The 115,343-nt window shown below is 69.0% G+C and carries 81 protein-coding genes (2 of these 81 cut by a window edge); 55 read left to right on the top strand and 26 right to left on the bottom strand.

The genetic code is table 11. The annotated features are described in order from the left end of the window. Both lnt and RM1_RS02420 read left to right on the top strand, forming a co-directional pair. A protein-coding gene (gene lnt, locus RM1_RS02425) for an apolipoprotein N-acyltransferase (RefSeq protein ID WP_083576471.1) crosses the window boundary here: on the top strand, positions 1-1,304 show its 3' portion. The gene continues 322 nt to the left of window position 1, outside the view; 1,304 of the gene's 1,626 nt are visible here — the last part of the coding sequence; its start codon lies off the left edge, out of view; the stop codon is at positions 1,302-1,304. 54 nt (positions 1,305-1,358) lie between these two features. After that, positions 1,359-2,135: a polyprenol monophosphomannose synthase gene (locus RM1_RS02420; protein ID WP_027501344.1), complete on the top strand. Its 777-nt coding sequence runs from the start codon at positions 1,359-1,361 to the stop codon at positions 2,133-2,135. An 83-nt stretch (positions 2,136-2,218) separates the two neighbouring features. Here RM1_RS02420 and RM1_RS02415 read toward each other — a convergent pair whose 3' ends face one another. Further along, positions 2,219-2,557 (bottom strand): RNA polymerase-binding protein RbpA, encoded by a 339-nt coding sequence (locus tag RM1_RS02415; protein WP_027501343.1) that lies wholly within the window; start codon positions 2,555-2,557, stop codon positions 2,219-2,221. A 218-nt stretch (positions 2,558-2,775) separates the two neighbouring features. Between RM1_RS02415 and RM1_RS02410 the strand changes: the two genes are divergently transcribed. The 3 genes from RM1_RS02410 (at position 2,776) to RM1_RS02400 (ending at position 30,869) form a co-directional block, all read left to right on the top strand. Further along, a complete protein-coding gene (locus RM1_RS02410) occupies positions 2,776-3,108 on the top strand; it encodes a hypothetical protein (protein WP_072749832.1) in 333 nt (110 codons plus the stop codon). A gap of 184 nt (positions 3,109-3,292) precedes the next feature. Then, complete coding sequence (locus tag RM1_RS02405; RefSeq protein WP_072749831.1) at positions 3,293-30,169, top strand: non-ribosomal peptide synthetase; 26,877 nt, start codon at positions 3,293-3,295, stop codon at positions 30,167-30,169. A 94-nt stretch (positions 30,170-30,263) separates the two neighbouring features. Further along, complete coding sequence (locus RM1_RS02400; RefSeq protein ID WP_245815943.1) at positions 30,264-30,869, top strand: hypothetical protein; 606 nt, start codon at positions 30,264-30,266, stop codon at positions 30,867-30,869. Positions 30,870-30,893: 24 nt separating this feature from the next. On the opposite strand, the gene RM1_RS02395 is transcribed toward RM1_RS02400, so the two are convergent. The 6 genes from RM1_RS02395 to RM1_RS02370 all read right to left on the bottom strand — a co-directional run bounded on the left by RM1_RS02395 (position 30,894) and on the right by RM1_RS02370 (position 37,851). Further along, positions 30,894-31,892, bottom strand: a complete 999-nt coding sequence (locus tag RM1_RS02395; protein WP_245815941.1) for an AurF N-oxygenase family protein — start codon at positions 31,890-31,892, stop codon at positions 30,894-30,896. Next, on the bottom strand, positions 31,889-32,764 hold the full coding sequence (locus RM1_RS02390) for a prephenate dehydrogenase/arogenate dehydrogenase family protein (protein WP_083576488.1): 876 nt from the start codon (positions 32,762-32,764) through the stop codon (positions 31,889-31,891). Before RM1_RS02390 ends, RM1_RS02395 begins: the two co-directional genes overlap by 4 nt. A 77-nt stretch (positions 32,765-32,841) precedes the next feature. Beyond that, the gene (gene pabB, locus RM1_RS02385) at positions 32,842-34,932 is read right to left on the bottom strand and encodes an aminodeoxychorismate synthase component I (protein WP_072749828.1); all 2,091 of its coding nucleotides are present in this window, start codon (positions 34,930-34,932) and stop codon (positions 32,842-32,844) included. Between the two features lie 5 nt (positions 34,933-34,937). Further along, positions 34,938-35,312: a chorismate mutase family protein gene (locus tag RM1_RS02380; protein WP_051637367.1), complete on the bottom strand. Its 375-nt coding sequence runs from the start codon at positions 35,310-35,312 to the stop codon at positions 34,938-34,940. Between the two features lie 229 nt (positions 35,313-35,541). Continuing rightward, a complete protein-coding gene (locus RM1_RS02375) occupies positions 35,542-36,315 on the bottom strand; it encodes an MBL fold metallo-hydrolase (protein WP_072749827.1) in 774 nt (257 codons plus the stop codon). 45 nt (positions 36,316-36,360) lie between these two features. Then, positions 36,361-37,851: a flavin-containing monooxygenase gene (locus tag RM1_RS02370; RefSeq protein ID WP_072749826.1), complete on the bottom strand. Its 1,491-nt coding sequence runs from the start codon at positions 37,849-37,851 to the stop codon at positions 36,361-36,363. A 105-nt stretch (positions 37,852-37,956) separates the two neighbouring features. Between RM1_RS02370 and RM1_RS02365 the strand changes: the two genes are divergently transcribed. From RM1_RS02365 to RM1_RS02355, 3 genes are all read left to right on the top strand, one after another. Then, entirely contained in the window at positions 37,957-40,002 is a 2,046-nt protein-coding gene (locus RM1_RS02365; protein ID WP_072749913.1) for a phage holin family protein, read from the top strand. Positions 40,003-40,180: 178 nt separating this feature from the next. Further along, on the top strand, positions 40,181-40,426 hold the full coding sequence (locus RM1_RS02360) for a hypothetical protein (protein WP_143069408.1): 246 nt from the start codon (positions 40,181-40,183) through the stop codon (positions 40,424-40,426). Between the two features lie 120 nt (positions 40,427-40,546). Then, positions 40,547-40,888 (top strand): WhiB family transcriptional regulator, encoded by a 342-nt coding sequence (locus RM1_RS02355; protein ID WP_072749824.1) that lies wholly within the window; start codon positions 40,547-40,549, stop codon positions 40,886-40,888. Between the two features lie 143 nt (positions 40,889-41,031). On the opposite strand, the gene RM1_RS02350 is transcribed toward RM1_RS02355, so the two are convergent. Beyond that, positions 41,032-41,928 (bottom strand): LysR family transcriptional regulator, encoded by an 897-nt coding sequence (locus tag RM1_RS02350; protein ID WP_027501334.1) that lies wholly within the window; start codon positions 41,926-41,928, stop codon positions 41,032-41,034. 137 nt (positions 41,929-42,065) lie between these two features. On the opposite strand from RM1_RS02350, the gene RM1_RS02345 reads away from it, so the two are divergent. Together RM1_RS02345 and RM1_RS02340 are read left to right on the top strand one after the other, a co-directional pair. After that, on the top strand, positions 42,066-43,385 hold the full coding sequence (locus RM1_RS02345; protein WP_072749912.1) for an NAD(P)/FAD-dependent oxidoreductase: 1,320 nt from the start codon (positions 42,066-42,068) through the stop codon (positions 43,383-43,385). 80 nt (positions 43,386-43,465) lie between these two features. Next, positions 43,466-44,752: an MFS transporter gene (locus tag RM1_RS02340; RefSeq protein ID WP_072749823.1), complete on the top strand. Its 1,287-nt coding sequence runs from the start codon at positions 43,466-43,468 to the stop codon at positions 44,750-44,752. 23 nt (positions 44,753-44,775) lie between these two features. On the opposite strand, the gene RM1_RS02335 is transcribed toward RM1_RS02340, so the two are convergent. Then, positions 44,776-45,162 (bottom strand): DUF309 domain-containing protein, encoded by a 387-nt coding sequence (locus RM1_RS02335; RefSeq protein WP_083576470.1) that lies wholly within the window; start codon positions 45,160-45,162, stop codon positions 44,776-44,778. 439 nt (positions 45,163-45,601) lie between these two features. Here RM1_RS02335 and RM1_RS02330 point away from each other — a divergent pair, with 439 nt between their 5' ends. After that, positions 45,602-45,943 (top strand): transglycosylase family protein, encoded by a 342-nt coding sequence (locus tag RM1_RS02330; RefSeq protein WP_072749822.1) that lies wholly within the window; start codon positions 45,602-45,604, stop codon positions 45,941-45,943. A gap of 186 nt (positions 45,944-46,129) precedes the next feature. Here the strand turns inward: RM1_RS02330 and RM1_RS02325 are convergent, their stop codons facing one another. Both RM1_RS02325 and RM1_RS02320 read right to left on the bottom strand, forming a co-directional pair. Next, entirely contained in the window at positions 46,130-46,516 is a 387-nt protein-coding gene (locus tag RM1_RS02325; RefSeq protein ID WP_072749821.1) for a hypothetical protein, read from the bottom strand. A 126-nt stretch (positions 46,517-46,642) separates the two neighbouring features. Further along, on the bottom strand, positions 46,643-46,969 hold the full coding sequence (locus tag RM1_RS02320) for a hypothetical protein (RefSeq protein WP_143069409.1): 327 nt from the start codon (positions 46,967-46,969) through the stop codon (positions 46,643-46,645). Positions 46,970-47,121: 152 nt separating this feature from the next. On the opposite strand from RM1_RS02320, the gene RM1_RS02315 reads away from it, so the two are divergent. Then, complete coding sequence (locus RM1_RS02315) at positions 47,122-47,496, top strand: DUF6292 family protein (protein WP_072749819.1); 375 nt, start codon at positions 47,122-47,124, stop codon at positions 47,494-47,496. Between the two features lie 10 nt (positions 47,497-47,506). On the opposite strand, the gene RM1_RS02310 is transcribed toward RM1_RS02315, so the two are convergent. The 3 genes from RM1_RS02310 to RM1_RS02300 are packed head-to-tail and all read right to left on the bottom strand — an operon-like array spanning position 47,507 to position 50,258. After that, positions 47,507-47,923 (bottom strand): Rieske (2Fe-2S) protein, encoded by a 417-nt coding sequence (locus RM1_RS02310; protein WP_072749818.1) that lies wholly within the window; start codon positions 47,921-47,923, stop codon positions 47,507-47,509. Next, complete coding sequence (locus RM1_RS02305; RefSeq protein WP_425528680.1) at positions 47,920-49,137, bottom strand: ZIP family metal transporter; 1,218 nt, start codon at positions 49,135-49,137, stop codon at positions 47,920-47,922. The genes RM1_RS02310 and RM1_RS02305 overlap by 4 nt, the downstream gene beginning before the upstream one ends. After that, positions 49,134-50,258 (bottom strand): multicopper oxidase domain-containing protein, encoded by a 1,125-nt coding sequence (locus tag RM1_RS02300; protein ID WP_245815939.1) that lies wholly within the window; start codon positions 50,256-50,258, stop codon positions 49,134-49,136. Before RM1_RS02300 ends, RM1_RS02305 begins: the two co-directional genes overlap by 4 nt. A gap of 112 nt (positions 50,259-50,370) precedes the next feature. On the opposite strand from RM1_RS02300, the gene RM1_RS02295 reads away from it, so the two are divergent. From RM1_RS02295 to RM1_RS02265, 7 genes are all read left to right on the top strand, one after another. Next, positions 50,371-50,568, top strand: coding sequence for a hypothetical protein (locus tag RM1_RS02295; RefSeq protein ID WP_072749816.1), 198 nt, complete (start codon positions 50,371-50,373; stop codon positions 50,566-50,568). A gap of 39 nt (positions 50,569-50,607) precedes the next feature. Beyond that, entirely contained in the window at positions 50,608-51,141 is a 534-nt protein-coding gene (locus RM1_RS02290; protein ID WP_072749815.1) for an OB-fold domain-containing protein, read from the top strand. A 50-nt stretch (positions 51,142-51,191) separates the two neighbouring features. Continuing rightward, positions 51,192-51,410 carry a hypothetical protein gene (locus RM1_RS02285; protein ID WP_143069410.1) on the top strand — a complete coding sequence of 73 codons (219 nt, stop codon included), beginning with the start codon at positions 51,192-51,194 and terminating at the stop codon, positions 51,408-51,410. Positions 51,411-51,496: 86 nt separating this feature from the next. Beyond that, on the top strand, positions 51,497-51,943 hold the full coding sequence (locus RM1_RS02280) for a helix-turn-helix transcriptional regulator (protein WP_072749813.1): 447 nt from the start codon (positions 51,497-51,499) through the stop codon (positions 51,941-51,943). A 5-nt stretch (positions 51,944-51,948) separates the two neighbouring features. Then, positions 51,949-52,359: a VOC family protein gene (locus tag RM1_RS02275; protein ID WP_072749910.1), complete on the top strand. Its 411-nt coding sequence runs from the start codon at positions 51,949-51,951 to the stop codon at positions 52,357-52,359. A gap of 1 nt (position 52,360) precedes the next feature. Then, positions 52,361-52,990 carry a VOC family protein gene (locus tag RM1_RS02270; protein WP_174562895.1) on the top strand — a complete coding sequence of 210 codons (630 nt, stop codon included), beginning with the start codon at positions 52,361-52,363 and terminating at the stop codon, positions 52,988-52,990. Positions 52,991-53,051: 61 nt separating this feature from the next. Beyond that, complete coding sequence (locus RM1_RS02265; protein WP_072749812.1) at positions 53,052-55,472, top strand: ATP-binding cassette domain-containing protein; 2,421 nt, start codon at positions 53,052-53,054, stop codon at positions 55,470-55,472. 68 nt (positions 55,473-55,540) lie between these two features. On the opposite strand, the gene RM1_RS02260 is transcribed toward RM1_RS02265, so the two are convergent. Next, the gene (locus tag RM1_RS02260) at positions 55,541-56,368 is read right to left on the bottom strand and encodes an alpha/beta fold hydrolase (protein ID WP_083576468.1); all 828 of its coding nucleotides are present in this window, start codon (positions 56,366-56,368) and stop codon (positions 55,541-55,543) included. Between the two features lie 129 nt (positions 56,369-56,497). Between RM1_RS02260 and RM1_RS02255 the strand changes: the two genes are divergently transcribed. From RM1_RS02255 to RM1_RS26325, 3 genes are all read left to right on the top strand, one after another. Then, positions 56,498-57,019, top strand: a complete 522-nt coding sequence (locus RM1_RS02255; protein WP_092667769.1) for a hypothetical protein — start codon at positions 56,498-56,500, stop codon at positions 57,017-57,019. A 151-nt stretch (positions 57,020-57,170) separates the two neighbouring features. After that, the gene (locus tag RM1_RS02250; RefSeq protein WP_083576487.1) at positions 57,171-83,975 is read left to right on the top strand and encodes a non-ribosomal peptide synthetase; all 26,805 of its coding nucleotides are present in this window, start codon (positions 57,171-57,173) and stop codon (positions 83,973-83,975) included. A 1,334-nt stretch (positions 83,976-85,309) separates the two neighbouring features. After that, complete coding sequence (locus RM1_RS26325; RefSeq protein ID WP_169922275.1) at positions 85,310-86,476, top strand: S1 family peptidase; 1,167 nt, start codon at positions 85,310-85,312, stop codon at positions 86,474-86,476. Between the two features lie 145 nt (positions 86,477-86,621). On the opposite strand, the gene RM1_RS02240 is transcribed toward RM1_RS26325, so the two are convergent. Further along, positions 86,622-87,287, bottom strand: coding sequence for a DUF8020 domain-containing protein (locus RM1_RS02240; protein ID WP_072749809.1), 666 nt, complete (start codon positions 87,285-87,287; stop codon positions 86,622-86,624). Between RM1_RS02240 and RM1_RS26320 the strand changes: the two genes are divergently transcribed. Continuing rightward, positions 87,229-87,411 (top strand): hypothetical protein, encoded by a 183-nt coding sequence (locus RM1_RS26320; protein WP_169922269.1) that lies wholly within the window; start codon positions 87,229-87,231, stop codon positions 87,409-87,411. The genes RM1_RS02240 and RM1_RS26320 overlap by 59 nt on opposite strands. 238 nt (positions 87,412-87,649) lie before the next feature. Continuing rightward, the gene (locus RM1_RS02235) at positions 87,650-88,144 is read left to right on the top strand and encodes a DUF3237 domain-containing protein (protein WP_072749808.1); all 495 of its coding nucleotides are present in this window, start codon (positions 87,650-87,652) and stop codon (positions 88,142-88,144) included. 14 nt (positions 88,145-88,158) lie between these two features. Here RM1_RS02235 and RM1_RS02230 read toward each other — a convergent pair whose 3' ends face one another. Then, on the bottom strand, positions 88,159-88,992 hold the full coding sequence (locus RM1_RS02230; protein ID WP_072749807.1) for an alpha/beta fold hydrolase: 834 nt from the start codon (positions 88,990-88,992) through the stop codon (positions 88,159-88,161). A 435-nt stretch (positions 88,993-89,427) separates the two neighbouring features. Here RM1_RS02230 and RM1_RS02225 point away from each other — a divergent pair, with 435 nt between their 5' ends. From RM1_RS02225 to RM1_RS02205, 5 genes are all read left to right on the top strand, one after another. Then, a complete protein-coding gene (locus tag RM1_RS02225; protein ID WP_072749806.1) occupies positions 89,428-89,901 on the top strand; it encodes a DUF4383 domain-containing protein in 474 nt (157 codons plus the stop codon). Between the two features lie 249 nt (positions 89,902-90,150). After that, positions 90,151-90,513, top strand: coding sequence for a hypothetical protein (locus tag RM1_RS02220; RefSeq protein WP_072749805.1), 363 nt, complete (start codon positions 90,151-90,153; stop codon positions 90,511-90,513). Between the two features lie 82 nt (positions 90,514-90,595). Next, positions 90,596-91,069, top strand: coding sequence for a DUF4383 domain-containing protein (locus tag RM1_RS02215; protein ID WP_072749804.1), 474 nt, complete (start codon positions 90,596-90,598; stop codon positions 91,067-91,069). Between the two features lie 18 nt (positions 91,070-91,087). Continuing rightward, on the top strand, positions 91,088-91,594 hold the full coding sequence (locus tag RM1_RS02210; RefSeq protein WP_072749803.1) for a DUF2231 domain-containing protein: 507 nt from the start codon (positions 91,088-91,090) through the stop codon (positions 91,592-91,594). Continuing rightward, positions 91,591-91,932 carry an ATP-binding protein gene (locus RM1_RS02205; RefSeq protein WP_083576466.1) on the top strand — a complete coding sequence of 114 codons (342 nt, stop codon included), beginning with the start codon at positions 91,591-91,593 and terminating at the stop codon, positions 91,930-91,932. Before RM1_RS02210 ends, RM1_RS02205 begins: the two co-directional genes overlap by 4 nt. 169 nt (positions 91,933-92,101) lie before the next feature. Here RM1_RS02205 and RM1_RS26315 read toward each other — a convergent pair whose 3' ends face one another. From RM1_RS26315 to RM1_RS02195, 3 genes are all read right to left on the bottom strand, one after another. After that, on the bottom strand, positions 92,102-92,257 hold the full coding sequence (locus RM1_RS26315; RefSeq protein ID WP_092667777.1) for a DUF6131 family protein: 156 nt from the start codon (positions 92,255-92,257) through the stop codon (positions 92,102-92,104). An 81-nt stretch (positions 92,258-92,338) separates the two neighbouring features. Further along, complete coding sequence (locus RM1_RS02200) at positions 92,339-92,704, bottom strand: hypothetical protein (protein WP_092667770.1); 366 nt, start codon at positions 92,702-92,704, stop codon at positions 92,339-92,341. 123 nt (positions 92,705-92,827) lie between these two features. Next, positions 92,828-93,142 carry a hypothetical protein gene (locus RM1_RS02195; RefSeq protein ID WP_143069412.1) on the bottom strand — a complete coding sequence of 105 codons (315 nt, stop codon included), beginning with the start codon at positions 93,140-93,142 and terminating at the stop codon, positions 92,828-92,830. Between the two features lie 179 nt (positions 93,143-93,321). Between RM1_RS02195 and RM1_RS02190 the strand changes: the two genes are divergently transcribed. Beyond that, on the top strand, positions 93,322-93,933 hold the full coding sequence (locus tag RM1_RS02190; RefSeq protein ID WP_072749906.1) for a PAS and ANTAR domain-containing protein: 612 nt from the start codon (positions 93,322-93,324) through the stop codon (positions 93,931-93,933). A gap of 44 nt (positions 93,934-93,977) precedes the next feature. On the opposite strand, the gene RM1_RS02185 is transcribed toward RM1_RS02190, so the two are convergent. Next, positions 93,978-94,283, bottom strand: a complete 306-nt coding sequence (locus tag RM1_RS02185; RefSeq protein WP_169922274.1) for an STAS domain-containing protein — start codon at positions 94,281-94,283, stop codon at positions 93,978-93,980. Positions 94,284-94,609: 326 nt separating this feature from the next. Here RM1_RS02185 and RM1_RS27135 point away from each other — a divergent pair, with 326 nt between their 5' ends. The 13 genes from RM1_RS27135 (at position 94,610) to RM1_RS02120 (ending at position 104,347) form a co-directional block, all read left to right on the top strand. Next, the gene (locus RM1_RS27135) at positions 94,610-94,960 is read left to right on the top strand and encodes a low affinity iron permease family protein (RefSeq protein WP_083576464.1); all 351 of its coding nucleotides are present in this window, start codon (positions 94,610-94,612) and stop codon (positions 94,958-94,960) included. A gap of 149 nt (positions 94,961-95,109) precedes the next feature. Continuing rightward, the gene (locus RM1_RS26535) at positions 95,110-95,817 is read left to right on the top strand and encodes a hypothetical protein (protein ID WP_072749799.1); all 708 of its coding nucleotides are present in this window, start codon (positions 95,110-95,112) and stop codon (positions 95,815-95,817) included. 5 nt (positions 95,818-95,822) lie between these two features. Further along, positions 95,823-96,926, top strand: a complete 1,104-nt coding sequence (locus tag RM1_RS02170; RefSeq protein ID WP_083576462.1) for an SRPBCC family protein — start codon at positions 95,823-95,825, stop codon at positions 96,924-96,926. Next, a complete protein-coding gene (gene gvpJ, locus RM1_RS02165) occupies positions 96,923-97,330 on the top strand; it encodes a gas vesicle protein GvpJ (RefSeq protein ID WP_072749797.1) in 408 nt (135 codons plus the stop codon). Before RM1_RS02170 ends, gvpJ begins: the two co-directional genes overlap by 4 nt. After that, positions 97,330-98,118 carry a GvpL/GvpF family gas vesicle protein gene (locus tag RM1_RS02160; protein ID WP_072749905.1) on the top strand — a complete coding sequence of 263 codons (789 nt, stop codon included), beginning with the start codon at positions 97,330-97,332 and terminating at the stop codon, positions 98,116-98,118. Before gvpJ ends, RM1_RS02160 begins: the two co-directional genes overlap by 1 nt. 2 nt (positions 98,119-98,120) lie before the next feature. Further along, a complete protein-coding gene (locus RM1_RS02155) occupies positions 98,121-98,405 on the top strand; it encodes a gas vesicle protein GvpG (RefSeq protein ID WP_072749796.1) in 285 nt (94 codons plus the stop codon). Beyond that, entirely contained in the window at positions 98,402-98,734 is a 333-nt protein-coding gene (locus RM1_RS02150) for a gas vesicle protein GvpO (protein WP_245815937.1), read from the top strand. Before RM1_RS02155 ends, RM1_RS02150 begins: the two co-directional genes overlap by 4 nt. Further along, the gene (locus RM1_RS02145) at positions 98,731-99,129 is read left to right on the top strand and encodes a gas vesicle protein (RefSeq protein WP_072749795.1); all 399 of its coding nucleotides are present in this window, start codon (positions 98,731-98,733) and stop codon (positions 99,127-99,129) included. Before RM1_RS02150 ends, RM1_RS02145 begins: the two co-directional genes overlap by 4 nt. 16 nt (positions 99,130-99,145) lie before the next feature. After that, positions 99,146-99,901 carry a GvpL/GvpF family gas vesicle protein gene (locus tag RM1_RS02140; protein ID WP_072749794.1) on the top strand — a complete coding sequence of 252 codons (756 nt, stop codon included), beginning with the start codon at positions 99,146-99,148 and terminating at the stop codon, positions 99,899-99,901. Continuing rightward, positions 99,898-100,116 carry a gas vesicle protein gene (locus RM1_RS02135; protein WP_072749793.1) on the top strand — a complete coding sequence of 73 codons (219 nt, stop codon included), beginning with the start codon at positions 99,898-99,900 and terminating at the stop codon, positions 100,114-100,116. Before RM1_RS02140 ends, RM1_RS02135 begins: the two co-directional genes overlap by 4 nt. Continuing rightward, positions 100,113-100,424: a gas vesicle protein K gene (locus tag RM1_RS02130; RefSeq protein WP_072749792.1), complete on the top strand. Its 312-nt coding sequence runs from the start codon at positions 100,113-100,115 to the stop codon at positions 100,422-100,424. Before RM1_RS02135 ends, RM1_RS02130 begins: the two co-directional genes overlap by 4 nt. A gap of 303 nt (positions 100,425-100,727) precedes the next feature. Next, positions 100,728-101,825, top strand: a complete 1,098-nt coding sequence (locus tag RM1_RS02125; protein WP_072749791.1) for a tyrosine-type recombinase/integrase — start codon at positions 100,728-100,730, stop codon at positions 101,823-101,825. Positions 101,826-101,983: 158 nt separating this feature from the next. Then, a complete protein-coding gene (locus RM1_RS02120; RefSeq protein WP_072749790.1) occupies positions 101,984-104,347 on the top strand; it encodes an ATP-binding protein in 2,364 nt (787 codons plus the stop codon). 20 nt (positions 104,348-104,367) lie between these two features. On the opposite strand, the gene RM1_RS02115 is transcribed toward RM1_RS02120, so the two are convergent. Continuing rightward, complete coding sequence (locus tag RM1_RS02115; protein WP_072749789.1) at positions 104,368-104,808, bottom strand: cupredoxin domain-containing protein; 441 nt, start codon at positions 104,806-104,808, stop codon at positions 104,368-104,370. 165 nt (positions 104,809-104,973) lie between these two features. Here RM1_RS02115 and RM1_RS02110 point away from each other — a divergent pair, with 165 nt between their 5' ends. Both RM1_RS02110 and RM1_RS02105 read left to right on the top strand, forming a co-directional pair. Further along, positions 104,974-105,543, top strand: coding sequence for a type 1 glutamine amidotransferase domain-containing protein (locus RM1_RS02110; RefSeq protein WP_072749788.1), 570 nt, complete (start codon positions 104,974-104,976; stop codon positions 105,541-105,543). An 85-nt stretch (positions 105,544-105,628) separates the two neighbouring features. After that, positions 105,629-106,252 (top strand): PAS and ANTAR domain-containing protein, encoded by a 624-nt coding sequence (locus RM1_RS02105; RefSeq protein ID WP_072749903.1) that lies wholly within the window; start codon positions 105,629-105,631, stop codon positions 106,250-106,252. Between the two features lie 226 nt (positions 106,253-106,478). Here the strand turns inward: RM1_RS02105 and RM1_RS02100 are convergent, their stop codons facing one another. Then, positions 106,479-106,916, bottom strand: a complete 438-nt coding sequence (locus RM1_RS02100) for an STAS domain-containing protein (RefSeq protein WP_143069413.1) — start codon at positions 106,914-106,916, stop codon at positions 106,479-106,481. 222 nt (positions 106,917-107,138) lie between these two features. Between RM1_RS02100 and RM1_RS27130 the strand changes: the two genes are divergently transcribed. The 9 genes from RM1_RS27130 (at position 107,139) to RM1_RS26310 (ending at position 111,881) form a co-directional block, all read left to right on the top strand. Beyond that, positions 107,139-107,684, top strand: a complete 546-nt coding sequence (locus RM1_RS27130) for an ATP-binding protein (protein WP_092667771.1) — start codon at positions 107,139-107,141, stop codon at positions 107,682-107,684. Continuing rightward, complete coding sequence (locus RM1_RS02090; protein WP_072749785.1) at positions 107,681-108,457, top strand: SigB/SigF/SigG family RNA polymerase sigma factor; 777 nt, start codon at positions 107,681-107,683, stop codon at positions 108,455-108,457. The genes RM1_RS27130 and RM1_RS02090 overlap by 4 nt, the downstream gene beginning before the upstream one ends. A 79-nt stretch (positions 108,458-108,536) precedes the next feature. Continuing rightward, a complete protein-coding gene (locus tag RM1_RS02085; protein WP_072749902.1) occupies positions 108,537-108,806 on the top strand; it encodes a DUF7218 family protein in 270 nt (89 codons plus the stop codon). 18 nt (positions 108,807-108,824) lie between these two features. Then, the gene (locus RM1_RS02080; protein ID WP_072749784.1) at positions 108,825-108,998 is read left to right on the top strand and encodes a CsbD family protein; all 174 of its coding nucleotides are present in this window, start codon (positions 108,825-108,827) and stop codon (positions 108,996-108,998) included. Between the two features lie 125 nt (positions 108,999-109,123). After that, on the top strand, positions 109,124-110,296 hold the full coding sequence (locus tag RM1_RS02075; RefSeq protein ID WP_072749783.1) for a carboxylate-amine ligase: 1,173 nt from the start codon (positions 109,124-109,126) through the stop codon (positions 110,294-110,296). Continuing rightward, entirely contained in the window at positions 110,284-110,487 is a 204-nt protein-coding gene (locus RM1_RS02070) for a hypothetical protein (RefSeq protein WP_072749782.1), read from the top strand. Before RM1_RS02075 ends, RM1_RS02070 begins: the two co-directional genes overlap by 13 nt. A 162-nt stretch (positions 110,488-110,649) precedes the next feature. After that, positions 110,650-111,315 (top strand): HemK2/MTQ2 family protein methyltransferase, encoded by a 666-nt coding sequence (locus RM1_RS02065; protein WP_072749781.1) that lies wholly within the window; start codon positions 110,650-110,652, stop codon positions 111,313-111,315. Between the two features lie 70 nt (positions 111,316-111,385). Then, positions 111,386-111,556, top strand: coding sequence for a CDGSH iron-sulfur domain-containing protein (locus RM1_RS02060; protein WP_072749901.1), 171 nt, complete (start codon positions 111,386-111,388; stop codon positions 111,554-111,556). Positions 111,557-111,716: 160 nt separating this feature from the next. Continuing rightward, entirely contained in the window at positions 111,717-111,881 is a 165-nt protein-coding gene (locus RM1_RS26310; protein ID WP_169922271.1) for a hypothetical protein, read from the top strand. A 119-nt stretch (positions 111,882-112,000) separates the two neighbouring features. On the opposite strand, the gene RM1_RS02055 is transcribed toward RM1_RS26310, so the two are convergent. The 3 genes from RM1_RS02055 to RM1_RS26305 all read right to left on the bottom strand — a co-directional run bounded on the left by RM1_RS02055 (position 112,001) and on the right by RM1_RS26305 (position 114,397). After that, the gene (locus RM1_RS02055) at positions 112,001-113,050 is read right to left on the bottom strand and encodes an alpha/beta hydrolase (RefSeq protein WP_072749900.1); all 1,050 of its coding nucleotides are present in this window, start codon (positions 113,048-113,050) and stop codon (positions 112,001-112,003) included. Between the two features lie 73 nt (positions 113,051-113,123). Next, entirely contained in the window at positions 113,124-114,146 is a 1,023-nt protein-coding gene (locus RM1_RS02050; RefSeq protein WP_072749780.1) for an iron-containing redox enzyme family protein, read from the bottom strand. Positions 114,147-114,241: 95 nt separating this feature from the next. After that, positions 114,242-114,397, bottom strand: coding sequence for a DUF6131 family protein (locus RM1_RS26305; protein WP_092667772.1), 156 nt, complete (start codon positions 114,395-114,397; stop codon positions 114,242-114,244). 542 nt (positions 114,398-114,939) lie between these two features. Here RM1_RS26305 and RM1_RS02045 point away from each other — a divergent pair. After that, positions 114,940-115,343 carry the 5' end (the start) of a DUF1206 domain-containing protein gene (locus RM1_RS02045; protein ID WP_083576485.1) on the top strand. 412 nt of this gene lie beyond the right edge of the window, so the window shows 404 of its 816 coding nt (coding positions 1-404); the start codon lies at positions 114,940-114,942; its stop codon lies beyond the right edge, outside the window.

Raw genomic sequence — 115,343 nt, 5'->3', positions numbered from 1 at the left:
CCTGGCTCGCCCTTGCCGCCGCGGAGGCAGTGTTCTTCGGGCTGTTCGGCATCCTCGCCGTCATCCTCGCCCGGCTGCCGCTGGCACCGCTGTGGATAGCGTGCGCATGGACGCTGACGGAATGGCTCCGGTCGAGCGTCCCGTTCGGCGGCTTCCCGTGGGGACGGCTGGCGTTCGGACAGGCCGACGGCTGGCTGCTCTCGCTCGCCGCGGTCGGAGGCGCTCCGCTGCTCGGATTCGCCGTCGCGCTGACCGGCACCGGGATCGCGGCACTGACGGTGGCGATCGCCCGCCGTCTCCCGGTCCGGGACCTGCTCACCGCAGGCGCATTCGTGCTCATCATGCCGGTGCTCGCCGCCGCGCTGTGGCCCACCGTTCCCGGCATGGAGTCCGTGGACGACGCGGCGGGCGATCGGAGAATCGTCGTGGCCGCGATCCAGGGCAGCGTGCCCCGGCTCGGACTCGAGTTCAACGCCCAACGTCGCGCGGTCCTCGACAATCACGTCCGGGAGACCCTCGCACTCGCGGGGGACGTGCGAGCGGGCACGCAGCCACAGCCCGACCTGGTGATCTGGCCGGAGAACGCCTCGGACATCGATCCGTTGCGCAATGCCGACGCGGCCGCCGCGATCGAGGCCGCCTCGCGTGCCGTCGGCGCTCCGATCCTCGTCGGCGCCGTCCTGGTGAACGGCGACCGAACCACCACGAACTCCGTCATCGTCTGGGACGGCGACAACGGGCCACAAGACCGCCACGACAAGAAGATCATCCAGCCGTTCGGCGAGTACCTGCCCTACCGCAGCTTCTTCCGACACTTCTCGTCGTATGCGGACCAGGCGGGCAACTTCGTACCCGGCAACGGCAACGGAGTGGTGACGGCCGCCGGGATCCCGGTCGGCGTGGCGACCTGTTACGAGGTCGCGTTCGACCGAGCACTCAGCCAGGCGGTCAGGGCAGGCGCCCAGTTGATCGCGGTGCCAACCAACAACGCGACCTTCGGGGACACCGAGATGACGTACCAGCAGCTCGCGATGTCGCGGGTGCGGGCCGTCGAACACGGTCGGGTCGTTGTGGTGGCCGCCACGTCCGGCGTCAGCGCGATCGTCGCCCCCGACGGATCCGTACAGGAATCTTCGTCACTTTTCGTGCCCGCGGCGCTTGTCGCGGAGGTTCCACTTCGGGCCTCCACTACGCTGGCTACTCGACTCGGCCCGATTCCGGAGATCGTTCTCTGTGTCGGCGCCACATTGGCCCTCGTCATCGCACTCGTGCGGCGGCGGCGGCCTGCCGAACCGATCAACTGACGGCGGCAGACGCATCACGAAGGAAACCAGCCTCGGCTGGCAGGGAGGATCAAGATGGCAGCGGGTACGCCAGGCGGGGACACACCGAGCGCGCACACCTTGGTGATCATTCCGACGTACAACGAGCGGGAGAACATCGGCCTGATCATCGGCCGCCTGCACGCCGCGCTCCCGAACACGCATGTGCTCGTGGCGGACGACGGCAGCCCGGACGGCACCGGCGACCTGGCCGACAAGCTGGCCGAGCAGGACGCCGCCGGCCGGATCCACGTCATGCACCGCACCGAGAAGAACGGCCTCGGAGCTGCCTACATCGCAGGTTTCAAATGGGGCCTCGAGCGTGACTACCGCGTCATCGTGGAGATGGACGCGGACGGCAGCCACGCCCCTGAGCAGCTGCACCGGCTGCTCGACCAGATCGACGCGGGGGCCGACGTCGTCGCGGGCTCGCGCTACGTCCCCGGTGGCTCCGTGGTGAACTGGCCCAAGCGACGCGAGTTCCTCTCGCGCGGCGGCAACATCTACTCCCGGCTCGCGCTCGGCGTGAAGATCAAGGACATCACCGGCGGCTTCCGCGCCTACCGGCGCGAGGTGCTCGTGGCGCTCGACCTCGACGCCGTCGAGTCGCACGGCTACTGCTTCCAGGTCGACCTCGCGTGGCGCGCGATCCAGCACGGGTTCACCATGGTGGAGGTGCCGATCACGTTCACCGAGCGCGAGTTCGGCGAGTCCAAGATGGACGGCAACATCGTGCAGGAGGCGTTGCTCAAGGTCACCGTCTGGGGCATGCGCAACCGCTGGAACAAGGCGAAGGCACTGTTCGGGAAGTAATCAGGGCATCGGATACGACAACGCCGCCCCCGGGGATCTCCCCGGGGGCGGCGTTGATGTGTTCGGGCGAAGCCCGGCGCCGACTAGGCTCCGCGTCGCTTGGTCTTCAGCAGGTCAAGGCGCTCCTTGAGCAGCTCCTCGAGCTCCTCGACGGAACGGCGCTCGAGCAGCATGTCCCAGTGGGTACGCGGCGGCTTGACCTTCTTGGCCTCCGGCGCGGTGCCCTCGAGGAGGCTGCCCTCCAGGCCGTTCTTGCACAGCCAGGTGCCGGGGATCTCGGCATCGTCGGAGAAGGGGACGTCGAACTCTTCGCCGTTGTCGCAGCGGTACCGGGCCATGCGGCGGGGTGCCAGGTCGTGGTCGCGATCGGTCTCATAGCTCACCGCTCCGAGTCGGCTTCCTCGAAGTACGCGATCTGCCATGGTGGTGTCCTCTCCCTAGGTCGGCACGCGAGCGCGCTGGATCGGCAGTAGTACACCGATCAGCAGGCATTCACTCATCTTCAACGCCACGGACGCTGGAATGGTTCCCGGGCGTCGCACAGACGCAACCGCCCCATCTTACCGGTTAGCGAACCTCCAACCGCACAGCGTCGTCGGTCGGCACGGCGCCGCCGGCAGGCGCAGTAAGGTGACTGACCGTGGCAGGCCCCTCTCGCAGACTCGACTCGTGCGTGTGGTGTGGACGCGAGGTCGCCGACGTCGGCATCGGCCGGCGCCGCCGCTACTGCCGCCAGTCCTGTCGCCAGCGCGCCTACGAACAGCGCAGCGCGGTCAAGGGCACCTCCATTCCGGCCGACGCCGTTGTCCTGACCGCAGACGAGGCGGCCTCGCTCGTGGATCGGATGTTCGCGGTCCGCTGCGCCGCGGAGGACGTCGAGACCGCCGTCTCGGAGGGCGCTGAGCAGTCCGAGCTGGCGTCGTTGTGCTCCCGGCTGGTCCAGCTCGCGCGAGAGGCCGAACGCTTCCGCTGAGCCGGACCAGGGGCCATTACGCGCGAACGCGCAGGACATGGAACCAAAGGCCGAAACGGACGACAATAGCAGTCCGCGGCCGATACCCTGTGTAACGCGGCCGACACAAATCCGGACATACAAAATAGTGCGCAAACTGCGCCGAATACACCTTCGAGTTCTGTCTACTCGCTTGGGGAGTGCGATGACGACTACACATTCGCAGGGGCCAGCCCAAGACCCTTACGGGCAGTACACGGCATTTCCGCTGTCGGCAGTCCAGCGGAGCATGTGGTTCGCACAGCAACTCAGCCCCACCGTCCCGGAGTTCATCGCGCACTACATCGAACTGCACGGCGACCTGGACCTCGAACTGCTCCGCAGATCGGTCGACGCCGCGGCGCACGAGTTCGAATCCCCGCTGCTGAAGATGGTCGACGTCGAGGGCGAGCCGCATCAGGTGATCGACCCGGACTGCGACACCTCCACCGGTTACCTCGACTTCCGAGGGGAACCCGATCCGACCGCCGCCGCCCACGCATGGATCGAGGGGGAGTACACGACGCCGGTCGACCTGGCCAGTGACCGACTGATCGATACCTCGGTCCTGCAGGTCGGCGACCGAGATTACTTGTGGTACGCGCGAATTCACCATGTGGTCCTCGACGGCTACGGCGGTGCGACGCTGATCAACCGGATGGCGGCGCACTACACCGCTGCCGTCAACGGCACCGAGCCGGAGCCGAATCGCGCTCTGCCCGTGCGCGATCTCTACGACCTGGACCAGAAGTACCGGAACTCCGACCGATTCACCGCGGACCGGCAGTACTGGGCGGAACACATCGTCGGCATCGAGTCGGGTTCCACCCTTGCCCACCGGGAGGCACCCGCCACCGCGCGCAGTTCGCTGGTGAGTGCTCGCCTTTCGGATGCTGGACTCTCCGCGCTGGAGGATTCGGACCACCGGGTCGGAGCGACCTCGGCCGCGGTGATCATCGCGGCCTTCAGTTGCTATCTCGGGCGGATGACGGGCGAGCGCGACCTCCTCATCAACCTCCCGGTGTCCGGCCGGACGACGGCACAGCTGCAGCGATCCGGGGGCATGCTCGCCACCGTCGCACCCCTGCACATCACGGTGAACGAAACCGACACCGTCTCCGAGCTCGTCGCGCGGGTCCAGCTCGAGCTGATGGGGGCACTCCGGCATCAGCGGTGCAGCGTCGAGGACATCCGCCGCGATGCAGGGCTGACCGGCTCCTCCCGTGGGCTCGCAGGCCCGATGGTCAACGTCATGCTGTTCAACCAGGTGGTCACCCTCGGGCCGATCGTCGGCGGCTATCACATCGTGACCTCGGGACCGGTCGACGACCTGCTGGTCAACATCTACAAGAGCGGCTCCGACGAAAGGACCCTCGTCGACTTCCGCGGCAACCCGAACCGCTACGACGAGGACGAGCTGAAGGCTCACCACACCCAGTTCGTCGAGCTGCTCGAGGAGTTCCTGACAGCCACCCCGAGCACCAGGCTCGGCGACATCCACGCGACCAGCGCGGAGGCGGGCGTCCGCCAACGCCGGATCAACGAGGACCGCGATTACTGGACGCACGCGCTCGCCCACCTGCCCGAGGCCGCCTCCGTGCCCCTCGACCGGCCGCGACCCGTGCGACCGTCTGGACCGACGGGTCACGTCGACATCGAGATCGACCGACGCATCCACCGCCGGATGGCCGATCTGGCCTGGCAGTCGGACTCGAGCGTCTTCGCGGTGATGCACACCGCGCTCGCCGTGTTGCTCGGCAGGCTCGCGGACACCGACGACGTCGTCCTCGGCACCGTTGTCAACCGCAGGCAGGCGACCGAACCACCCGACACCGCCGATCCGGGCAACCCGGTGGTTTTGCGGAACACGGTCTCGGGGGCCTCCACGTTCACCGACCAACTCGCCACCATCCGCGATTCGGATCGGACGGCGCTGCGACACTCCGACTTTCCATACGAGAAGGTCGTCGAGGGACTGGGCGCCGCGGCGGGTGCACCGGCGGGCCCACCATGCCGGGTGCTGTTCGAATTCGGTGACAAGGGGGATCCCGAATCCGGCCCGGACGGCCTGAGGATCGGGACGGGAGAGGTCGACGTCCGCCTCGTCTTCACCGAACTGACCACCCACGCCGGGGAACCGGCGGGGATCGCGGGCCGCATCCTGTTCCGGACAGACCTGTACGACCGCACAACCATCGCCGAGTTCGCGGACCGGATCGACCGGGTCCTGCAGAGTGCCACCGTCGACCCAGATCTGCCGGTCGGCGACATCAGACTTCTCGGTCCTGCCGAGTTCGACTCGCTCACACCGGTCCTGGGCGCACCAGGCGCACCGCCACAGCCACTGCCCGACATCCTCTCGGCGGCCGCCGCGATCGCACCCGACCACGAGGCCCTGACGTTCGAGGGCACCAGCCTGACCTATCGCGAACTCGACGCTCGGTCCACCCAACTCGCACGTTTGCTGATCGGCCGCGGGATCGGTCCGGAATCGGTTGTCGCGCTGTCGATCGCCAGATCGATCGACTCGGTGCTCGCGTTGTGGTCGGTCACCAAGACCGGCGCGGCCTTCGTGCCGGTCGACCCCCATTATCCGCCGGACCGCATCGCTCACATGCTCACCGATTCCGGCGCGGTGCTCGGACTCGCCGCAGGTGACGGTGAACGGTCCGACGCCACGCCGTGGCTGGACCTGCACGACCCCGAGCTCGGCCGCCTGTGGTCCGGGCAGTCGACGGCCCCGATCACCGATGCGGACCGCACCGGCCCGCTGCGGGTCGAGCATGCGGCGTACCTGATCTACACCTCCGGGTCCACCGGCCTGCCCAAGGGTGTCGTCGTCACGCACCGAGCCCTGGCGAACCTGGCCGCCGATGCTCGCGAGCGGTTCGCCGTCACGCCGGACTCGCGGACCCTGCACTTCAGCTCGCCCAGCTTCGACGCGTCGATCATGGAGCTGTTCATGACCGTCAGTGCCGGCGCGACGATGGTCATCGCCCCCTCCACCCTGTACGGCGGCGCCGAACTGGCCGAGCTCCTCGGCAGGGAACGCGTCACGCACGCGTTCGTCATCCCGGCCGTGCTCGCCTCGGTCGACCCGACCGGGCTCGACCACATCGAGTGCATCCTCACCGGAGGAGACGTCTGTCCGCCGGCACTCGTCGAGCAGTGGGGCCCCGGCCGGGCGCTGTTGAACGGGTACGGCCCGACCGAGGCCACCGTCATCGCGAGCGCCAGCGGACCGCTGTCGCCAGGGGAGAGGGTCGGCATCGGCCGCCCCTTCGTCGGTTTCGGGCTGATGGTGCTCGACTCCCGCCTGAACCCGGTCCCGGTCGGGGTCCCCGGCGAGCTGTACATCGCCGGCCCCGGGGTCGCCAGGGGATACCACCGGCGACCGACGACCACCGCCGAGCGTTTCGTCGCGAACCCCCACTCGCGCTCCGGCGCGCCGATGTACCGCACGGGTGATCTGGTCCGGTGGGCACGGAGAAATGGCGAGATCTCCCTCGAATACCTGGGCCGCACCGACTTCCAGATCAAGATCCGTGGGTTCCGGATCGAGCTCGGCGAGATCGATGCGGTGCTGCGCTCGCACCCGAGCGTCGGCTTCGCGCTGACCACCGGCCACCCGGGTCCTTCGGGTGACACCGTGCTGGTGAGCTACCTCGTGCCCGAATCGGGCCGCGAGGTCGACGAATCAGAGGTCCTCGCGCAGGCCGCGGCCGCGCTGCCTGCGCACATGGTGCCCGCCAGCTTCACCGTCCTCGACGAGGTGCCCTTGACCCCGGCGGGCAAGGTGGACCGAAAAGCGCTGCCCGCGCCTCGTTTCGATGCGGACGCCACCGGCTACCGGGCGCCGAGGGACGGCGCCGAGGAGGCGATCGCGGCGGTCCTCGCGGGAGTGCTGCAACGCGAGCGAATCGGCATCGACGACAGCTTCTTCGATCTCGGTGGCAATTCGCTGGTCGCCACCAAGGTGGTGGCACGGGTCAATGCCGCCCTCGGCACCGAGATCGGGGTGCTCGACCTGTTCGAGGCACCTACCGTCGCGGGCCTCGCGGCGCGAATCGGAGCCGGCGGCGGGCGCACCGCGCCAGGACCCGTGCTGCGGGCGGTCCCGCGTACCGGTCCCGTGCCGGTTTCGCTGGCCCAGCAACGGATGTGGATCGTCAATCAACTGGACACCTCCTCGGCCGCCTACAACATCCCGATCGCCGTGTACCTGTCGGGCGAACTGGACCTGGCCGCGCTCCGGATGGGACTCGTCGATGTCCTCACCCGCCACGAATCGCTGCGCACCGTCTTCCCGAACAGCGAGAACGGCCCGGTCCAGGTGGTGCTACCCACCGAGAGGGCAATCCCCGATCTCGAGGTGACGGCAACCAGCGACGCCGAGCTCGACGAGCACCTGAAGCTGATCGCGACCGCGGGATTCGACGTCGCCGAGGACCTGCCGGTCCGGATCAGGCTGCTCCGCACCGGCCCCACCGAGCACGTCCTGGTCATCGTGGCCCACCACATCGCGGCGGACGGACTGTCGATGCCGCCGCTCGCGCGCGATGTCATGACCGCATACGTCTGCCGTTCGTCAGGTCGTGAACCGGATTGGTCACCGCTCGAGGTCCAGTACACGGACTTCGCGGTGTGGCAGCGCGACATCCTCGGATCCGAACACGATCCGGAGAGCCGGCTCGCGCGGCAACTCGACTTCTGGACGCGCACCCTCGACGGCGCACCGGAGCTGCTCGAATTGCCGACCGATCGACCTCGTCCCGCACAGCCGACCGTTCGCGGTGCCGTCGTCGACTTCACCATTCCGGCGAGCCTGCATCGCGGACTGCTCGAGATCGCGGGAGCGCGGAACGCCAGCCTGTTCATGGTCCTGCATGCTGCGCTCGCGGTGCTGTTGGCGAGGGCGAGCGACTCGACCGACATCTCGATCGGCACCCCGGTCGGCGGTCGCGGCGAGGCGGCGCTCGACGACGTGGTCGGCATGTTCGTCAACACCCTCGTGTTGCGAACCCAGGTGGACACCGGCGGCGCCTTCTCGGACCTGCTCACCCAGACCCGCACCACCGATCTCGAGGCCTTCGGGCACACCGACCTCCCGTACGAACTGCTGGTGGAGGCGCTGCACCCCAATCGCTCCGCCGCGCATTCGCCGCTGTTCCAGGTGATGTTGGTCCTGCAGGGGCTCGAGGGCACCGAACTGGAATTGCCCGGCCTCGACGTGCGGGTCAGCGATGTGGACACCCAGACCGCCAAGTTCGACCTCCAGGTGATCCTCACCGAGAACTGGGAGGACGCGGACCAACACGACCTCGACGGTCGGCGCGAACCCGGGCCGATCACCGCCCAGTTCTCCTATGCCCGTGACCTGTTCGACCCGGCCTCGATGTCGGGACTCGCCGAACGGTTCGTCAGGATCCTGGAGGCCGTGACCGCCGACGCCGACGCGACGGTCGGCGACATCGCATTGCTCGGAGCCGACGAGCGGGAGCGGGTGCTCGAGGGATGGAACAACACCGCCGTCCCGGTCCCCGAAACCACGCTCGTCGGACTCCTCGACGAGCAGGCGGAGCGCACACCGGACTCGGTCGCCCTCGTGGTCGACGCCGAGAGACTCACCTACGCCGAGTTCGATGCGCACGTCAATCAGCTGGCCAGGGAGCTGATCTCCCGGGGCGTCGGACCCGAATCGCGCGTGGCCGTGGCCATCCGGCGTTCCACCGAACTCGTGATCGGCATCCACGCGATCGTCAAGGCAGGCGGCGCGTACGTTCCGCTCGACCCCGACCACCCCGCAGCAAGAACCGAGTACGTGCTCGACAGTTCCGCGCCCGTGTGCGTGCTCAGCACCGCGGCCGACCACGCCGAGCTGCGCAGCCCCGTCGAAGTGCTGCAGATCGATTCGATGGACCTGTCCCGGCACTCGACGTCACCGATCACCGATGCCGACCGAACCGCCCCGCTGCGGCCCGACAACACCGCCTACGTCATCTACACCTCCGGCTCGACCGGCCGACCGAAGGGAGTCGCGGTCACCCACCGCGCCATCGTCAACCGGCTGATCTGGATGCAGGAGACCTATGGTCTCGATCCGACCGACGCGGTCCTGCAGAAGACCCCGGCGACCTTCGACGTGTCCGTGTGGGAGTTCTTCTGGCCGTTGCAGACCGGAGCAAGGCTGGTCGTCGCGGCACCGGACGGACACCGTGACCCCGGGTATCTCTCTCGAGTCATCGAGGCCGAGCGGGTCACCACCATGCACTTCGTGCCCTCGATGCTGGCCGCGTTCACCTCGGAGGCCGACCCCGAGCGGTGCACCTCGCTGCGCCGGGTGTTCTGCAGCGGCGAGGCGCTTCCGCCGACAACCGCCGACGCCTTCCGCCGCTTCAGCGACGCGGACCTGCACAATCTCTACGGCCCAACGGAGGCCGCGGTCGACGTGACCTCGTGGGAATGCAGCGAATACGACCGCGTCACCGTGCCGATCGGCGCACCGGTGTGGAACACCAGCGTGTACGTCCTCGACTCGCGTCTGCACCCGGTGCCACTCGGGATTCCGGGAGAGCTCTATCTCGTCGGTAGCCAACTTGCCCGTGGCTACGTCGGCCGCAGCGGGCTGACCGCGGATCGATTCGTTGCCAGTCCGTTCGGCGCCCCCGGCGAGCGGATGTACCGGACCGGCGACGTCGTCCGCTGGCGGCGCAACTGGGAGGCACTCGGATCGCTGGAGTACATCGGCCGATCCGATTTCCAGGTCAAACTCCGCGGACTGCGGATCGAACTCGGCGAGGTCGAGTCGGCCATGTTCGTCGACCCAGCGGTGGCGCAGGCCGTTGTCGTCGTGCACGACAGCCCCATCACCGGGGAGAGCCTGGTCGGCTACGTGATCGCGGAGACCGGCGCCGAGGTGGACACGGCCGAGCTGCGCGAGTCCCTGGGAAAGCTGCTGCCCGGCTACATGGTGCCCGCGCAGATCATGGTGCTCGACGAGTTCCCGCTCGGCGCCACCGGCAAGCTCGATCGAAAGGCACTGCCCGCCCCCGATTTCCTGGTCTCCGGCGCGGAGTACCTGGCGCCGAGCAACCCGATCGAGGAGATCCTCGCGACGATCACCGCGGACCTCCTCGGCAGACCGCGAATCGGCGTGCTCGACAACTTCTTCGATCTGGGTGGGAACTCGCTGATCGCCACCAGGCTCGTCGCGCGCGCCAACGCGGCGCTCGGATCGCAGCTCGGGGTTCGTGAGGTCTTCGACTCCCTGACGGTGGCGGGCATGGCGGCCCGCATCGAATCCCAGGCCTCCCACGAGAGCGGCAGGCCGGCGCTGGTCGCGGGGGCGCGCCCCACGCCGGTGCCGGTTTCGTTGGCCCAGAAGCGAATGTGGTTCATCAACCAGTTCGACACCGATTCTCCGGCCTACAACGTGGCGATGGCGGTGCGCCTGACCGGACGACTCGATGAAGGCGCGTTGCGGGCGGCCGTGACGGACGTACTCGAGCGGCACGAATCACTGCGAACGCTCTTCCCGTCCGTGGACGGCGAACCGACCCAGGTCGTCGTGTCGACCGCCGAGGCGTTGCCGGACCTTCCCACCGAGGAGGTCGACGAGTCGGATCTCGACACGCGGATCGCCGCACTGGCGGGCTCCGGTTTCGACGTGACGGTCGCGGTTCCGTTGCGCGCGGCGCTGTTCCGAACCGGCCCCGATGAGCACGTGCTGGCCCTCGTCGTGCACCACATCTGCGCGGACGGGTTCTCGCTTGCCCCCCTCGCGCGGGACCTGATGGTCGCGTACACCGCCCGCTCCGACGGGCACGGACCGCAATGGGCACCGCTTCCGGTCCAGTACGCCGACTTCACGCTGTGGCAGCACCGGGTACTCGGTGAGTTCTCGGATCCCGGCAGCCTGCTCTCGATCCAGCTCGACCACTGGCGACAGGAACTCGACGGCATGCCGGAGCTGCTGGCCCTGCCGACAGATCGCCCGCGGCCGCAGGTTCCGTCCATGCGCGGCGCGGTGCAGGAATTCGACATCGACCAGCAGGTTCACCAGCAGCTGGTGCGGCTGGCCCGCGAACACAGCTCCAGCGTGTTCATGGCCGTGCATGCCGCACTCGCGGTGTTGCTCGCCCGCTCGTGCGACACCGACGACGTGCCCATCGGCACCCCCATCGCGGGCCGCGGCGAAGCGGCCCTCGACGACATGGTCGGCATGTTCGTCAACACCCTGGTACTGCGAAGCCGGGTGGGGAGCGACACCAGCTTCGCCGATCTGCTGGCGCGGACCCGCGAGGCCGACCTGCGCGCCTTCCACCACGCGGACCTCCCGTTCGAGCGCCTGGTCGATGCCCTGGCACTGGAGCGTTCGACCTCCTACACCCCGCTGTTCCAGGTGGTGTTCGAGTTCCGCAACAACGATAGGGCGCGCCTCGAGCTGCCCGGCCTGACCGTCGAGGGCATCGACCTGGGCACCGAGATCTCCAACTTCGACCTCCAGCTCACCTGCACCGAGGAGTTCGACGAGACCGGGGCACCGGCGGGGATCTCCGCCGGGTTCACCTACGCGACGGATCTTTTCGACCCCGCGACCGTTGCCGGGTTCGGTCGACGACTGGTGGCGATCCTCGCCGCCGTCACCGCCGATCCCACCGTCGCGGTCGGGGACGTCGAGCTCCTCGATGCCGCCGAACTCTCCGAGCTCGCCCCCGCACGCGGCGCCGCGTCCGTGGCCGCGCGCACGCTCCCCGAGCTCCTCGCCGCCCCAGTCGCGCTCACGCCCGACTCCGCCGCGCTGGTCGTCGAGGATCACGAGCTGACCTATCGCGAGATCGACGAGCGGTCGAACCGGCTGGCCCGGATCCTGATCGCGGAGGGCGTCGGTCCGGGTTCGGTGGTGGCGATCGCGGTACCAAGGTCGGTCGAGTCGGTGCTGTCGGTGTGGGCCGTGACGAAGACGGGTGCCGCCTTCGTCCCCGTCGACCCGGACTATCCGCAGGAACGGATCGAGCACATGCTCACCGACTCCGGGGCGACCGTCGGCCTCACGCTCACCGAGTTCGCCCGGCGGCTGCCCACGCTCGCTCGGTACCTCGAACTCGACACGCAGGAAACGGAGGCGGCGCTGGCCGCCTGCGCGGCGACGGCGGTGACCGATTCCGATCGGATCGCCCCGTTGTCCCTCGATCACCCCGCGTACGTGATCTACACGTCCGGGTCGACGGGCACCCCGAAGGGCGTCGTCGTCCCGCACCGCGGGCTGGCCAACCTCGCGGCCTCGATGCGGGAGCGGTTCACCATCACCCCGTCGTCGCGAACGCTGCACCTGTCCTCGCCCAGTTTCGACGCATCGGTCCTCGAGTTGGTGATGGCCTTCGGCGCGGGCGCGACCATGGTCGTCGCCCGACCGGGCATCTACGGCGGAACCGAACTCGCCGATCTGCTGCGCCGCGACCGGGTCTCGCACGCCTTCGTCACCCCCGCCGCACTGGAGTCGGTCGATCCGCACCAACTCGACGACCTGGAGTGCGTCGTGACGGGCGCCGACACCTGCCCGCCGGACCTCGTCGGCAAGTGGGTCACCTCCCGGCGGCGGATGTTCAACGGCTACGGCCCCACCGAGGCCACGGTCGTGGCGACCGTTAGCCCCCCGATGAGTCTCGGCGAACCCGTGGTCATCGGGCGACCGATCCGGGGCTCCGGCCTGCTGGTCCTCGATTCGAGGCTGCGAGCGGTGCCGCTCGGGGTCGCCGGCGAGCTGTACATCAGCGGGCCCTCGCTCGCGCACGGTTACCGCAATCGGGCGGGCACCACTTCCGACCGGTTCGTGGCCAACCCGTTCGGCGACCCGGGGGAGCGGATGTACCGGACGGGGGACCTGGTCCGGTGGGTTCGCGCCGCCGGCGATGTGACGGGATCCGACGGCGCGCCGGTGGGTGACCTCGAGTACCTGGGCCGCACCGACTTCCAGGTCAAGATCCGCGGATTCCGGATCGAGCTCGGCGAGATCGAGTCGGCGCTGGCCAGCTACGAGGGCGTCTCCAGCGCGGTCGCGAGCGCGCACTCGAACGGCTCGGGACCGGGACGGCTGGTCGGCTACGTGGTCCCCGAGCCGGGGGTGGTGCTCGACGAGGCCTCGATTCTCTCGTTCGTCAGCGGCATCCTGGCTCCGTACATGGTGCCCGCAGCGCTGGTCGTCCTGGACGGCCTGCCGCTGACCCCGGTGGGCAAGCTCGATCGGAAGGCGTTGCCGAAGCCCGATTTCGGTGCCATGGCCACGCCGGGCCGGGCGCCGGAATCCGAACTCGAGGCCGTGCTGGCGACCTTGTTCGCCGAGGTACTCGGCCTGGACGCGGTGGGTGTGGACGACTCGTTCTTCGCTCTCGGCGGCGACAGCATCATGTCGATTCAGCTCGTGTCGCGCGCCAAGGCGGCCGGAGTGGTGCTGACCCCGCGAGATGTGTTCGAGGCCAAGACCGTCTCGAAACTCGCCCTGGTCGCCGGGCTCGGCGACACCTCGGAAGTCGTCCCCCTCGAGGAGCTGGCAGGCGGCGGCGTCGGCGAGATGCCCCTGACCCCGATCGTGGCCTGGCTGCTCGAACGCGGCGGCAACTTCGACCGTCTCACCCAGTCCGCTCTCCTCGTCGCGCCCGAGGACCTCACCGACACGGGCGAACTCGGCCGCGCGATCCAGACCGTGCTCGATCGGCACGACATGCTGCGGGCCCGGTTGCAGACGACCAGGGCAACCGATCCGGACACGCGTGCGGACGCGAGAATGGAGGTGACCGCGCCGGGCACCGTCGACGCGGCCGACCTCATCCGCCGGATCGAGGTGTCCGCACCGCCCGAGGATCCCGGCTTCGACGCCGAGGTGATCGCGCAGTTCGAGGCGGCCGAGCAGCGGCTCGACCCGGCCGCGGGCGTCATGATGCAGGTCGTGTGGCTCGATTCCGGTGCGGGCATCGGCCGAATCCTGATGGTGGTGCACCACACCGTGATCGACGGGGTGTCCTGGCGCGTGTTGGTGCCGGATCTCGCATCGGCGTGGGCGCAGATCCGCGCGGGTCAGGATCCGGAATCGGACCCGGTTGGCACCTCGATGCGGCGCTGGGCGCACGCCCTCGTGCAGGAGAGCGAGAACAGAACCGGAGAGCTGGTCCGGTGGCGCGAGATGCTCTCCGGGACCGACCCGGTGCTCGGCTCGCGCGCACTGGATCCCGTGGTCGACACGAGCGAGACCGTGCAGAAGATCACCGTCGAGCTGTCGACCGAGGTCACCGACGCGGTGCTCACGCGGATCCCGGAGGCGTTCCACGGCAGCGTGAACGACGGCCTGCTCACCGCGCTGGCGATGGCCGTGTCCCGGTGGCGCCGCGACCGCGGAGTGCATGCGAGCGCGACGGTGGTCAACCTCGAAGGGCACGGCCGCGAGGATCAGGTGGTCCCCGGCGCGGATCTGTCGCGGACCGTTGGCTGGTTCACCACGGTCTACCCCATGCGGCTCGAGCTGTCCGACATCGATCTCGACGACGCCTTCGCGGGCGGCCGGGATGCCGGTGCGGCGGTGAAGGCCGTCAAGGAACAACTGCTCGGGGTCCCCGACCACGGCATCGGTTTCGGCATGCTGCGCTATCTGAGCGAACACGCGGGAGAACTGGGGGAGCTGCCGTCGCCGCAGATCAGCTTCAACTACCTCGGCCGCCTCACCGCGGGCGGCACCGACGACGGGCCGAGCGTCGGGTGGAGCCCGGTCGCGGACACCGACCTGGACCTCGTCGGCACCGTCGACATGCCACCGGCATCGGTGCTGGACATCAACGCGGTCACCACCGAGACGTCCGACGGCCCGCGTCTGCGGTCCACATGGGCTTTCCCCGGCGAGGTCCTCACCGCCGTCGAGGCGAGCGAACTCGCGGGACTGTGGGCCGAGGCGCTGACCGCGCTGGCGCGGCACGCCGCCACCCCCGGTACGGGCGGGCTCACCCCGTCGGACCTCGACCTGGTTGACCTCGAGCAGGGCACCATCGAACGACTCGAGGACCGTTACCCCGACCTCGCCGACATCTGGTCGCTGTCCCCGCTGCAGACCGGACTGCTCTTCCACGCGCTGCTGGCGGACAAGTCGGTCGATCAGTACACGGTGCAACTCGCGCTCGATGTCCGGGGCGCCGACGCAGACCGGATCTGGCGGGCGGGCCAGGCCCTCCTCGACCGGCACCCGAACCTGCGCACGTCCTTCATCGCCGACATCGACGGCACCACCGTGCAGGTGCAGCACGGGCACGTGCAGGTGCCGTGGACCGAGTTGGACGTGACGGGGCGGGGCGGCCGGGATCGTGAGGCCGAGGTCGCACGCCTCATGGACGAGGACCGGCACAACGGATTCGACATGAAATCGCCTCCGCTGCTGCGATTCCTGCTCATCCGGACCGGCCCCGACACCCACCGGCTGGTGATGACGAACCACCACATCCTGCTCGACGGCTGGTCCGCGCCGCTGCTCCTGCGGGAGCTGCTGGCCCTTTACGCGACCGACGGCGACGCGACGACACTGCCTCGGGCCAACGCCTATCGGGACTACCTGAAGTGGTTGTCCCAGCGCGATTCCGAGAAGTCGATGGACGTGTGGATGCAGGCTCTCGCCGGCGTCGACGAACCCACGCTCGTCGCGCCGCTGGACCGGGCCAGGTTGCAGTGGGACACCGCTCTCTCGGTCCTCGTCGAGATGGGGATCGAGCGGACGCAACGACTGCGGGCCGTGGCACGCGAGCGCGGGCTCACCCTGAACACGCTCATCAGGGCCGCATGGGGCATCATCGTCGCCGAGCTGACGGGTCGCGACGACGTGGTCTTCGGCAGCACCGTCTCCGGGCGCCCCCCGCAGATCCCCGGCATCGAGTCGATGATCGGACTGTTCATCAACACGCTGCCCGTCCGGATCACCCTCGACCCGTTCGAGAGCCTCGGCGAGCTGCTGAGCCGAATCCAGGACGAGCAGACCGCCCTGCTCGATCACCATTACCTCGGACTCAGCGACATCCAGGACGCGGCCGGGCCCGCGGCCACCTTCGACACCCTGACCGTCTTCGAGTCGTACCCGTTCGACAGGGCGGCACTGACCGCCGATGTCGACATCGCCGGGCTGCGCGTGCTCGGGATCCCCGAGATCAACGACGCGGCCCACTATCCGCTGGCGATGGTCGCCTCGGCGGAGGACCAGTTGCGACTCAAGGTCGAGTACTTCCCGGATCTGTTCGAGCGTGCGGAGGCGGAGACCATCGCCGCGCGCACCGCGCGGGTGCTGGACGCCTTCGCAGAGTCCCCGGACCTGCCGCTGTCCCGGCTGCGACTGCTCTCGCCCGAGGAGGAAACAGAGCTGCTCCCGGTCGACGGCGGTGCGATCGAGAGCGCGCGGACGCTGCCCGAGCTGTTCACGGACGGCGCTGGGATCGACCCCACCACGGTGGCGCTGTCGATGGCAGGCCGCGAGATGTCCTATCGCGAACTCGACGAGCGCTCGAATCAGATCGCCAGGAGTCTGCTCGACCGGGGCGTCGGCCCAGGTACGGTCGTCGCGCTCGCGATCAGGCGTTCCATCGAATCGGTCATGTCCGTCTGGGCGATCACCAAGACCGGAGCCACCTTCGTCCCGGTCGACCCGAACTACCCGCAGGACCGGATCGAGCACATGCTCACCGACTCCGGTGCGACCTTCGGGGTGACCGTCGCCGAGTACGGCGACCGGCTGCCAGGGACGGCAACGTGGTCGGTGATCGACGAGCAGGAGGCCTCGGCCGAGTTCGACGGCAGGCCGACGGCCGCGGTCACCGATGCGGACCGCCCGCGGCCCCTGCGGCTCGACGACATCGCCTACGTGATCTACACATCCGGCTCGACGGGGCTCCCGAAGGGCGTGGTGGTCTCGCACCGGTCGTTCGAGAAGCTCGTCGCCGTGCAGCACGACCTGTTCGCCCCGACCTCGGCATCGCGCACCCTGCACTTCGCCAGTCCCAGCTTCGATGCGTCGATCTTCGAGTACCTCCTCGCCGCGGGCGCGGGCGCAACGCTGGTGATCGTCCCGCCCACGGTGTACGGCGGCGTCGAACTGGCCCGGCTGCTCAAGCGGGAACGGGTCACCCACGGCTTCATCATCAGCTCGGCGCTGTCGGGGATGGACCCCGCCGGCCTCGACGACTTCCAGGACGTGCTGTTCGGCGGCGAGGCCGCCCCGCCGGAGCTGGTGCCGCGCTGGGCCCCCGGGCGGCGGCTGTGGAACGCCTACGGCCCGACCGAGGGCACGATCGTGACGAACTTCAGCGATCCGGTCTCGGTGGACCAGCCGGTCACCATCGGCGGACCGCTTCGCGGCATCCAGGAGATCCTGCTGGACGGCTTCCTGCGTCCCGTCCCGATCGGGGTGCCGGGCGAGCTGTACATCGCGGGGCACAACGTGGCACTCGGCTATCACCGTCGAACCGCGTTGACCGCCGGTCGATTCGTGGCGAATCCGTTCGGCGGCCCCGGCGATCGGATGTACCGCACCGGCGACGTCGTACGGTGGGTGCGCTCCCCGGAGTCCGGCCGCCTCGTGATCGAGTACATCGGGCGCAGCGACTTCCAGGTCAAGGTCCGCGGGTTCCGCATCGAACTGGGCGACATCGACAGCGCCCTCGGTGAGCACGACGGCATCGACTTCTCCGTGACGATCGGGCACGGAGCGGCGAGCAACGCGGTCCTGGCGTCGTATGTGCTGCCCGCCGCCGGACACCGGATCGAGCCGGCCGAGGTCCGCGAGTTCCTGTCGACCCGGCTGCCCGCGCACATGGTGCCCTCGGCCGTGATGATCCTCGACGACATCCCGCTGACCCCGGTCGGCAAGCTGGACCGTGCCGCGTTGCCCGCGCCGGAGTTCGTATCCACCACCGAGTTCCGGGCGCCGACCACGGGGCTCGAACGCACCGTCGCCGATGTCTTCGCCGCGGTCCTCGGCGTCGACCGCGTCGGCCTCGACGACAGCTTCTTCGAACTCGGCGGCAACTCGCTGAGCGCGACCCGCGTCACCGCGCGGCTGTCGTCCGCACTCGAGATCGACCTCAGCGTCCGCGCCCTGTTCGAGGCGCCAACCGTCGGCACCCTCGCGCAGCGGGTCGCCCTGTCCGACGGTGAGCACCGGCGCCCACCGCTCGAGGCAGGCGACCGGACCGAGCGACTCCCGCTGTCGTTGGCGCAGCAGCGGATGTGGTTCCTCAACCAGTTCGACACCGAGTCAGCCGCGTACAACATCCCGCTCGCCGTGCGCCTGACCGGGCACCTCGACACCGAGGCCCTGCGCGAGGCCGTCGCCGATGTCGTCGACCGGCACGAATCGCTACGCACCCTGTTCCCGATGGTCGACGGTCAGCCCACCCAGGTGATCGTGCCCGCCGCGACAGCGGTACCGGACCTCACCGCGCTCGACACCACCGAGTCCGAACTGCCGCAGGTCATCTCCGACCTGATCTCCGGCGGGTTCGATGTCACCGACGCGGTGCCCGTCCGCGCGACACTGCTGCGCATCGGCCCCGACGAGCACGTGCTCGTGCTCGTCGTACACCACATCAGCGCCGACGGTTTCTCGATGTCCCCACTGGCAAGGGATGTGATGGCCGCCTACACCGCGCGGGTGTCCGGCGCCAGGGCACCGTGGTCCCCGCTGCCGGTGCAGTACGCCGACTACGCGCTCTGGCAACACCGCGTCCTCGGCTCCGAGGAAGACCCCGACTCCCTGCTCGCGCGCCAGCTCGACCATTGGACGGAGGTCCTCTCGGGGTTGCCCGAGGTGATCGCGCTGCCGACCGATCGAACTCGACCGGTGTACCAGAGCTTCCACGGCGAACGAATCGAGTTCACCGTGCCCCCGGAGGTGCACCGCGCCCTCCTCGACGTGACACGGCAACACAACTCGACCATGTTCATGGCAGGCCACGCCGCCCTGGCACTGCTGCTCGCGAAGCTCTCGGGAACCACCGACATCGCCGTCGGCACCCCGATCGCGGGTCGCGGCGAGGCGGCGCTCGACGATCTGGTCGGCATGTTCGTCAACACCCTCGTGCTGCGCAGCGAGGTGGATCCGCGGGCCTCCTTCGGGGAACTCCTCGACGGCATTCGCGAGGTCGACGTGGCCGCGTTCGCGCATGCGGACCTTCCGTTCGAGCGACTCGTCGAGGCGCTCGCCCCCGAACGGTCCACCGCGCACTCGCCGTTGTTCCAGGTCCTGCTCGAGTTCCAGAACAACGAGCCGCCGCACCTGGAACTGCCGGGACTGACCGCGGACGGGCTCGATCTCGACCTGGCCGTTGCCAAGTTCGACCTGCAGCTGACACTGGCCGAGCGGTACGGGGAGGACGGCAGTCCCGCCGGGATCTCGGCGGTGTTCACCTACGCCGATGATCTGTTCGACCCGGCCACCGTGCACGGCTTCGCTGGGCGACTGTGTGCCCTCCTCGACGCGGTGGCAACGGATCCCGACCGCGCGGTCGGGGACATCGAGATCACCGACCCGGCCGAGCGTGACGCGATGGCCTCGCTGTGGAATGTCGCAGGCGTGCCAGCACCGGCGGGCACCCTCGTGGATCGGTTCGCGAGCACGGTCGCACGGCGGCCGGGAGCGGTCGCCGTGTCCTGTGACGGCGAAACCCTGACCTACGCGGAACTCGACGACCGGGCCAACCGGCTGGCCCGGGTCCTCATCGCCAGGGGCGCAGGACCCGAATCCCTCGTCGCGGTCGCGCTGCCACGCACCAACGACCTGGTCGTGGCGCTGTTGGCCGTCGTCAAGTCCGGCGCAGGCTACCTGCCCGTCGACGTCACCTACCCGTCCGACCGACTCACCTTCATGCTCGAGGACGCGGCCCCGATCTGTGTGATCGCAACCGGCTCCGACCTCGACGGACTGCCCGGCACCGATGTGCCCGTCCTGGTACTGGATTCGGACGAGCTGGTCACCCGGCTCGCCGCGGAATCCGGCGCGCCCGTGACCGACACCGACCGGCTGGCCCCGCTGGATCCTGCGGACACCGCCTACGTGATCTACACCTCCGGGTCGACCGGGCGCCCGAAGGGTGTCGTCGTCGCACACCGCAATGTGCTGACCCTCTTCGCGAACACCGAGCAGAAGTTCGGGTTCGACGACTCCGACGTGTGGACGATGTTCCACTCCTACGCTTTCGACTTCTCGGTGTGGGAGCTGTGGGGACCGTTGCTGTACGGCGGCACGCTGGTGGTCGTCGACTACTACACGGCCCGCTCGCCGGAGATGTTCCTGGAGTTGTTGCGGCGCGAGCGGGTGACGGTGCTGAACCAGACGCCGACCGCGTTCTACCAGTTGGCCGAGGCCGATCGGCTGGCGACGGGGGACGCGCCCGAATTGGCCCTGCGTTACGTGATCTTCGGCGGCGAGGCGCTCGACCTCGGTCAGCTGGGCCGCTGGTACAGCAGGCACGGCGACACGTCGCCTGCGCTGGTCAACATGTACGGCATCACCGAGACCACGGTGCACGTCAGCCATCTCCCGCTCGACCGCGCCTACGCCGCCGAGGCCTCGGCGAGCGTCATCGGCCGGGCGATTCCCGGTCTGCGGGTGTCGGTGCTCGACGGGCGACTGCACCCGGTCCCGCCCGGGGTGACGGGGGAGATGTACGTCGCGGGAGATCAGGTCTCGCGTGGTTACCTCGGCCGGGCGGCGCTGACCTCCGGGCGGTTCGTCGCAGATCCCATGGGCGCCCCCGGTGCACGGATGTACCGAACCGGTGACGTGGCCCGCTGGAATCGGGACGGCGAACTGGAGTACCTGGGCCGCAGCGACTTCCAGGTCAAGATCCGCGGGTTCCGGATCGAGCTCGGCGAGATCGAGGCGGTCCTGCTGCGGTTCCCTGGCATCGCACAGGCCGTGTCCCTGGTGCGCGAGGAGCCGCGGGGCAACCGGTTGATCGCCTATGTGGTCCCGGAGCCAGGGGCACGCCCCGACGAGACCGAGGTGCTCGAGTTCGCGGGCACCCAACTGGCCTCGCACATGGTGCCCGCCGCGGTGCTGGTGATCGACGAATTGCCGCTGACGGCGAACGGCAAGCTGGACCGGAAGGCCCTGCCGGAACCGGATTTCGCGACCAGGGTCCATGCCGGCCGTGCACCGCGCACCGAGACCGAGACAGTGCTGGCGACGCTGTTCGCCGAGGTGCTCGGTCTGGACTCGGTGGGCGTGGAGGACTCGTTCTTCGCGCTCGGCGGCGACAGCATCATGTCGATCCAGCTGGTGTCCCGGTCGAAGGCTGCCGGTGTCGCGATCACTCCGCGAGAGGTCTTCGAACACAAGACGGTCGCCGCGCTCGCCATCGTGGCCGAATCGGCCGAGGCCGGCGAGGCGATCGTGCTCGACGAGCTCGCGGGCGGGGGAGTCGGCGACATGCCGTTGACCCCCATCATGCACTGGCTGACCGACCGGGCCGGGGCCGCGGGAAGGGAGGCCGCGGACATCCGCCGCTACACCCAGACGGCACTGCTGACGCTGCCGCCGGGAGCGGACGCGGACACCGTGGAGCGCACACTGCAGGCGGTTCTCGACCACCACGACATGTTGCGGTCCAGGCTGATCCAGCGCGATTCCGACCGGGAACCGATGATGACGGTCACGGCACCGGGATCGGTGCCCGCCGCGTCGGTACTGAGCAGGGTCGAGGTCGCGGGCGTGGAGGGCGCCGAGTTCTCCGCGATCGCGGCGGCCGAACTCGACGCCGCGGCGGACAGGCTCGACCCGCGGGCGGGAACGATGCTGCAGGTGGTCTGGTTCGACCCCTCGGACAGCGGCGAACCCGACGCCTCGGGCCGACTGCTGATGGTGGTGCATCACGCGGTGATCGACGGGGTGTCGTGGCGAGTGCTGGTGCCGGACCTGGCGTCGGCATGGGCACAGATCCGCGCGGGTCAGGATCCCGTCCTGGCCCCGGTGGGGACCTCGATGCGCCGCTGGACGCATGCCCTTGCCGAGGCAGGAACCGCCAGGTCGGGGGAGATGGGACTGTGGCGGCGGATGCTGGCCGGTCCGGATCCGGTGATCGGTTCGCGCGCACTGGATCCGGTGGTCGACACCAACGAGACCGTGCAGAAGATCACCGTCGAGCTCCCGAGCGAGGTCACGGAGTCGCTGCTGACGCGACTCCCGGAGGCATTCCACGGCAGCGTCAACGACGGTCTGCTCACCGCACTGGCGATGGCCGTGTCCCGGTGGCGCTCCGCCCGCGGCGAAGAGGTGTCGGCGACGGTGGTCAACCTGGAGGGCCACGGCCGCGAGGATCACGTCATCGCGGGCGCCGATCTGTCGCGGACGGTGGGCTGGTTCACCACGATCTTCCCGGTTCGGCTCGACCTGTCCGACATCGATCTCGAGGACGCCTTCGCGGGCGGGCCGGGTGCGGGCACCGCGGTGAAGCTCGTCAAGGAACGGTTGCTCTCGATTCCCGATCACGGTATCGGCTTCGGGATGCTCCGGTACCTGAGCGAACACGCGGACGAATTGCGTGAACGGCCCGCGCCGCAGATCAGCTTCAACTACCTCGGCCGGATGACGGACGGGGCCGGGACACCGGACCCCGGCACCGGCTGGATCCCGGTCACCGACACCGACCTCGACGACGCCCCGAGCAAGCAGCTGCCGGTCGCGTCGGTACTGGACATCAACGCGCTGACCCTCGGTTCCCCTGACGGGCCGCGGCTGCGCGCGACCTGGTCCTTCCCGACCCGGGTGCTGCGGGCCCTCGAGGTGCGAGAGCTGGCGGACCTGTGGGCCGAGGCGTTGACCGCGCTGGCCCGGCACGCCGCGGCACCAACCGCGGGCGGGCTCACGCCGTCGGACCTCGCCCTTGTGGAACTCGAACAGGGCACCATCGAACGACTCGAGGGCCGGTTCCCCGGCCTCGCCGACGTCTGGTCGCTCTCCCCGCTGCAGTCCGGACTGCTCTTCCACGCGCAGATGTCGGACGTGTCGGTCGACCCGTATCTCGTTCAACTCACCATGACCCTGCGGGGCACGGTCGACCCGGACCGCATCCGCAGGGCCGGTCAGGCGCTGCTCGATCGGCACCCGAACCTGCGGGCGGCGTTCGTCGCCGAACAGGGCGGTGCCGCCGTCCAGGTCATCGCGGATCGCGTCGAGCTGCCCTGGCGCGAAATCGATCTCACCGAGACGGCGTCCGAGGACCGCGAGGACGCCCACGCCGAGGTCGTGGCCGCCGACCGGGCGACGAGGTTCGACATGTCGTCCGCGCCGCTCCTGCGCCTGCTGCTCGTCAGGTTCGACGAGGACGAGTACCGGCTGACGATGACGAACCACCACATCCTGATCGACGGCTGGTCGACACCGCTCGTCATCCGGGACCTGTTGACCCTGTACGCGACCGACGGGGATGCCTCGGTACTGCCGCCCGTGCACCCCTACCGCGACTACCTGGTCTGGATGTCCCGGCGCGACGTCGATCAGTCGACCGAGGCGTGGCGACAGGCACTCTCCGACGTCGAGGAACCGACGGTGCTCGCGCCAACGAACGACGGTCGTCCGCATTCGGGCAGCCAGGAGATCGGGCTGACGCTGTCCGAGGCGGAGACCAGCCTGCTTCGGCTCGTGGCGGGCGAGCGCGGCTTCACCCTCAACACAATGCTCCAGGCCGCCTGGGCAGTCGTGCTCGGCGCGCTGACCGGCCGCGACGACGTCGTGTTCGGCAGCACGGTCTCGGGCAGGCCGCCGGAGATCCCCGGCATCGAATCGATGGTTGGCCTGTTCATCAACACCCTGCCGGTCCGTGTCGTACTCGATCCGTACGAGAGCCTCGGCGGGCTGCTCGACCGGGTCCAGCACGAGCAGGTCGCGCTGCTCGACCACCACTACCTCGGACTGGCGGACATCCAGAAGGTCGCCGCACCCGCCGCCGCATTCGACACCCTCACCGTGTTCGAGTCGTACCCGATCGATCGTGCCGGCCTGACCGAACAGACCGATATCGCGGGCATGCGCATCGCGGGCTTCGACGGGCGGGATTCGGCCCACTACCCGCTGGCCATCGTCGCCTCCGGCGAGGAGAACCTGCACCTGAAGCTCGAATACCTCGCCACGGCCTTCGACGTGGACACCGTGGAGGCCATCGCGGCCCGGGTCCGGCGGGTACTTGTCGCGATGGCAACCTACCCGGACCTGCAGCTCGCCCGGATGGACCTGCTCTCCGCGGACGAGTACGCCACCCTGGTCCCGGTGAACGGCAGGCCGGGCGTCTCGGCCAGGACGCTCCCGGAGTTGTTCGAGGACGCGGCGGCCGCGAGCCCGGAGGCGACCGCGCTGGTCCACGAGGGACGCCACGTCAGCTATCTCGAGCTCGATCTGCGCTCGACGCAGTTGGCGCGCCTGTTGATCGCGAGGGGTGCGGGACCGGAAACCTATGTCGCTCTCGGCATCCCGCGTTCGATCGAATCGGTGCTCGCGGTCTGGGCGGTGGCCAAGACCGGCGCTGCGTTCGTGCCCGTCGACCCCAACTACCCGCAGGACCGGATCGAGCACATGCTCACCGACTCCGGCGCCACCCTCGGGCTCGCCATGACCGCGGATCGCGGGCGACTGCCCGACTCCGTGCCGTGGCTGCTCCTCGACGGGCCCGAGTGCACCGCCGAACTGGCGACCCAATCCACCCGTCGGGTGGTGGACGCGGACCGGGTCTCGCCGATCAGCATGACCAACGCCGTCTACATCGTCTACACCTCGGGATCGACCGGAACACCAAAGGGCGTGGTGGTCACCCACGTCGGCCTGGAGAACTTCGCCACCGACCAGCGGGAGCGGTTCGCCACGACGCCGATGTCGCGGACCCTGCACTTCTCGACACCGAGCTTCGACGGCGCCGTCTTCGAGTACCTGCAGGCGTTCGGGCTCGGTTCGACGATGGTGATCGCGCCGCAGTCCGTGTACGGCGGCGCCGAACTCGCGCACCTGATCAAGGTCGAGGGAGTCACCCACGCGTTCGTGACGACGGCCGCGCTGGCGACCGTGGATCCGGGTGGACTCGTCGAGTTCCAGCACGTGGCCTTCGGCGGTGAGGCCTGCCCGCCGGAGCTGGTCACGCGGTGGGCGCCGGGACGGAAGCTGACGAATGCGTACGGCCCGACCGAGACCACCATCATGGCCAACATCAGCGATCCGATGACGGTGGGTGAGACCATCACGCTCGGCGGACCGATCCGCGGGGTGTCCGAGGTCGTGCTGGACGGGTACCTGCGGCCGGTTCCCGCCGGGGTGCCGGGTGAGTTGTACATCGCGGGTGTCGGACTTGCGCGCGGGTACCACCGGAGGGGTGCGCTGACCGCGGGCCGGTTCGTGGCGAATCCGTTCGGTGAGCCGGGGGATCGGATGTACCGCACCGGCGACATCGTCCGCTGGCGGGTGGAGCCCGCGTCCGGCGAACGCACGGTCGAGTACATCGGGCGCAGCGACTTCCAGCTGAAGGTGCGCGGTTTCCGGATCGAGCTCGGCGAGATCGACTCCGAGATCATGGCGTACCCGGGGGTGAGCTTCGCAGTGACCGTCGGCGTGCCCGGTCCGTCCGGCGACACCGTGCTGGCCAGCTACGTGGTTCCGAAGGAAGACGTCCCGGTGCGGGTGCCGGAATTGACCGATCACCTGGCGAACCGGCTGCCGTCCCACATGGTGCCGTCGAGCGTCGTCCTGATCGACGAGATCCCGCTGACCCACGTCGGCAAGCTCGATCGGTCGGCACTGCCGGAGCCCGAGTTCCTCGGCACCGCCACCGAATACCGTGCACCCGGCACGCCACTCGAGCGCACCATCGCCGAGGTGTTCGCGGCGGTCCTCGGTGTCGATCGGATCGGCGTCGACGACAGCTTCTTCGACCTCGGCGGGAACTCGCTGATCGCCACCCGCGTCACGGCACGCCTCGGGACCACGCTCGGGGCGAAGATCGGCGTCCGTACGCTCTTCGAGTCGCCGACCATCGCCGCACTGGCGGCTCTGCTCTCGCCCGAGGGCACCGGCGCCGATGTCCGGCCCCCGCTCACCGCGACCGAGCGACCGTCGGTGATCCCCGTGTCACTGGCCCAGAAGCGGATGTGGTTCCTGAACCAGTTCGACACCACCTCGCCCGCGTACAACATCCCGCTGGCGGTCAAGCTGTCCGGTCGCCTCGACACCTCGGCGCTCGGCGCCGCGATCCGGGACGTGCTCGACCGGCACGAGTCGCTGCGCACGATGTTCCCCGTCGAGGACGGCGAACCGACACAGCACGTGGTGCCAACCGACCAGGTCCTGCCCGCCCTGACGACGATCGACGTCAGCGACGGCGAACTGAACTCGCGCATCATCGAACTCGCGGGTGCCGGATTCGACGTCACCGCCGGGGTACCGGTGCGGGCCGCATTGCTCCGGCTGGGCGAGCTCGAGCACGTCCTGACCATCGTGGTGCACCACATCTGCGCCGACGGTTCCTCGCTCGGCCCACTCGCCAGGGACGTGATGGTCGCCTACGACGCCCGTGTCAACGGCTCGGCACCCAACTGGGAGCCGCTGCCGGTCCAGTACGCCGACTACACCCTCTGGCAGCACCGCATGCTCGGCGCCGAGGACGATCCCGCGTCGCTGATCACCGCGCAGCTCGAGTACTGGACCGAGAACCTCGCGGGCCTGCCGGACGTGATCGCGCTGCCGACCGACCGCCCACGCCCGCTGCAGCAGACCTTCAGGGGCGACCGCATCGAGTTCGCGATCGACGCCGGGCTGCACGCCCGCGTCAGCGACCTGGCGCGGGAGAACAATTCGACGGTCTTCATGGTGATGCACGCGGCGCTGGCGGTCCTGCTGGCCCGGCTCGGCGACACCGACGACGTCGCCATCGGAACCCCGATCGCCGGTAGGGGCGAGGCCGAACTCGACGAGATGATCGGCATGTTCGTCAACACTCTGGTGCTGCGCACACACGTCGATCCCGACGCCGGCTTCATCGAACTGCTCGAATCGGCCAGGGAGACGGATCTCGCGGCGTTCGCGCACGCCGACCTCCCGTTCGAGCGGATCGTCGAGGCGCTGAACCCGGTCCGATCCACGTCGTACCAGCCCCTCTTCCAGGTCGCGCTGGAGTTCCAGAACACCGAACAGCCCCACCTCGCGCTGCCCGGCCTCGATGTCGACGGCGTCGACCTCGACATCCGGGTCGCGAAGGAGGACCTGGAACTGATCCTCGCCGAGAACATCGCGGCGGACGGCACACCCGCCGGTGTACGCGGCGGAATCGACTACGCCACCGACCTGTTCGACCCCGAGACCGTGCACGCCTTCGCGGACCGCTTCGTCCGGATTCTCGACTCGGTGACCGCCGACCCACGCGGGGCGATCGGCAACATCGGCATCCTCGGCGAGGCCGAGATGTCCGATATGGCGCCCGCGCTCGGGCCCGAGGGCGGTGCGCCGCAACTGTGGCCGGAGATCCTGTCCGCGGCCGCGGCCGCCGCACCCGAGTCGCTCGCGTTGTCCTTCGAGGACCAGCACCTGACGTATCGCGAACTCGACGATCGTTCGAACCGGTTGGCACGCGTGCTTCGAGAGTCCGGGGTCGGCCCGGAGACCTTCGTCGCGCTCGGCCTGCCGCGCTCGATCGAGGAGATCGTGTCGATCTGGGCGGTGGCGAAGGCAGGCGCCGCGTTCGTGCCCGTCGACCCGACCTACCCGCCGGAGCGAATCGAGTACATGCTCGTCGACTCCCGCGCCGTCGTGGGCCTGACCGTCGAATCGCGGCGGGGCCAGCTTCCCGACACGATGCCGTGGCTAGTGATGGACGCCCCCGACTTCCTCGCGTCCATGTCCGCGATGTCCGCGTCCCCTGTCACCGACGCGGACCGGACCGTCCCCCTGCACCTCGCCCACCCGGCCTATCTGATCTACACCTCCGGATCCACCGGCCTGCCCAAGGGCGTCATCGTCACCCATCAGGGCATCGCGAACCTCACTGCGGAGGAACACAGCCGGTTCGGGGTCACCGAACGATCGAGGGTCTCGCACCTGGCGTCGCCGAGCTTCGACGCCTCGGTGTTCGAACTGATGATGGCCTTCGGTACGTCCGCGGGCGTGGTGATCGTGCCGCCGACCGTGTACGGCGGCTCCGACCTCGAGGACCTGCTCCGGCGCGAGCACGTCACCCACGCCTTCATCACCCCGACCGCCCTGGCCTCGATGGAGGACCGGGACCTGACGGAGCTGCAGGTGCTCGCGGTCGCAGGAGAGGCGTGCCCGCCGGACCTGGTGGACGTCTGGGCGCGAGAACGCCGGATGTTCAACGGCTACGGGCCGACCGAGACCACCATTCAGGCCAGCGTCAGCGACCCGATGGAGAGTGGCGTGCCGGTCAACATCGGCAATCCGGCCATCGGATTCGGCGAGGTCGTGCTCGACGCGCACCTGCAGCCGGTGCCGGTCGGGGTGCCCGGCGAGATGTACATCCTCGGCCTGGGGCTGGCCCGTGGGTACCACAACCGGATCGGGCTGACCTCCGAGCGCTTCGTGGCGAGCCCGTTCGGCGACCCGGGGCAGCGGATGTACCGGACGGGTGACATCGTCCGGTGGCAGCGCGACCCGCGGACCGGAGATCACACCATCGAGTACGTCGGCCGCAGCGACTTCCAGGTCAAGGTCCATGGGTTCCGCATCGAACTCGGTGAGATCGACACCGTGCTGACGCACCACCCCGACATCGCGTTCTCGGCCACCATCGGGCGGACAGGACCGTCAGGGGACACGCTGCTGGCGTCCTACGTACACCCGGTGGAGGGCCGCACCTTGGTGCCCGCCCAGGTCAGGTCCTTCGCCTCCAGCCGACTGCCGGCTCACATGGTGCCCTCGGCCGTCGTGGTCCTCGACACGATCCCGATGACGCCCGTCGGCAAACTCGACCGAAAGGCGTTGCCCACACCCGAGTTCGGTGCTCGCACCGACGAGTACCGCGCGCCGGTCACACCGACCGAGCTCGCGATCACCGAGGCCTACGCCGAGGTGCTCGGTGTGGAACGCGTCGGCGTCGACGACAGCTTCTTCGATCTGGGGGGCACCTCGATCGTGGCCACCCGGGTCGTCACCGAACTCCGCGAGCGGTTCGGGGACCGGATCCAGCTGCAGTCGATCTTCCTCGATCCGACTCCGGCCGGGCTGGCGCACCGCCTCGACGAGGAGTCGGCGCAGTCGGCCGCCGACGAGGCCCTGCAGGTGGTGATCCCGCTGCGGCCAAGCGGTTCCAAGCCGGCCCTGTTCTGCGTGCACCCCGGAATCGGTCTGAGCTGGGGATACGCCGGGCTGGTCCAGCACCTCGCCCAGGACCGACCCGCGTTCGGCCTGCAACTGCCGCTCATCAGCGGTGGGCCGCGCTTCGAGTCGATCGAGCAACTGGCGCACCGGTACGTGCAGGAGATGCGCGCGGTCCAGGGCCACGGCCCATACCACCTGCTCGGCTGGTCCCTCGGCGGCGTGATCGCGCACGCCATGGCCGTGGAGCTGCGACGCGACGGCGCCGAGGTGGCAACCCTCGCGATCATGGACAGCTATGTCACCGCCGACGGAATCCCACAGGCGCTGACCGTGGAGGAGCTGCTGCAGGGTCTCGGACTGGATCTGAGCACCCCTGAGGGGGAGGAGCTGACCTACGCGCGGGCGGTCGAGTTGCTCGACGAGTCCCTCGGGCAGCACACCGGCCTCACCGCCGCGCACCTCGAGCGGATCAGCGCCGGATTCACCAACTCGGCGGAGATCATGCACCGGTTCCGTCCCGCGGTCTTCGACGGCGACCTGCTCTTCTTCAGCGCGGCAGGCGCTTCCGGGAACGGCGAGCATTCCCCGGAGGAGTGGCGTCCGGCGGTCACCGGTGGGATCCGTGAGGTCCGCGTCGACTGCGGCCACAATCAGATGATCGAACCCGACTCGTTGGCCGTGGTCGGTCCGGCGCTCGAGGAGTACCTCTCCTCGCATTGATCGTCACGGTCGCCGGGTCGCCGACCACCGTCCGTTCCGTGGGCTGTCCCACGAGAGAGGAACGAGCGAGGTGCAACAAAGGGAGCGAAACCGTGTGCGACGTATCGGCAGTCGCGCACCTATCGTCACGCTCTCGATCGTCCTGTCAGGAGTCGTGCTGGCATCAGGCTGCGGACAGCAACCCACGCAGCCCGGTGCCGAATCGCACGACCACGTCACGACATCCGGGACGAACCAATTGCCCCAGGAGGCTCTGGTCACGTTGGACGTCGTACAGAACCACTTCCCGGAGATGGCCAGACAGAACACGCCGACCGAAAACCCTGATGCTGCCGGCACACCCGAGGCGACGAGAATGGCGATCTACGAAGGGGACGGCGGCAGGAAGGTGACCATTTCAGCAGATCGATATCCCAGCTCCGACTCGGCCTCGACTGCATTCGAGCAAGCGATCGACAAAAGTGAAGCCGTCCAGGGTTTCGTAGCGCTGCCTGCACCGGTCGATATCGGTGACAGGGCATTCGCAGGCATCGTCAGTCAGGGCGATGACACGCACATCGGATACGGCGCGCTCACCGGCGAGTTCGTTGTCGGAGTGACCTCGGCCGGCTACCCGGCCACCACCGAGAACACTGCAAAACTCATCGATCTCACTCGCGCGGCCGTCGAGAGAGCCGAAGCAGCACAGGGTCACAGCTGACGTGCTCGTTCTCGTTCACACCTGTCACCACGCAGGGCGGACGTCCTTCGCGATGCCCAGGTGCTCGCACAGCCGCCGAATCGCACTGCAGTCCTGAACCATCGGCTTGCGGTCGCTGTCCGCCGTGACGTCCGCGATGATAGTGCCCGCACCGGTGACCTCTTCCCGTTCGAGGATGGACCGCCAGGTGGTCATATCGCTCCCGGTGAACGCGTCCACCCCGTCACGCAGACCCTCGAGCAGGGTGTGCCGGTCGTCCGCGTCGAGGCCGTCGTACACCATCGTCACCAGATCGCCGGTGATGGAGGAGTGACAGAGCTCGTCGCGGCGGTGCAGCGCCACGGTCGCCCGGTTCACGGGCTGCACCTCCTCGTCCTCGGTCATCAGAGCCAGGTAGGCGCTGATCGACGTCTCGGCGACCGTGGTGAAGGCGAGGGTCGTCAGCGCGGCGGCCCGCGGATCGGTGTGGCCCACGGCAGCCGCGTGGTGGCGCCGGACCGTCTGGGCGGTGGGCAGGGCGTCCTCGCGCAACGGCCAACCCCGGTGCCTGCGCGTCGCGGCGCTGGCATTGAGGTGCATCAGGGTGTGGTACTCCTCGTCGACCATCGACTGCAGCGCCGCCGCGCGGTGGCGATCGCCGAGCCCGGTGCCGAACGCGTCGCGGGAGAGCAACTGGAAACCCGGGTTCACCACGAACTGCTCGATGTCCATCACGTTCTTGTTGTAGGCGATCCATCCCCAGGCCCGCAGCCGGTCCTTTTTCGTCTCGTCCAGGCAGCGGTACAGGTCGTGCTCGCGGAAGGGGAGCAGTTCCTCGGGGAAGTCGGCCTTGGCCGGATCGAAGAAGTCGTCGAGCTCGGGTTCGACCCGCCGCACCGTCGCCCGGCGCGGCCAGCTCCTGACCAGGCTGCAGATCACCGCGCTCTCGACCGGATTCGACTCGTCGCACTCGGGCAGGGACGGCGGCGACAGCAGGCCCTCGAACCCGAACACCCCGCCGTACGTTTCGAATGGACCTGTCACGACTCGATCACCTCCGATCGCACCGATACCTCCTCGGATGCCAGGCCGTGGAAGATCTCCGCGCACAGCTCGCCGTACTGGCGGGTGCGGTCGCCGAGAGGACGACGCGAGGCGGACACCAGCGCATCGAAATCGGCCTCGGTGCCGTGCTCGACCACAGCCGACAACCGGGTCACCGCCGCCGCCAGGGCGTCGCGTGCCCTGCCCGCCAACGGATTCCCGGCCTGGACATCCCGGTACACCGCCGGGTTCCCGACCCCGATCCGGGCCAGCAGAGCCAGCGCCACCGTGTGCGGTGGGGTCGCGGTGGCGGACAGTTCCTCGCTCGTCACATCGAGCTCGGCAAGCGCAAGGCCGAAGGCCAATACCGCGGCGTGCGTGAGCGCCTGCGTCGCCGCCACGATCCGATCGTGCTGTTCCGGTGCGAGCCGGACGATCTCGGCCCCCCATCCGGACAGCGACGCGAGGAACCCGTCGACCTGATGACCCCGGCGATAGGTGACCGCGGCCACCGGCCGGCCCCCCATACCCAGGTCCGGCGCGAACATCGGGTTGACCCCGACGGCCGGAAGCCCCGGCGCTGAGTCCGTGAGCGCGCGCGCGAACCGCGTCTTGACCGACAGCGTGTCGACGAGCAGGGTGCCGGGGGAGATGAGCACGGGGATATCGGGGGCGGCGGCCAGCGCGACCGACTCCGGCACGGCCAGCACCACGAGGTCGGCAGAGCGCAGCGCCTCGAGGAGTTCCCCGGTCGGGGCCGTCAGGTCCGCAGCCATGGCATCCGCGTCGGTGATGGTGTCTGTGCGCGCCGCACAGCGGGGATCGACCACCAGGACCCGGGCCCCGTCGCCGCGCAGCAACGCCACCAGCATCGCGCCGACCGATCCCGCGCCGCCGACGACCACAGCGGTGCGGAACTGCGACGACGCCCGCGCAGATCCAGTGCCGATCACGGTCCGGCCTGGTCCGGATGGTCGGTGTTCATGGACAGGCAACGTTTCATGGTGACGGCCTTGACCATCGTCTCCTCGTATTCCTCGTCCGGGTCGGACATGGCCATGATCGCGCCGCCCGCACCGAACGTCACCTCGTCGGCCGTGGCGACCAGGGTCCGGATCACGATGGAGAAATCAGCGGTGCCGGTGAGCGAGAAGTACCCGATCGCACCCGAGTAGACCCCGCGCGGGCCGTCCTCGAGCTTGTCGAGGATCTCGAGGGTCCGCACCTTCGGCGCGCCGGTCATCGATCCTCCGGGGAAGGTCGCCCGGATGCAGTCCACCACCGAGACGCCCGGCCGCAGGGTGCCGCGAATGGTCGAGACCAATTGGTGCACAGGCGCGTAGGTCTCGACGTCGAACAGCTTCGGGACGTGCACCGATCCCGGCAGGCAGACGCGGGACAGGTCGTTTCGGACCAGGTCGACGATCATCAGGTTCTCGGCGCGATCCTTCTCGCTGTCACCGAGGTCGCGGCGCAGGGCCTCGTCCGTGTCCGGCGAGGACGACCGCCGCCGGGTGCCCTTGATCGGCTTGGACTCGATCACCCGGTCCGCGCCGATCCGGAGAAAGCGCTCGGGCGAGGCGCTCAGGACCGAGATCCCCGAGAACTGCAGGAGCGCGTTGTACGGGGTCGGGCTGATCTCGCGCAGGCACGCATAGCGATCCAGCGGGTCGATCGCTCCGTTCAGGGTCGCGGTGTTGGTCAGGCACACCTCGTACGACTCGCCGGACCGGATCTCGCTGAGACACTGCTCGATCAGCGCGAGATAGGTGTCCCGGTCGTGCCGGAACCGCGGCTCGGTGTCGGCGTCGAGATGGACCAGCGGGGGCGGGGACGCCGGCTCGTGGGGGACCACATCGAACTCCGAAAGTGCGACCGCCGTCTCGGTCAGCCAGCGGGTGCCGTCCTGGTCGTCGGAACCGTCGTCGAGAGCGAGCAGATAGCAGCAGTCGGCCTCGTGGTCGAGCACAAGGGCTCGGTCCGCGAAGACGACGGCGGCGTCCGGATTCGGCGAGGTGTGGACGAGCTGCCCACAGGTGTCCGCCTTCAGCTCGTAGCCGAGGTACCCGACGTAGCCGAGGCAGAAACCGAAAGGGAGATCGGGGCGGGGGGCCACCGCGCGAGCGCGCAACTGCTTGTCCATGTAGTCGAAGAAGGTGGTGTGTACCTCCCGCGCGAGCTGCCCCTGCCGGTGCACCTGCACTGTGGTCTCGGTGACGCTGTAGGTGACGTACTCGGCCAGTGGGCCGGAGCAGTCGCCCATGACGGAGAACCGCGAATCCGGCTCCAATGCCGCGCTGCCGTCAAGCCAGAAGCTGTTCGGGCCGCGTGCGAACAGGACCTCGTAGACCTCCTTCGGATCGAGTGCCCTGTCGATGCGCACGCTGTCGACGCGATAGCGGGGTTCGGCAAGCGGCAGGGTCATCGGGCGCGCCGCTGCCCCACGGGAGCCCGCCCGCGCTCGGGGGGTCAGATCCCGAAAATTGGTCAGCAGCGCGCGGCCGTGATCGGTGCAGATGGACTCCGGGTGGAATTGGACGCCCCAGAGCGGACGCTCTCGGTGGCGCACCGCCATCAAGAGGCCGTCGCGGGTATGGGCCAGCGCCTCGAGCTCATCATCGAGATGCTCGACGATCAGGGAGTGGTACCGGACCGCGCGGAAGGGCGACGGGATACCCGCGAACAGTCCTTCCCCCGTGTGATGGACCTCGGACACCCGCCCGTGCATGGGCGTCGGTGCGGGCAGGACCGGGCTGCCGAACAGGTGACACAGCCCCTGGTGCCCAAGGCACACGCCGAGAACGGGCAGATCGGCATCGGTGATCGCGGCTGCGCTGATGCCGAAATCCCGGTCCCGGTCCGGCCTTCCCGGCCCAGGAGAGATGACGATGTTGTCGTGGTCGGCCAGGTTCACCGACGCCCAGTCGACGTCGTTCGTCACCACGGTCGGCGGGACCCCGTTCACCTCGGCCAGCAGACTGTAGAGGTTGTAGGTGAAGGAGTCGTAGTTGTCGATGAGGAGCGTTCGCGTCGGAGTCATGGGCGTCAGCCCCCACGTCCGGACGGACCGCTCGCACCCTCCGGCTCGGATCCGTCCGCGTCGATGATCAGGTCCTCGACTCGGCAGGTCTCGCGGATGAGCAGCTCGTAGAGCGAACGGAAGAAGTCTGGGGACAGCTCGTGCTCGACCGCGTAGGTCTGCGCGCGGTCCTGGACGAAACCGACCCGCTGCGGCTGCATCATCGGTATCGAATGCCGCCTCTTGACCTTGGCGATCCGGGTGCACACCTCGATGCGTGCACGGACGTCCTCGAGCAGATGCCGGTCGACATCGTCGAGCTCGGTTCGCAACACCTCGAGCTCGCGCTGCGCCGCCGAGAATCCGTTTCCGGCCCCGTGGGAACCATTCGACGTGTCCATCCGCCGCCGCCTTAGCAATCTGGGCTGACCTGCACCGACTCCGATCGATGCACGCCCGCCGAGGTCCGTCAGCCTCGAGCAGAACTCCGGGTAGAGAATCTTCCAATCTTCTCATGGGGGAATACGCCCGAGCCACCCTTTTCATCGAATCCTCGAACCCCGACGTTACCCAGATCCGTCGGGACGCCGCGGCCGATGTGGTCTCTCTTGGGTTGCTTTTGGCTGCCCCTCAGCTCGACTCGCCGGGACGCAGTTCGGTGGCGGACAGACCCGCCTCCGCCATCCGGCGGACGAACTCGGCGCCGGGCCCGTAGAAGCGTTCGGGGCGCACCGAATCGAACCCCATCGGCCAGAGCGTGCCGAAGTGCACCGGGATCGCCGTGCGGGCGCCGACCGCGACCGCCGCGCGGACCGCCGCTGCCGGGTCGAGGTGGCCCGGGCCGAGACTCGGCCCCCACCCGCCGACGGGGATGAGAGCCACATCGCACTCGGGGATCCAGTCCGACATCGACCCGAACAGGGCGGTGTCCCCGGCGAAGTAGGTACGCCCCTCGCCCTCGATCACGTATCCGAGCGCCCGCACCCGGTGCGGCCCGCGTGGCCAGCGTCGACCGTCGTGTTCGGCCGGAACGCCGCGGACGAGCACACCGCCGATGCGCACCTCGTCGCCGGGGCTCACCTCGATCAACCGATCGCCGAACGCCCGGAGCCCCGACATCTGGCCGACCGCGCCTGCGGGGACGAGGATCGGCACGTCGCCGCCGATCAGTCTCAGTGAGGGCAGATGGGTGTGGTCCGCGTGCAGATGGGACAGCACCACCGCGTCCGGGCGCAGCGGGTTCGTCACCTGGCCCGAGGTGTGGAGCGGATTGGGTCCGCGTCTACGCCGCAGGTGTGCGACCCGGTCGGTGAGGATCGGGTCGGTCAGGATGGTGGTCCCGCCGTCCGTGATCGAGACGGTGGCGTGCCCGTGCCATCGGACCCGCGGTGTTCGATCGGACATGGCACCCACGATCCCAGACCTACCGATCCGCCGCCCGGCAGGTGATCAGCCCACGACGTCCGCGCGGCGGTCGCCCGTCGCATCGGCCCGCACGAATTCCATGGCGTCCTCGACGGATCCGTATTTCAGCATTGCGATGTCGAGGGCATAGTTCTGGTAGAGCCGCCACGGCTTCTTCGATCCCTGTTTCGGGAACTCGTGGATCGAGCGCTGCACGTACCCGGACGAGAAGTCGATGATCGGCATCGTGGTGATCGACGGGTCGACGTTGCGGGGCGTGCACTGCCGGTAACCGTCTGCGGCCATGTGATTGAGCAGTCGGCACACGTATTCGCATGTCAAGTCGCACTTGAGCGTCCACGACGCATTGGTGTATCCGATACAGCTGGCGAAGTTGGGGACGTCGCTCATCATCATCCCCTTGTAGCTCAGCGCCTTTGCGGCATCGACGGGGACGCCGTCCACGCTCAGCCCGACGCCGCCACCCACAATGAGCTTCAGCCCGGTGGCCGTCACGATGATGTCGGCCGCCAACTCCGCCCCGGACGCGAGCTCGATTCCCTGCTCGGTGAACGTCTCGATCCGGTCGGTGACCATGTCCGCCCGACCGTGCCGGATCGCCTTGAACAGATCACCGTGCGGCACGAAGCACATGCGCTGGTCCCACGGGTCGTAACGGGGCGTGAAGTGGGCGTCGACGTCGAATCCTGCAGGCAGTTGTGCCTGCACCTGCTTGCGGAGCATCCTCTTGACGACAGCGGGTGCACGCCGGCTCAGCGTGAAGAAGAGCATGAAGCGCAGCACGTTCTTCCATCGAACGATGCCGTAGGCCAGCTTCGGCGGCAGCAGCGCGCGCAACCGGTTCGCCATCACGTCCTCGTCCGGCACGGACAAGACGTAGCTGGGCGATCGCTGCAGCATGGTGACGTGCGCGGCGGACTCCGCGATCGCCGGGACCAGCGTCACCGCGGTCGCACCACTGCCGATCACGACGACGCGTTTGCCTGCCCAGTCGATGTCGTCGGGCCAGTGCTGCGGGTGCACCACCCGGCCGGTGAACCGGTCGACCCCCTCGAACTCCGGCGTGTAGCCCTCCCGGTAGTCGTAGTAGCCACTGCACATGAACAGGAAGTTGCACGTCAGGCGCACGATCTCGGCCTCGGGGCCGTGCTGGGCCTCGACGGTCCACCTGGCGTCCTCGCTGGACCATTCCGCGCGGGTCACCCGGTGATCGAACCGGATGTTCCGATCGATCCCCTCGTCCCGTGCCGTAGCGCGGACATAGCTCAGGATCGACGGGCCGTCGGCGATGGCCTTCGCGTCCGTCCACGGCCGGAAGGAGTACCCGAGGGTGTACATGTCGGAGTCCGAGCGAACACCGGGATAGCGGAACAGATCCCAGGTCCCGCCGATCGCGCCGCGCGCCTCGAGAATCGCGTACGTCTTGTCCGGGCATCTCGTCTTCAGGTGGTACCCGGCACCGATCCCGGACAGGCCGGCACCCACTATCAGGACATCGAAATGGTCGATCGCCATGGCTGCCACCGCTGTCGTGGGGAGTGTTCCACCTCGAACCTAGCACCGCGCCGCAATGCATCCCGGACCGTTGGCCACCTACGATCCAGGTGGATGGAGGTGTGCATGCGCACTCTGGGATCGGCGGCCCGTACCGTCACCGAATTCCTCGTGCTGTGGCTGATATCGGCCGTGGCGCTGATGGTGATCGACGCGGTAATGCCCGGCGTCGAGCTGGCCAGTACCAGCGCCCCCGGTCCGCTCGGATCGGCTCCGAGTGCGCTCGCGCTGGCCCTGGTGTTCGGTCTGCTCAGCACGGTGCTCTGGCCACTGCTGCTGCGCGCCATGCTGTGGGTCGGACCGGCGCTGCTGTTCCTATTCGCGTTCGTCGGGAGCGGCCTGATCATGCTGCTCTCGGTGCGCATCCTGCCGGTCGCCACGGCGGAGAGCGCGACCGACATCGTCATTCTCGCGTTGCTGTTGTCGCTGGTGAGCTCGGCGGTGTCCGGTGCGATAGCTTCGCGGCGTGACGACACGTATCGCATGATGCTGGTGCGCCGTCAGCGTTTTCGCCTGCGCCGCAAGAAGTTGCCCGACGGTGCCTCGGATCGCCCGGGGCTGTTGTGCATCCAGATCGACGGGCTGGGCTACAAGGTGTTGCAGCGCGCGATGCGATCAGGGGTGGTCCCCAACCTCGCCGCGATGGTCCGCGACGAGTCCCACCGCCTGATGCCATGGCACACCGACTGGAGCAGTCAGACCGGCGCCAGCCAGTTGGGGATCCTGCACGGCAGCAACCACAACGTCCCGGCATTCCGGTGGTATGACAAGGCCACGAAGAAGGTTGCGGTGTTCAGCAATCCGAGCGACAACGCCGAACGCGAACGAGAACGTGCGTCGATACCGGGGCTGCTCGCCGACGGGGGAGCGAGCCGCGGCAACCTGTTCTCCGGCGGCGCCGAGGACAACGTCCTGGTGGTCAGCAGGATGAAGGGCGCCCGGATGGGCGGCGGCGGCACCGGGTACGCGGACTACTTCATCGACCCGGCGAGCGCCGTCCGTACCTTCATCAGGCTGGTCGCCGAGGTGTTGCGCGAGATTCGCCAGGCCTGGCACCAGCGCAGACGGGACATTCGTCCGCGGGTACGCCGCGGCGGCATCTATCCGCTGGTGCGGGCCTTCACCACCGTCGTCGAGACAGATGTCGTGGTGGCCGCCGTGATCGGCGACATCATCAAGGGCCGCAACGTGATCTACGTCGACCTCGTCGGCTATGACGAGGTCTCGCACCATTCCGGGGTGGAACGGCCGGAGACCCTCGCGGTGCTGCGCAAGCTCGATGCGGAGATAGGCATGATCGCCGCCGTCGCGGCGCAGGCCGACCGGCCGTACAACATCGTCGTCCTCTCGGACCACGGCCAGAGCCAGGGCGAGACGTTCAGCGGCCGCTTCGGCGAGAATCTCGAGGCCCTGGTACTGCGCGAGTGCGAGGCGGACCGGCCGCAGCCGCAGCACCGGCGGTGGCTGCACCACGACAAGGACATCCCGGACGCAGGCGCGCAGGGACGCGGCGCGGAGGGCCTCGGGTACGCCACCGCGAGCCTGCGGTCCACGCCGCCGCCGGACCGGGTCACCGCGCCGCCCGAGCAGCCGGTGGTGCTCGCGTCCGGCAACGTCGGGCTGGTGAGCTTCCCGCTCGCCGCAGGCCGCGCGACGATGCGCTGGATCACCGAGCACCATCCGTCCCTGTTGCCCGCCCTCACCACTCATCCCGGGGTGGGGTTCATCCTCGTGGCCCGCGAGGGCAAGGGATCTATCGTGCTGGGCTCCCACGGCAGCATCGAGGTCGACACCGGATTCGTGGCGGGCCGGAACCCGTTGGCGGACTTCGGCCCCGGCACCCTCGAGCGGATCCGCAGGACCGACGGCTTCGACAACGTCGCCGACATCATGATCAACGGCCGGTACTGGCCCGACACCGGCGAGATCGCGGCGTTCGAGGAACAGGTCGGCTCGCACGGGGGGCTCGGCGGCCCGCAGACCCGGCCGTTCCTGCTCTATCCCGCGCACCTGCCCGAGCCGCCCGACGAGTTGCACGGTGCGGAGCAGGTCCACCGGGTGCTGAGCGGCTGGCGCGACCTCCCGGCGGCCGATGCGCGAGCCGGTCGGTAGCCCGGTGCAGATCTTCGGCCCGCAGGGGTGGTAGCCGACACCTCTGATTCAAAGACAGGTACCTCCCCCCGTCATCTTCCGGTGGTGATCGTCGTCAGTCTCGACGAAGTATGGGATGCGACACATTTGCCGACAGGTGCGCGGCGCACTGGCGAACCGCCTGATCCGAGGAGGACCGATGAAGATTCCGCTGTGGATCGGCGTCCCGACGATGCTTGTGCTCTCGGCTGCCGACGCGGCCCTCGAACTCCAGATCCGGGCAGTCGGTGCAATGACACGAACCGTCATGTGCTCGATGGGCGCCATCGGTCCTGAGCGGCCACCACGATGGGAGACCGAGGAAGCACGCGGAGACACCGAGGAGGCACCCGCCTCGCAGCTCGAACGGTCAGGGATCGATGACCTGCCGCTGCCGACGGGGTAGCGATGCCGGATATGCCCACGCACCCGGTCAGGAACGGCCCCATCTGTCCCGCGGAACCAGCCCAGCCTCGTGACGACCACGTTGCCCGTCAGTTCGGTCTAGTGAAGAGCATCCAGAGACATGATCAATAATCTCGACTTCCCCCACACCGCCCTCATCGACGCACCCGGTAGCTGGGTCAGGTGGGCTCGTTGCCGCCTCGGTGACCCCGACAGGATGTTCGTACGGGGCAAGAGGAAACAACGAGAGGTTGCTGCGCTCTGCGAGCGCTGCCCTGTGGTCCTGCAGTGCGGGGCAGATGCCCTGGACAACCGCGTCGAATTCGGAGTCTGGGGAGGAATGCCGGAATGCGAACGGCGAAACCTGATCAAACGTCACCCGCACGTCGAGTCGTGGGCCGACTTCATCGCAAAGAATCGACGCACGCATTCCCGGAACTTCCTCGACGCGGTGGCCGGGTGACTGGTTCCAGCCGATTGCGCGTGACGCTACGGATCAGGGGTGCAGTACCCACCGAACCGATATCGCTGCGACCGTCACCCACGCGATACTCGACGGTTGGTGGCAGAGGCGATCGAACAGCGGCACGCTGACCCTCGACGGGATCAGGTCGACTCAGGGGTTGCACCGTCCATCGACTGACGGAGTGCGTGCATGACGCTGGCCAGCGCCGGGGAGTCCGCGCCGCCGGTGCGCACCACCCCGCACACCGGGATGCGCAGCCGGTTGTTGGCCTCGCGCATGAAGCAGAGCCCGGTTCGAGGTGTCTCGGCGGCAGTGCTGGCGTACAGCACGGTCCAGGCCCTCGGGTTGGTGATGACCTCGAGGGTCGCCGCGTGGTCGCTGGCGATCGAGGGCCCGAGGGAGACCCGGCGCCCGATCTCACGGAAGGCGTCCTCGACGACGGTGTGCAGCAGCACCTGACTGCTGCGCGGCGGGAGCAGCAACTGATACGGAGCGAGCTCGCCCAGCTCGACCGTCGAGAACGCGGACAGCGGGTGTCGGCGCGACGTCACGATCACCAGGTCGTCGACGCCGAGTGGCACAGTCTCCAGGCCGGGACGATCCGCCCGCCCGCGGATCAGGGCGATGTCCGCGTCGCCCGAGGCGACCGCGTCGATACGCTCGGTGAAGCTCTTGATCACGAACTCGATGTCCACGTCCGGATGCGACTCCCGCACGCGGGCGATCGCGTCGAGGCTCTGCGCCGCGAAGCTCATGTTCGCGGTGATCCGGATCCGGTTCCTCGGTTCGCGCACGACGGAGTACGCCTTGGTCTCAAGGCTCAGCACCTGCTGGGCGATGGGGATCAGCCGGGACCCGGCCGGGGTCAGCCGCACCACCCGCGTCGACCGCTCGAACAGCGGGGCGCCGAGCTCCTGCTCGAGCCGGGTGACCTGGTGGCTGACGGCGGATTGCGAGATGAAGCACCGTTTCGCGGCCCGGCTGAAGCTCAGCTCCTCGCTGACCGCCAGGAAGTAGCGCAGTTGCCGAAAGTCCATGCTCACATTCTATTCATTAGCAATCCAGATAAGAGAATTCTGGATACCCGGAGCTAGCTGGCGAAACACCGGATTGCATCCCTACGGTGTAACTCATACATCAGATCGAGCTGGAGGTTGTCGTGGTCGACGCAGGGATGGACCGGACCGAGGTCGTCATCGTGGGCTCGGGGTTCGGCGCGCTCGCGGCGGCGAAGAAGCTGGCGAAGGCCGGCACGCCGTTCGTCCTCATTTCCGAGACCACCGAGCACCTGTTCCAGCCGCTGCTCTACCAGGTGGCGACCGGCGTGCTCTCGGCGGGCGAGATCGCACCGTCCATCCGCGCGATCCTCGCGAAGTACCCGAACGCCGACGTCCGGCTCGGCCGGGTCGTGGATGTGCACGCCGACGCCAAGGAACTCGTCTACGAGGCCGCGGGCGAGCGGCACACCCTCGGCTACAACTTCCTGATCGCCGCCACGGGTGCGCGCCAGTCGTACTTCGGCCGCGACGAGTTCGCCAAGGTCACCTACGCGCTCAAGACCGTCAACGACGCGAAGCGGCTGCGCGACCAGATCGTGCGGTGCTTCGAGGAGGCGCACACCACCACCGACCCGGAGCGCGCCAAGAACCTGCTCAGCTTCATCGTGATCGGCGCTGGCGCTACCGGCGTCGAACTCGCCGGTCAGATCAAGGAGCTCGCCGGCCGCTACTTCGAGCAGTCGATCCGCGGCATCACCGCCGACGACGTCACCGTCACCCTGGTCGAGGGCGCCGGTGTCGCGATGCCCGCCTACGGCGGCAAGCTCAGCGAGTACACGAAGGCCTCGCTGGAGAAGTCGGGCGTCGAGGTTGTGCTGAACACGCTGGTCACCGACATCGACGAACACGGCGCCACCTTCAAGGCGCACGGCAGCGAGGCCGGCGTGCGGCGCACCGCCGAGACCATCGTGTGGTCCGCGGGCGTGCAGGCCAACGACTTCGCGGGCGTGCTCGCCGAGCGCACCGGCTGTGACACGGACCGGGCCGGCCGGCTGCTGGTGAACCCGGATCTGACGGTCGGCGGCCGCGCCGACATCTTCGCCGTCGGCGACATGACCTCGCTGAACAACCTGCCGGGTCAGTCGCCGGTTGCGATGCAGGGCGGACGCCACGTCGCCAGGACCGTGCTCGGCAAGACCCCACGCGGCACCGCCTTCAAGTTCCGCGACAAGGGCTCGATGGCGATCATCAACCGCTTCCGCGCGGTGACGAAGGTCAAGAGCATCGAGCTCACCGGGTTCATCGCCTGGGTGCTGTGGCTGGCCGTGCACATGGTCTACCTGGTCGGGTTCCGCAACCGCTACATCGCGGTGATGTCCTGGTTCGGCTCGTTCCTCGGCCACCGTCGCCCGCACTTCCACTACGCGCAGGAGCCGTCGCCCGTGGGAACGGTCGACGCCGACGACGAGGACGACGAGGTGTCGGTCGCCGCCTGACCGGGGCGCGACCGTCGGGGTCGGACGCGCGGCGCAATAGGCTGAATGCGCCCGCGCGTCCCGACCGACGAAAGACAGTGATGGACACCACGTCTCCCGCCCGCCTCGGCGATCTCCGGACGAGCACGCAGCGCCGCACGCTGATCGTGGTGGTGACCTCGCAGATCCTCGGCGGCGCCGGGCTGGCCGCAGGCGTCACCGTCGGCGCCCTGCTCACCAAGGAGATGCTCGGGTCGAGCCGCTTCGCCGGCCTGTCCTCGGCCCTGTTCACGCTCGGGTCCGCGGCCGCGGCGCTGATCGTCGGGCGGGTCTCGCACCGGCTCGGCCGCCGGACCGGACTGAGCATCGGATACCTCGCGGGCGCGGCCGGCGGTGCCGGGGTCGTGCTGGCGGCCGTCACCGACAGCCTCCCGCTGCTGTTCGTGTCCATGTTCGTCTACGGCTCCGGGACCGCGACCAACCTCCAGGCCCGGTACGCGGGCACCGACCTGGCCGAGGCCTCGCATCGGGGCCGGGCGGTCAGCACGATCATGGTCGCGACGACCTTCGGCGCGGTGGCGGGGCCGAACCTGGTGGAGGTCATGGGCGACCTCGCGGCCGGGTGGGGCATCCCCGTGCTGGCGGGCCCGTTCATCCTGTCCTCGGCCGCCTTCGCCGCCGCCGGCCTCTTCCTCTTGGCATTCCTGCGGCCCGATCCGCTGCGCGTCGCGCGGCAGCTGCAGTCCGAGCCGGTCGCCCCGGACGAGGAGGCGCCGCTCGAGCCCGACCGGGACATGCAGCGCCGTGGCATCCTCGTCGGCGCCACGGTGATGGTGGTGACGCAGATCGTGATGGTCGCGATCATGACCATGACCCCGATCCACATGATCGATCACGGACACGGCCTCGGACAGACCGGGATGGTCATCGCGATCCACGTCGCGGCCATGTTCCTGCCTTCGCCGCTGACCGGCATGCTGGCCGACCGGTACGGGCGGATCCCGGTCGTGGTCGCGGCAGGCGTCACCCTCCTCGCCGCCGGCATCCTCGCGGCCCTCGCACCCGCCGATTCCGTGGTGTTGCTCTCCGTCGCACTGGCCCTGCTCGGGCTCGGCTGGAACTTCGGACTGATCAGTGGCACAGCCATTCTCACCGACTCGACCCCGCTCGCGACGCGGGCGCGAACCCAGGGTTCGGTCGACCTGTGCATCGCGCTCGCGGGGGCGGGCGGCGGCATCGTCAGCGGGATGGTGGTCGCATCGAGCAGCTTCGCCGTCCTCTCGTTGGGCGGGGGACTGATCGCGCTGGCGCTGATCCCCGTCCTCGCACTGAACCGCGGACAGGCGCGGGCGAAGCCGGAACCCATGCGGACCGGCACCACGTCATGACCTCGGGCTGACCGCCGACGCCATCACGGCATCCGCAGCCGCGGCACCGGCGGGACCCAGTCGGGATCGCGGGTCGTGACCGCGAGCTCGTCGATCAGGTGGGTGGACCAGGCCAGGAGCCCCGCGACGTCGAGCGCGTGGGGCGGCCGGTCCTCGTACGACCCGACCAGGTCCCGTCCCCGCCGCAGCGACCGGGCGGCCGCCACCGGTTCGCCCCGGAGCGCCCGGTCCAGGCCGTCCGCCAGCTGCCACAGGCCCTGCCAGAGCTCCAGCTCCTCCGGGGGCGCGAGCGACGATTCGGCCTCCAGTAGCTCCCGTGCCCGTGCGGGATCGCCGTGATCCATCAGTCGCTGCGATTCGGTGATCGCGGCGCCGAGGTCGAGCTGTGGCCCCCAGGAAACGTCGGCCATGTACCGAATCTAATCCCTCCGGCACGCGGCGACCAGGGGCCGAGGGGCGCCAGATGCCGGTTCGAGAGTGTCACGAAAGGGTCGTGCGCAACCCGACAGGCGGGACGTTGCGAGTGATCTTCGTCACATTCAGGTAACGAAACGGATACGTTTCGAGATGTTTAGATCTCGGTCGTGACCTGCGGGGGAGGCGCCGACGACCCCCGGATCTGGACGGGCGTCCGTGCGTCGGGCCCGCCGTCCGGGGGGTGCGAGGGCCCCCGAACTGCGTCTACCGTCGCTTCCGGTTCACAAACGAGAACCACCACCGGCTCGCCCATCTTCGCGAACTGCCCAGCGGGATCCGGTCCGACGCAACACATCAGGGCAGTGACGAGGCCAACATCGCCGCGGGGCGAGACCCCGCCGCCGTGCCTCGGATGCAGAGAGGACCAATCACATGTCGATCAACCATGCCCGCCGCACTGCCACCAAGACCCTCGGCTGGATCGCCGCCGCCGGCGCCCTCGTCGCCATCCCGATGGGACTGGCCGGCGGTACCGCCAACGCGGCAGGTCACAATTGGGACGCGGTCGCCCAGTGCGAGGCCAGCGGCAACTGGGCCGCCGATACGGGCAACGGATTCTCCGGTGGCCTGCAGTTCACCCCGAGCACCTGGGCCGCATACGGCGGCCAGGGCCACGCCGCGAACGCCTCCCGCGAGGAGCAGATCCGCGTCGGCGAGAACGTGCTCGCGGGCCAGGGTCCCGGCGCGTGGCCCGTGTGCGGCCAGTACCTCTGATCGCATCACCGCGGGCCCGGATTCCCGGGGGCGGGCCCGCGGAGGGATCGAAGCTCCGATTCCAGTCCTGATCCCGGTTCGATGAGGGCCTCGCCCGAACAGCTCAGGGCACCCAGATCGACCTCCGTTGCCTCGAACGGCGCACGCAACGCCGTGGCCGTGGCCCAGCCTCGACGCAAGCCCAGATCAGGATCTTTCGTCCCGGCCGGGTTGCGAGATCTTCTGCGTGGCATCGGGATCGATGGCGTCGGCCCGTTCGACCTGCGCATCGAGTTCCTCGCGTGACTTGGCGGCTTCGCCCCCTCGCGCCTGGGCGCGTTCCTCCAGCCGCGTGGACTCAGCCCGCTTTGCGTCGGCTTCGGCCTCCGCCATCCGGGCCCGGGCAGCGGTCTCCTCGGCGAGCGCCTCCTTCTGTCCGACCTCGTGGGACTGCTCGGCGGCCCGGTCGCGGATTTCCGCCGCCTCGGTGCGCCGATGTTGTGTCCGTGTCCGTCGAGCGAACCAGAGCGCGGCCACCAACAACACGACGACCACCGCGATCACGATGATCCAGACGACGACATCGTTGTCCATGTCGGTTCTCCTCTTCTTTCTCGTTCCCGCGGACTCGGCGGGAACCGAAACGGCCTCACTTTGACGCCGTCTTCTTCATCGAGCGCGTCTTCCTTCACTTCGCCCTCGCCATGCCTGCGGACAGCATCAGAGCGTGCAATCGATGATGCGCATGCCGTGCATCGACGGCCGCGCGCTCACCGCATTGGTGTGCTCGGCGCCCTCGAGCAGCCTGCGTCCTTCGGCCGTGTTCAGGCACTGCAGACCTAGCTTGTCCGCCGCGCTGAGCAGGAGGGCGTCCTCCGGGCTGCAGGTCCCGTCGAGTGCATCCTCGGTGGCAATCGCACACAGCGAATCGGAGTCGACGTCCTCGGCGATGAATACGCCGTGTGCACTCGCCCACGCCGAGAACTCCGACAGTTCGGCCGGGTCACCGATGAGCACGACACTTCGTCTACCCGGCTCCGCCTTCATGATGCAGCCCTTCTACCGGGGCCTCACGCCTGCCGTGTCCGCCCTCGGTGCCAGGATTGCCCGTCGCAGACCCGTCGAAACACGCCGCCAGGAAACGCGGTGGTCTGGACCCGAATCGGTTTCGGCACCCGCCCGGAGGGGAATACCCGGTCATGAGCAGCCGGAGGCGACGGGCGCACGACAGTGCCGACTTCGATGTGAGCAACGAACCCGGGTTCCGGCGCTACATCGAGGCGGTTTCCGCCTCGGTCGGGGCAGACCTGGAGCACGTGCACTTCACGTTCTGCGCAGAGGGGGCAGAGGGACCGGCGTCGGAGGCGTACATCGCGGTGCCGAGACTGCGCGATGCCTTCCCCGGGCGCGAGGTCGCGTTGCTCTGGGTGCCATCGGGCGGATGGCAGCTCGCCGTCGAGACCTCCTCGACCGAGGACATGATCGTCCTCGGGAGCACCACAGGAAGCCCGGTTCCTCAGCCGAGTGCGGTGCGGGCGCTGTGCGAGGACTACCTGCACCCGAGCCCGCGATGACGGGCCGAGGTCACTCGACGGTGAGCATGTCACCGGTGCGGGTCACCGCGTAGCCGGCAAGGGCCTCGCGGGCCGGAGTCCGGACCACCGAGCCGTCGGCGATCGAGAAGCGGCTGCCGTGGCAGGCGCAGTTGATGGTGCCGTCGCTGACCTCGGACACGAGGCAGCCCTGGTGCGTGCACACCGCCGCGAACGCGCGAAAGACGCCCGGTTCGGGCTGGGTGAGGACCAACTGGTGCTCGGCAAGAACGATCCCGCCACCGACCGGGACCTCGGAAACCGCGATCCGCGCGGGCTCGGTGCTCCTGTCCTTGCCGACGGCCGCCACCCCGGTGCTGCAGCCGGCGACGGCCAGGCATCCCGTGGCGCAGGTGGCGGCCAGGAAGGCCCGGCGGGGCATCGCCACCGCCTGATCGACATCGCTCATGCGGGAACCACCAATCCGGTCAGGTACATCAGGAGGATTCCTGCGCCGATTCCGGCCAGGACCACCGGGTCGACGGCCGCTCGATCCGGACCGCGCAGGGACGGCGCGATCTGGACGATCACCTGGATGATCGCGCCGACACCGACACCGAGCAACAGCGCGGAGACCTCGCCGTTGCTGACCCCCGCGCCGAGGACGGCCCCGAGGATCGCAGGCGCCCCGGCGAGGAACCCGAGTCCCAGCAGGATAAGCAGGGGCGTGCGCCGTCCGGTCAGCGGGGCGACGATGGCCAGTCCCTCGGTGGTGTTGTGCAGGGTGAACCCGATCACCAGGAACGCGCCGAGGGCGAGCTCACCGACCGCGTAGGCGGATCCGATGGCCAGGCCCTCGCCGAGATTGTGCAACCCGATGCCTGCCGCGATCATGGCCGACAGGCGCAGCCCGGACGCTCCTGCGTCCGCCTGCCGGGCCCGTAGGTACCGGTCGATTCCCATCAAGGCCAGGAAGGCGACCGCCGCCCCGAGGACGACAAGGGTGACGCCACCGAATGCCCCACCGGAGGCCGCCGCCAGCTCGAACCCCTCGCCTGCGCCGTCGAAGGCGAGGAACGCGAGCAGCCCGACCGTGAGAGCGAGCACGAACCGGACCGCGCGGGCGCCCGCCCGACGCAGAACCGGCAGCAACAGCATGCCGAGCAGGACCGGGATGACCCCCACGTAGGTGCCCAGCAGCGCCATCGTGCCGAAGAACGCCATCCCGGGTTCCGGAGTGGGTACCGCGGCGGGGATCTCGTGCTCGATGACCAGCCCGGTGTTCGTCAGCATGGAGACCAGGTAGGGCTGACCGGTGATCCACGGGTAGTCGAAGGTGATCGTCTCGGACTGCAGCCGTCCGATCGGCTCCTCGGCCCCGGTGAGGTTGACGTAGGCATCGTTGACGAATGCCTGGGCGACGGTCACCGGGTCGGGCCCGACGTTGCGCACGGTCAGGACGATCTGTCCCGGTTCGAGAACGGTCCGCTCGACCGCGATGTCCTCGATCGGTGGGCCCGCGCGCTCCGGCAGGCTCTGACCGGCCAGCAGGGCCAGCGCCGCGAGGGCCACCGCGATGATCGCGACGACACCCGCGCCCCGGCTCCACGCGCCCGCGCGGGACATCTCGGTACCGCCGGCGCCGGTCTCGTCCGGCACCGGTCGCGGTGGCGTGTTCGTCACTCGGTCACCTCGAAGAATCCCATCCAGCCCAGGTCGGCGAACTCGGTCTTGTGGGCGTGGAACATGTACCGACCCGGATGCGGGAAGCGCATCTCGCAGATCCCGCGCTGGCCCTGCGCCTGGACGATCGTGTCTGTGAACTCGGCAGGCTCCAGCCGCGTCCCGGTGGGGAAGTAGTCGAAGAAGTTGCCGTGCACGTGGAAGCTGTTGATCGGGTCGTACTCGAGGATGTTGACCAGGTAGATCCGCACCAGCTCGCCGCGTTTCACCTGCACCGGCTCGTGCATGTAGTGGAACGGGATGCCGTTCACGGCGTAGAGCTGGTTGCCCTCGCCGTCGAAGGTGGTGTTGTACCCGTGCATGACCATCACCATCTCGTCGGCGGGCGGGCGTCCCTGCGCGGGATCGATGATGAAGGTGCCGTACATGCCGCGCGCGATGTGCTCGGCCAGCGGGCTGACGTGGCAGTGATAGAGGTGCACCCCGAACGGGGTGGCGTCGAACTCGTAGGTGAAGGAGGCGCCGGGTTCGATGATGCCTCGCCCCACCCCGGGGATCCCGTCCATCTCGGCCGGGTGGATGCCGTGGAAGTGCATAGTGTGCGGGTGCTCGGACCCGTTGGTGAAGCGCACCCGGAGCCGGTCTCCCTCCCGGCACCGCAGCGCGGGGCCCGGCACCCGCGAATTGAAGGTCCACGCAGGGAAGTACACCCCCGGCGCGATCTCGATCTCCTCGTCGCTGGCGAACACCTCCCACTCGCGCAGCGTGCGTCCGTCCGGCAACACCGATGTCGTGCCGTAGTCGAAATCGCGCAACACCGCGGTCGGGTCGAACCCGTTCGCCGCGTGGTCGACCTGCTGACCGAGACGGAACGTCGCCCCGCTCTCTCCGCCCCCGTGGCCGGCGACGGCCGTACCGTGCGCTTGCCCCTCGGCGGCCCCGGATCCGTGGCCGCCATGGTGCGGCGACGCGGACGCCTCCTGCTGCTTACCCGCTCCCAGCAACAGCCCAGCCGAACCAGCCAGCGCCCCTCCGATCAGCAGCTGACGCCGCGACGGCGCGCTCACCGAGCCGCCCTCCATCGAGGCGACCGGGGTTGTGCGCGCAATATTTCGCTTCATCACATTACAAAGTTTGACATACCTAACTTAAGTGTTCACACCCTCCTCATCGTGTTCCGCGCGGGATCGATACAGGCTGTGATGAATACAGGCGAATCTGAATCATTTCGGTATGGACACCCTGGTCAACAGCGACGCGCTGTCGCGGTTCAGATCCGCGCGGACCTCGGACTTCCCGCCGCACGACCACTTCGCGGCGCCCTACGTCGGCGGCCCGAACCAGGGCGGTGTGATGTGGCTCACAAGCAAAGCAGGCATGTGCCCGGGTAGTCCGACCGTTGTCGCGTACCCATACCGGCGGGCACTGTGACGTACACGGGGCGAAGGCTACGAAGGTGAGGTTTCCACGATGTACCACCACCACCAACTGCTGCACCCTGGCGCCGTGTCTCGACCAGGTGAGATCGACTGGCGAGACACCCACGTCGGGCAAGGTGGGGCGTCTGGGGACGCCGCTCGCGCCACAGCCCCGTCGTCGGGATCAGGTTCGATCGTGTCGTGGATGGTGGTGGAACCTGCACCGAACGACCAGCACGCGGCGTTGATGCCTGCCACGATCGCGATCGTCGAACTCGACGACGGCCGGCGGATCCACGTGTCGGTCGAGGGCGAGGTCCTGGTACGAACCGGCCAGCCGGTGCGCGTGCTGTTCCATCCGGCCATCCAGGGTTCGAGATTCCCCGTGCGCGGCGTGATCGGCTCGGCCGCCGGTGGGTGTCGGCAGTGGAAGCCACCGACACACCAGCCGCTACCGCCGCCCCCGCCGCCGCCACCCCCGCCTAACCACCACACGCACACCGCCGGCGACATCCTGGAGTGGTTCATGCGGCGGCGAGGCCGGACGACCCGGACGCACGCGACCGAGGCCGGGTGGTCGCGATGATGTGGAGCCCATGCGCGTACGCGAGGCGCTGGCCGGAGTTGTGGGAGCCGTTGAGCGAATCGGACAGGTGGGTGCTGTCCCAGTCCCTGGCTGACGACTCACCCGAGGACGTGAGCCGCGAGGAGGTCGCGGATCTGGCTCGGTACCTGGCCGGGAACATCACCGCCGACGAATACGAACTGCGGGCCGAATGGCGACGGGTCGAGGCGGATCCTGCGCAGCTCGATCACGATTCGGTCGGCCCGCTCCGACTCGACACCGTCGCCTGAGCCAGCGCCGCCGGGGGAGCGGACGCGACACCGAGCGCACGCCTGCGGTGCTAGGCAACTCCGGCCCGACGTGCCACCATCGTGAGGTGACCAGCAGACCCGCCGAGCCACAGCGTCTTCGTGACCTCGCCCGGCTGCGCGGTGTCCGCGACCGGATCGACCGGGAATACGCGCAGCCTCTGAACGTCGAGGCGCTCGCCCGCGACGCGCACATGTCGGCCGGGCATCTCAGCCGCCAGTTCCGGCTCGCGTACGGCGAGTCGCCGTATTCCTACCTGATGACCCGGCGCATCGAGCGCGCGATGGCGATGCTGCGTCTCGGCGACCTCAGCGTCACCGAGGTCTGCTTCGCGGTCGGCTGCTCGTCACTGGGCACCTTCAGCACACGATTCGCCGAGTTGGTCGGGATGCCGCCGAGCGCCTACCGGGACCAGACGCGCCCCGAAGGGGAGATGCCGTCGTGCGTCGCGAAACAGGTGACCAGACCGATCAGGAATCGAGAAGCGCAGGCGGTGACACCCCAATTAGCGTGAGTGTCATGGACATCAGAATTCATTCGGCCTTCCTCCCACACAACGACCGCGACGCCGCCATCACCTTCTACCGCGACGTCCTCGGCTTCGAGGTCCGCAAGGAGGTCGGCTACAACGGGATGTACTGGATCACGGTCGGCCACCCGGACCAGCCCGACACCTCCCTCGTCCTGCACCCGCCCGCCGCCGATCCAGGCGTCACCGACGACGAGCGCCGCATGATCACCGAGATGATGGCGAAGGGAACCTACGCGATCCTCACGCTGGCCACCCCCGACCTGGACGACACCTTCGCGAAGCTGGTGGCGAACGACGCGGACATCGTCCAGGAACCGATCGATCAGCCGTACGGCATACGCGACTGCGCCGTGCGAGACCCCGCAGGAAACCTTCTCCGAATCAACGAGGTGCGCTGACATGACGTCCATCAAGCCCCTGACCACGATCGAATCCCTCACCCTCGAAGTACCGGATCCCACGGCCGCCGAGGCCTTCTACGCCGCCTTCGGCGTCGGCGAACACATCGGCGTGCGCGCCGCGGAGGCGCCGACGACCGGATTCCGCGCCTACACACTCTCGCTCGTGGTGTCCCGGCCCAACATCGTCGACGCTTTCATCGGGGCCGCGCTCGACGGCGGCGCCACCCCACTGAAGCCGGCCAAGAAGGGCTTCTGGGGCTACGGCGGCGTCGTGCAGGCCCCCGACGGCGCGATCTGGAAGGTTGCGACGTCGTCGAAGAAGAACGACGGACCGGCGACCCGGCAGATCGACGACATCGTGCTGTTGCTCGGCGTCGAGGATGTCAAGGCGAGCAAGCAGTTCTACATCGACCGCGGGCTGGAGGTGGGAAAGAGCTTCGGCCGCAAGTACGTCGAGTTCGCCACCGCGCCGTCGACGATCAAGCTGGCGCTCTACGGGCGCCGTGCCCTCGCGAAGGACGCAGGGGTGTCCCCGGACGGAAGCGGATCGCACCGGATCGTCCTCGGCAGCGATGCCGGCCCCTTCACCGACCCGGACGGGTTCGCGTGGGAGACCGCCTCCGCGTGAGGGTTGACCCGGTGGGCGCAAGGACCACGGCCGCGACGGCGGCCCGACAGAGAGAGACACGATGAGCACTGCCAGCAGGGCCGGCACGACGGGGCGAGCGCAGCGACAGGAAGTGTCACGGTCGCCCGAGCTGCACGCCGCCGACAGCCACGATCTGATCCGCGTGACCGGCGCGCGCGAGAACAACCTCAAGGACATCAGCGTCGAGCTCCCGAAGCGGCGGCTGACGGTGTTCACCGGTGTCTCCGGCTCGGGCAAGAGCTCACTGGTGTTCAGCACGATCGCCGCGGAGTCGCAGCGGATGATCAACGAGACCTACAGCTCCTTCGTGCAGGGCTTCATGCCGACCCTGGCGCGGCCGGAGGTCGACGTCCTGGAAGGGCTGACGACAGCGATCATCGTCGACCAGGAGCGGATGGGGTCGAACCCCCGATCGACGGTCGGCACCGCCACCGACGCCAACGCGATGCTGCGCATCCTCTTCAGCCGGCTCGGACAGCCCCACATCGGCTCGCCCCAGGCGTTCTCCTTCAACGTCGCCTCCGTCAGCGGCGCGGGCGCGGTCACCATGGAGAAGGGCGGGCGGGAGGTGAAGGAGCGTCGAAGCTTCAGCATCACCGGCGGCATGTGTCTGCGCTGCGAGGGCAGGGGCAACGTCTCCGACTTCGACGTGACCGCACTGTACGACGACAGCAAGTCGCTGAACGAGGGTGCGCTGTCGATCCCCGGCTACAGCATGGACGGCTGGTACGGCCGCATCTACCGTGGCTGCGGCTTCTTCGACCCCGACAAGCCGATCTCGAAGTTCACGAAGAAGCAGGTGAACGACCTGCTGTACAAGGAACCGACGAAGATCAAGGTCGACGGCGTCAACGTGACCTTCGAGGGCCTGATCCCGAAGATCCAGAAGTCGTTCCTGTCCAAGGACCGCGAGGCGATGCAGCCGCACATCCGGGCCTTCGTCGACCGCGCGATCACCTTCCAGATCTGCCCCGACTGCGACGGCACCCGGCTCAGCGAGGGGGCTCGATCCTCGAAGATCGAGGGCATCAACATCGCCGACGCCTGCGCGATGCAGATCAGCGATCTGGCCGACTGGGTCCGGGGTCTCGACGAACCGTCGGTGGCGCCGCTGCTGACGGCGCTGCGGCACCTGCTCGACTCGTTCGCGGATATCGGGCTTGGGTATCTCTCCCTTGACCGACCGGCAGGCACGCTGTCGGGCGGCGAGGCACAGCGCACCAAGATGATCCGCCACCTCGGCTCGTCGCTCACCGACGTGACCTACGTGTTCGACGAGCCGACAATCGGCCTGCACCCGCACGACATCCAGCGGATGAACGCCCTGCTGCTGCAGCTGCGGGACAAGGGCAACACGGTGCTCGTCGTGGAGCACAAGCCGGAGACCATCGTGATCGCCGACCACGTCGTCGACCTCGGCCCCGGCGCGGGCACCGCGGGCGGCACCGTCTGCTTCGAGGGCTCCGTGGAGGGGCTGCGGGGGAGTGACACCACGACCGGCCGCCACCTCGACGACCGGGCGGCGGTCAAGGAATCGGTGCGTTCCTCGTCCGGTGCACTGGAGATCCGCGGCGCGTCGTCGCACAACCTCCAGGGTGTGGACGTCGACATCCCGCTCGGGGTGCTCTGCGTGGTCACGGGCGTCGCGGGCTCCGGCAAGAGTTCGCTGATCAACGGCTCGGTGTCCGGACGGGATGGGGTGGTCTCGATCGACCAGGGTGCGATCAAGGGCTCCCGGCGCAGCAACCCGGCGACCTACACCGGGCTGCTCGAGCCGATCCGCAAGGCGTTCGCGAAGGCCAACGGCGTGAAGCCGGCGCTCTTCAGCTCCAACTCCGAGGGCGCCTGCCCCACCTGCAACGGCGCGGGCGTCATCTACACCGACCTGGGCGTCATGGCCACCGTCGAATCCCCCTGCGAGGAGTGCGAGGGGAAGCGGTTCCAGGCGTCGGTTCTCGAGTACACGCTCGGCGGCAGGAACATCGCCGAAGTGCTCGCGATGCCGGTGGCCGAGGCGGAGGAGTTCTTCGGTGCGGGCGAGGCGCGGATCCCGGCGGCGCACAAGATCCTGCAGCGGCTCGCCGACGTCGGGCTCGGCTATCTCAGCCTCGGCCAGCCGCTCACCACGCTGTCCGGCGGCGAGCGTCAGCGCCTCAAGCTGGCCACCGCCATGGCCGAGAAGGGCGACGTCTACATCCTCGACGAGCCGACGACCGGTCTGCATCTCGCCGACGTCGAGAACCTGCTCGGCCTGCTGGACCGCCTCGTCGACTCCGGCAAGTCGGTCATCGTCATCGAGCACCACCAGGCGGTGATGGCGCACGCCGACTGGATCATCGATCTCGGCCCCGGCGCGGGTCACGACGGCGGCAGGATCGTCTTCGAGGGCACACCCACCGACCTCGTCGCCGCCCGCTCCACCCTCACCGGCGAGCACCTCGCGGCCTACGTCGGCGCCTGACCGGGCCGCCCGCACACCCGACACCGCGCGGACGCGATCTCCGCGCGGTGTCGGTTCGGCGATCGCCGTCAGGCTGCCCCGCCCCAGAAGTCGACGAGCACCTGCGTCAGCTCCTCGGGCTTCTCCTCGTTCGGCGTGTGCGCGGCCCCCGCGATGACCTCGAACCGCACGCCGAGACGGGAGGCCGCGTCGGCCTGCATGTCCAGCGGGATGATGTCGTTCTCGCCAGCGGCGACGAGGATCGGCAGTCCGGTCGCGGCCAGTTCCTCGACGCGGTCCGGCTCGGCGCTCATGGTGAGGGCGATGCCGGCGATGTTCGCGGTCCTGGTGGCCATCATGCGGTTGTAGAGGAACTCCTTGACCGGCGCCGGGAAGATCTCCTCGAAGGCTCCGAACATGGCCTTCCACAGCGTCTCGTTGCCGCCCGCCCACAGCAGCTCCGGGATCTGGGCCATGTCGAAGCCCGTTCCGATGTCCCGGCCGTTCGGCGGCGAGTCGAGGATCACGTAGTCCAGGAATCGTTTCGGGTCGTTCAGCACGGCGGCCCTTGTGACGAGGCCGCCGAAGCTGTGTCCGAGGAGATGAACCTTCTCGCCGGGCGCGACCTGGTCGAGCACCTCGGCGAGGTCGAGAGCGAACTTGGCGATCGTGTACTCGCCGACCGCATCCGGGCCGTCCGGCCCGTCCGAGTCGTACTGGCCGAGCTGCGAGTACGCGATCAGGCGGTAGCCCGCGGCGGTGACGAACGGCGCCATCGGGAGGAAATCCTCCCGAGAGCCGGTGAAGCCCGGGACCATGACGACGGTCCCCTTGGCCTCCACACCCACCTCGGGCGTCGCCTCGAAGAAGGACAGCTCGCCGCGCGAGATCGTGAGGCGGGACAGATTGACGGTCATGCGGGCTCCTTAATTACCGAGTGATTAGTAGGTTACTTCCGCACCGCAGGCAAGACACCGACCGCCACGCTCCGACCTTGCGTGTTGACGTTCGTCAACATTCCGACGGATGGCGGATACGCTCGCCCCGTGGACCACGAGGAGAGCAGCTATCGATACTCGTTCATCACTCCGCTACTTCCGACCTCCGTGGAGAAACGGATCCGCGATGATCTCGGCGCCTCGGTGACCGTTCACGGACACCTCAACGTCGTCACCGTGATCGGCTCCGCATACCGGCGCGCCGTCGCGGGCATGAGGCTCGCCGAAGCCCTCGCCGAACGCGGCGTCGCCGCAGAACGAACGCAGCCCGACCTCGTGAATCGGCGGATGATCGCCGAGCGCGCCCGCTGCACCAGGCAGGCCGTGGCACTCTGGGTGACAAGGCAACGGCACCAACATGATCCGTTCCCCCTTCCCGCCACTCTGATCCCGGGGGAGACCTGGGCGTGGGCCGAGGTCAATTCCTGGCTCGGCCGCAACGGATACCCCCACGAGACCGACTGCACCATCCCGGGGCTCGAGGACTATGCGCGACTCGACTCGCACCTGCTGTCCCACCGCGACGAGTACCGCGAGATCGCCGCGGCCGCCCGCGGGAATCGCGCGTAGGGGATACGACGCCTGGAGGTCATTCCATCACCGTGACGCAATGGGGTGCAGCCGGGACGGCTCGGCTCCCCCGAGCCGAGGGATACTCTGAACAGAAAAGTGGGCGATACGCCGACGGCGAAGCGATGCAGCCCTCTGTATGAGGTTGATGATGAAAGATCGATCATCGGATGATCTAGGTCAAGGCGTCGAGCGGCTGCGAACCGCCGCTCGCGGTACTTCGTCGGATGCGTTCCCGCTGTCGGCGGTCCAGCGGGGTGTGTGGTTCGGTCAGCAACTCAACCCGGCGGCGCCGATCTTCATTGCGCAGTACGTGGAGCTGCACGGCGCCGTCGACCTCGACCTGTTGCGATCGGCGGCCGTGACCACGGCGCGTGAGTTCGAGTCGCCGTTCCTGCGTCTGGTGGACACCGGCGGGGAGCCGAACCAGGTGGTCGACCAGTCGATCGACACCTCGATCGAGTTGATCGACTTCCGGCAGGAGCAGGACCCGCTCGGTGCGGCGCACGCGTGGATCGACCACGACTACGTCACCCCGATCCACTTGACGCGGGACCGACTGGTGGAGATGACCATCCTCCAGTTCGCCGACAGTGACTTCCTCTGGTACACGCGAATCCACCACGTCGCGCTCGACGGCTACAGCGGGATGACGATGCTGAACCGAATCGCCGCCCTCTACACCGCCGCGTCCAAAGGAGTCGAACCGGAACCGAGCCGGGCCCTCGATCTGCACACGCTCTACGAGCTGGATCAGAAGTACCGCTCGTCGAGCCGGTTCGAGGCCGACCGCGAGTACTGGGCAGAGCACGTGCGGGGGATCGAGGCGGGTTCCACGCTCGCGCGCCGGGACGGCCAGGCATCGGCCCGTAGCCGGCTGGAGAGCGCACAGCTGACCGAGGCCGCGGCCGACCGGCTGAAATCCTCGGACGCCCGGATCGGCGCCACCCCTGCGGCGCTCCTGATCGCGGGGTTCGCCTGCTACCTGTCGAGGATGACGGGCTGCCGCGACGTCCTGGTGACCATGCCGGTGTCCGCGCGCACCACCGCGTCGCTGCAGCATTCCGGTGGCATGCTCGTCAACGTCGCGCCGCTCCGGATCACGGTCGACCCCGACGACACCGTCGCCGACCTCGTCAGGCGGGTGCAGCTGGAACTGATGGGAGCCCTGCGGCACCAGCGGTGCAGCGTCGAGGACATCCGACGCGATGCCGGGTTGACCGGCGCGCGTGAGGGGCTGTCCGGCCCGATGGTCAACGTGATGCTCTTCCGTCAGGAGATCACCCTCGGGCCGATCGTCGGCGAATACCACATCGTGACCTCAGGACCCGTGCAGGACCTGCTGATCAACATCTACCAGGGCGGCTCGCCCGCCCGGACCCTCGTCGACTTCCGCGGCAACCCCAACAGATACGGCGAGGCGGAGCTGCGCACCCATCACCGGCGCTTCGTCGAACTCGTCGAGGCACTGCTCGCCGCAGAGCCGACCGCCATGCTGGCGGACATACATGCCGAGTCGGCCCGGATCGGGGCGCACATGCTGCGCGAGAACGACGAGCTGGCGTTCTGGACGCAGGAACTCGCCGGACAGCCGGATTCGGCCGCGTTGCCGCGCGCAGGCCCGGCACGACCCGTCGGGACCGGACGAGGCTCGGTCACGCGCGTGCTCGACCGCGACCTGCACACCGCGGCCGCGGCGCTTGCCCACGGCCTCGGCATCGAGCCGTTCACGATGCTGCACACCGCACTGGCCGCGGTCCTGAGCCGGCTCACCGACACCGACGACATCGTCGTAGCCGCTCCGGTACCGGAGCGGCCCGCCACAGCCCCCACCTGCAACACCGTGGCCCTGCGCACCCCGATCGACACCTCCGCCGCGTTCACCGACCTGGCGCGCGAGACGGGCAGACGTGAGCACCGCGCCTTCGCGCACCAGGAGATCCCGTTCGAGCGGGTCATCCAGACGCTCGGCGCGCCCCGTCCGCGGGTGACAATCGACGTCCACACCGCCGGGTCCGCCGCGATCGCCCCGGAGACCACCGAGCTCACGGTCGACCTCACCGAGCATTTCACCGCGCAGGGCACGCCCGCCGGTATCGACGCGCGACTGACCTACGACAACACCGCGCTCGACGAGCAGACCGTGACCGCCCTGATCGATCGATTCGAGCGGCTGCTCGCCGGGGTCGCAGCGGATCCCGACCGGCCGGTGGGGGACGTCCCCATCCTGACCGCTGCTGAGACCGCGGGCCTGACCCCGGTGGCGGGTCCGGCCGATGTCGCCCCGCGGACACTCGCCCGTATCCTCGCCGACGCGGTGGCCGCAGATCCGGACCACGAGGCGATCGTCGCCGACGGGCGCAGGCTTTCCTACCGCGAACTCGACGAACTCGCCGACAGGCTGTCGAGGCGCCTACTCGATCACGGCATCGGTCCGGATTCCGTTGTGGCCCTGGCGATCACGCGATCAATCGAAGCGGTGACCGCGGTCTGGGCGGTGGCTCGTATCGGGGCCGCATTCCTTCCCGTCGACCCGAACTACCCGGCAGACCGGATCGAGTACATGCTCTCCGACTCCGGCGCCGCGCTCGGTCTGACCGTCCGGGCGCACCGCAGCCAGGTGCCCGCGACCTCCACGTGGTTGGTCATCGACGATCCGATCGAGGCGTCCGGCCCCACGACCTCCCTCCCCGCGGCGACCCGTCCGGCTCACCTCGACGACGTCGCCTACCTGATCTACACCTCCGGCTCGACGGGCCTGCCCAAGGGAGTGGTGGTGACCCATCGCGGGCTGGCGAACCTCACTGCGGAGGAACGCGAACGGTTTGCGATCACCGCGGACTCCCGCACCCTGTCCTTCTCCTCGCCCAGCTTCGACGCGTCCGTGCTCGAGCTGCTGATGGCGGTTGGGTCCGGCGCGACGATGGTCGTGGCCCCGCCGGACGTGTACGGCGGCGTGGAACTGGCGGACGTCCTACGCCGTGAGCGGGTCACACACGCGTTCGTCACCCCCGCGGCGCTGGCGTCCGTCGACCCCGCCGGGCTCGATCATCTCGAGTGCGTGGTCACCGGCGGTGACGTGTGCCCGCCCGCGCTGGTCCGGCAGTGGGCTGGAGCGGGTCGCCGGATGTTCAACGCGTACGGGCCCACCGAGGCCACTGTGGTCGCCGGCATCAGCGCCGAGCTACGGCCGGGTACCCCCGTCACGGTCGGCGGACCGTCCCGCGGGTGCGGCGAGATGGTCCTGGACCGGCGACTGCAGCCGGTGCCGGTCGGTGCGGTCGGGGAGCTGTACGTGACGGGCGACGGGCTGGCCCGCGGCTACCGACACCGGCCTGGGCAGACGGCGGAACGCTTCGTGGCAGACCCGTACAGCGCCTACGGCGGACGGATGTACCGGACCGGCGACCTGGTGCGGTGGATCGCTCGTACGCCCGACGGGACGCCGCCGAACACGGGAACGCTCGAACTCGAGTACCTCGGCCGCAGCGACTTCCAGATCAAGATCCGCGGCTTCCGGATCGAGCTCGGCGAGATCGACAGCGTGCTCCTGGCGCATCCGGGTGTCGCGTTCGCGGCGACCACAGGGCACACCCGCCCCTCCGGCGACGTCGTGCTGGTCGGCTACGTGCTGCCCGAGGCAGGCACCGAGATCGACGAGGCCGAGCTCCTCGCTCACGCCGCCGCGTCGCTGCCCGCGCACATGGTGCCCGCGGCGATCGTCGTCCTCGACCGCGTGCCGCTGACCCCGGCGGGCAAGCTGGACCGCAAGGCACTGCCGGAACCGCATCAGGGCGGGATCACGGCCGACTACCGGGCGCCGCACACTGCGACGGAGGAGGCGGTCGCGGCGGTGTTCGCGGACCTGCTCGGTCAGGCGCGGGTCGGCGCCGACGACAACTTCTTCGACCTCGGCGGCGACTCCCTGGTCGCCACGCGGGTGATCGGACGGGTCAATGCGGCCCTGCCCGTGCAGCTGAGCGTGCGCGAGCTGTTCGCGGAACCGACCGTCGCGGAACTGGCGCGCCACGTCGACCGGATCGTCGAGGGCGCTGACCTCGGTCGGCGGGCGGAGGACCGGCCCGCGCTGGTTGCCGGGGACCGCCCGGACCGGCTGCCACTGTCCCCGGCGCAATTGCGAATGTGGCTGGTGAACCAGTTCGACACCGCGTCGCCTGCCTACAACATCCCGTTCGCCGTGACGTTGACGGGCGAGCTCGACCGTGCGGCGTTGCAGGCGGCGTTGGGTGACGTGATCGCGCGGCACGAGGCGCTGCGGACCGTGTTCCCCTCCGACGCGCATGGACCGCACCAGGTGATCGTGCCTGCACAGGACGCGGCAGTGGTCCTGACACCCGTCGTGGTGGACCAGGAGCAGGTGTGGGAGTCGGTCGCGGCCACGGCCGCCGACGGATTCGATGTCCGCGAACGGGTTCCGCTGAGAGTCGTGCTGTTCCGGACGGGGCCGCACCGACACGTCCTGGCCGTCGTGCTGCACCACATCTCGGCGGACGGGCAGTCCGCCGAGGTGCTGGCCCGTGACGTGGCGGTGGCGTATGCGGCGCGGGTTGCCGGGAGCGCGCCCGAGTGGGACCCGCTGCCGGTCCAATACGCCGACTACGGGCTGTGGCAGCGCGAACTGCTCGGCGCGGAGGACGATCCGGCTTCGCTGGCCGCCCGGCAGCTGGCGTACTGGGGTGACCGGCTGGCCGACCTTCCTGTGGCGATCTCGCTGCCGCACGACCGTCCCCGGTCGACGCGCCCGACCGCGTCCGGCGACCGGATCGAGTTCGACGTCGACGCCGGGATCCACCGTGACCTCCTCCGGATCGCGCGCGGGTACGACTGCACGCTGTTCATGGTCCTGCACGCCGCGCTCGCGGTACTGCTCGCCCGGCTCGGCGCGGGGCCCGACGTCGTCGTGGGGACGCCGGTCGCCGGTCGCGGCGAACCCGAACTGGACGAGCTGGTCGGCATGTTCGTCAACACGCTCGTCCTGCGCAGCACCATCCGGCCCGAGATCACCTTCGCCGATTTGCTCGCACAGGTGCGCGAGACCGACCTGGGAGCGATCGCCCACGCCGATCTGCCGTTCGAGCGGCTGGTCGACGAGTTCGCCACGGACCGATCACCCGCGCACGCACCGTTGGTGCAGGTGCTGCTCGAGTTCCAGCACGGCGAACCAACCACAGTGGCGATGCCGGGTCTGTCCGCCGAGGCGGTCGAGGTGGATCCGGGTGTCGCCAAGTTCGACCTCGAGCTGGGCGTGCGGGAACGATTCGACGACTCCGGTCGCGCCGCCGGACTGTCTGCGGCCCTTCGGTTCGCGACCGACCTGTTCGACCGCGCCACGGTCGCCGGGATCGGCGCACGGTTGGTGCGGATCCTGGCCGCTGCGGCCGCCGATCCGACCGCGGTGGTTGGCGATATCGACATCACCGACGAGCAGGAGAGATCCCTCGTCGCGCGCGAGCGGCCCGGTCGTGCGGTGCCGCCGACCACACTGCCGGAGCTGTTCGCGAGCGCGGCGGCACGCAGCCCCGGCGCGTGCGCGGTCGTCGCAGGCACCGCCCGCATCCGGTACTCGGAGCTGGCGGCGCGTGCGAACCGGTTGGCCCGCTTGCTGATCGGCCAGGGAGTGGGGCCTGCGTCACTGGTCGCGGTCGCGATGACACGTTCGGACGACCTACCGGTCGCCCTCCTCGCGGTCCTCACCGCAGGCGCCGCATACGTCCCCGTGGACGTGGACTATCCGGAGGATCGCATCGCCTACGTACTCGCCGACGCCGCACCGGCGTGTGTCCTGGTCGACGGCGGCGCGAACGGTTCGGACCTGCGTCGCACCGGCATTCCGGTTGTCGACCTCGACGATCCCGGGGTGACGACCGCGATCAGCGAGCTGTCACCGGCACCGGTGACCGATGCCGACCGGGCCGCGCCGTTGCACCCGGACTCGCTCGCCTACGTGATCTACACGTCCGGGTCGACCGGTCGGCCCAAGGGAGTGGCGGTCTCGCACCGCAGCGTGACCACGCTGTTCGCCAACACGGCAGAGTTGTTCCGATTCGGCGTCGACGACGTGTGGACGATGTTCCATTCGCATGCCTTCGATTTCGCCGTGTGGGAGTTGTGGGGTGCGCTGATCCACGGCGGCACCGTGGTGCTGGTCGACCAGACCACGGCCCGCTCGCCACACGAACTGCTGCAGTTGTTGCAGGACGAGGCGGTCACGGTCCTGTGCCAGACCCCGAGTGCCTTCCACCAGCTGGCCCACGCCGAGCGGACACGGGCCGACGCCGGGGACGCCGCAATGCTGCACCTGCGGTACGTGATCTTCGGTGGGGAGGCGCTGGATCCGGGGCTGCTCACCGAATGGTTCTCTCGCCGAGGGGACTCGGCACCGCAGTTGGTGAACATGTACGGAATCACCGAGACGTGCGTGCACGTGACCCACGGCCCGTTGTCCGGGGCGCCCGGGGCCCGTCGTCGAGCGTCGATCGGTAGCGCGTTGCCGGGGCTGCGGGTGCGCGTGCTCGACGAGCGGCTCCACGTCGTTCCGCCAGGTGTGGTCGGCGAGCTGTACGTGTCCGGCGCCCAGCTGGCGCGGGGCTATCCACGTCTCGCCGGGGAGACCGCGGCGCGATTCGTCGCCGACCCGTCCGGGGAGGGCACCCGGATGTACCGCACCGGCGATCTGGGTCGGTGGCGGGTGGACGGCACGCTCGAGTACGCCGGCCGCAGGGACCACCAGGTGCAGGTGCGCGGCTACCGGGTGGAGCTGGGGGAGGTGGAGGCCGCGATCGCGGCCGCGTCGGGGGTGGCGTCCGCGGTGGTGGTCGCGGACGAGGGACCCGTCGGGATCCGGCTGGTGGGGTACGCGGTGCCCTATGGCGGTGCGGTCCTCGATCCGGACGAGGTGAGAGCGTCCGTCGCGCAGTTCCTTCCTGGCTACATGGTGCCGTCGACGGTGCTGATCCTGGACCGCCTTCCGGTCACTGCGCACGGCAAACTCGACCGCGCGAGCCTGCCGGTCCCCGGTGCCGCCGAGCGCTCCTACGTCGCGCCGCGAAACCCGGTGGAGGAGATCGTGGCCGGCGTGATCACCGACCTGCTCGGTGTCGACCGGGTGGGTGTCACCGACGGATTCTTCGTCCTCGGGGGCAATTCGCTGGTGTCGGCGCAGCTGGTGGCCCGGATCAACGACGCGACCGGCGCCGCGCTCGGCATCCGGGACGTCTTCGACGGACCCACCGTCGCCGAGCTCGCCCGGCGGGTCGGCGGGGAGGGCAGCGGGGTGCACCGATCGCCGCTGATCCCACAGGCCCGGCCTGCGCGGATCCCACTGTCCCCTGCGCAGCAGCGGATGTGGTTCGTCAACCAGTACGACACGCAGTCCCCGGCCTACAACATCTCGTTCTCACTGCGGTTGTCGGGCGACCTCGACGTCCCGGCGCTGCGGGCCGCGCTCGGAGACGTCATCGCCCGACACGAATCCCTACGCACGGTCTACCCGCTCACCGACGACGGACCGTGCCAGGAGATCCTGCCCGCCGAGTTGGCCGAGCCCGGACTCGAGGTCATCCGGGTACGTGATGCGGACGATCTGCACGCGCGGATGTGGGCCGCGGCGGCGGGGGGCTTCGACGTCGCGGATCAGATTCCGCTGCGGGCGATCCTGTTCTTGGCCGACGAGACCGACCACGTGCTCACCGTGGTGCTGCACCACATCCTCGCGGACGGCTTCTCGCTGAACCCGCTGGCGCGGGACGTGGCCACCGCGTATGTCGCACGGCTGTATGACGGCACGCCGCAGTGGCCGCCGTTGACCGCGCAGTACGCGGACTACACACTGTGGCAGCGCGAATGGCTGGGCAGTGAGGACGACGCGTCGTCCCCGCTCGCCCGTCAGCTCGACTACTGGACCACCACGCTTGCGGGCCTGGACGAGGTACTGGATCTGCCGAGCAACAGGCCAAGGCCCGAGGTCCGCTCGCAGTCCGGTGGGCGCGTCACGTTCACGGTCGACGAAGACCTGCACCGGAGGCTGATCACCCTCGCCCACAGCCGCGATGCCAGCGTGTTCATGGTCGTGCACGCGGCACTGGCCACCCTGCTGTCCCGTCTCGCCTGCACCGACGACATCGCGATCGGCACCCCGATCGCGGGCCGCGGGGCCGCGGCTCTCGACGACATGGTCGGGATGTTCGTCGGCACCCTCGTGCTGCGGTGCGATCTCGGCGGGGCGTGCTCGTTCGATGAGCTGCTGAGCCGGGTCCGGGAGACCGACCTCGGCGCGTTCACGCACGCGGACATCCCGTTCGAACGGGTTGTGGAGGCGCTGGATCCGCCCCGCTCACACGCCCATACGCCGTTGTTCCAGGTGATGCTCGAGTTCCGGAGCATCGCGCGGCCGGATCTCGCGCTGCCGGACCTGCGGGTGGAGGCGATCGATTCCGGCGACGTGGCCGCCATCTTCGACCTGCAGCTCACCGTGGCCGAGGAGTTCGACGCCACGGGCGGCGCTGCCGGAATCGCCGCCGGTCTGGTGTACGCCACCGACATGTTCGACGAGGCCACGGCGCGAACCTTCGCCGACAGGTTCGTGCGGATCCTGGAGGCGGTGACCCGGTCCCCGGACATGCCGGTGGCGGACATCGACATCCTCGATGCTGCGGAGCGCGCCGCGCTCACGGCCGTGCGGGGTGAACCGGGCGCACCGCCGCGCACGCTGCCCGCCGTGCTCGCCGCAGGCGCGGCAATCGACCCGCCCGCGCCCGCGATCCGGTTCGACGGCCACGAGATCTCCTACCGCGACCTCGATCGCGCGTCGACCAGGCTCGCCCGCAGCCTGATCGACGTGGGTGTCGGACCCGGGTCGGTGGTGGCGCTCGGTATGCCGCGCAGCGTCGAGTACCTCATCGGTCTGTGGGCCGTCGCGAAGACCGGGGCCGCCTTCGTCCCGATCGACCCGGCGCACCCGGCGGACCGGATCGCCTTCATGCTCGACGATTCGGGTGCGGTCCTCGGGCTGACGGTCGCGCAGTCCCGGGACGTCCTGCCCGACGTGCCGCGCTGGTGGACGATCGACGCCGACCGCCTCACCGGCGACCGCACCGCCGTCTCGCCGATCCGTGACACCGACCGGACCGCCCCGATGCGGCTCGACCAGGCGGCCTACCTGATCTACACCTCCGGCTCGACGGGAATCCCGAAGGGCGTCACGATCACTCACCGCGGTCTCGCGTCGTTCGCCGACCACGTGCACAAGCGCTGCCGGACCACACCCGACTCCCGGGCACTGCACTTCACCTCGCCCAGCTTCGATGCCTCGATCCTCGACTTCATCCTCGCGTTCGGTGCGGGAGGGACTCTGGTGATCGCGCCGCCCACCGTGTACGGCGGTGCCGAGCTGAGGGAGCTGCTCGCGGCCGAACGCGTGACCCACTGCTTCATCACCCCGACGGCGCTCTCCGCGATGGACCCGGCCGGACTCGACGACCTGGTGTGTGTGGTGGCGGGCGGCGAGGCCGTCCCGCCGGACCTGGTCGCCCGCTGGGCGCCTGGACGGCGGATGCACAACGGCTACGGCCCGACGGAGGCGACCATTGCGGCGAGCATCAGCGATCCGATGACCCCGGGAGCCCCCCTCACGATCGGCGACCCGGCACCGGGATTCCGGGTGCGAGTGCTCGATCGCAGGCTGCAGCCGGTGCCGGTCGGGGTGCTCGGCGAGCTGTACCTCGCGGGTCCGGCGTTGGCCCGCGGCTACCACCGGCGCCCGGGGCTGACGTCCGGCCGGTTCGTCGCCGAACCCGGCGGGCCGCCCGGCCAGCGGATGTACCGCACGGGGGATCTCGTGCGATGGACCGCCGACGGTCGGCTGATCTACCTGGGTCGCGGCGATCGACAGGTCAAGGTGCGCGGAAATCGCATCGAGCTCGGTGAGGTCGAATCGTGCTTGATGGCAGCCGGATCCGTCGGTCGGGCGGTGGCCGACGTGCGCGCGGTCGGGCGCGCGGGAGACCTGCTGATCGCGTACGTGGTCGCTGCCGCGGGCGCGGTGGTGGACACGGCGAGTCTGCACGAGGCCCTCGCGGCACGGCTGCCCGGCTACATGGTTCCCGCACACATCGTGGTGATGCCCGAGATGCCGATGACCGTGCACGGCAAGCTCGACCGGGCGGCACTGCCGACGCCCGATCTCGGGGCGGAGGTGTCGGTGGGCCGGGCGCCGTCCGGCGCGGCCGAGGAGAACCTGGGCCTGCTGTTCGCGGAGGTTCTCGGCCTGCACACGGTCGGGACGGAGGACTCGTTCTTCGCCCTTGGCGGCGACAGCATCATGTCGATCCAGTTGGTGGCGCGGGCGAAGGCGGCGGGGTTGTCCCTCACGCCGCGTGACGTGTTCGATCACCCGACCGTCGCCGGGCTCGCCGCGGTGGCGGACTCGCGCGCCGCAACCCGGCAGGCGGCACTCGAGGAGTTGCCCGGCGGCGGGGTCGGGGAGGTGCCGCTCACCCCGATCCTCGAGTGGATGCTCCGCCGCAGTGCCGGCCGGGTCGACAGGTTCTCGCAGTCGGTGTTGCTGGTGCTGCCCGACGGAGTCGACCGGTCCACGCTCGAGGTGGCTGTGCAGACCGTCCTCGACACCCACGACGTGCTCCGGGCCCGGATCGGACGCGACGGTGATACCGACAGTGACACACCCCGTCGCTCCGCTCGCCCCGCTGGCTGGAGGATGACGGTTTCCGCCGTCGGCAGCGTCACGGCCCGGGACGTGCTGACGCGGATCGAGGTGGATTCGGTGGACGACGCGGCGTTCGACGTCCGCGCCGCCGCCGCGGCGGATGCCGCGGCGGACCGCCTGGATCCGGCCGCAGGCACGATGGTGCAGGTCGTCTGGTTCGACGGACCGTCCGGCACCGGACGGCTGCTGCTGGTCGTCCACCATGCCGTCGTCGACGGGGTGTCGTGGCGCGTGCTGGTGCCGGACCTGGCGTCGGCGTGGGCGCAGGCGTCGGAGGGGCTGGTGCCCGAGTTGGCGCCGGTGGGCACTTCGATGCGCCGGTGGGCGCTCGCGCTGGAAGATGTTGCCCCGCAGCGGGTCGCCGAGCTGCCGATGTGGGAGCGGATCCTGGCCGGCGACGACCCGGCGCTCGGGTCGCGACCGCTGGATCCCGCGCGCGATGTCGCGGCCACGAGCGAGGTGCTGACCAGCGAAGCGTCCCCCGAGGTCACCGAGGCGGTGCTCGCCGCGCTGCCTGCGTCGCTCCGTGCCGACGTGCTGGACGGGCTGCTGACCGCCCTCGCGATGGCGGTGGTCCGCTGGCGCGCCGAGCGGGGCGTCGCACGGTCCGACGTCCTGGTCGGCGTCGAGGGGCACGGACGGGAGGAGGCGGCGGTGCCCGGCGCCGACCTGACCCGCACTGTCGGCTGGTTCACCACGCTCTCGCCGGTGCGCCCGGATCTGTCCTCGATCGACATCGGCGAGGCGTTCGCCGGGGGAACGGCGGCGGGTGCTGCTGTCAAGCTCGTGAAGGAGGAGATGCGGGCGATCCCGGATCGGGGGATCGGCTACGGGCTGCTCCGTGGGCTTGGCGGGGAGCCGGGGGCGCGGGTCCGCGGGTGGCGCGAGCCACAGATCGTCTTCAACTACCTGGGCCGCATAGCAGGCACCGACGGGGCCGGCGACCATTCGCAGGCGTGGCTGCCCACCCCGCGCTACGGGCTCGGCGGCGCCAACGATCCGCAGATGCCCGTGACGGCAGTCGTCGACATCGCGGCCGGGTTCGTGCCGCGGCCGGGAGGAGCTGTCCTGCAGTCGTCCTGGACGTTCCCGACCGGAGTTCTCGATGCCGCCGACGTGCACCGGCTCGCGGATCTGTGGCACCGGGCGCTTGGCGCACTCGCCGCCTACGCCCACACTCCCGGCGCGGGCGGGCTCACCCCGTCTGACCTCGATCTCGTCCCGCTCGACCAGGCGGCGATCGACGCCCTCGAGGCCCGCCGACCCGGGTTGACCGACGTGTGGCCGCTGACCCCGCTGCAGTCGGGACTGCTGTTCCACGCCCGTCTCGCGGAGCGATCGGTGGACGCGTACACGGTCCAGCTCGTCGTCGAGCTGCAGGGCAGGCCGTCGTCGGAGCGGATGCGCCGGGCCGCGCGGACCCTGCTCGATCGCCACCCGAACCTGCGGGTGTCTTTCGTCGAGGACGACGCGGGCGAGGTGAACCAGGTTGTCGAGGGTCGTGTTTCGTTGCCGTGGAGTGAGATCGACCTGTCCGGCCTCGAAGCGTCGGCGGGTCGGGAACGCTGGCGGGAGCTGCTCGCCGAGGATCGGTCGACGCCGTTCGTGATGGACCGCGCACCGCTGCTGCGCTTCACGCTGGTCCGGACGGGAGCGGAGGAGCACCGGCTGCTGCTCACCCACCACCACATCCTGCTGGACGGCTGGTCGACGCCGCTGCTGCTCGAGGAGTTGCTCACCCTGTACACCGCCGACCGGGAGCCGACGTCGGCGCCTGCGGGCGACTACCGCGACTACCTGACGTGGCTGACCGCGCAGGACCACGCATCCGGTCTCGCGGAGTGGCGCCGGGCCCTCGCCGGCGCCGACGGGCCGACGCTGCTCGTATCAGGGGACGACAACGTCGTGACGCAGGCAGAACCAGGGGAGGCGACGCTGACCCTGCCCGCCGAGGAGACCGCGGCGCTGGCGGCGGCGGCCAGGGAGCACGGGGTCACGGTCAATACCACCGTGCAGGTGGCCTGGGCGCTGGTGCTCGGTGCACTGACCGGCCGCACCGATGTGGTGTTCGGTGCGACGGTGTCGGGGCGTCCCCCGCAGGTGCCCGGGATCGAGGCGATGATCGGACTGTTCATCAACACCGTGCCGGTACGGATCTCGCTCGATCCCCGCGAAAGCATCGGCGAGCTGCTCGGTCGTGTGCAGGCGGAGCAGGCGGAGATGCTCGACCACCACCACATCGGGCTCGCCGAGATTCAACGAGAGGCGGGTCCGGCGGCGACGTTCGACACCCTGACGGTCTTCGAGTCGTACCCAGTCGACAGCTCGGCGCTCGCGCGCGACACCGATGTCGCCGGCCTGCGGGTGGCGGGCGTCGAGGGTTTCGACGCCACCCACTACCCGCTGACCGTGCTGGCGAGCGTGGACGATCGCCTGCGGCTGCTCCTGAAGTACCGGCAGGACCGGCTCGACCCGACCGAGGTGGACTCGATCGCAGATCTGCTGCGGCGCGCGCTCGCGACCGTGACGCACGAGACGGCGCGCCCCGTGGCCCGGGTCGACCTGCTGTCCGAGCACGAGACCGCCGCGCCGATCCGGGGCGGCCCGGCGAGCCCGCCACGCCTGCTGCCGGAGATCCTCGTCGCCGGGGCCGCGCTCGCGCCCGACGGTGTCGCGGTGGACGCGGAAGACGCGCGGCTGTCGTACCGGGACCTCGACGCGGAGTCGAATCGGTTGGCGCGGTATCTGATCGGTGCGGGGGCACGGCCGGGCGCGGCGGTGGTGATCGCCCTGCCGCGGTCGGCGCGGTCGGTGACGGCAGTGTGGGCGGTGGCGAAGACCGGTGCGGCATTCGTACCGGTGGATCCGACCTACCCGCGCGCCCGCGTCCAGCACATGCTCACCGACTCGGACGCCGCAGTGGGACTGACGCTCGCCTCCGACCGCGGCAATCTGCCGGACTCCGTGCATTGGCTCGTACTCGACGATCCGGGATGCGCGGCGGACCTCGCCGCTCTTCCGGCGGAAGCCGTCGACGAGGCCGAGCGGCCGGGCGTCCTGCGCGTCGACGACGCGGCGTACCTGCTCTACACGTCGGGATCGACGGGACTGCCGAAGGGCGTGAGCGTCACCCACCGCGGGCTGTCGAGCCTGCTCACCGCGCAGCGGGACCGCTACGTGATTCCGGCGACGGCGCGCTGCCTGCACGTGTGCTCACCGAGTTTCGACGTCTCGGTGCTCGAGTTGTTGCAGGCCGCCAGTGCAGGCGCGGCGCTGGTGGTGGCGCCGCCCGGCGTATACGGCGGTGACGAGTTGGGCCGACTCCTGCGCCGGGAGCGGATAACCCACGTCTGCATCACACCTGCCGCACTGTCCACCGTCGATTCCGATCGTCTCGATGCCCTCGACGTGCTGGTCGTCGCGGGCGACGCCGTCGGTCCGGAACTGGTGGCCGACTGGGCGCCTGGCCGAACGATGCTCAACGGATACGGTCCGACCGAGTCGACCGTCTTGACGACGATCAGTGCACCCCTCGAGCCCGGGGCGAAGGTGGCGATCGGAAGCCCGGTGCACGGAACCGACGTGTTCGTCCTCGACGACTTCCTGCGCCCGGTCCCCGCCGGTGTGCCGGGCGAGCTGTACATCGCGGGAGCGGGGCTTGCCCGCGGATACCATCGCCGGGCCGCGTTGACCGCGGCGCGATTCGTGCCCGCCCCGCGCGGCGCGCCCGGCGACCGGATGTACCGGACCGGTGACGTCGTCCGGTGGTGGCCGGACGGAACGCTCGACTACCTGGGCCGCAGCGACTTCCAGGTCAAGGTGCGAGGACTGCGCACCGAGCTCGGGGAGATCGACGCGGTCTTCGCCGCACACCCGGCGGTCGGGTTCGCCGTCACGGTCGCGCGGCCACGGGAAGCAGGCGACCCGATGCTGGTGACGTATGTCGTGCCGAACTCCGCGGACGGCGTCGACGTCGCCGCCCTGACGGACCACGCGGGCCTGCTCCTGCCGGTGCACATGGTGCCGACGACGGTGATGGTGCTCGACGCGATACCGCTGACCCCGGTGGGAAAGCTGGACCGCGCCGCGCTGCCCGACCCGGACTTCGACTCGCTGACACCGCGATTCCGGGAACCTGGCAACTCCACCGAGGCCGGTCTGGTCGCCGTGTTCGCCGAGGTGACCGGCGTCGACCGGGTGGGAGTCGACGACGACTTCTTCACGCTGGGTGGCAACTCCCTCAGTGCCACGCGGGCCGTGGCCCGCATCAACCGCGCGCGCGGCAGCAGGATCGGGGTGCGTGACCTGTTCGATTGCCGGACCGCGGCGGCGCTCGCGCCCCGGTGCGTGCGCGCCACCGCACCGGCAGGGGACGAGCTGCGCACGGTCACCCGCCCCGACCGCGTCCCGCTGTCGCCGGCCCAGGAACGCATGTGGTTCGTCAACCAGTTCGACCCGGCGTCGGCCGCGTACAACGTGCCGATGGTGTTGCGGCTCTCGGGCAGCCTCGACGCACAGGCCCTGGGGCGCGCGCTGGTCGACGTGGTGGAGCGTCAGGAATCGCTGCGGACGGTCTTCCCGTCCTCGCCCGCCGGGCCGTCCCAGGTGACGGTGCCCGCGCCCGGTGTGGTCGGCGACCTGACGCCGGAACCGGTTGCCGCGGACCGGGTACCCGCCCGCGTCGCCGAGATCGTGCACGAGGGATTCGATGTGGCGCAGGAAGTTCCGGTACGGCTGCGGCTGCTGCGGACCGCGGCGGACGACCACCTCCTGGTGCTGGTGGTCCATCACATCGTGGCCGACGGATTCTCGATCGGACCCCTGTCCAGGGACGTCGCGACGGCGTATGCGGCGCGGGCCGGCGGCGGTGCACCGAACTGGGGGCCGCTGCCCGTCCAGTTCGCGGACTTCGCCGTGTGGCAGCACTCGATGCTGGGCTCCAGGGACGACCAGGACTCGCTCGTCGCCCGCGAACTCGCCTGGTGGGATGACCGTCTCGCGGGGGCACCGCCGGTGACCGGGTTGCCGCTCGACCGCCCGCGCGAGGTCAGGCGCTCGACGAACGGCGGGCGGGTGGCGCTCTCGGTCGATCCCGGCGTCCACCGCGGGCTCGTCGCACTCGCCCGCAAGCACGATTCGACGGTGTTCATGGTGGTGCACGCCGCGCTTGCGGTGCTGCTGTCCCGCGTGGGAGCCGGCCGTGACGTCGTGGTCGGGACCCCGGTCGCCGGGCGCGGCGAGGCCGAGCTGGACGATGTGGTCGGCATGTTCGTCAACACCCTGGTGCTGCGCACCGCGGTCGAACCGGCGGACTCCTTCGCCGCGGTGCTCGCCGGGACGCGGGATGCGGACCTGGACGCCTTCGCACACGCCGACGTGCCGTTCGAGCAGCTCGTAGAGCGGTCGGCTTCGGCGCGATCCACCTCGCACGCACCGCTGTTCCAAGTGATGCTCGAGTTCCGCAACGTCGAGCAACCCCACGTCCGGCTGCCGGGACTGACGGCCGAGGTTCTCGACGTCGAGATGGGCGAGGCGAAGTTCGACCTCCAGTTCGGGATCGGCGAGCGGTTCGATGATGCCGGGGCCGCGGCGGGACTGACGGGCGAGCTGCTGTTCGCATCCGACGTGTTCGACGAATCCACCGCGACGGCGCTCGCGGACATGTTCGGCCGCGTGCTCGCGACCGTCGCGGCCGATCCGGCCGTCCCGGTCGGGGACATCGACGTCGCCGGGCCCCTCGCGCGCGAGGAGGCCGCAGAGCGCTCCTCCGGCCCGATGTCGGCGGCAGCGGCGGATGGGACGCTGCCGGCGGTGCCGGCGGTGCCGGCGTTTGAGACACTGGCGGACCTGTTCGCCGCGGCCGTCGCCGCCGATCCGGACACGGTCGCCGTGGTCGCGGCGGACACGCAGACGACCTACCGCGAGCTCGACGCGCGCTCGAACCAGCTGGCGCGCTGGCTGATCAACCGCGGCATCGGCCCGGAGTCGCTGGTCGCCGTGATGATGGGGCGTTCCGCGGACCTGGTCGCCGCGCTCGTCGGGGTCTCGCGGTCGGGTGCGGCCTACCTACCGGTCGACCCGTCGTATCCGGCGGCGCGCATCGAGTTCCTGCTCGGCGACGCGGCACCGGCCTGCGTGCTGGTCGACGCGAGCGTGCCGGTGGACCCGGTAGCCGGTGCACCCGTGGTGCGTCTCGACGACCCGGACATGCGCGCACAGCTCGACTCCCTGAGCGCCACGCCGGTCACCGACGCCGATCGCACGGGCCCGCTACACCCGGATTCCGTTGCGTACGTGATCTACACGTCGGGTTCGACCGGGCGACCCAAGGGTGTCGCGGTGACCCATGAGAACGCGGTGACCCTGCTGACCGGAGCCCGCGCGGTGCTCGGCTTCGGTGCGACCGATGTGTGGACGATGTTCCACTCGTTCGCGTTCGACTTCGCGGTGTGGGAGCTCTGGGGCGCCTTGGGGTTCGGCGGCCGGTTGGTCGTCGTCGGGCACGACACCGCCCGTTCCCCGGACGAGCTGCGGCGCCTGCTGGTGGCCGAGTCGGTGACGATGCTGAGCCAGACTCCCTCTGCCTTCTATCAGTTCGCGCAGGCCGACGCCGCGGCCGACGACGGCGCCCTCGCGCTCCGCTGGGTGGTGTTCGGCGGCGAGGCGCTTGACATTGCCCGCCTGGCGGATTGGGTCGAACGGCACGGCGTCACCGCGCCCGCTCTGGTGAACATGTTCGGTATCACCGAGACCTGCGTGCACGTGACCTGGCGGATGATCGACGTCGCGGCGGTCACCGGGCCGCGTTCCACCGGATCGGCGATCGGTCGCGGGCTACCGGGTGTGCGGGTGTGGGTGCTCGACGAGCGGCTGCGCCCCGCGCCGCTCGGGGTGGCGGGCGAGCTGTATGTGTCGGGCGCGCAGGTCGCGCGGGGATACCGGGAACGGCCCGGGCTGACCGCGGGACGCTTCGTCGCCGACCCCCTCGGTCCCCAGGGGCGGATGTACCGGACCGGCGATCGGGCCCGCTGGACCTCGGACGGCGAGCTCGAGTTCCTGGGGCGCAGCGACTCCCAGGTCCAGATCCGCGGATTCCGGGTGGAGCCGGGGGAGGTCGAGTCGGCGCTCACCGCGGTTCCTGGCGTCGCATCCGCGGTGGTGCTCGCGCGACCAGGGCCTGCCGACGGCGCCACGCGCCTGGTGGCCTACGTGGTCCCCGAATCCGGTGCCGCGCTCGATCCGGCCTCGGTCACCGAGGCCGTCGCCCGTCGGCTGCCCGGATACCTGGTGCCGGCCGTGACGACGGTCCTCCCGGAGTTCCCGATCACCGCGCACGGCAAGCTCGATCGCGCCGCACTCCCCGAACCGCGACCAGAGACCGCGGGCGGTCGAGCACCCCGCACCGGGACCGAACGCCTGCTGGGGCGGCTGTTCGCGGAGCTACTCGGTGTCGAGACGGTCGGTGTCGACGACTCGTTCTTCGGGCTCGGCGGCGACTCGATCATGTCCATCCAGCTGGTGTCGCGGGCGAAGGCCGCGGGGGTGACGTTCACGCCGCGCGACGTGTTCGAGCGGCGCACCATCGCCGGTCTCGCCGAGGTCGCCGACCTCACCGGCACCGACGACGTCGTCGTGCTGCCGGAACTGCCGGGCGGAGGCGTCGGCGACGTCCCACTCACCCCGATCATGCGCTGGCTTGTCGAGCGTTCGAAAGCACTCGGTGGTGGCGACTTCCGCCGCTACTCGCAGTCGGTCCTGCTCGCCGTGCCCGCCGAAATCGACCGCGACACCCTCACCCGTGCGGTAGACGCGGTCCTGGACCGGCACGACATGCTGCGGTCCCGGCTCCGCCCGGACGCCCGCTCCGAGTCCGGGTGGCGGCTCGAGGTGCGACCGCCGGGGGCGGTGGCCGCCGACACGATCGTGCGGCAGGTCCCGATCGACAGCGTCGCCGGAGCGGGCCCCGCGACCCAGGATGCACTGGAGGCGGCCGCCGACCTGCTGGATCCGGAGTCCGGCAGCATGATCCAGTTCGTGCACCTCGTCGGGGGAGACACGGCGCGGTTGCTCGTCGTCGCCCACCACCTCGTCATCGACGGGGTCTCGTGGCGGATCCTGATTCCCGACCTCGCGTTCGCCGCCGCGCAGGCCGCAAACGGCGCGCAGCCGGATCTACCGGCGATCGGCACCTCGCTGCGGACATGGGCGGACGGGCTCGTCCGGGCGGCGCGGGACCGGGCCGACGAGCTGGACCTGTGGCGGTCGACGGTCTCCCGGGCATCGGTTGGACGCGCTGTGGGAGAACTGGACCCGACGGTCGACGTCGCAGGCACCCTCGAGCGCGTCGAGGTGGAGTTGCCTGCCGACGTGACTCTTGGCCTGACGACCACGGCACCGCGGGTGTTCCACGGCGTCGTCGAGGACGGACTCCTCGCCGCGCTGGCCCTCGCGCTCGCGGCCTGGCGGCGCGACCGCGGCCGCGACACCGACGACGTCGTGGTGGCGCTCGAGGGGCACGGCCGTGAGCCCCAGGTGGTGCCGGGCGCCGACCTGTCCCGCACGGTGGGCTGGTTCACCTCGATCTACCCGGTGCGGCTGGATCTGTCCGGCATCGACATCGACCAGGCCCGCGACGGGGGAGCCGCAGCGGGTGCGGCGGTGAAGTCGGTCAAGGAGCAGCTGCGCGCCGTACCCGACCACGGGATCGGGTACGGCCTGCTCCGGTACCTCGGCGACGAGATCGACTCCGGGCTGCGCGGGTTGCCCGAGCCGGAGATCAGCTTCAACTACCTCGGCCGGCTGGGCGGCGGCGCCGAACCGCGCGGGGACGAGAGCTGGCTCCCCGTCACGGAACCCGGACTGCACGATGCGGTGGCGGCGGACCTGCCGGTGGCGTTCGCGATCGACGTCAACGCGGTGACGGTGCCCGGTCCTGACGGGCCACGGATCAGGGCGACCTGGTCCTTCCCGCGGCGCGTGCTCGATGCCGCGGACGTCGAACGCCTGGCGCAGGGGTGGATCGTTGCCGCACGGGCGGTGGTCGAGCGGGCGAGCGCGCCGGGTGCGGGCGGGCGGACCCCGTCGGATCTCGGTCTGGTGCACCTGGACCAGACGGCCGTCGAGCGGTTCGAGGCCCGATTCCCGTCGCTGTCCGACGTGTGGCCACTGACACCGATGCAGCGCGGCATGTTCTTCCATGCCGAACTCGCAGGCGCCTCGGTGGACGCATATCTGGTGCAGCTGATCCTCACGCTGGGCGGCGAGGTGGACTCGCTGCGCATGCACCGTGCGGTCCAGGGTTTGCTTGACCGGCACGCGAATCTGCGCACGGCGTTCGTGCGCGCGCCGGACGGGGAGGCCGTACGGATCGTCACCGACGAGGTGGTCGCGCCGTGGACGGAGACCGACCTGCGCGGGTTCGCCGAACCGGCGGCATCGGAGCAGCTCGGTGAGATCCTGGCCGAGGACCGCACCCACCCGTTCGACATGGCATCGCCGCCACTGCTGCGGATCGGCCTGGTGCGCATGCCCGATGGCACGAACCGGCTGATCCTGACCAACCACCACATCCTGCTCGACGGGTGGTCGACGCCGCTGCTGCTCGAGGAGCTCGTCGTCCTCTATGCGACCGACGGCGACACCTCCACGTTGCCGCGCGTGCGACCCCACCGCGACTATCTCGAATGGCTCGCGGCGCAGGACAGGCCTGCTGCGCTGCGTGCTTGGGCCGATGCCTTCGACGGGACGGACGAGCCCACCCTGCTGGTCCGCGACGGGTCAACCGCGACAGCACAGTCCGCGCCGTCGCGGGACATGCGATACGAGTTGGACGGCTCGGCGACCGAGCGCCTGCGTGCCCTGGCGCACGAGCGCGGACTGACGCTCAACACCGTCTTCTCGGTCGGATGGGCGATCGTCCTCGGCCTTCTCACCGGGCGCGACGACGTGGTGTTCGGCGCCACCGTGTCCGGCCGACCCCCGCACGTGCCCGGCATCGAATCGATGATCGGACTGTTCATCAACACCGTGCCGGTCCGGGTCCGGCTCGATGCCGCGGGAACCCTTGGTGCGTTATTGGATCGGGTGCAGGCGGAGCAGGCGGCGCTGCTCGATCACCACCACGTCGGGCTCACCGATGTCCAGCGCGCCGGGGGACCGGCCGCGGGCTTCGACACGCTCACCGTGTTCGAGTCCTATCCCGTGCGCAGCGCCCTGTCCGCGGACGCCGACATCGCGGGGATGCGACTGCGGGGCGTCGAGGTCCGCGACGCCGCCCACTACCCGCTGAGCGTGGTCGCGTCCGCGACCGACCGTCTGCGCCTGACGATGAAGTTCCACCCGGACCTCCTCGACCGGACGGCGGTCGACGCCGCCGCCCGCAGGCTGCTACACGTCCTGCGCGCGATCGTTGATGATCCGGAACGGCGCCTGGCCGGACTCGACCTGCTGACCGCCGACGAACGCCGGATGCTGGCGCCGGTGCGGGGCGGCCCGCGCAGCGCCGCCCGGACGCTCCCGGAGATCCTGGCGGAGGCGGCCGCCCACGATCCGGAGGCGGTCGCACTGGTCGCAGGCGGACGCGAGGTCACCTACGCGGACCTCGACGCCCGGTCCAATCGCCTGGCGCGCGCACTGATCGACCGGGGAGCGGGGCCGGAAACCTCCGTGGCGCTGGGCATACCGCGCTCCGTCGAGTCGGTGCTCGCGATGTGGGCCGTGGCCAAGACCGGGGCCGCGTTCGTCCCGGTGGATCCGGACTATCCCGAGGAGCGGGTCGAGCACATGCTCGCCGACTCCGGTGCCTGCGTCGGGCTGACCGTCGCGGCGCACCGGCACCGGCTGCCCGACGCGGTGCCCTGGCTGACGCTCGACGACCCCGGATTCGCCGCGGACTGTGCCTCCCGACCGGCGGCGCCGGTGACCGACGCCGAGCGCACGATGCCCCTGCGGATCGACCATCCGGCGTACCTGATCTATACATCCGGTTCGACCGGTCTGCCCAAGGCGGTCACCCTGACCCATCGGGGCCTGGGGAACTACGCCGACGAGCAACGGGATCGGTGCGCGGTGACCGCGGACGCCCGGACGTTGCACTTCTCGTCACCCAGTTTCGACGTCTCGCTGCTCGAGTACCTGCTGTGCTTCGCCGCAGGCGCGACCATGGTGATCGTGCCCCGCACCGTCTACGGCGGCGCGGATCTGGCCGCGGTGCTGAAGGAGCAGCGCGTCACCCACGCCTTCATCACGCCTGCCGCCCTCGCCTCGATCGACCCGACCGGGCTCGACGACTTGCAGTGCGTGATGGTCGGCGGCGAGGCGTGGCCGCCGGAACTGATCGCGGACTGGATGCCGAAGCGGCGCATGGTCAACGGGTACGGGCCGACGGAGACCACGATCGTGGTGAACATCGAGGACTGCGTGCCGGGAGTCACGCCGATTCCCCTCGGCGGGCCGATCCGCGGCGTCGCCGAGATGGTGCTCGACGCGCGACTGCAGCCGGTGCCCGTTGGTGTCGAGGGGGAGATCTACATCGCTGGTCCCGGCCTGGCCCGCGGCTACCACCGACGGGCAGGCACGACCGCCGGACGATTCGTTGCCGACCCGTTCGGCGCGCCCGGCGAGCGGATGTACCGCACCGGCGACGTCGGGGTGTGGACCGCGGACGGGAAGCTCGAGTACCGCGGGCGCAGCGACTTCCAGGTGAAGGTCCGGGGCTTCCGCATCGAACTCGGCGAGATCGACGCCGTACTCGCCGCGCATCCCGACGTCCGGTTCGCGGCCACCCTCGGCCGCCCCGGGCCGGGCGGCGACACCGTGCTGGTGTCCTATGTGGCCGCGGTCGACGGCCGCGGCATCGCCGTCGACGACCTCCGGTCCCGCTTGTCCGCGCGGGTCCCCGATTTCATGGTGCCTGCATCGATCGTCGTGCTCGACGAGATCCCGCTCGGCCCAACCGGGAAGCTCGACCGCCGCGCGCTGCCCGACCCCGGGTTCGGCCACACCCCGACGGCATTCCTGGCGCCGACCAACCCGGTGGAGGAGGCGGTCACCGAGGTGTTCGCGACCGTGCTCGGGGTGGACCGCGTGGGGACCGGCGACGACTTCTTCGCACTCGGCGGCAACTCGCTGTCCGCAACGCGGGTTGTCGCCCGGCTCCGGGAAACCCTCGGCCTCGACCTGGGGGTCCGCGCGCTCTTCGCGGCGCCGACCGCGGCCGCACTCGCCGAGCGCATCGAACACGCGGAGACGGGGCCGTCCGGTCGTCCCGCGCTCGAGGCGACCGAACGGCCGGACGAGATCCCGCTGTCCGCGGCGCAGCAGCGGATGTGGTTCATCAACCAGTTCGACCCGGCGTCGCCCGCGTACAACGTCCCGCTGGTGGTGCGCCTTTCGGGTGCCCTCGACGCCCCGGCCCTCGACACCGCACTGGCCGACGTGGTCGACCGGCACGAGTCGCTGCGGACCGTCTTCCCGACCGGACCAGACGGCCCGGTACAGCGGATCCGCCCGGCGGCCGAGGCGGCGCCCGTCCTGCGGCCGGTACCGGTGGTCAACGAAGTCGAGCTGGCCCGGCGGATCCATGCCGAGGTGTCGGCCGGGTTCGATGTCACCGCGCGCGTACCGATCCGAGGTGTGCTGTTCGAGCTCGGTGCCGAGGAGCATGTCCTGGTCCTGGTGGCGCACCACATCTCGGTCGACGGGCTCTCGATGGGTCCGCTGTCCCGTGACCTGGTCCGCGCGTACGCGGCGCGGGCGGCGGGCCGCGCGCCCGAGTGGTCGCCGCTCGCGGTCCAGTACGTCGACTACACCCTGTGGCAGCACCGGCTGCTCGGTGACGCCGACGACCCGGGGTCGGTGGCCGCGCGGCAGCTCGACCACTGGACGTCGATCCTGACGGGGGCACCGGATCTGCTGGGCCTGCCGACGGATCGACCGCGTCCGCCCCAGCAGTCGTTCCGCGGCGCGCGAACGGGTTTCGCGATCGAACCGCAGCTGCACCGCAGGCTCGAGGAGTTCGCCCGGCGGCACGGGACGAGCGTGTTCATGACCGTGCACGCCGCGCTCGCGGTGCTGCTGAGCCACCTGGGCGACACCGACGACATCGTGATCGGCACGCCGGTCGCGGGCCGGGGAGAACCGGCACTCGACGACCTGGTCGGCATGTTCGTCGGCACGCTGGCGCTGCGCACCCGGATCGATCCCGCCCAGTCGTTTGCGGATCTGCTGGCCGCCGTGCGGGAGGTGGACCTCGGCGCCTTCGCACATGCCGACCTCCCGTTCGAGCGGGTGGTCGAGGCGCTCGACCCGCCGCGCTCGACGGCGTATTCGCCGATCTTCCAGGTGGCGTTGGAGTTCCAGAACGACACGCGGGCCCGCCTCGACCTGCCGGGCCTGACGGTCGAGGGCCTCGCCACGCCCTCCGGTGTGGTCAAGGAGGATCTCGAGTTCGTGCTCGCCGAGCAGTTCGACGACTCCGGCGCCCCGGCCGGCATCGCCGGGAGCATCGAGTACGCGACGGACCTGTTCGACGCCGCGACGGTGCGCGGTGTCGCCGAACGGTTCCTCCTGGTCCTCGAAACCGCGCTCGCCGATCCGCACGGCGCGGTCGGCGACATCGCGATCCTGCGCGACGACGAACTAATGGACCTCGCCCCGGTCAACGGCGGCCCCGACGCCCAGGAGCTGTTGTTCCCCGGGCTGCTGGCCAGGGCCGGGCACGACCCCGATGCGATCGCGGTCGCCTGCGACGGCGTCGAGGTCTCGTACGGGGCGCTGGATCAGCGGTCGAACCGGCTGGCGCGGATGCTGATCGGCCGCGGTGCCGGTCCGGAGCGCTACGTCGCCCTCGCCCTGTCGCGGTCGCTCGGGTCGGTGCTCGCGGTGTGGGCGGTCGCGAAGACCGGGGCGGCGTTCCTGCCGGTCGACCCGGGCAACCCGACCGGGCGGATCGAACACATGCTGGGCGATTCCGGCGCGGTGCTGGGGGTGACCGTCAACGCAACGCGGAATCGTCTGCCCGACGACATCGACTGGGTGGTGCTCGACGATCCCGACACGACGGGGGTGGTCGAGGTGATGTCGGACGCCGCGATCGTCGATGCCGAGCGGATCGGCCCCGTACGCGTCGACCACCCCGCGTACCTGATCTACACCTCCGGGTCGACCGGCGTTCCGAAGGGCGTCGTGCTCACCCACCGGGGCCTGGCGAACCTCGCCGCCGAGGAGCGCACCCGCCTCGACGTCACCCCGGATGCCCGCACCCTGCACTTCGCGTCCCCGAGCTTCGACGCATCGGTGTTCGAGATGGTGATGGCGCTGAGCGCGGGCGCGACCATGATGATCGTCCCGCCGCACGTACGCGGGGGCGCGGAGCTGGCCGCGGCCCTCGAAACCGGGCGCGTCACACACGGATTCGTCACCCCGACCGCGCTGGAGTCGGTGGATTCCGGCGGGCTCGACGCGCTCCGGGTCCTCGTCGTCGCCGGTGAACCATGCACCAAGGAGCTGGTGGCGCGGTGGGCGCCGGGCCGCACGATGCTCAACGCATACGGCCCCACCGAGACCACGATCATGTCGAACATCAGCGACCCGATGGCCGCGGGTGCCCCGATCACGTTCGGTGGACCGATCCGCGGCGTGTCCGAGCTGGTGCTCGACGCGCGCCTGCACCCGGTGGCACCCGGTGTGGTGGGGGAGCTGTACGTCGCGGGGTCGGCCCTCGCCCGCGGCTACCACCGTCGGCCCGCGCTGACCGCCGAGCGCTTCGTCGCCGACCCGTTCGGCAGGCCCGGTGAGAGGATCTACCGCACCGGCGACCTGGTCCGTCGACGGACCGACGGTACGCTCGAGTACGTCGGCCGCAGCGACTTCCAGGTCAAGGTCCGCGGTTTCCGCATCGAACCCGCCGAGATCGACGCCGTGCTCACCGCGCAGCCGGGCGTCGGTTTCGCGGTGACGATCGCGCGCACCGGGCCGGCGGGCGACACGCTGCTGTGCTCGTATGTGCGCGCGAGCGGGGACGAGCACCTCGCGCCCGACGAGCTCCGGCGCGCTGCGGCGCAGCGACTTCCGAGCCACATGGTGCCGGCCTCGGTCATGGTGCTCGACCGGATCCCGTCCACCCCGACGGGCAAACTCGACCGGGACGCGCTGCCGGTGCCGACCTTCGCGTCGGCCGCGTTCCGAGAGCCTGCCGGCCCGGTGGAGTCGGTGGTCGCGGGCGCGTTCGCATCGGTGCTGGGGGTGGAACGGATCGGCGCCGACGACAGCTTCTTCGACCGCGGCGGCAACTCGCTGTCGGCGACCCGGGTGGTCACCGAACTCCGCGAGCGGCTCGGACGGGACGTCTCGCTGCAGATGCTCTTCCTGGATCCGACACCGGCCGGGATGGCAGGCCGGATCGGTGCCCCGGTCGCCGCCGGTGCCGAGGACGCGCTCCGGGTCGTGATCCCGCTGCGCGGCAGCGGAACCGGCAGGCCGCTGTTCTGTGTCCACCCCGGAATCGGGTTGTCGTGGGGATACACCGGCCTGGTCCAATACCTGCCTGCCGATCGGCCCGTGTTCGGCCTGCAACTACCCGCGATCACCGATGGTCCGGGGTACGGATCGATCGAGGAGCTCGCGCGGCGGTACGTCGACGAGATGCGCGCGATCGCCCCCGCGGGGCCGTACGACCTGCTCGGTTGGTCCCTCGGCGGCGTCCTCGCGCACGCGATGGCCGTCGAACTGCAGAGTCGGGGGGAGACCGTCTCGACCCTGGCGGTCATGGACAGTTACCCGGACGACGGCTCAGACCCCCTGCTCGGACGGCTCGAGATCGCGGAGCTGCTGCGTGGTCTCGGGCTGGACATCGGTGCACCCGAGGAGCATCGGGATCTGACCTACGATTCCGCGGCGCGCATGCTGGGCGAGTTCCTCGGCAGTACGGGGATCACCGCTGCGCACCTCGAGCGGATCAACGACGGGTACGCGAACTCGCGGCTGCTGGTGCACCGCTTCGTGCCACGTGTGTTCGACGGCGACCTGCTGGTGTTCCCGGCGCAGCGCGGGCAGGACGGGGGAGCCGACCGGTCGGCGCAGGAGTGGCGGCCTCTCGTCACGGGTCACATCGAGGAGGTCCCCGTCGACTGCGGGCACAACGAGATGATCGAACCGTCGTCGCTGGCGGTGATCGGCCCCGCGCTCGCCGCCCACCTCGGACGTCGAACCTGAGTGATCCAGGCCAATGCTCACGGCCTGGACGCCCGCCCGACCGCCCGCCATTTCATCACAGTGACGTTATGAGGTCGGCGCCCCACCGGAGGCGCACCAGGGGAGTATCGACATTCGTTCGCCACCGAAGCCGCCACACCGAAAGCGTAGGCGAATGACGGCCGGTCACGATGCGCGCGGGCGCCGTGCGACGGGTAGCGAGAACGAACTCGGCCTCCGACTCGACCCAGAGTCGCAATTGCCGCAGTGGCTCTGTCACTAAGCCTTCAGTGACGGAGCCACCCAAGGTCTGAGTAGCGGAACCACTCAAAGAGGCAGCGGGCGGAGCCACCCTAATACGTCACAGTGACATATTAGGGTGACGTAGCCGGGAGGCGGGGGCGCAGCCATGGAGAGACCAGCGAGGCCCGGACACGCGCCGGACGGGACAGGCGGCCGGCAAGGCGCCTCGGAGGGCACGACCCGAGGGCAATCGAGAGCCGATGGCGAGAACGTCGCCGACACCGGCGGACCGCCAACCGACAAGTCCGACCAGCCATCCGAGCATGCAGCAGAGCATCCTGACGGATTGCGGCAACATGGCGAGGCCGGACGAGACGAATGACTCGACGGCGGCATTATCAGGCAGTTCGGCGCACATCCGATAATCGACATTATGTCATCTTGAGTGCATGGGGCCGCCCCCGGCGGGCACCGATAGACCGGGTTCACCCGCGAGGCCTTCGCACGGGCACGGTGACCACCCGAGCGCGGCGGCCCGCCGCCCGAACCCGAGTCCGGCCCGACACCCCGCGAGGACCTCCGCGGAATGGCGCATGCCGAACGTGCGCACGACAACGGCGGCAGATCGTCACGACTGGCGACGCTGCACCGAGCCGTCCGACGAGATTGATCTTGGCGATCCAGTCCGCCGGTCGACACCCGGACGCACCCCAGACCCCCACCGGCAGCACGGACCCGCGCACCGCCGACACCGGAACCGAGTTTCATGGATAATCACTGTTATCCATGAAACTCACTGCAGTACAACAGATTACATGGATAGCGACGCACACAGGCGGACTTCACGCGAACTCCGGCCGGTTACCACGATTCTCCGACGGCATGGCCCGCGACGCGCTCACTCGGACAGGCTGCGAGGACCACCCTTCGGCACCCGACTCCCCCGAATGGCCACCAATCCCGCCCACTCCTCCGCCATCACGTCGGCGCGGCCGAACCAGCCGTGCCACCAAGCGATCCCCCATGGCGGCCGTCCGTACGACCTGGGGATGACACCGATTCCCACCGCAGACCGATGCGCACGGCCGGTCCCGGACGCGAGAGTGGAGAGCATGATCAAGACCGACCCGTCGCCGCGTTTTCACCGATTCACCCTCGCCGGACTCCTCACCGCACTCACCGCGATCGCCGTACCGGTCACGGCGCTGGCGATCCAGCACGGAACCGACGCGACCGCGGGATCGCAGCCCTGGTTCGTGCAGATCGTGGCGGCAGGCGAACACAACGACGCCGTCCAGTGCGGTGGCACGCTGATCACCCCGACACGGGTGCTCACCGCCGGGCACTGCGTCCCGGAGGGCACCGATGCCTCGGAGCTGCGGATCGTCGCCGACACCGACCGGCTCAGCGACCCTCGGCACGTTGTCGACGTTCGCGGCTACAGCGTCCTGCCGGGCCACGCGATCACCGACCGGCCCGATGGGGTCCGCGCGGTCAGCCGCGACGCCGCGGTGCTCGAACTCGTGTCCCCGGTGCCCGATGCGGTGCCGCTCCCCCTGATCGACACGTCGCCGGCGGTCGGCCAGAACGGTCGGATCCTGGGTCGCGGGCTGACCGGTCCGCAACCGGCCGGAAGCCCGGACACGGTGCAGCAGGCGGGCGTTCGCGTCGTTGCGCCCTCCGCATGCCAGGCCACCATGGCGGATCGGTACGACTTCGACCAGGCGCAATCGCTATGCGTCGAGGGGATGGCGAACACGGCGGTGTCAACGACGGTCCCCTGCTCGGGCGACTCCGGCGGGCCCCTCGTCATCGGGACCGGGCCGACCGCCCGGCTCGCCGGGATCGCCAGCTACCTCGACCGGCGCGACAACTGCGACGACCCGACCGTGCGACTCGCCGCGTACACCGACGCCGCCACGATCCGCGGCTGGGCGCTCGCCCCGGATCCCGTGCTCGCCCCCGCCCAGGTGACCGCGCCCCGCATCACGGGCACACCCTCCGTCGGCTCCACGGTGTCATGCCAGTCCGAGTGGACAGATCCGCGGGCTCAGCTCACCGTCGATTGGACGATCGGAGACCGCGCCGAGGACGGGAGTCTGGTGCCTATCGACGGCGCCCAGATCACCGACCATGGCCAGACGCTCGAGGTCCACCGCGGGCGGACGGACGTCAGCTCGTCTGCACGGTCACCGCGCGCGGCGAGGGTGGCGTCTCACTCGGCATCAGTGAGGACGTCGCGGTCGCACCGAGGGCGGTCGGCGCCGGATCATGGCTGACCATCGCCGGCATCGCCGGCCTCGCAGGCGCGGGGATGCTCGCCGCACTGCTCAGCCGCCGATAGCCACGACAACCGGCGCTGTCGGGCGGCCCGGCCCGCGAGGGACGGGCCACCCGACAGCGCTATCGCAGCCTGGCGCAGAGCTACTTCTTGGCGGCGGGCGGCGCGTTCAGCAGGGTGATGAACGGCTGGGCGTTGGCGGCCACGGCGCCCAGTCCCCCGATCGCGGTACCCGCCAGCGAAGCGCCTGCCCCCACCAGCAGCGCCCCGCCGATGCAACCCGCGAGCGGGCCCGCGCCGAACAGCATCGCAGCAGGCGCCGAGACCACACCACCGGCGACGGCACCGAGGATGCAGCCGCCGACCAGGCCGGTCGCCGCGCCCAGGAAGCCGCCGACGGCGCCCGTCATCGTGATGTTGTCCTTGACCCCCGCGACGGCCGCGGGCAGGTCGATGTCCTTGGCGGGCAGGGCGACCGAGGTCGCCGCGGCCGGGCTGGTGTCCGCGGTCAGCGTCGCGGTGCGCCCGTCGATCTTCGCCGTGACCGGATGCGAAATGCCGTCGACCGCGAGCGCCAGCGGCACCGACTCGACGATGGCACCGCTCGAGTCCCGCACGATCAGGTGGTTGTTCTCGGTGGCCAGCGAACCCGCGGCCGTATCGAGGATCACCTGGTTGCCGCTGCGGGTGACATTCCACCCCACTCCTGTTGCCGTGGCGGGCGCCGGATCCGCATGGGCGGTGCCGGCAATGATTCCCATCGACGCGATCGTCATGGCCGAAACGGCCGCCAGTTTGGTCATCTTCATGGTCGGTGAGATTCCTTTTCTTTCTCTCGCAGGCACCGATGGTCCCTGCGCTGCCGGGCGAAGCCAGCCGATGGGTGACGCGTCGGTCGACGCAGACGGGCACGCTGAGCTGCTGCGACGGTGAAGACAGTCGGCGTGTTGGAGATGCCAACGACCCTAGGGGCGAATTGTGTCGGCCCCGTCGCGCGCGGTGTACGCGCCCTTACGATCTGCGCACCTCGTCAGCTCCTCAAGAGTCAGAAGCGCGCAATCAGAGCGTGACTCGACCGAAACCCCGCGTGAACGGACAACCCTTGACTAAACGTACGTACGGTCGTACGTTGAAATTGCCCCGCCACTTCCCCACTCCGAAAGGTGTTGACATGACCAGGGACTCACGCGTGAAGGACATCGACGAGATCAAGACGACACACCTGTTCGACATGGTCGTCGACCTGAACCCGCCCCTGAACGTCGGAAAGGGGCCGTTCGGGCACCGGACCATCTTCACCGCGGCCGGAGGATCCTTCGACGGCCCACGGCTCCGCGGCGAGGTACTGACCGGTGGCGGCGACTGGGGACTGTATCGCCCCGACGGAGGACTGGCCCTGGACGTGCGCCTGACGCTGCGCACCGACGACGGCGCCCACCTGCACGTGACCTACGGGGGCCGGTGGATCGTCCCGGCCGACCTGCGAGCCGACATCGTCGATCCCACCAAGCGGACCGGGATCGACCCTGCTCAGTACTATTTTCGGACGGCTCCACTCTTCGAGACGGGCGCGACGCAGTACGCGTGGCTGAACGACATCGTCTGCATCGGGTCGGGCTATCCGGTGGAGGGCGGGGTCGCCTACCGGGTCTCCCAGGTTCTGTGAGCGACGGCGGACCACTACGCCGGCGAAAGGAACCCCCGGATGGCCGAGGTCAGCTCGCGCGGACTGTCCTCCGGGATCAGCGTGTAGCAGTCGGCGAGTTCGACCAGGTCCGCATCGGGAAAGAGCGCGGCCAGACGGCGGCCGTGCTCGATCGGCATCACCCGGTCCTCGGTGCCCCACACGATCAGCACCGGACCCCGAAAGCCTCCGGCCGCGGCGGCCCAGGTGCGGAGCGTGTCCCGGCCCGGCACGGAGGTGACGTATTTCCGGAGGTCACGTCGTATGGCCGCGCTCTCTGTCGCCGGCCGGAACCAGGCGTCCATCACCTCGGTCGGTACCGCGCGCTTGCTCATCGCCCCCCACGCCCTCGGCGATCGTCGCATCACCCGCAGGCGCAGCGCCTGCATGGTGAGGAAGAGCCCACCCGGGATGCGCGCGAGGGCCGCGACGGGTCGAGCCGGCGGGGGTGGGTAGTTCTCGAAGGCCTCGCTGGCGGTGATGATCATCCGGGCGATCCGCGAGGTGTCGCCGTTCGCGATCAGGACCTGCGCACCGCCCCAGTCGTTCTGCGCGAGTGTCACATCCGACAGGCCGAGCCGTTCGACGAACTCCCCGATCAGCACGGCGAGCGACGACAGCGACAGGTCCGCGTCCGGCCTCATCGGAATTCGGTGGCCACCGAGCGGCCACGTCGGCAGGATGCACCGGTAGTCGCCGCGCATGTCGGCGACCACGTGACGCCAGAGCGTCCCGTCCATGGTCAGACCGTGCAGGAACACGATGACCGGCCCCGGCCCACCCGTGTCCTCGTACTCGATCGTTCCCACCGATAGTTCGACCGTCTCCATGACGACTCCCCTGCCTGGATATCCGAACGGAACGTTGCACCGAGCCTAGGGTGCCGCGACACCTCCGTTGGGCGCGACGCCCCTCTCCTTCTGGGTGTGCGAACGGTTCCAGTACCGAACGCGAGGCGTCTGTGTCGGTTCCCCCGGTCGGTCCTTACGCCGATAGGCCAAACGTTATGTCATTATCACCAGCGGCGCGCAGATTCCGACGCCTCCCCTCCACGACCTGGCCCGACGAGAGCACCGCGAGCACTGGCTCGGCCCCCGCCATCGTCATGCGGACGCAGATGCAGGTGCAGACTTCGCATGTCACGGCGCGGCGAACTGCCTCTCCCCCAGCCGCGTAGGGCAATCGGGTGTGTGCCCCCACGTGGGTGGGTACTCGGGGTGCGCGGCCGAGGCAGCGGCCCTCGGTAGCAGTAGAGGAGAACGGCGATGAAGCGACTTCTTGGCGCGAGCAACACCGAGCCGGTGCAGATGGCGGCCGGTCTGATCGGCCTCGTCTTCGTGATCGTCGGCGCGCTCGGCTTCGTGCCGGGTCTGACCACCGGCTACGACACGCTGGCTGTCGCGCACGATTCGCATGCCCTGCTGTTCGGCATGTTCGAGGTGTCGATCCTGCACAACGTCGTGCATATGGTGTTCGGCGCGGCCGGCGTGGCCGCGTCCCGTTCGGTGGCCGCATCGGCACTCTTCCTGGTGCTCGGCGGTATCGGCTATCTGGTGTTGTGGATCTACGGCCTGATCGCCGACGACGGGACCGGAGCCGACGTCCTGCCGACCAACCCGGCCGACGACTGGCTGCACTTGGGGCTGGGCGTGGCGATGCTCGTCGTCTTCTTCGCGACTCCGCGACTCGGCGCCACGGCTGCAACCGATCCGCATCGCCCGCATGCACCGATCGAGTGACCGGGGCACAAGCCTGTCCGTCGTTCACACACGGATGCCGCCCTTTGCCGGGAAGTCGAGCAACACCTCGGCGCCTCACACCATGACATGTCGCGAAGCAGGGTGGCCACTCCCCCGGTCCCGTTGTCCTCCGCGTACTCCTCACCACCGATTCGAAGTGCACCCTGCTCGTAAACGCGCAGTTTCGAGAAGCGCGGGCGCGGGCATCCTGATCGGGTGGGTCCGCACCGCACCGAGGGGACGTCACGCATGACCGACGATGTCGAGAAGCGCTGGAACGACCCACGAGCCCTGCGCGCCGCGAGCCGCTACGCCCTCGCCGTGATCGTTCTCGCGCTCGCGGTGATGGCGGCCGCGGTGGGATGGGCGGTGATCGCTCGCCCCGACGATTGCGTTGCGGACACCGTCCTCGCATGTACCACCGCACCACGCCTCGTACTGGCCCTCGTTCCGACGTCGATTCTCCTGCTCGGCGGGATCGGCGCGTTCGTGCAGACCTACCGGGTGTGGCGCGCAGGTGGCACCTGGCCTATCTGGCACGGCGCCGGCTGGACGCTGTTCATCGCGATGCTGCTCTATCTCGGCATCTCTGCGACGGTGCTGGCGGGCTGATCACCAGTGACTCGTGGCGCACGGTTTGCCGGTCGCGATCCGCGGGTATCGCTTCAGGCATCGAGAGACTGGAGGCAATCCGATGCAATCGCAACCACAAGAGCCCACCGCCACGCGAACCCCGATTCAGGTCGCCGCGCTCGTGGTCGGGCTGGTGTTCCTCGCAGTCGGGATCCTCGGATTCGTGCCGGGAATCACGACAAACTACGACGAACTCGAGTTTGCCGGGCACGAGTCCGGGGCGGCCCTGTTCGGCACGTTCTCCGTCTCGGTCCTGCACAACGTCGTGCATCTCCTCTTCGGCGTCGCAGGTATTGCGATGGCGCGCACTGCCGCCGCCGCGCGGCTGTACCTCGTCGGGGGCGGCGTCATCTACCTCGTGCTGTGGGTCTACGGCCTGGTCGTCGATCAGCACAGCACCGCCAACTTCATCCCGGTCAACTCTGCGGACAACTGGCTACACCTCGGGCTCGGCGCCGCGATGGTCGCGGTGGGCCTGGTGCTCGGACGGGTGGGAAGCGCGGCGCACCCTGCGATCACTCCCCGGCACACGTGAACGGGACGGCGGTTGGTCATGAACGTTCGTGAACTCCTCGGCGTCCCCGAGTCGGTCGACGCGCTGGATCGGATCAGCGTGCCCCTACAACAGCGGGTCGGGGGCATCCTCGACAACGGTCCCGCGGCCGGGCTGTTGCGCGGGTCCTGGCTGGGCCATCCCGTCCACCCGATGGCGGTCACCGTCCCTGTCGGCGCCTGGACGGCGGCGGTGGTCCTCGAGACCGTGCTGCGTGATCACCGCGCGGCGCGGCGCCTGATCGGGCTCGGGTTGGCCGGCGCGCCGCTCGCGGTCGCGACGGGGTGGGCCGATTGGGCGGTGCGCGACGACACCGACCGTCGTGCCGGATTGGTTCACGCCGTCGGAAACACGATGGCGGCCTCGGCGATGCTCGTCTCCTTCCGACTCCGCAAGCGAGGACCGAGCGTGCGCGCCGAGGCGTGGAGCTGGGCGGGACTGGCGGCCGCCGCGGCCAGCGGCGCCCTCGGGGGCCACATCGCCTTCGCGTCCACCCCGGAACCATGAGCCAGTCGTCCGAAACCGTTCTCGACGAGGACGACGTCGCGCGAGGGAACGCGACGATCGAGATCACAGTTCCTGCCGAACCCGATCAGCTCGCCGTGATCCGCGCGGTGGCGGGTGCCGTCGCCGCGCAGCGTGATTTCGATCCCGACGCGATCGCCGACCTGACCCTGGCGGTGGACGAATCATGCACACGGCTGATCCGCCGCGCCCTCCCCGGGGCCGTACTCGATTGCCGGTTCGCTCTGACCGAGAACGGGATCGGGTTCCGCGCGAGTACCCCCGTCGACCCGGGGACGTCTCCGAGTGGGCGGAACGGGGCTTCAGCTGGCACGTGCTGAGCACTCTCGCCGAGGACCTGACCATGTGGCACGACAGCGCCGTGGAGCCGGATCAGGCCCACCTACTCATCGTCGAGTTCGCGATGAGGGCCGGCGCGCCACGCGAATGAGGTGGCATTCCATGAGGAGCCGAGCTGGCGGGGAGCCGAGCGATCAAAGTCTGTAGTGATCAGTACCAATGTTTCCGCCCACCCACAGCGCGACCGCTCGCGCCCAGGATCCAGAGGATCGCACCGACAACGATCAGGACGATTCCGATCGTCCACAGAATCGAGATACCGGTGAGGAATCCGACGAGCAACAAAATCAAACCGAGCACGATCATGGCGAACACCATCCGTAGAGTTCGACGCGCGAGACCGCTTCCCGCACGTCATCCGATATCGGAGCCGGCGATGCCGGCCCGTCAGGGGAAGGCCGGCGCAACCAGGTTGTAGATATTCTCCGCCTGTTCGGGCGTCGGCTTGGTGCCGTCGTTCGCCGCCAGTGTCTCGATCTCGACGGTCACCGCTTGTTTGTCCGCCCCTGCCGCGAGGTGGCTGCAGGACTCGGTGACGATCTTCTCGATGTCCTCGTCGCTGCGGTCTTCGGCAAGTTCCGAATATCCGGTGCGAAACGCCGCAACGAAGGCGGTGAGCTTGGCCTCGTCGATCGCGGATTCGGCGGTGGTGACGGCACTACCGGCGCCGTCATGGGAATCGTTTCCCTCATCCTCGGAGCCGCATCCCGCGAATGCGAACACACTGGCCCCGACGAGGGTCAATCCTGCCATTCTTCTCATGCGCTCTGGATTCCCCCGGGGTGCCGTCTCAAACTACCCCTGACCCGCCCACGCGATGGCGAACAGATTCGGACAGACCACCGCGCCGGCGCCGCCACACTGCTGGGGCTCGGGTCAGTGATCGCGTTCGGTACCCGGCTCGTGCGAGTGCGCGAGGTGGTCCTGCGCGAACTTCTCGGCGCGACGCTCGCCTTCGCGTGCGGTGACCGCGATCGCCCTCCCCGCGTGCTTGGTCGCCTCCCCCATCGGCGACTGCGCCACTCGCTGCGCAGTCTCCTGAGCCTTGCCCGCGATCTCGGCCGCATGCAGATCAGGCACGTGGTCATGGATCGACCTGCCGGTGCGCGCGACCGCCACTCCCGCGTTACGCAGCCCGTCCGCCGCGGCCCCGATGGCAGCGCCCGTGACCGCTCCTATCACCAAACCCATCCAGAGACTTCGCATGCGGTGCGCGTACCCGCTACACCCGAAGCCAAACCCGGCCGACCTGCTGAACCGCCCTCGAACCTGAGCACCGGCGCCCGGAACCCTGCGTACTGGATAGGCTCCACGATCGGTGCCAGACTTGATGTGTGACGACGGCTGACGACGATTACCGGGAGGTACTCATGTCGGGCCGGCTCGAACGAGTCGGCAGTTTTCGCTTCTACTTCAACGGCGAACGGTGGGAGTGGTCAGACGCCGTCGCCCGCATGCACGGCTACGAACCCGGTGAGGTCTTCCCCACGACCGAGCTGCTGCTCGAGCACAAGCATCCAGAAGACCGCGATGGTGTCGCGGATCTACTGCGGCGGGTACTTCACGAAGGCGAGCCTTTCAGCAGCAGGCACCGGATCATCGACACCGACGGCAATGTCCGCCATGTGGTGGTCGTCGGCCAGCGCATCATGGTCGATGGGCAGGTGATCGGGACATCCGGCTTCTACATCGACGTCACCAACTCAGTTCACCGCGATATCGACCGCACCATCGCCGAACGATTGCCCGAACTCGTCGAGTCCCGCGCCGTAATCGAGCAGGCAAAGGGCGCCTTGATGGTGATCTACGGCGTCGACGCCGACCGCGCATTCGAGGTGCTCACCTGGTGCTCGCAGGAATCGAATGTCAAGCTCCGCGTCATCGCCGAACAGCTCGTCAGTGCGCTGCCCACCGCCGTGGACCTTCCCAACAATGTGCGTAGCCAGTTCGACCACATCCTCCTCACGAGGGGCACGACATGACCCCGGCGCACAACATGTCGTGTCCTCGCCCTCATGGGAACCGACTAGCTCGGTAGCGCTACTGGCGCGGGGATACCCGTCGATGGGCCGCCTGGCCGCGTGAGCGCCCGCATCCCGGTGATCTCGAGCGCTCGTTCGACCGCTCGAGAGCCTGCGATGACGCTGAGCTCGAGGCGGTTGCCCGCCGCCCGTTCCTGCGCCGGCCCGAGGGTTGATGCGGCCTCCGCGCTGAGGAATTGCACCGCGGACAGGTCTATCACCACGGCGTGAGAACTGATGGTGAGGGCACGGTCGAGTAGCAACTGGAACTCCGGCAGCAGCGCGGCATCGAGGTCACCCTCTACCGTCACCACGGCGGTGTGACAGCTGACTAATCGTGCGGTCTCCTCCGACACCCGGTGGCGCGGCTGCCCGAGACTAGATCCAAGGTAGCGGCGCTCGAGTGAGGCGATTGCGACCATGACTGAACCTCCCAAAGGGAAAGGGATCGGTTCGCGCCGACGTCCGCACCTCAAAAATTGGGGGAAGCGGAAACTCAGTGAACCCAGACAGGGATACGAACCGCGTCGGCTGTCATCTCAACCTCTTTCATTCCTAGCACAGTGGAGTCGACCTGTATACCTAACAGCGCCTCGCCTGAACCACGGTGCGTGCGGTTCGTCGGCTCGGTCGACCGATGTCCTCGGATGCCCTTCCCTTACGGTCGCGCCAGGACCGCGTTCCATGCCGGTTGGCCGTCCGTACCAGCGGGTATCTGAGCGGAATGCAGCTACACGGTCCACTCGTCGCGACGGCCGCCGCGTTCGTCACCGTTTTCATACTCTTTGTCGTGCAGCACACCACGAGCTCGGAATCGAACGCGATACTCGTGAAACTCGATGAACTGATCCACGGTTCGAAGAATGCTCACAAAGGTCTGATGAACATGAAGACCATCCGGTACACGTTCAGGAGAAGGTGCATCGTTCGCTCCATCACCGGTCCGGCCCCGCGACCGGCAGGCCCCGATCAGCGACGGCGTGACTGAGCCGAGTTCCCGAATCCGAAAAGGTGGGCAAATCGCGTTTCCGAGCCCTCACCTCCGGGTAGGCCACTTCAAGTCCGCGAACTTGAGATGCAACCGACCGAACGCGAGCACCCACATCGCGGGACGTCACCTGCGAGGAGAAATCGACCATGAAGTCCGGAACGAAGATGGCCTTGGGTTTGGGCGTTGGCGCCGGGTACATCCTGGGACGCACGCGCAAGATGAAGCTTGCACTGATGCTGGCGGGCGGTGGCCTGACCGGGCGATTGCCGGGAACGCCGCGCGAACTCGTGCAACAGGCCGTTGGTGCGCTCGGATCGTCGGCAGACCTGGGGAAGATGGGCGAGTCCGTCCGGGGCGACCTGGTCAGCGCGGCCCGCGCGGCTGCCGCGACAGCCGCGGCCAACCGGATCGATGCGCTGAGCGACCGCCTGCAACTACACGGCCCTGCAGCCGAGGATCAAGACGAAGAAGATCGCGAGGAGCCACCGCGGAAGAAGCGCCAGGGGAAGCCGCGGCCGTCCCCGGCTGAGGAGCCGGAAGACGAGTACGACGAGGAACCCGAGGACGAGTACGACGAAGAATACGAGGACGAATCCGAGGACGCGGCTGAGGTGGATGCCGATGCCGATGCCGATGAAGACGAGGACGAGGACGAGGACGAGGAGGATCGGTCCGGCAGCACATCGCCGAGGTCGCGCCGTCGCCGCACCTCGGACGAGGACGAGTCGTCCGGCCCCCGTCCACGTAGCCGGAAGCGTTCGGACGGCGACGCCGCGGCGGCCCCGTCGCGGCGCACCAGGCGATCCGAGAGCGGCACACCGGCGCGAGCGCCCGTGCGACGCACAGGAAGGTGAGTTCGGTGACCCGATCTGTCGAACGCGCGACCCAGAAGGTAGGAAAGGTCGCGAAGAACACCGCGGACACGGTGGGCAACGCCGGCCGATCCGCGAGCGGCACAACCAAGGATCTTTCGCCACTGCAGGAGTCGTTGCAGAATCTGGCTGGCACCCTGACCGAGAGAGCCGCCTCGACCCTGACCGACAAGGTGAGCGGAGCGGCCGAGCGACTGACCGACTACGCCGAGGGATCAGGGGGCGGTCTACTCGCCGCCGTCACCGGCTCGCAGAAGCTGGCCGAAGGAAAATCTCCGCTCAGCGCGGCGATGAGCGCCGGGCTCGCGAACGTGAAGGACCTGGCAGGCAAGAAGTTCGAGGACATCAAGGAGTCGTTCACCGGCGGCAAAGGCAAGGGCAAGGGCGGCAAGAAACTCAAGCTGACCAACATCGTCGAGCAGATCGACGTCGGCGTCCCCGTCCAGCTGGCCTACGACCAGTGGACACAGTTCGGTGATTTCCCCTCGTTCATGAAGAAGGTCGAACAGGTCGAACAGAAGGAGGACGAGAAGCTCACGTGGACGGCGAAGGTCTTCTGGTCCCGCCGGACCTGGGAGGCGACGATCCTCGAGCAGGTTCCCGATGAGCACATCATCTGGCGCTCCAAGGGCGACAAGGGCTATATCGACGGGGCGGTGACCTTCCACGAGCTGGCCCCCTCGCTGACCCGCATCATCATGATTCTCGAGTACCACCCTCAGGGGTTCTTCGAGAAGACCGGAAATCTCTGGAGGGCACAGGGGCGTCGGGCTCGACTCGAACTGAAGCACTTTCAGCGCCACCTGATGACGCAGAGTGCTCTGCACCCGGACGAGGTGGAGGGCTGGCGCGGCGAGATCCACGACAGCGAAGTGGTCGAAGGCGCCGAGGCGTCTGGCCGCGACGATGAGGACGAGGATGAGGACGAGGGCCACACCGACGACGACTCGCAACCCCGTCGACGACCCTCCTCAACGGGTGCCAAGCGAAAGGCCTCGTCCGGCGGGGCGTCTCGCAGTAGTCGATCGACCACCCGGGACGAACAACCCAAGTCGCGCCGAACTCAGAAGAAGCGGGAGCCCCAGAAATGACCATCGCGACGCAGGGAGCCGGCGGCGGGGGCGGACTGGAACGCCCTAGCGCCTCCGGCCTTGCCGACGTCATCGACACCATCCTCGACAAGGGCCTGGTTCTCGACGCGTTCGTACGGGTCTCGCTCGTCGGTATCGAACTACTGACCGTGGATGCCCGCATCGTCGTCGCCAGCGTCGACACGTATCTGCGGTACGCGGAGGCGGTGAACCGCCTCGAGATCTCACAGAGCGAACCGGTCGGTCTGCCCGGCTTGGTCGGCGACATCGCCGAAGGCGGCGCCAAGCACAAGACGAAAGGCGCGATAGAGGCCGCCGGCGAGAAGGTGTCGGATTTTCTCGGCGAGGTCCAGGACCGGCGCGAAGAGAAGGCCGAGCGGCCATCGAAGCGAAGGGAGCAATGATGTCCTCCGACACCGGCGCCGAATCAGTCTCGGCAACCGGAACGTACGTGTACGGCATCGTGCCCGCCGACGTCGAGACGAATCCCGACGCCGCAGGCGTGGGCGACCCACCGGGTCAGGTGACCATCGTGCGCCACAACGACATTGCGGCTCTTGTCAGCGAGATCGAGACGGACCACCCGCTCGGCACGCCGGACGACCTCCAGGCGCACGCCCGGCTGTTGGACGGATCCGCCGGGGTCGTACCCGTCCTTCCGCTCCGATTCGGGTCGGTGATGACTGATTCAGATGCGGTGATCGACGACCTGCTCTCCCCTCATCACGACGAGTTCCGCGCCGCGCTCGACGAGTTGGAGGGACAGGCGCAGTACGTCGTCAAGGCTCGCTACGAGGAGACCGCGATGCTGCGCGAGATTCTGTCCGAGAGCGCCGACGCGGACCGGCTGCGCGAGGAGATCCGCGACAAACCCGAGGATGCCACCCGCGACGCCCGCATCGCCCTCGGCGAGCTCATCGGCCGAGCGCTCGACGCGAAGCGGGACACAGACACGGGAACCGTGCTCGAAGCGATCGAACCGCTCGCGCACGCGGTCAACGTGCGTCCCCCGAGTCACGACCTGGATTCGGTACACGTGGCACTGCTCCTGGACGTCGCAGCACAGGACGACCTCGAGAAGGCCCTGACCGGTATCGCGGGCGACTGGTCGGACCGCGCGGAGATCCGGGTGCTCGGCCCGATGGCGGCGTACGACTTCGTGCTCAAGGCCGAACCCGAGCCGGAGAACTGACCATGGGCCTGATCTCTGCGGTACTCGGCGCGCCACTCGCGCCGATCCGTGGCGTGATCAGGCTCGGGGAACTGATCCAAGAACAGGTCGAGCAGCAACTCCACGACCCCGCCGAAGCACGGCGGGAGCTCGAGGCCATCGACGCCGAAGCGGACGCGGGCGAGCTGTCGATCGACGAGCGGCGGGAGGCCGAGCAGCGCGTGCTGAACCGGGTCACCGGCCAACCGGCCGATCCCGACCCGCAGACCGCGAAACCCGGTTCCCCCGAGAGGAGTGACCACCCGTGACCAAGGCACCACGCGGAGATGACGGCGAAATCGACGATCGCGAGTCGCCGCAGCCCGCCTCGATCTCCGCTGCCGAAGCCGCTGGGATCGCGGTGCGAGACCTCGTCGAGCTCACCACACGCGAGGTTGTCGGAGTCACCTCGGTGGCACCGACCGACGACGGGTGGCTGATCGAGGTGGAGGTGGTGGAGGACCGGCGCATCCCGACGTCCTCGGACATCCTCGCGCTGTACGAGGTGGAACTCACCCTGGACGGCGACCTCATCTCGTACAGCAGGACACAGCGCTACGCGCGTGGCAGCAGCGACGTGGGGCGGAAGTCGCAATGACCATGTCCGGGCGGGGGGCCGCCAGTCCGCAGCCATACGGCTCCGGCCATGAGCCGGCGAACCTCGGCGACATCCTCGAAAGGGTCCTCGACAAGGGCATCGTGATCGCAGGCGACATCCAGATCAACCTCCTCGACATCGAACTGCTCACGATCAAACTCCGGTTGGTGATCGCCTCCCTTGAGACCGCCAAGGCGGTCGGAATCGACTGGTGGGAACACGACCCGTGGTTGAGCGGATCGAGTCGCGATCTCGAGCTCGAGAACCGCGCCCTCCGCGAACGGCTCGATGCGCTCGATGCGGGTGAGAGCGTTCCCGCCGTCGAGTCTCGACGGCAGGAGTTGCCGGAGCAGGGCACGGCGCGGCAGACGGCGGAGGACGAGCGTGACGGATGAGGGCACGGGCGTGTGGATGTACACGGTCGTCGGAAACGGTCCGCTCGGCGACGACCTCCCGACGGGTGTCGCGGGCGAGCGGGCCCGCACCGTCGAAGCCGCCGGGCTGACCGCGGTCGTCGGAACCGTCGGCCTCGACCTGTTCGGGGACGCCGCCCTGCGCCACAATCTCGAGGACCTCGACTGGCTGGAGGAGGTCGCTCGCGCTCACGACGCGGTCGTCGGCGCCGTGGCCGACACAGCGGACACGGTGCCTATTCGACTCGCGACCGTCTGTCCGGACGACGATCGGGTCCGATCACTGCTCATCGAACGCCGAAGCGATTTCGAGGCCGCACTGCGCCAGATCGCCGGGCGCGCCGAGTGGGGAGTCCGCGCGGTCGCGGACACAACGGCGCCACCGGAAGACGCCCCCGACGCGGGCGGTCCCGGCGCAGGCGCCAGGTATCTGGCCCGGCGCCGCGCGGCACTGTCCTCCCGGGAATCGATCGAGCGCGCAGTCGAGGCCGAGGCCGACGACGTGCACTCCGCACTCCTCCAGATAGCCGCGGGGGGTCGCAGGCAGCGCCCAACGGCACCGGTACTCGCCGGTACGCGCGCCTGGATGCCTCTCAACGGCACCTACCTGGTGGATCGTGCCCGCGCAGACGAGTTCGCCGCCGCCGTCGCGGCGCTCCAGGACACACACCAACGCCTGCGGCTCGACCTGACCGGTCCGTGGCCGCCGTACTCGTTCACCGGGATCGACGACGTACACGAGGAACCGTCATGACCGCGTCGGCGGCCGGAAATCCGGAACGGCGCGTCGCGCTGGTGGACCTGCTCGACCGCGTGCTCGCGGGCGGGGTCGTGATCGCCGGCGACGTCACGCTGTCGATCGCCGACATCGACATGGTGCAGATCTCCCTGCGCACCCTGATCTCCTCGGTCCGGGCCCTGCAAGCTCCCCCTCCGGACCACCTCGCCTCGGATCGGGGTGACCCATGACCGACCCGCAGCGGACCCGGGGTGCGCGCGGGCTGCCGCAAAGGATCGACGCCGATCCCGAATCGGTGGAACGGGGCCTGGTCACGCTCGTGCTCACGCTCGTCGAACTGCTCAGGCAACTCATGGAACGCCAGGCGCTACGGCGGGTCGACGAGGGCGATCTCAGCGACGAGCAGATCGAGCGAGTCGGTACCACGTTGATGCTCCTCGAGCAGCGCATGTGCGAGCTGCGCGAGCACTTCGGGCTGAGTCCCGAGGATCTCAACATCGACCTGGGGCCGCTGGGCACCCTGCTGCCCCGGGAATGAAGGACACCCCACCAGGTAGGCGGAAGGCGGTCACATGATCGCCACGATTGAAGAACCACCCCTCCGTCGTGGTTGGAGGACGTGAGTGGCAACCAGCCTGCGCCCGACATCGACGAGCGGCCACCGCCGCGGCACTCCATGCCGATACGCCAGGCGTTATGACATTATCGAGTGATCGGCGTTCCGCAGGTCACGGAGATGACTCGGCGCCGCCGTGCCTGGCCCTTCGGCCCGGCACGGAGAACCCGGGGCGACGGGACCTACTCCCCTCGGTGTCGGTGTCCCCCGCTAGCGTGCCCGCTCATGGTGACGGTGCAAGAACCCGATGACGAACTCCTTCCGAAAGGGAGCCGCGGGCACGAACGACTCTCCCCCTGGTTCGGGGAGTTCCTCATCCATCGCAGCACCGCGAAACCCTCACCGAACACGCTCAAGGCGTACCGCCAGGACTACACCCTCATCGCCGATGCCCTCGCGCGCGCCGTCGGGGTGAGCGCAGCGGAGCTCACCCTCGCCGCCCTCGACAAGACGACCATGCGAACGGCCTTCGCCGACTACGCGCTGACGCACCAGGCCGCCTCGATCAGGCGATGCTGGTCGACCTGGAACATGCTGTGCGACTTCCTGTTCTCGGTGGACGCCATCGTCGCCAACCCGATGTCGGCGGTGCTGCGCCCCAAGGCCCCGAAGACCCTTCCCAAGGCGTTTCGCGCCGACTCGGTCGAGCGGCTCGTCGCAACACTGCAGTCCGCGGACGACAACGGGGCACGCGCCTGGCCGGAGCGTGATCTCGCGGTGATTCTCACCGGACTGTTGACCGGGATGCGCTCGGCCGAACTCATCGCGGTGGACCTCGGGGACCTGCGCGACGCGGTCGACGACGGGGACGGCCACGCCAAGGTGATCCATGTGCACGGCAAGGGCAACAAGGAGCGGGTGGTCACGGTCGAGCCCGCCGTCGTGGACGTGCTCGGCGACTACCTCGTCAGCCGCTCGGAGCGGTTCCCCGACACCGCACGACGGAGGCCGCGGGCCGACGTCTCCCCGTGGGAGCGATTCACCGCCGCCGACCCCATGTTCGTCGGAGGCGACGGGCAACGGATCACCAGGGGCACGCTGCAGTATCGCGTCGAACGCGCCTATCGCCGTGCGGGGATCAATGGCGACCGCGCGAAGGGCGCCCTCGTGCACCAGCTCCGGCACACCTTCGCCACCGCCATGGCCGACCAGAACGTCAGCATCTACACGCTCATGCGGATGCTCGGGCACGAGTCCATGAACACCACGCAGCGGTACACCGCGGGTGCCGGCGCCTCGGTCCGGGACGCCGCTGCTCTGAACCCGGCTTACCAACTCGTGACGAGGGGCACGCCCCTCCCCCGCACCGACGCCACCGGGTGACCCGAGCACTCGGTGCATTTCCAGGCAACCGTTCGGTGGGTCGAGCATGAGCCAACGAGTGGACAAAATGGACGCAACGATGTGGCCACCACGATTTCGTCTTACGCCTTCCAGGGATAGCGTCGATCACAGCACACGGTGAAACGAGATGATGTTCGATGACGACCTCCGTGAAGGACAAGCCCGGAAACCTGCCGGCAGAGTTGACCAGTTTCATCGGCAGGCGACACGAGATCACCGAGGCGAGGCGCTTGCTGGCGACCACACGGTTGGTGACGTTGGCCGGCGTCGGTGGGGTCGGCAAGACCAGGCTGGCACTGCGGGTCGCAGAGGATTCCCGGCGCTCGTTCACCGACGGGGTGTGGTTCGTCGCACTCGGTGACCTGCAGGATTCCGAGTTGTTGGCGGAGTCCGTCGCCGGCGCGCTCGGACTGCCGGATCAGCCGGGCCGGTCGTTGACTCACCTCCTGACCGATCAGCTCTCCACCCGGCACACATTGTTGGTCCTGGACAACTGCGAGCACCTGTTGATTCCCGTCGCGGAGTTGGCGCAGACCCTGTTGCGGGCATGCCCCGACCTACGCATCCTGGCCACGAGCCGCGAGATCCTCGGGGTGGACAGTGAGCGGGTGCTGAAGGTGCCGCCATTGACGGCGCCCGAACCGCAGCAGACCCCGAAACTCGAGGCGATGCCCCGGTACGAGTCGGTGGCACTGTTCGTCGCACGGGCCACCGACGCTCTGCCTGACTTCGCGCTCACCGAGGCAAATTGCGCTGCGGTGGCGGGAATCTGCCGCCAGCTGGACGGACTTCCCTTGGCCATCGAGCTGGCCGCGGTGCGGATCCGCGCGATGACCGCCGAGCAGATCCTGCAACGCCTGACCGACCGCTACCAGCTGTTGACCGTCGGATCCCGGGTCGCACCATCTCGACAACACACATTGCGATCGTGCGTCGACTGGAGCTACGAGCTGTGCGAGGGTCGAGAACAGAAGCTGTGGGCGTGGCTGTCGGTTTTCGTGGGCGGTTTCGAGCTGGACGCGGCCGAGGGCATCTGTCCCGAAGGTCTGGTCACCCACGATTTCGTGGACGCGGTGACCTCGCTCGTCGACAAGTCAATCCTGGTCCGTGAACAGGTCGGGGACGTCGTCCGCCTGGGCATGGTCGAGACGATCCGCGCCTACGGCAGGGAGAGATTGCGCGAATCCGGCGACTATCCGATAGCGCAACGGCGGCACCTCGCGTGGTACGACCAGCTGGTGGAGTTGGCCGAGTCCGAATGGATCGGCCCCGAGCAGATGCGCTGGATCACCCGGCTCGATCGGGAACAGCCAAACCTGCGGGACGCACTGGCGTTCAGCCTGACCGAGGATGTCGTCGCAACCGATCCGGATGTCAATGCGCGGATCACCAATGCCATGTTCATGTTCTGGACGTGCCGAGGCCTTTTGGCGGAGGCCCGCTATTGGATGGGCCGCTCCCTGACGAGCTCCGACGCCATGCAGGTCGAGGAACGTGTGGAGATGTTGTACGGCGACTGCGTGTCGGCGGGCATGCAGGGACAAATCGACCAGGCCGCGACGCGAGCGGCTCAATGCCGTGCGCTCGCGGAACAGCTGGGAGACGCGGAGTCGCTCGAGACCGCGGATTACGCGAGCGGCTACCGGGCACTGTTCACCGGCGACCTCGCCGGTGCGGTCGAATCGTTCCAGGCGGCACTCGCCAGCGCGAACGAGCGGTCGCCCTGGAACGACCCAAGTCGATTCGGGTATGAGATCACACGACTGCTGGGCGGCCTGCTCGGTCTGGCAGCGGCGAGTGGACTTTCCGGAGACGAGACGACGGCCGCCGACTGCCAAGAGCGGGTGCTTGCGATCACCACTCCCCGAGGTGAGTCCTTCTTCCGCGCGTACTCGTCATGGGCTCTCGGACAGACGCTGCTACAGGCAGGAGAGATCAATCGGTCGGCAACCCTGACGGTACAGGCGTTGCAGCTCCTCCGGCAGCTCAAGGACCTGGTCATGACGGGCTGGTGCCTGGAGTCGTTGGCCTGGATCGCAATACGCGAGCACCAGCCGACGCGTGCCGGGGTCCTGATGGGTGCCGCACAGACGATCGCGCAGACGGCAGGAAGCGTCACGGTGACACTCCCGTACCTGGTCGGCATCCACGACGAATGCGAGCAACTCACCCGCGACGCACTCGGGGACAAGGCCTACGGCGAAGCATTTCGCACCGGGACCGCCATGGAACTCGACGAATCCGTCGCCTACGCACTCGGTGACAGCCGAGCCGACAAGCCCAGGACGACACCGGTCACCTCTGTGTTGACTCCACGCGAAACCGAGGTGGCACAGCTGGTCGCGGCGGGACACACGAACAAGGCGATCGCCTCGATGCTGGTGATCTCGCCCCGCACCGCCCAGGGCCACGTCGAACACGTCCTGTCCAAGCTCGGGTTCACCTCGCGAACCCAGATCGCGGGCTGGATCGCCGAGAACCAGCACGATCGACAGGCCTGATCCGGCAGATCGGCCCGGCCTCACCCGACGACGAGCATGCCCACCATCTCGGGGTGATAGCGGCAATGGAAGGCGTAGGTCCCCGGCTCCGTGGGCGCGTGGAAGGTGGCCGTGTCGTTTCCGTCGACCTCCTCGTCGAAGGTTCCCGCCTGATCCGAGGTCGCCGAGTGCTCGACGTTGTCCTCGTTCACCAAGGAGACCTCGGCGCCCGCGCGCACGGTCGACGGGACGGTGAACCTGAAGTCCTTGATGGTGACGGTCATGGATTCGGCTGGTGCACCGGCCGTGGTCGGTTCCTTGGGGCCGTAGGAATCGGTCCACGGCGCCTCGGGCGTCAGGGACGCGTCGTCGGATGAGTCGCATGCGGGGGTCACCGCGATCGCAACGGCCGCAAGTGCGACACCGAGAACCCTTGATGCACTCGCTGCCGTGGGGTGAGTGCCGGTCGTCGCTGTGAACATCGATCCTCCCGGGATAGCTGCCCCTGGGTACCGCACCTGATCCCCGCTCAAACGTTGCGCCCGCCCCGGATCCCGTGGCGAATCGGGGTAGGTGTTTCACCGGTCACCCGCTCGGGTAGTTCGGCTATGGCACGCCGACGACCGCAACCGGAACAGGAGGCAGTCATGGGAGCCGCGAAACTCGCCGGAAAGCGCGTCGCCGTCCTCGCCACGGATGGTGTCGAGGAGGTCGAGCTGGTCGAGCCGCGTCGCGCGCTCGAGGAGGCAGGCGCGCAGGTGACACTGCTGTCCCTCGCCACAGGCGAGATCCAGGCCATGAAGCACGACGTGCACGAGGCCTGGCGATACCCCGTCGACCTGCGCGTCGCGGATGCGAAGATCACCGAGTTCGACGGACTCGTCCTTCCGGGCGGGACAACCAATCCCGACCATCTTCGGCAGGATCGTGCGGCGGTGGATTTCGTTCGCGACTTCGTGTCCGCGGGTCGACCCGTTGGCGTGATCTGCCACGGCCCATGGACGCTCGTCGAGGCCGACGTGGTGCGTGGCCGAACCCTCACGTCCTATCCCAGCGTCAGAACGGACATCGCGAACGCGGGCGGCACCGTCGTCGATCGTGAGGTGGTGGTGGACCGCAACCTGGTCTCGAGCCGTAGCCCGGGTGATCTGCCGGCCTTCTGCGATGCCCTGGTCGACGTGGTCGCGGCCGGAGGTACGGCGCCGCCGCCGACATGAGGTCCATACTCGATTTGTGAGCGATGTCGCGCCCGAGGCGCAACCGGAGTCCAGCACGACGGAGCCCGTCGGCGGCGAGTCGGCCATGCTCGTCGGGAGTTTCCGATTCCTCGTCGCGGAGGACGCGTGGGAGTGGTCGGCGGCGGTGGCCAGGATGCACGGTTACGAGCCCGGCTCGGTCGTGCCGACCACCGAGCTGATGCTCTCCCACAAGCATCCCGACGACAAATCGCACGTCGCCGCGATCCTCGACAACGTCCGAGCACACGGGGCGCCCTTCAGCAGCAGGCACCGCATCATCGACACGAAAGGCGAAACCCATCACGTGGTGGTGGTCGGCGATCGACTCCTCGACGAGGACGGCACCGCGATCGGGACGTTCGGGTTCTACATCGACGTCACCGACGCGTTCGAATCGGACATCAAGGAGTCCGTCGACGACGCCGTCGCGGAGATCGCATCGTCGCGGGGAGCGATCGAGCAGGCCAAGGGCGCGCTGATGCTCGCCTACGGGATATCGGCCGAGCGCGCTTTCGAGGTGCTGACCTGGCGCTCGCAGGAGACGAACGTCAAGTTACGCGAGGTGGCACGGCAACTGCTCCGAGACATCTCGAGCATGCTCGACGCGCCACAGGGCTTCCGCGAGGCCTTCAACCACATCCTCTTGACGACGGCGACGCGCGCCGATGAGCAGCCCCCTGTCGAGTGAGGGCCGTCGCTCGGTTTGATCTTGGCGTGTCCGGGCATCCAATGGACAGGGCCCGTGGCCTCCCGGGCGGCCGCAGGCACCGAGGAATCGGCGGTTCAGAAGCGAGCCGCCGGTTCCGCAGCTCTCCCCTCAGCCGCCCAGTCGACGCAGCGGGTCGGTGAGTTCACTCGCATAGCAGTCGAAGAAGCCGTCCGGGTCCGGCCCATTCCCGTAGGACCACGGCCCGTCAGCTGACCGCGCGCCACCCGCCGAGGGGGGCACCAACCGTGGACAGCGGTCGATCACGATGGATCTGTGCGATCGCACTCGCGACCGATGGGAATCGCCGGAACCGTTTGTCCAGCTGGGTAACCCGAAGGGTGCGATCAACCGCGTCCGAAGCTGTGACCAGGCAGAACTCGACGCCGTCGGCGCCTGCGCGCCACTGCGCGGCGGCGAGCGCCTCCGCGCCCCTGATGCTGAGGAACGTGACCTCCGAGAGGTCGACCACAAGCACGTGCTCAGCCGTCTCGATCCCGACGCCGAGCTGCTCGTCCACGGTTCGCAGCGCCGCGGCATCGACTTCGCCGCTCAGCGGCACCACGACCGGCGACCTTCCGTTGGTCGGGGTCCCCACCGGGCCCGTACTCGGGGCCACCGCTTCGAATCGGTGAAGTTCAGGCATGACGCCCACCTCGCTATCGCACTCGACTTGCGTAAGGAAGCGGTGGTGGCCGATCGATCAACAGGCAAGAACGAATGCTCGGGAGCTGCGACGATCCGCTCGACCTACCGCCGGCTGTGGGCTCAACCTCACTCGTTCCTACCAGATCGAGCCGGCGACGACCACTTTAATTAATGAAAGCAACTATGTCGCGTTCGGTGACACGCGGCTTGCCCTGGTCAAATGCCGGACGCACGCGTTCGACAGCGCGGTTTGACGTTTGGAGGGCACTCCGAAGTGGGTACTCTGCACCCACGAACCACAACCCACGCTGGGGAACGAGGTCGCATGTCACGGGCGTACGCCGAAGAACCTGAGCAGCAGACCGGGTCCGACGTGGAACTCCGGCTAGCGGCCCGGGTCGACCAACTCTTCCTCGTCCGTGCGGTCGTCACCGCCATCACGACACACGGCGACTTCGATCTCGACACCATCGCGGATCTGCGACTCGCCGTGGATGAGGCAGCCACGCGGCTGATCCGAGCAGTGCGACCGGATGCCCTGCTCTCGTGTCGATTTCGGGTTCACGATCGAGTTTTCAGATTCTCTGGATCGACCTCGACGGGGGCCGAGGAGCCGGTCGGCGGACTCGATCACGGCTTCGGATGGCACGTCCTGCGGACCCTCACCGACGATGTTTCCACTGGTCGAGGACCCGATCCAGACGATGAATCCCAGCACATCCTCACGATCGAGTTCAGCCGCCGGGCGGACGGCACCACCGGGTGAGCCGGCACCAGGGGCACGGGTCGGACGAGTACTCCGACGTCAGTGTCCAGTTCGCCACCCTCGCCGCGATGTCCCCCGACGACCCGGCACGAGCAACGGCGCGTGAGCAGATCGTCGAACGATGCCTACCGCTGGCAGAGCACATCGCCCGCCGCTTCTCCGGTCGCGGCGAACCGCACGAGGATCTCGTACAGGTCGCTCGTCTGGGTTTGGTCAACGCCGTCAACAGATTCGACCACGAACGGGGAACCGAGTTCGTGTCGTTCGCGGTGCCGACGATCATGGGCGAGGTCCGTCGACACTTCCGCGACGCGGGGTGGGCGCTGCGGGTTCCGCGTCGCACCAAGGAACTCCACGTCGCTGTCGGAAGGGCGACAGGCGCACTCAGTCAACAGTTCGGTCGCGCTCCGACCCCAACGGAGGTCGCCGCGGAGCTCGGAGTCAGTCGCGAGGAAGTCAACGAGGCCCTGCTGGCGGGAAGCGCCTATCAGACCACGTCCGTCGATGCCCCGGCGACCGAGCATCCCGGCTCGCCACCTCTCACAGAATCCGTCGGGGATCTCGACGCTGCCTTCGACACGATCGACAATCGCGAGGCCCTCCGGCCGCTGATCGCCGCCCTGCCCGAGCGAGAACGCACTGTTCTGCTGCTGCGCTTCTTCGGGAACCTCACCCAGACGCAGATCGCCGAGCAGGTCGGCGTCTCACAGATGCACGTTTCTCGGATTCTCGCCCGGACCCTTGCCTCACTTCGTGACGCGATGGACGAATAGCTCCACCCACCGCGGTTTCGGGCGGACGAGGCGTGGGTACTTGTGGGAAGCGCACGGCGACAGCAGAAAGGAGAAGTCGATGCCGCGGACGGGATCAGACCCGCACCTCAAGGATCAGGATCTCTACGAAAAACTCCGCAAGGAGGGCGATTCGAAGGAGAAGGCGGCACGCATCTCGAACGCCGCCGCTGCCAAGGGCCGCTCGTCCGTCGGAAGGAAGGGGGGCGACGCCGAGTCCTACGAGGACCGCACGGTGCCCGAGTTGAAGAAACGGGCGAAAGAGCTCGGACTCAGCGGCTACTCGAAGCAGAACAAAAAGCAACTCATCAATTCACTACGCAACCACTGACAAAGAAGGAGACCCCCAATGGGAGCGATCGACAAGGCGAAGAACAAGGCCGAAGAACTCGCCGGAAAGACGAAGGAGAAGGTCGGCGAGGCGACCGGCGACAAGGACACCGAGGCCCGGGGCAAGAAGGAGCAAACCAAGGGCAACCTCAAGCAGGCCGGCGAGAAGGTCAAGGACGCCTTCAAGCACTGATCGCCGAGAACGCCTCCCATGCCTGTCCGCCTCCTGTGACGGCGGACGACCTGGGAGGCGTAGTCCTGAGAACTTCCTTCTCTTACCCTCGCTCCAACGCACAGTGACGAAGCAGGTGGTCACAGATGCTCACGCTCGGTGTCGAGGAAGAATTCCTGCTGACCGATCCCCGCACGGGTGTACCGAACCCTCGATCCGAGGCCGTCCTGGATCAACTGGAGGACGAGCACCGCACACACATCGTTCAAGAGTTGTTGTACACACAGCTCGAGACGGTCAGCGGGGTGCACGGCGCGCTGGGTGACCTACGGGCCGACCTGATGGAAGCGCGTGTGACGCTGAACGATGCGGGGGCTCGCTGCGGCGTCCGCGTCCTGTCCGTCGGCGCCCCGATCGTGATCGACACCGAGCCGCCGCCCGTCGTTCGGTCGGCGCGCAGCACCCGAATCGTCGAGCGCTTCTCGGGTGCGATCCGCGGATATCAATGCTGCGGCTGCCACGTTCACGTCGGCGTGGCTGATCGTGACCTCGCGGTCGGTGTCGTCAATCACCTCCGGCCATGGCTGCCCACCCTGGTCGCCCTCGGCGCCAATTCGCCGTTCTCCGCCGGCCGCGACTCGGGCTACTGCAGTTGGCGGATCGTCGAACAGTCCCGGTTCCCCGGGTTCGGGCTACCTCCGTTCACTCGGTCGGCCCGCGAGTACGACGACACGGTCGCACGATTGGTGGAGTGCGGGGTTCTCGTCGACGACCACATGAGCTTCTGGCTCGCGCGCCCGTCGGTCGCCTACCCCACCGTCGAGGTACGCGCCGCCGATGCCGCTGCGACGGTTGACGATGCGGTGCTCCAGGCGGCCCTCAGCCGGGCTCTGGTCGGGACCGCGCTTCGCGACCTCGGTGCGGGGATCGAAGCGTCACCGATCGACGACCAGGTCGGCGCGGCGGCGGTATGGGCGGCGGCGCGGCACGGCCTGTCCGGCCCCGGGATCGACGCCGTTCGAGAACGCTCCGTCCCGGCAACTCAACTCCTGACCCAGATGCTCGCGCACGTGCGCGAGGCCCTCGACGTTGCAGGCGACTCACGGCTCGTCCGCGAACTCCTTGCGGCGCGGTACCGCGCAGGTTCGGGCGCCGAACGGCAGCGGGAGGCCGCCAGAACCGGGATGAACTCACTCCTCTCGATGGTCGCGGATCAGACCGCGCCGGGTAACGAGCCGGAACGTTTCGCGACGTTCGCGCCGGGGTATTGCTCCGGTACCGAGCAACCACGCCGGGACGGAGGTGTGTGGTGCGGCTGATCACGATCATCGTGCTGGTCTGGCTCCTGGTGGGCGCCATCGCGGCTGGACAGCGCGGCTACTACACGGACACCACGGAGGACTGTGCCGGCGTTGGCACGATTGTCGTGACGGTGCTGGCCGGGCCGTTGAACTACGCCGGGGTCAACCCGAAGGTATCCGAATGCAATGTGCCCCAGCCGAGTCAGTAGTCGGCACGCACAACACCACTACCCCGAGGGCGGAAAATGGAGAGCTTTGAGGCATTCCCGGGAGATCCCGGCCCGGTGAGCCCCTCTCACCAACCACAATTGGCCGCCATCCGCGAACCGGGGACGGTGTCCACCCTCCGCCGCCCCGGTGCGCCGAATCCGATGCCGCAACGAATCTGGCGTCTGCCCGGCGTCTACCGTCCCCAGGATGACACCTGGCTGCTCGCCTCGACGCTCGCGGAGGTCGGCCTGCCCGACGGAGCGGCCGTCCTCGACTTCTGCACCGGCACAGGTGCGTTGGCCATGGCCGCCGCGAGATCCGGCGCCTCGCACGTGACCGCGGTGGACACGTCGGCGCGTGCGGTGGCGACTGCCCGAGCCAATGCTTGGTCCCGGCGACTGCCGATCCGTATCCGGCGCGGGACCCTGACCGCGGCATTGAGGAGGGGTCCGTTCGATGTCGTGCTGGCGAACCCGCCGTATGTACCCTGCCCACCGCGAAAGGCGCGTACGCGCTCGAGCCTCCGCTCGGAACGATGGGACGCGGGCCACGACGGCCGGGCGGTCCTGGACCCCCTCTGCGGCACGGCGGCGGATCTACTCCGCCGCGGCGGCTTCCTGCTCCTCGTGCAATCGAGCCTGGCCGGGACGACGAAAACCCTGACCCGGCTTCGCGAGGCCGATCTCGTCGCCTCCGTCGCGAAGCGCGAGCGCATCCCCTTCGGCCCGGTGATGCGAAGTCGCGCCTCGTACCTCGTCTCGCACGGACTCTGCCCGGCGAGCCAGGACTGGGAGGATCTGGTGGTGATCCGTGCCGACAAGCCCTGATCCCGCAGCCGGCCCACCGAAGGGCGCGGCCGTCGACCATCCGGAGTGGAACTCCCCCGCCGTCGAGCAGATTCGGCGGGTACGAGGTGGACCGGCACTGGTGCGCGGCCCGGTCCGGATCTCCCTGCCCGACGGGCGCGTGGTCACCTCCGAGCGATTCGTCGTAGCCGTCTGTCTGTGCCGACGCAGCGGGATCTATCCGCTCTGCGACACGAGCCACCGGCAGCGTGACCGGCCGTGAGGATCGCGACAGCGTCGCCTCTGCGCCTTCTGCGAAGATGCCGGCACCGTCGACTTCCACACCTTTGGGTCCTTCTGCTGCGAGGGCAACCCGACGATGATGGAATCGTCAGGGTTTCCCGACAACGTCGGGAAACAAACTTCACGAATTGGGAGACATCATGCTCGGCCTCATTTTGGGTCTGGGCAGCACCGCCCTCGCGCTGGGTCTTGGCGTGGGCTTGGCCCTCACCGTCGGACTCGCCCTCGGCAGCTTGGCACTCGGACTCGGCCTGCTGATCAGCGACGCAACCATCAAGTACGACATCGACGAACTCTCGGACTGACCGACGGATCGTCGGCGACCGCATCGCCACGGGGTGACCTGCCGGTCGAGGATTGAGTCGAATCCTGGCGACACGGGCACGGAATATCCGTGTGCGCATACGGGTTCGAGCAAGGGCGGTCAAGCGCCGAGAGCTGCCGACAGCACCTGCCAGGACGCGTGCAGGTCGTCTTGCCAGTAGCCCCACGAGTGGCTGCCAGGGGCGCCGAGCTCGACGGTAGCGGGGATCCCGAGCGCGGCCAGCCTGTCGGCCAGCTGGCGGGTGCACTGATCGGTGGCCGCCTCGATGACGCCACCCACCACCACCTGGGTGCCAAGGGCGATCGGGTTGCCGCCGACCCGGGGATTGTCGAGCGTGTCGTGTGGACCCGGCAACCCGGTGCGGTTGGAGACGTACAACGCGATCCCGCGCAGCTTCTCGGCCTGCAGATACGCGTCGTTGGCCACCCAGTCGGGGTCCGTGTACGGGCCCCACATGTTCGTCGTGTCGCCACCCCCGGCCCCGACAACCAGCTCCACGTAGGCCCGGCCGGGAGGAGTACTCGTGCGCGCACAACCGCTGTAGGCGGCCGCGCCGCGATACAGCGACGGCGCCATCTCCGCGAGCGTCAACACCGCGCTGCCCGAGGTGGACAGCCCGGCGATCGCGTTGCGGCCGTTCGCGCCAAGCGTCGCGTCGACGATCGGCGGGAGCTCCCTGGTCAGGAATGTGGTCCACTTGTTCACCCCGAGCGCCGGGTCCGGCCGCTGCCAGTCGGTGTAGTAGCTGAACCGCCCGCCGATCGGGGTGACCACGTTGACGTTCTTGTCCGCGAAGAAGGACACCGCATCGGACTGCGCCTGCCAGGTTGCCGCGTCCTCACCCCCGCCCGCGCCATTGAGCAGGTACAGCGTCGGCCGCGGCGCGGAGGTGTCGGCCGGACGGATCACGTCCAATCGGATCGTCCTGCCCATCGCCGCGGAGTGGACATACATGCTCCACTGTCGATCGCCGACCCTGTCGACGTGATCGAGATACGAGCCGGTCCCGCCCTGCTGGGCCACGCGATCGGGGCTCGCCGCGGCGGGCGACCCGCCGGCCAGGCATGAAGCGGCGACGATCAGGGCGCCGAGGAGGGCCAACCGCCGGGGGAACAGGATCGCTGCCGACCCGAACCGTTCGTGCACCATGTCCACCACGCTCCCTCAGAACCGTCCGATCGGATGGCCGAGCGCACCACTCAACGACGGACCCTGACCACGATCATCTCGCACTCCACCGTCCGACGGAATGCTCGAGAACCGTGGCGACAGGGCCGTCCAACGAACTCACCCCGCGGTTCCAACAGCCCAGAACATGAGCGGAGAGGCGGTTCTCGAGCAGCTCGGTCGCCTGTATCCCGAATACCACGTCGGCGGCCAGCTCCGGTTCCTGCTCGAGAAGAGCACCGACCACGTCGTGTCGCAGGATCTGCTCGTGCACGGCGTCGGCCTCGACGTGTTCGGCATAGAAGTGGATGCATTCCCAGGGCGCCTCCACACGCTCGAGGGCCTCTACCATGCGCCTGGCACTGGGCGAGGTCGTGATCTCGGCCGCGGCGAAATGCCCGACCAATGCGCCCCGCAGGCCGCGGTGGAGCCCGCAGAGAGACATGAAATTGACCGTCGCCAGCGTCTCGGGCGGCACATAGTCGAGATAGGCGAGGTAACTCGCGTCCAGACGAGCGGCGCGCAGCAGATCGGAGAACAGCCCGGAGTGCATTCGTTCCGGCCGCCCGGCGCCGAACTCGTCGTACTCCACCGCCACCAGGGCGCATTTGGCTTCGCCCTCGAGCCGCGGGATCACCCACGCGTGGGGGTCCGCCTCCTTGAGGTGATAGATCGACCGATGCGCGAAGAACTCGCGCACCTGCTGCCAGGTCCCCGATTCCCGGAGGAAGTGGGACACCCCGGCTTCTTCGACGGATGCCCTCGAGACGGCATCGAGTTCCCGATCCGCCTCGCACCCGCCTGCCACCGCCCCGCGCAGGCTACGGAGAAACAACCGTTCCAACTCGGTGCGCACGCCGATCAGCACCGGGTCCCATTCCCAGTCGGGATCGACACCGGCGAACCCCCTGTAGTGGAGCTCGTAACACAGCTGCAGCGCCAACTGGAGGTCACCACCGTTGGGGTCCGCGTGCTCGACCTCCGGCGAGAGGGCCATCGAGCCCGGCGCACCACCCTCCAACGCCGAGATCACTTCGCAGGAGATCGGACCCCTCGGCTTCGGCAAGCTGGCGCTCATGGATCACGGTTACCTCGGCACGCCGGACCCGAAACCTCAGGAAACACTTGTGGAAACGACGGGAACCTTGATGTCACCGTGACGATCAAACTCGGCTAATACCAGTACTTCCGACCGCCGACGGCCCGACCGGTAGCCCCGAGTAGTGCGAGGACCAACCCGATGACGATCAGGACGATGCCGATCGTCCACAGAATCGAGATGCCGGTCAGAAAACCGATGAGAAGCAAGATCAATCCGAGCACGATCATGGCACGCACCCAACCTCTTCAGAAGTGAACGAGAAAACTCGCGTGCCGAATACCCGCTGTCGTGTGCCGTAAACGCCGTCCAACTGTCGACGGTCAGGCGGCGGCCGGTCGACTCAGCTTGTGTAGCCCGGAACCGCGGCGCCGCGTGCCGGGCCTGGACGGGACGAACATCGCGTCGAGGTGGGCTTTGATCTCCTCGGTACTCATCGGACCCTCGTGTTCCGAGGCCCTCGCCTGGGCCGTCATCCGAGTACTCAGTGCATTCATTGCTGTCCCTTGTGTGGTCATTGCCCCGTTGCCGGGTTCACATCAATACTCGGACCTCCGTGCCCCGCACCGCCATCACCCCAGGGCGAACATTCACCCACCCTCGGGTGAATCCATCGGCCGCGCCGTCATGCGGCAGGGCTGAGCATGCTTCAGGGTTTTGACCCCACAGAACCGGGGCATACGGCGGGCGGGCCCGACCTGCGTCCGTGCCCACGGGTTTCGGTTTGACCGACCGGATTCCGGATCCGATCGACACTGTGAGGACCACCGCCGTGAGCAACAACGTCACCGACTCCGCCGCAGAACGGGTAGCGCAGAATCCCGTGTTCGAGCGGTTCGCCCGCGCGGGATACGTCACCAGCGGCCTCGTCCACCTTCTCATCGGCTACATCGCCATTCGGCTCGCCGTCGGCCGCGGGGGCAGCACGGCCGACCAGTCAGGAGCGCTGGCCGAGCTGGCAGACAAACCGGGCGGCGTGGTCGCGCTGTGGGTGGCCACCGTCGCATTCCTCATGATGGCGCTCTGGCGTCTTGCCGAGACGATATTCGGACGTTCGACCGAACCCAAGGAACAAGGCGCTTGGGCCGAAGCCTTCGACCGCGGCAAAGCCCTTGCGCTCGCCCTGGTCTACCTCGCCTTCGCCCATTCCACCTTCGGATTCGCGCGCGGACACGG

This window comes from Rhodococcus maanshanensis NBRC 100610, from assembly GCF_001894865.1.
GTDB classification, from domain to species: Bacteria; Actinomycetota; Actinomycetes; order Mycobacteriales; family Mycobacteriaceae; genus Rhodococcus_G; species Rhodococcus_G maanshanensis.
This window is presented reverse-complemented; position numbering and strand designations above follow the sequence as displayed.

What these genes read in the sequence shown, in the direction of transcription:
- RM1_RS02295 (WP_072749816.1), top strand. Translation starts at nt 50,371, where the DNA reads ATGGACACCCTGGTCAACAGCGACGCGCTGTCGCGGTTCAGATCCGCG.
- RM1_RS02340 (WP_072749823.1), top strand. Translation starts at nt 43,466, where the DNA reads ATGGACACCACGTCTCCCGCCCGCCTCGGCGATCTCCGGACGAGCACG.
- RM1_RS02350 (WP_027501334.1), bottom strand. Translation starts at nt 41,928, where the DNA reads ATGGACTTTCGGCAACTGCGCTACTTCCTGGCGGTCAGCGAGGAGCTG.
- RM1_RS02220 (WP_072749805.1), top strand. Translation starts at nt 90,151, where the DNA reads ATGACCGACGATGTCGAGAAGCGCTGGAACGACCCACGAGCCCTGCGC.
- RM1_RS02200 (WP_092667770.1), bottom strand. Translation starts at nt 92,704, where the DNA reads ATGGCAGGATTGACCCTCGTCGGGGCCAGTGTGTTCGCATTCGCGGGA.
- RM1_RS02360 (WP_143069408.1), top strand. Translation starts at nt 40,181, where the DNA reads ATGAAGATTCCGCTGTGGATCGGCGTCCCGACGATGCTTGTGCTCTCG.
- RM1_RS02375 (WP_072749827.1), bottom strand. Translation starts at nt 36,315, where the DNA reads ATGTCCGATCGAACACCGCGGGTCCGATGGCACGGGCACGCCACCGTC.
- RM1_RS26310 (WP_169922271.1), top strand. Translation starts at nt 111,717, where the DNA reads ATGCTCGGCCTCATTTTGGGTCTGGGCAGCACCGCCCTCGCGCTGGGT.
- RM1_RS02265 (WP_072749812.1), top strand. Translation starts at nt 53,052, where the DNA reads ATGAGCACTGCCAGCAGGGCCGGCACGACGGGGCGAGCGCAGCGACAG.
- RM1_RS02380 (WP_051637367.1), bottom strand. Translation starts at nt 35,312, where the DNA reads ATGGACACGTCGAATGGTTCCCACGGGGCCGGAAACGGATTCTCGGCG.
- RM1_RS02155 (WP_072749796.1), top strand. Translation starts at nt 98,121, where the DNA reads ATGGGCCTGATCTCTGCGGTACTCGGCGCGCCACTCGCGCCGATCCGT.
- RM1_RS02315 (WP_072749819.1), top strand. Translation starts at nt 47,122, where the DNA reads ATGAGCAGCCGGAGGCGACGGGCGCACGACAGTGCCGACTTCGATGTG.
- RM1_RS02230 (WP_072749807.1), bottom strand. Translation starts at nt 88,992, where the DNA reads ATGGAGACGGTCGAACTATCGGTGGGAACGATCGAGTACGAGGACACG.
- RM1_RS02135 (WP_072749793.1), top strand. Translation starts at nt 99,898, where the DNA reads ATGACCGCGTCGGCGGCCGGAAATCCGGAACGGCGCGTCGCGCTGGTG.
- RM1_RS02290 (WP_072749815.1), top strand. Translation starts at nt 50,608, where the DNA reads ATGTACCACCACCACCAACTGCTGCACCCTGGCGCCGTGTCTCGACCA.
- RM1_RS02100 (WP_143069413.1), bottom strand. Translation starts at nt 106,916, where the DNA reads ATGCCTGAACTTCACCGATTCGAAGCGGTGGCCCCGAGTACGGGCCCG.
- RM1_RS02270 (WP_174562895.1), top strand. Translation starts at nt 52,361, where the DNA reads ATGACGTCCATCAAGCCCCTGACCACGATCGAATCCCTCACCCTCGAA.
- RM1_RS02190 (WP_072749906.1), top strand. Translation starts at nt 93,322, where the DNA reads ATGTCGGGCCGGCTCGAACGAGTCGGCAGTTTTCGCTTCTACTTCAAC.
- RM1_RS02405 (WP_072749831.1), top strand. Translation starts at nt 3,293, where the DNA reads ATGACGACTACACATTCGCAGGGGCCAGCCCAAGACCCTTACGGGCAG.
- RM1_RS02310 (WP_072749818.1), bottom strand. Translation starts at nt 47,923, where the DNA reads ATGAGCGATGTCGATCAGGCGGTGGCGATGCCCCGCCGGGCCTTCCTG.
- gvpJ (WP_072749797.1), top strand. Translation starts at nt 96,923, where the DNA reads ATGACCATCGCGACGCAGGGAGCCGGCGGCGGGGGCGGACTGGAACGC.
- RM1_RS02300 (WP_245815939.1), bottom strand. Translation starts at nt 50,258, where the DNA reads ATGAAGCGAAATATTGCGCGCACAACCCCGGTCGCCTCGATGGAGGGC.
- RM1_RS02120 (WP_072749790.1), top strand. Translation starts at nt 101,984, where the DNA reads ATGACGACCTCCGTGAAGGACAAGCCCGGAAACCTGCCGGCAGAGTTG.
- RM1_RS02325 (WP_072749821.1), bottom strand. Translation starts at nt 46,516, where the DNA reads ATGGACAACGATGTCGTCGTCTGGATCATCGTGATCGCGGTGGTCGTC.
- RM1_RS02235 (WP_072749808.1), top strand. Translation starts at nt 87,650, where the DNA reads ATGACCAGGGACTCACGCGTGAAGGACATCGACGAGATCAAGACGACA.
- RM1_RS02050 (WP_072749780.1), bottom strand. Translation starts at nt 114,146, where the DNA reads ATGAGCGCCAGCTTGCCGAAGCCGAGGGGTCCGATCTCCTGCGAAGTG.
- RM1_RS02330 (WP_072749822.1), top strand. Translation starts at nt 45,602, where the DNA reads ATGTCGATCAACCATGCCCGCCGCACTGCCACCAAGACCCTCGGCTGG.
- RM1_RS02370 (WP_072749826.1), bottom strand. Translation starts at nt 37,851, where the DNA reads ATGGCGATCGACCATTTCGATGTCCTGATAGTGGGTGCCGGCCTGTCC.
- RM1_RS02115 (WP_072749789.1), bottom strand. Translation starts at nt 104,808, where the DNA reads ATGTTCACAGCGACGACCGGCACTCACCCCACGGCAGCGAGTGCATCA.
- RM1_RS26535 (WP_072749799.1), top strand. Translation starts at nt 95,110, where the DNA reads ATGAAGTCCGGAACGAAGATGGCCTTGGGTTTGGGCGTTGGCGCCGGG.
- RM1_RS02260 (WP_083576468.1), bottom strand. Translation starts at nt 56,368, where the DNA reads ATGACCGTCAATCTGTCCCGCCTCACGATCTCGCGCGGCGAGCTGTCC.
- pabB (WP_072749828.1), bottom strand. Translation starts at nt 34,932, where the DNA reads ATGACTCCGACGCGAACGCTCCTCATCGACAACTACGACTCCTTCACC.
- RM1_RS02105 (WP_072749903.1), top strand. Translation starts at nt 105,629, where the DNA reads ATGCTCGTCGGGAGTTTCCGATTCCTCGTCGCGGAGGACGCGTGGGAG.
- RM1_RS02080 (WP_072749784.1), top strand. Translation starts at nt 108,825, where the DNA reads ATGGGAGCGATCGACAAGGCGAAGAACAAGGCCGAAGAACTCGCCGGA.
- RM1_RS27130 (WP_092667771.1), top strand. Translation starts at nt 107,139, where the DNA reads ATGCCGGACGCACGCGTTCGACAGCGCGGTTTGACGTTTGGAGGGCAC.
- RM1_RS27135 (WP_083576464.1), top strand. Translation starts at nt 94,610, where the DNA reads ATGTCCTCGGATGCCCTTCCCTTACGGTCGCGCCAGGACCGCGTTCCA.
- RM1_RS02335 (WP_083576470.1), bottom strand. Translation starts at nt 45,162, where the DNA reads ATGGCCGACGTTTCCTGGGGGCCACAGCTCGACCTCGGCGCCGCGATC.
- RM1_RS02065 (WP_072749781.1), top strand. Translation starts at nt 110,650, where the DNA reads ATGCCGCAACGAATCTGGCGTCTGCCCGGCGTCTACCGTCCCCAGGAT.
- RM1_RS02240 (WP_072749809.1), bottom strand. Translation starts at nt 87,287, where the DNA reads ATGAAGATGACCAAACTGGCGGCCGTTTCGGCCATGACGATCGCGTCG.
- RM1_RS02110 (WP_072749788.1), top strand. Translation starts at nt 104,974, where the DNA reads ATGGGAGCCGCGAAACTCGCCGGAAAGCGCGTCGCCGTCCTCGCCACG.
- RM1_RS26315 (WP_092667777.1), bottom strand. Translation starts at nt 92,257, where the DNA reads ATGATCGTGCTCGGTTTGATTTTGTTGCTCGTCGGATTCCTCACCGGT.
- RM1_RS02275 (WP_072749910.1), top strand. Translation starts at nt 51,949, where the DNA reads ATGGACATCAGAATTCATTCGGCCTTCCTCCCACACAACGACCGCGAC.
- RM1_RS02205 (WP_083576466.1), top strand. Translation starts at nt 91,591, where the DNA reads ATGAGCCAGTCGTCCGAAACCGTTCTCGACGAGGACGACGTCGCGCGA.
- RM1_RS02055 (WP_072749900.1), bottom strand. Translation starts at nt 113,050, where the DNA reads ATGGTGCACGAACGGTTCGGGTCGGCAGCGATCCTGTTCCCCCGGCGG.
- RM1_RS02145 (WP_072749795.1), top strand. Translation starts at nt 98,731, where the DNA reads ATGACCATGTCCGGGCGGGGGGCCGCCAGTCCGCAGCCATACGGCTCC.
- RM1_RS02415 (WP_027501343.1), bottom strand. Translation starts at nt 2,557, where the DNA reads ATGGCAGATCGCGTACTTCGAGGAAGCCGACTCGGAGCGGTGAGCTAT.
- RM1_RS02160 (WP_072749905.1), top strand. Translation starts at nt 97,330, where the DNA reads ATGTCCTCCGACACCGGCGCCGAATCAGTCTCGGCAACCGGAACGTAC.
- RM1_RS02365 (WP_072749913.1), top strand. Translation starts at nt 37,957, where the DNA reads ATGCGCACTCTGGGATCGGCGGCCCGTACCGTCACCGAATTCCTCGTG.
- RM1_RS02210 (WP_072749803.1), top strand. Translation starts at nt 91,088, where the DNA reads ATGAACGTTCGTGAACTCCTCGGCGTCCCCGAGTCGGTCGACGCGCTG.
- RM1_RS02320 (WP_143069409.1), bottom strand. Translation starts at nt 46,969, where the DNA reads ATGAAGGCGGAGCCGGGTAGACGAAGTGTCGTGCTCATCGGTGACCCG.
- RM1_RS26325 (WP_169922275.1), top strand. Translation starts at nt 85,310, where the DNA reads ATGATCAAGACCGACCCGTCGCCGCGTTTTCACCGATTCACCCTCGCC.
- RM1_RS02250 (WP_083576487.1), top strand. Translation starts at nt 57,171, where the DNA reads ATGAAAGATCGATCATCGGATGATCTAGGTCAAGGCGTCGAGCGGCTG.
- RM1_RS02130 (WP_072749792.1), top strand. Translation starts at nt 100,113, where the DNA reads ATGACCGACCCGCAGCGGACCCGGGGTGCGCGCGGGCTGCCGCAAAGG.
- RM1_RS02390 (WP_083576488.1), bottom strand. Translation starts at nt 32,764, where the DNA reads ATGCTGGTGGCGTTGCTGCGCGGCGACGGGGCCCGGGTCCTGGTGGTC.
- RM1_RS02355 (WP_072749824.1), top strand. Translation starts at nt 40,547, where the DNA reads ATGATCAATAATCTCGACTTCCCCCACACCGCCCTCATCGACGCACCC.
- RM1_RS26320 (WP_169922269.1), top strand. Translation starts at nt 87,229, where the DNA reads ATGATTCCCATCGACGCGATCGTCATGGCCGAAACGGCCGCCAGTTTG.
- RM1_RS02225 (WP_072749806.1), top strand. Translation starts at nt 89,428, where the DNA reads ATGAAGCGACTTCTTGGCGCGAGCAACACCGAGCCGGTGCAGATGGCG.
- RM1_RS02125 (WP_072749791.1), top strand. Translation starts at nt 100,728, where the DNA reads ATGGTGACGGTGCAAGAACCCGATGACGAACTCCTTCCGAAAGGGAGC.
- RM1_RS02075 (WP_072749783.1), top strand. Translation starts at nt 109,124, where the DNA reads ATGCTCACGCTCGGTGTCGAGGAAGAATTCCTGCTGACCGATCCCCGC.
- RM1_RS26305 (WP_092667772.1), bottom strand. Translation starts at nt 114,397, where the DNA reads ATGATCGTGCTCGGATTGATCTTGCTTCTCATCGGTTTTCTGACCGGC.
- RM1_RS02195 (WP_143069412.1), bottom strand. Translation starts at nt 93,142, where the DNA reads ATGGGTTTGGTGATAGGAGCGGTCACGGGCGCTGCCATCGGGGCCGCG.
- RM1_RS02420 (WP_027501344.1), top strand. Translation starts at nt 1,359, where the DNA reads ATGGCAGCGGGTACGCCAGGCGGGGACACACCGAGCGCGCACACCTTG.
- RM1_RS02215 (WP_072749804.1), top strand. Translation starts at nt 90,596, where the DNA reads ATGCAATCGCAACCACAAGAGCCCACCGCCACGCGAACCCCGATTCAG.
- RM1_RS02140 (WP_072749794.1), top strand. Translation starts at nt 99,146, where the DNA reads ATGTACACGGTCGTCGGAAACGGTCCGCTCGGCGACGACCTCCCGACG.
- RM1_RS02085 (WP_072749902.1), top strand. Translation starts at nt 108,537, where the DNA reads ATGCCGCGGACGGGATCAGACCCGCACCTCAAGGATCAGGATCTCTAC.
- RM1_RS02345 (WP_072749912.1), top strand. Translation starts at nt 42,066, where the DNA reads ATGGACCGGACCGAGGTCGTCATCGTGGGCTCGGGGTTCGGCGCGCTC.